The sequence below is a fragment of the Ramlibacter lithotrophicus genome, from assembly GCF_012184415.1.
Lineage (GTDB): Bacteria > Pseudomonadota > Gammaproteobacteria > Burkholderiales > Burkholderiaceae_C > Ramlibacter > Ramlibacter lithotrophicus.
The window spans coordinates 1-95,144 of sequence record NZ_VTOX01000014.1 but is presented as its reverse complement, the minus strand read 5'-3'; the positions used below and the strand labels follow the sequence as shown (position 1 = coordinate 95,144).

75 protein-coding genes are annotated in these 95,144 nt (G+C 70.6%); 46 read left to right on the top strand and 29 right to left on the bottom strand.

Features of this window, described 5'->3' with window-relative positions:
* Window positions 1–134 precede the first annotated feature (134 nt).
* The gene (locus tag RAMLITH_RS25025; protein WP_337786209.1) at window positions 135–905 is read left to right on the top strand and encodes a sulfatase-like hydrolase/transferase; all 771 of its coding nucleotides are present in this window, start codon (window positions 135–137) and stop codon (window positions 903–905) included.
* 12 nt (window positions 906–917) lie between these two features.
* On the opposite strand, the gene moaC is transcribed toward RAMLITH_RS25025, so the two are convergent.
* Window positions 918–1,406 (bottom strand): cyclic pyranopterin monophosphate synthase MoaC, encoded by a 489-nt coding sequence (gene moaC, locus RAMLITH_RS25020; RefSeq protein WP_168110191.1) that lies wholly within the window; start codon window positions 1,404–1,406, stop codon window positions 918–920.
* 47 nt (window positions 1,407–1,453) lie between these two features.
* Here moaC and RAMLITH_RS25015 point away from each other — a divergent pair, with 47 nt between their 5' ends.
* Window positions 1,454–2,956 carry a M48 family metalloprotease gene (locus RAMLITH_RS25015; RefSeq protein WP_168110190.1) on the top strand — a complete coding sequence of 501 codons (1,503 nt, stop codon included), beginning with the start codon at window positions 1,454–1,456 and terminating at the stop codon, window positions 2,954–2,956.
* Here RAMLITH_RS25015 and RAMLITH_RS25010 read toward each other — a convergent pair.
* A complete protein-coding gene (locus tag RAMLITH_RS25010) occupies window positions 2,924–3,280 on the bottom strand; it encodes a phage holin family protein (protein WP_168110189.1) in 357 nt (118 codons plus the stop codon). The two genes, RAMLITH_RS25015 and RAMLITH_RS25010, sit on opposite strands and share 33 nt — an antisense overlap.
* A gap of 75 nt (window positions 3,281–3,355) precedes the next feature.
* Entirely contained in the window at window positions 3,356–4,033 is a 678-nt protein-coding gene (locus RAMLITH_RS25005; RefSeq protein WP_168110188.1) for a TerC family protein, read from the bottom strand.
* A 340-nt stretch (window positions 4,034–4,373) separates the two neighbouring features.
* Between RAMLITH_RS25005 and RAMLITH_RS25000 the strand changes: the two genes are divergently transcribed.
* Window positions 4,374–4,799, top strand: coding sequence for a DUF3717 domain-containing protein (locus tag RAMLITH_RS25000; RefSeq protein ID WP_168110187.1), 426 nt, complete (start codon window positions 4,374–4,376; stop codon window positions 4,797–4,799).
* Between the two features lie 3 nt (window positions 4,800–4,802).
* Entirely contained in the window at window positions 4,803–5,102 is a 300-nt protein-coding gene (locus RAMLITH_RS24995; protein WP_168110186.1) for a putative signal transducing protein, read from the top strand.
* Between the two features lie 6 nt (window positions 5,103–5,108).
* On the opposite strand, the gene RAMLITH_RS24990 is transcribed toward RAMLITH_RS24995, so the two are convergent.
* Both RAMLITH_RS24990 and purB read right to left on the bottom strand, forming a co-directional pair.
* A complete protein-coding gene (locus RAMLITH_RS24990; RefSeq protein WP_168110185.1) occupies window positions 5,109–5,669 on the bottom strand; it encodes a YaeQ family protein in 561 nt (186 codons plus the stop codon).
* A 40-nt stretch (window positions 5,670–5,709) separates the two neighbouring features.
* Entirely contained in the window at window positions 5,710–7,089 is a 1,380-nt protein-coding gene (gene purB, locus RAMLITH_RS24985) for an adenylosuccinate lyase (protein WP_168110184.1), read from the bottom strand.
* Window positions 7,090–7,230: 141 nt separating this feature from the next.
* On the opposite strand from purB, the gene RAMLITH_RS24980 reads away from it, so the two are divergent.
* The 3 genes from RAMLITH_RS24980 (at window position 7,231) to rfaE2 (ending at window position 9,521) form a co-directional block, all read left to right on the top strand.
* The gene (locus RAMLITH_RS24980; protein ID WP_168110183.1) at window positions 7,231–7,845 is read left to right on the top strand and encodes a glutathione S-transferase N-terminal domain-containing protein; all 615 of its coding nucleotides are present in this window, start codon (window positions 7,231–7,233) and stop codon (window positions 7,843–7,845) included.
* Between the two features lie 336 nt (window positions 7,846–8,181).
* Window positions 8,182–9,048, top strand: coding sequence for a ferritin family protein (locus RAMLITH_RS24975; protein ID WP_168110182.1), 867 nt, complete (start codon window positions 8,182–8,184; stop codon window positions 9,046–9,048).
* Window positions 9,045–9,521 (top strand): D-glycero-beta-D-manno-heptose 1-phosphate adenylyltransferase, encoded by a 477-nt coding sequence (gene rfaE2 / locus RAMLITH_RS24970; protein WP_168110181.1) that lies wholly within the window; start codon window positions 9,045–9,047, stop codon window positions 9,519–9,521. The genes RAMLITH_RS24975 and rfaE2 overlap by 4 nt, the downstream gene beginning before the upstream one ends.
* Here rfaE2 and RAMLITH_RS24965 read toward each other — a convergent pair.
* The 5 genes from RAMLITH_RS24965 to glnE all read right to left on the bottom strand — a co-directional run bounded on the left by RAMLITH_RS24965 (window position 9,511) and on the right by glnE (window position 18,744).
* Window positions 9,511–10,125: a rhomboid family protein gene (locus RAMLITH_RS24965; protein WP_168110180.1), complete on the bottom strand. Its 615-nt coding sequence runs from the start codon at window positions 10,123–10,125 to the stop codon at window positions 9,511–9,513. The genes rfaE2 and RAMLITH_RS24965 overlap by 11 nt on opposite strands.
* On the bottom strand, window positions 10,122–13,247 hold the full coding sequence (locus RAMLITH_RS24960) for an efflux RND transporter permease subunit (RefSeq protein WP_168110196.1): 3,126 nt from the start codon (window positions 13,245–13,247) through the stop codon (window positions 10,122–10,124). Before RAMLITH_RS24960 ends, RAMLITH_RS24965 begins: the two co-directional genes overlap by 4 nt.
* A 13-nt stretch (window positions 13,248–13,260) precedes the next feature.
* Window positions 13,261–14,436 carry an efflux RND transporter periplasmic adaptor subunit gene (locus tag RAMLITH_RS24955; RefSeq protein WP_168110179.1) on the bottom strand — a complete coding sequence of 392 codons (1,176 nt, stop codon included), beginning with the start codon at window positions 14,434–14,436 and terminating at the stop codon, window positions 13,261–13,263.
* Between the two features lie 7 nt (window positions 14,437–14,443).
* Complete coding sequence (locus RAMLITH_RS24950) at window positions 14,444–15,847, bottom strand: efflux transporter outer membrane subunit (RefSeq protein ID WP_168110178.1); 1,404 nt, start codon at window positions 15,845–15,847, stop codon at window positions 14,444–14,446.
* Between the two features lie 83 nt (window positions 15,848–15,930).
* Window positions 15,931–18,744 carry a bifunctional [glutamate--ammonia ligase]-adenylyl-L-tyrosine phosphorylase/[glutamate--ammonia-ligase] adenylyltransferase gene (glnE, locus tag RAMLITH_RS24945; protein WP_168110177.1) on the bottom strand — a complete coding sequence of 938 codons (2,814 nt, stop codon included), beginning with the start codon at window positions 18,742–18,744 and terminating at the stop codon, window positions 15,931–15,933.
* 24 nt (window positions 18,745–18,768) lie between these two features.
* On the opposite strand from glnE, the gene RAMLITH_RS24940 reads away from it, so the two are divergent.
* From RAMLITH_RS24940 to RAMLITH_RS24890, 11 genes are all read left to right on the top strand, one after another.
* A complete protein-coding gene (locus tag RAMLITH_RS24940; RefSeq protein WP_168110176.1) occupies window positions 18,769–22,920 on the top strand; it encodes a YhdP family protein in 4,152 nt (1,383 codons plus the stop codon).
* Between the two features lie 26 nt (window positions 22,921–22,946).
* Window positions 22,947–23,753, top strand: coding sequence for a carbon-nitrogen hydrolase family protein (locus RAMLITH_RS24935; protein ID WP_168110175.1), 807 nt, complete (start codon window positions 22,947–22,949; stop codon window positions 23,751–23,753).
* Window positions 23,750–25,816: an ATP-binding protein gene (locus tag RAMLITH_RS24930; protein ID WP_202883329.1), complete on the top strand. Its 2,067-nt coding sequence runs from the start codon at window positions 23,750–23,752 to the stop codon at window positions 25,814–25,816. Before RAMLITH_RS24935 ends, RAMLITH_RS24930 begins: the two co-directional genes overlap by 4 nt.
* The gene (locus tag RAMLITH_RS24925; protein ID WP_168110174.1) at window positions 25,816–26,442 is read left to right on the top strand and encodes a response regulator transcription factor; all 627 of its coding nucleotides are present in this window, start codon (window positions 25,816–25,818) and stop codon (window positions 26,440–26,442) included. Before RAMLITH_RS24930 ends, RAMLITH_RS24925 begins: the two co-directional genes overlap by 1 nt.
* Before the next feature lie 118 nt (window positions 26,443–26,560).
* Window positions 26,561–27,712 carry a murein transglycosylase A gene (gene mltA, locus RAMLITH_RS24920; protein WP_238344390.1) on the top strand — a complete coding sequence of 384 codons (1,152 nt, stop codon included), beginning with the start codon at window positions 26,561–26,563 and terminating at the stop codon, window positions 27,710–27,712.
* Between the two features lie 76 nt (window positions 27,713–27,788).
* Window positions 27,789–28,190, top strand: coding sequence for a hypothetical protein (locus RAMLITH_RS24915; RefSeq protein WP_168110172.1), 402 nt, complete (start codon window positions 27,789–27,791; stop codon window positions 28,188–28,190).
* 165 nt (window positions 28,191–28,355) lie between these two features.
* A complete protein-coding gene (locus tag RAMLITH_RS24910; protein WP_168110171.1) occupies window positions 28,356–31,916 on the top strand; it encodes an indolepyruvate ferredoxin oxidoreductase family protein in 3,561 nt (1,186 codons plus the stop codon).
* Window positions 31,917–32,024: 108 nt separating this feature from the next.
* Window positions 32,025–32,345, top strand: a complete 321-nt coding sequence (yajC, locus tag RAMLITH_RS24905; RefSeq protein WP_168110170.1) for a preprotein translocase subunit YajC — start codon at window positions 32,025–32,027, stop codon at window positions 32,343–32,345.
* A gap of 57 nt (window positions 32,346–32,402) precedes the next feature.
* On the top strand, window positions 32,403–34,286 hold the full coding sequence (secD, locus tag RAMLITH_RS24900; RefSeq protein WP_168110169.1) for a protein translocase subunit SecD: 1,884 nt from the start codon (window positions 32,403–32,405) through the stop codon (window positions 34,284–34,286).
* A gap of 16 nt (window positions 34,287–34,302) precedes the next feature.
* Window positions 34,303–35,256 carry a protein translocase subunit SecF gene (gene secF, locus RAMLITH_RS24895; protein ID WP_168110168.1) on the top strand — a complete coding sequence of 318 codons (954 nt, stop codon included), beginning with the start codon at window positions 34,303–34,305 and terminating at the stop codon, window positions 35,254–35,256.
* Between the two features lie 8 nt (window positions 35,257–35,264).
* The gene (locus tag RAMLITH_RS24890) at window positions 35,265–37,910 is read left to right on the top strand and encodes a DUF1631 family protein (protein ID WP_168110167.1); all 2,646 of its coding nucleotides are present in this window, start codon (window positions 35,265–35,267) and stop codon (window positions 37,908–37,910) included.
* A 31-nt stretch (window positions 37,911–37,941) separates the two neighbouring features.
* On the opposite strand, the gene RAMLITH_RS24885 is transcribed toward RAMLITH_RS24890, so the two are convergent.
* The 3 genes from RAMLITH_RS24885 to RAMLITH_RS24875 form a co-directional block, all read right to left on the bottom strand.
* Complete coding sequence (locus RAMLITH_RS24885; protein ID WP_168110166.1) at window positions 37,942–38,442, bottom strand: Smg family protein; 501 nt, start codon at window positions 38,440–38,442, stop codon at window positions 37,942–37,944.
* 73 nt (window positions 38,443–38,515) lie between these two features.
* Window positions 38,516–39,634 (bottom strand): DNA-processing protein DprA, encoded by a 1,119-nt coding sequence (gene dprA, locus RAMLITH_RS24880; RefSeq protein ID WP_168110165.1) that lies wholly within the window; start codon window positions 39,632–39,634, stop codon window positions 38,516–38,518.
* Between the two features lie 13 nt (window positions 39,635–39,647).
* On the bottom strand, window positions 39,648–40,883 hold the full coding sequence (locus RAMLITH_RS24875; RefSeq protein ID WP_168110164.1) for a LysM peptidoglycan-binding domain-containing protein: 1,236 nt from the start codon (window positions 40,881–40,883) through the stop codon (window positions 39,648–39,650).
* A 202-nt stretch (window positions 40,884–41,085) separates the two neighbouring features.
* Here RAMLITH_RS24875 and def point away from each other — a divergent pair, with 202 nt between their 5' ends.
* From def to RAMLITH_RS24830, 9 genes are all read left to right on the top strand, one after another.
* A complete protein-coding gene (gene def, locus RAMLITH_RS24870; protein ID WP_168110163.1) occupies window positions 41,086–41,598 on the top strand; it encodes a peptide deformylase in 513 nt (170 codons plus the stop codon).
* Window positions 41,599–41,617: 19 nt separating this feature from the next.
* Window positions 41,618–42,106 (top strand): hypothetical protein, encoded by a 489-nt coding sequence (locus RAMLITH_RS24865; RefSeq protein WP_168110162.1) that lies wholly within the window; start codon window positions 41,618–41,620, stop codon window positions 42,104–42,106.
* A gap of 16 nt (window positions 42,107–42,122) precedes the next feature.
* Window positions 42,123–43,085 (top strand): methionyl-tRNA formyltransferase, encoded by a 963-nt coding sequence (fmt, locus tag RAMLITH_RS24860; protein ID WP_168110161.1) that lies wholly within the window; start codon window positions 42,123–42,125, stop codon window positions 43,083–43,085.
* A gap of 56 nt (window positions 43,086–43,141) precedes the next feature.
* The gene (locus RAMLITH_RS24855; RefSeq protein WP_168110160.1) at window positions 43,142–43,822 is read left to right on the top strand and encodes an AzlC family ABC transporter permease; all 681 of its coding nucleotides are present in this window, start codon (window positions 43,142–43,144) and stop codon (window positions 43,820–43,822) included.
* Complete coding sequence (locus RAMLITH_RS24850) at window positions 43,819–44,157, top strand: AzlD domain-containing protein (RefSeq protein ID WP_168110159.1); 339 nt, start codon at window positions 43,819–43,821, stop codon at window positions 44,155–44,157. Before RAMLITH_RS24855 ends, RAMLITH_RS24850 begins: the two co-directional genes overlap by 4 nt.
* Before the next feature lie 73 nt (window positions 44,158–44,230).
* The gene (locus RAMLITH_RS24845) at window positions 44,231–45,424 is read left to right on the top strand and encodes a phosphoglycerate kinase (protein WP_168110158.1); all 1,194 of its coding nucleotides are present in this window, start codon (window positions 44,231–44,233) and stop codon (window positions 45,422–45,424) included.
* A 167-nt stretch (window positions 45,425–45,591) separates the two neighbouring features.
* Window positions 45,592–47,028 carry a pyruvate kinase gene (gene pyk, locus RAMLITH_RS24840; protein WP_168110157.1) on the top strand — a complete coding sequence of 479 codons (1,437 nt, stop codon included), beginning with the start codon at window positions 45,592–45,594 and terminating at the stop codon, window positions 47,026–47,028.
* Between the two features lie 117 nt (window positions 47,029–47,145).
* Entirely contained in the window at window positions 47,146–48,210 is a 1,065-nt protein-coding gene (gene fba, locus RAMLITH_RS24835) for a class II fructose-bisphosphate aldolase (RefSeq protein ID WP_168110156.1), read from the top strand.
* An 88-nt stretch (window positions 48,211–48,298) separates the two neighbouring features.
* Window positions 48,299–49,207 (top strand): phosphoribosylaminoimidazolesuccinocarboxamide synthase, encoded by a 909-nt coding sequence (locus tag RAMLITH_RS24830; RefSeq protein ID WP_168110155.1) that lies wholly within the window; start codon window positions 48,299–48,301, stop codon window positions 49,205–49,207.
* A gap of 30 nt (window positions 49,208–49,237) precedes the next feature.
* On the opposite strand, the gene trxA is transcribed toward RAMLITH_RS24830, so the two are convergent.
* The gene (gene trxA / locus RAMLITH_RS24825; protein WP_168110154.1) at window positions 49,238–50,128 is read right to left on the bottom strand and encodes a thioredoxin; all 891 of its coding nucleotides are present in this window, start codon (window positions 50,126–50,128) and stop codon (window positions 49,238–49,240) included.
* 124 nt (window positions 50,129–50,252) lie between these two features.
* Here trxA and purE point away from each other — a divergent pair, with 124 nt between their 5' ends.
* The 4 genes from purE (at window position 50,253) to RAMLITH_RS24805 (ending at window position 53,943) form a co-directional block, all read left to right on the top strand.
* Window positions 50,253–50,762 (top strand): 5-(carboxyamino)imidazole ribonucleotide mutase, encoded by a 510-nt coding sequence (gene purE / locus RAMLITH_RS24820; protein ID WP_168110153.1) that lies wholly within the window; start codon window positions 50,253–50,255, stop codon window positions 50,760–50,762.
* Complete coding sequence (locus RAMLITH_RS24815) at window positions 50,759–51,913, top strand: 5-(carboxyamino)imidazole ribonucleotide synthase (protein ID WP_337786207.1); 1,155 nt, start codon at window positions 50,759–50,761, stop codon at window positions 51,911–51,913. Before purE ends, RAMLITH_RS24815 begins: the two co-directional genes overlap by 4 nt.
* A gap of 11 nt (window positions 51,914–51,924) precedes the next feature.
* On the top strand, window positions 51,925–52,926 hold the full coding sequence (locus RAMLITH_RS24810; protein WP_168110152.1) for an L-threonylcarbamoyladenylate synthase: 1,002 nt from the start codon (window positions 51,925–51,927) through the stop codon (window positions 52,924–52,926).
* A gap of 63 nt (window positions 52,927–52,989) precedes the next feature.
* Window positions 52,990–53,943 (top strand): SGNH/GDSL hydrolase family protein, encoded by a 954-nt coding sequence (locus RAMLITH_RS24805; protein WP_168110151.1) that lies wholly within the window; start codon window positions 52,990–52,992, stop codon window positions 53,941–53,943.
* Between the two features lie 58 nt (window positions 53,944–54,001).
* Here the strand turns inward: RAMLITH_RS24805 and RAMLITH_RS24800 are convergent, their stop codons facing one another.
* The 3 genes from RAMLITH_RS24800 to dacB form a co-directional block, all read right to left on the bottom strand.
* On the bottom strand, window positions 54,002–55,309 hold the full coding sequence (locus RAMLITH_RS24800; protein ID WP_168110150.1) for a lipase family protein: 1,308 nt from the start codon (window positions 55,307–55,309) through the stop codon (window positions 54,002–54,004).
* Window positions 55,310–55,422: 113 nt separating this feature from the next.
* Window positions 55,423–55,680, bottom strand: coding sequence for a SemiSWEET family sugar transporter (locus tag RAMLITH_RS24795; RefSeq protein WP_168110149.1), 258 nt, complete (start codon window positions 55,678–55,680; stop codon window positions 55,423–55,425).
* Window positions 55,677–57,071: a D-alanyl-D-alanine carboxypeptidase/D-alanyl-D-alanine endopeptidase gene (dacB, locus tag RAMLITH_RS24790; RefSeq protein ID WP_168110148.1), complete on the bottom strand. Its 1,395-nt coding sequence runs from the start codon at window positions 57,069–57,071 to the stop codon at window positions 55,677–55,679. Before dacB ends, RAMLITH_RS24795 begins: the two co-directional genes overlap by 4 nt.
* A gap of 50 nt (window positions 57,072–57,121) precedes the next feature.
* Here dacB and tsaB point away from each other — a divergent pair, with 50 nt between their 5' ends.
* The 3 genes from tsaB to RAMLITH_RS24775 are packed head-to-tail and all read left to right on the top strand — an operon-like array spanning window position 57,122 to window position 59,072.
* Window positions 57,122–57,805 carry a tRNA (adenosine(37)-N6)-threonylcarbamoyltransferase complex dimerization subunit type 1 TsaB gene (gene tsaB / locus RAMLITH_RS24785; protein WP_168110147.1) on the top strand — a complete coding sequence of 228 codons (684 nt, stop codon included), beginning with the start codon at window positions 57,122–57,124 and terminating at the stop codon, window positions 57,803–57,805.
* The gene (gene rimI / locus RAMLITH_RS24780; protein WP_168110146.1) at window positions 57,802–58,269 is read left to right on the top strand and encodes a ribosomal protein S18-alanine N-acetyltransferase; all 468 of its coding nucleotides are present in this window, start codon (window positions 57,802–57,804) and stop codon (window positions 58,267–58,269) included. Before tsaB ends, rimI begins: the two co-directional genes overlap by 4 nt.
* A complete protein-coding gene (locus RAMLITH_RS24775; protein WP_168110145.1) occupies window positions 58,266–59,072 on the top strand; it encodes a uracil-DNA glycosylase in 807 nt (268 codons plus the stop codon). Before rimI ends, RAMLITH_RS24775 begins: the two co-directional genes overlap by 4 nt.
* Here the strand turns inward: RAMLITH_RS24775 and RAMLITH_RS24770 are convergent.
* Window positions 59,036–60,019, bottom strand: coding sequence for a GlcNAc-transferase family protein (locus tag RAMLITH_RS24770; protein ID WP_168110144.1), 984 nt, complete (start codon window positions 60,017–60,019; stop codon window positions 59,036–59,038). The genes RAMLITH_RS24775 and RAMLITH_RS24770 overlap by 37 nt on opposite strands.
* 468 nt (window positions 60,020–60,487) lie before the next feature.
* Here RAMLITH_RS24770 and RAMLITH_RS24765 point away from each other — a divergent pair, with 468 nt between their 5' ends.
* Both RAMLITH_RS24765 and RAMLITH_RS24760 read left to right on the top strand, forming a co-directional pair.
* Window positions 60,488–67,474, top strand: a complete 6,987-nt coding sequence (locus RAMLITH_RS24765) for a two-partner secretion domain-containing protein (RefSeq protein WP_168110143.1) — start codon at window positions 60,488–60,490, stop codon at window positions 67,472–67,474.
* A gap of 158 nt (window positions 67,475–67,632) precedes the next feature.
* Window positions 67,633–74,121: a two-partner secretion domain-containing protein gene (locus RAMLITH_RS24760; protein WP_168110142.1), complete on the top strand. Its 6,489-nt coding sequence runs from the start codon at window positions 67,633–67,635 to the stop codon at window positions 74,119–74,121.
* Between the two features lie 31 nt (window positions 74,122–74,152).
* Here RAMLITH_RS24760 and RAMLITH_RS24755 read toward each other — a convergent pair whose 3' ends face one another.
* Window positions 74,153–75,646: an FAD-linked oxidase C-terminal domain-containing protein gene (locus tag RAMLITH_RS24755; RefSeq protein WP_420376939.1), complete on the bottom strand. Its 1,494-nt coding sequence runs from the start codon at window positions 75,644–75,646 to the stop codon at window positions 74,153–74,155.
* A 173-nt stretch (window positions 75,647–75,819) separates the two neighbouring features.
* Here RAMLITH_RS24755 and RAMLITH_RS24750 point away from each other — a divergent pair, with 173 nt between their 5' ends.
* A complete protein-coding gene (locus tag RAMLITH_RS24750) occupies window positions 75,820–76,614 on the top strand; it encodes a class I SAM-dependent methyltransferase (protein WP_168110140.1) in 795 nt (264 codons plus the stop codon).
* A gap of 54 nt (window positions 76,615–76,668) precedes the next feature.
* Here the strand turns inward: RAMLITH_RS24750 and purU are convergent, their stop codons facing one another.
* Window positions 76,669–77,517, bottom strand: coding sequence for a formyltetrahydrofolate deformylase (gene purU / locus RAMLITH_RS24745; protein ID WP_168110139.1), 849 nt, complete (start codon window positions 77,515–77,517; stop codon window positions 76,669–76,671).
* 85 nt (window positions 77,518–77,602) lie between these two features.
* Between purU and aptA the strand changes: the two genes are divergently transcribed.
* Window positions 77,603–78,937: an omega-aminotransferase AptA gene (gene aptA / locus RAMLITH_RS24740; protein WP_168110138.1), complete on the top strand. Its 1,335-nt coding sequence runs from the start codon at window positions 77,603–77,605 to the stop codon at window positions 78,935–78,937.
* 17 nt (window positions 78,938–78,954) lie between these two features.
* On the top strand, window positions 78,955–79,623 hold the full coding sequence (locus RAMLITH_RS24735) for a glycosyltransferase family 2 protein (protein ID WP_168110137.1): 669 nt from the start codon (window positions 78,955–78,957) through the stop codon (window positions 79,621–79,623).
* A gap of 16 nt (window positions 79,624–79,639) precedes the next feature.
* Here the strand turns inward: RAMLITH_RS24735 and RAMLITH_RS24730 are convergent, their stop codons facing one another.
* A complete protein-coding gene (locus RAMLITH_RS24730; protein WP_168110136.1) occupies window positions 79,640–80,410 on the bottom strand; it encodes a ChaN family lipoprotein in 771 nt (256 codons plus the stop codon).
* Between the two features lie 47 nt (window positions 80,411–80,457).
* Here RAMLITH_RS24730 and RAMLITH_RS24725 point away from each other — a divergent pair, with 47 nt between their 5' ends.
* Complete coding sequence (locus RAMLITH_RS24725; protein WP_168110135.1) at window positions 80,458–81,516, top strand: AbrB family transcriptional regulator; 1,059 nt, start codon at window positions 80,458–80,460, stop codon at window positions 81,514–81,516.
* Between the two features lie 29 nt (window positions 81,517–81,545).
* On the opposite strand, the gene RAMLITH_RS24720 is transcribed toward RAMLITH_RS24725, so the two are convergent.
* Window positions 81,546–81,818 (bottom strand): BTH_I0359 family protein, encoded by a 273-nt coding sequence (locus RAMLITH_RS24720; protein WP_168110134.1) that lies wholly within the window; start codon window positions 81,816–81,818, stop codon window positions 81,546–81,548.
* A gap of 115 nt (window positions 81,819–81,933) precedes the next feature.
* Window positions 81,934–82,575: a DUF3108 domain-containing protein gene (locus RAMLITH_RS24715; RefSeq protein WP_475493632.1), complete on the bottom strand. Its 642-nt coding sequence runs from the start codon at window positions 82,573–82,575 to the stop codon at window positions 81,934–81,936.
* Between the two features lie 424 nt (window positions 82,576–82,999).
* Between RAMLITH_RS24715 and RAMLITH_RS24710 the strand changes: the two genes are divergently transcribed.
* Window positions 83,000–84,013: a fumarylacetoacetate hydrolase family protein gene (locus RAMLITH_RS24710; protein WP_168110133.1), complete on the top strand. Its 1,014-nt coding sequence runs from the start codon at window positions 83,000–83,002 to the stop codon at window positions 84,011–84,013.
* A 22-nt stretch (window positions 84,014–84,035) separates the two neighbouring features.
* On the top strand, window positions 84,036–84,455 hold the full coding sequence (locus RAMLITH_RS24705; RefSeq protein ID WP_168110132.1) for a DUF1810 family protein: 420 nt from the start codon (window positions 84,036–84,038) through the stop codon (window positions 84,453–84,455).
* A 3-nt stretch (window positions 84,456–84,458) separates the two neighbouring features.
* Here RAMLITH_RS24705 and otsA read toward each other — a convergent pair whose 3' ends face one another.
* The 3 genes from otsA to otsB are packed head-to-tail and all read right to left on the bottom strand — an operon-like array spanning window position 84,459 to window position 88,427.
* On the bottom strand, window positions 84,459–85,877 hold the full coding sequence (gene otsA / locus RAMLITH_RS24700) for an alpha,alpha-trehalose-phosphate synthase (UDP-forming) (RefSeq protein ID WP_168110131.1): 1,419 nt from the start codon (window positions 85,875–85,877) through the stop codon (window positions 84,459–84,461).
* Between the two features lie 7 nt (window positions 85,878–85,884).
* Window positions 85,885–87,687 (bottom strand): glycoside hydrolase family 15 protein, encoded by a 1,803-nt coding sequence (locus tag RAMLITH_RS24695; protein ID WP_168110130.1) that lies wholly within the window; start codon window positions 87,685–87,687, stop codon window positions 85,885–85,887.
* On the bottom strand, window positions 87,684–88,427 hold the full coding sequence (gene otsB, locus RAMLITH_RS24690; protein ID WP_168110129.1) for a trehalose-phosphatase: 744 nt from the start codon (window positions 88,425–88,427) through the stop codon (window positions 87,684–87,686). Before otsB ends, RAMLITH_RS24695 begins: the two co-directional genes overlap by 4 nt.
* A gap of 183 nt (window positions 88,428–88,610) precedes the next feature.
* On the opposite strand from otsB, the gene RAMLITH_RS24685 reads away from it, so the two are divergent.
* The 3 genes from RAMLITH_RS24685 to RAMLITH_RS24675 all read left to right on the top strand — a co-directional run bounded on the left by RAMLITH_RS24685 (window position 88,611) and on the right by RAMLITH_RS24675 (window position 91,085).
* Window positions 88,611–89,129: a copper chaperone PCu(A)C gene (locus tag RAMLITH_RS24685; protein ID WP_168110128.1), complete on the top strand. Its 519-nt coding sequence runs from the start codon at window positions 88,611–88,613 to the stop codon at window positions 89,127–89,129.
* 71 nt (window positions 89,130–89,200) lie between these two features.
* Complete coding sequence (locus tag RAMLITH_RS24680) at window positions 89,201–89,797, top strand: PhaM family polyhydroxyalkanoate granule multifunctional regulatory protein (protein ID WP_168110127.1); 597 nt, start codon at window positions 89,201–89,203, stop codon at window positions 89,795–89,797.
* Between the two features lie 16 nt (window positions 89,798–89,813).
* Window positions 89,814–91,085 (top strand): FIST signal transduction protein, encoded by a 1,272-nt coding sequence (locus RAMLITH_RS24675; RefSeq protein ID WP_168110126.1) that lies wholly within the window; start codon window positions 89,814–89,816, stop codon window positions 91,083–91,085.
* Here the strand turns inward: RAMLITH_RS24675 and RAMLITH_RS24670 are convergent.
* Window positions 91,057–91,797 (bottom strand): helix-turn-helix domain-containing protein, encoded by a 741-nt coding sequence (locus RAMLITH_RS24670; RefSeq protein ID WP_168110125.1) that lies wholly within the window; start codon window positions 91,795–91,797, stop codon window positions 91,057–91,059. The genes RAMLITH_RS24675 and RAMLITH_RS24670 overlap by 29 nt on opposite strands.
* Before the next feature lie 112 nt (window positions 91,798–91,909).
* Between RAMLITH_RS24670 and RAMLITH_RS24665 the strand changes: the two genes are divergently transcribed.
* The gene (locus RAMLITH_RS24665; RefSeq protein ID WP_168110124.1) at window positions 91,910–92,713 is read left to right on the top strand and encodes a hypothetical protein; all 804 of its coding nucleotides are present in this window, start codon (window positions 91,910–91,912) and stop codon (window positions 92,711–92,713) included.
* Between the two features lie 68 nt (window positions 92,714–92,781).
* Here the strand turns inward: RAMLITH_RS24665 and tgt are convergent, their stop codons facing one another.
* Window positions 92,782–93,942 (bottom strand): tRNA guanosine(34) transglycosylase Tgt, encoded by a 1,161-nt coding sequence (gene tgt, locus RAMLITH_RS24660; RefSeq protein ID WP_168110123.1) that lies wholly within the window; start codon window positions 93,940–93,942, stop codon window positions 92,782–92,784.
* Entirely contained in the window at window positions 93,921–94,982 is a 1,062-nt protein-coding gene (gene queA, locus RAMLITH_RS24655) for a tRNA preQ1(34) S-adenosylmethionine ribosyltransferase-isomerase QueA (protein WP_168110122.1), read from the bottom strand. The genes tgt and queA overlap by 22 nt, the downstream gene beginning before the upstream one ends.
* Between the last annotated feature and the right edge of the window lie 162 nt (window positions 94,983–95,144).

Here is a 95,144-nt window from a genome sequence, read left to right as displayed (position 1 = left end):
CGAGCGCTTCTACAACCCGCGGCGGCGTCACTCGACGCTTCAGTACCTCAGTCCAGTACGATTCGAGGAGCTACACGGAGCTGCCGTGTAGCAAATAGAAGTGTCCGGAGAATCGGGGGCAGCCCAGTTCCGCCATCGGTCCCGCATTCCTGCCGGGCGCCGGGTGTCTGAGCGACATCCTTCACGGCATGGGCTATCGCAACGTCTTTCTGGGCGGCGCTCCGTCGTCGTTCGCCGGGAAGGGCAGGTTCCTGCGCGATCATCACTACGACGAGGTCCACGGCCGGGAGGAATGGGAGAGGAGGGGATTGCCCAAGGAAGCCTTCAACTTCTGGGGTCTCTTCGACGAGGCGCTGTACGCGCAGGCCAAGACCAGGCTGGCGCAGTTGCACCGCTCGGGACAACCCTTCAATCTCACGCTGCTGACGCTGGACACCCACAACCCCGACGGCTTCCTCTCGCCGGGGTGCCGCCGCCGCGGCGTCGCGCGTTTCGAAGCGCTGGTCGAGTGCGCCAGCGACCAACTGGCGGATTTCCTGCGCTTCATCGAGCAGGGCGGCTACCTGAAGGACACGAACGTGGTGGTCATCGGGGACCATCTGGCGGTGCACAACGCCGTGGACGCCACGCTGCGTCAGGCGCGTGAGCGGCGCATTTACAACCGGTTCATCGCACGGGACCTGCCGCCGAAGAACACCGAGGTCATCCTTCCCTTCGACCTGTTCCCGTCCATCCTCGAATTCATCGGAATCGATGTCGAGGGCGATCGCCTGGGCCTGGGGTACTCCGCGTTCAATGCTCCCGCTACCGGCCGCCCCGACGGGCGGCTCGTCGGGTTGACGCTGCCCTCGCTGGCAGGATCCAGCAGTTACGGCCGGCTGTGGTCGGCGCCGCCGGCACCGTGAGCGGCCAGCTGCTCACTCCGTCGCCACGTAATGCCCCGACTTCCCGCCCTGCTTCTCCAGCAGGCGCACGCCGGTGATCGTCATGCCGCGGTCGACGGCCTTGCACATGTCGTAGATGGTGAGCAGGGCGACGTTGACGGCGGTGAGGGCTTCCATTTCGACGCCGGTAGGGCCCACGGTCTCGGCGGTGGCGGTGCACGCGACGGCCGATCCGCCGGCGCCGCCCTTTTCCACCAGGAACTCGATCGCGACGCGGGTCAGGGCGAGCGGGTGGCACAGGGGAATCAGCTCGCTCGTCTTCTTGGCCCCCTGGATGCCGGCGATGCGGGCGATCCCCAGCACGTCGCCTTTCCTTGCCGTGCCAGCCTCGATGATTGCCAGAGTGGCCGGCAGCATCTCGATGCGGCCGCCCGCCACGGCTACGCGCCGGGTCGCCGGCTTGGCGCCGACGTCCACCATGTGGGCCTGTCCCTGGGCGTCGAAATGGGTCAGCGAGCTCATCTGTAAAGGAAAACGAACGATTGACGGTGTTGCCGCATCATACGGTCATGAGCAACTGGAAAGGACGGCTGGCAGCCGGTACGGTTCTGGGCCTGGCGCTGCTGGCGGCGCTGCCCGCGCGCGCGCAGATCCCCACCCTCGGCGACACCAGCGACATGAACGCCAGCACCGAGCGCAAGCTCGGTGAGCGAATCGCCCGCGAGCTGTACCGCGATCCGGACTACATCGACGATCCGATCCTCGACGAATACGTGCGCGGCATCTGGGCGCGGCTGCTGGCCGCCGCCCGCACCCGCGGCGAGCTGACGGCGGAACTCGACGAGCGCTTCGCCTGGCAGGTGCTGCTGGGGAAGGACCGCAGCATCAACGCCTTCGCGCTGCCGGGCGGCTGGCTGGGACTGCACCTGGGGCTGGTCAGCGTCACCGCGACGCGCGACGAGCTGGCGTCGGTGCTCGCGCATGAATTGAGCCACGTCACGCAGCGCCACATCTCGCGGCTGATGACGCAGGAGAAGCGGCAGGCGCCGTGGGTGATCGGCGCCATGATCCTGGGCGCGCTGGCGGCCTCCAAGAACCCGGAGGCGGCGAACGCGCTGGTGACGGGCGGCCAGGCGCTCGCCATGCAGAACCAGCTGAATTTCTCGCGCGACATGGAACGCGAGGCGGACCGCATCGGCTACGGCGTGCTGACCCAGGCCGGCTTCGAGCCGCAGGGCTTCGTCGCGATGTTCGACAAGCTGCAGCAGGCCTCGCGGCTGAACGACAACGGCAGCTTTCCCTACCTGCGCACCCACCCGATGACCACCGAGCGGTCGGCCGACATGCAGTCGCGCCAGCAGCTCGCCGCGCGCCAGGGCTCTCCGGCGGCGGACCTCGTGCACGCGATGATGGTCGGCCGAGCGCGCGTGCTCTCGAACCCGGGCGTGGACGTGTTGCGAGGCTATGTCAACGACTCGCGGGCCGACGCTGCGGCGCCGCAGGCCTTGGCCCGCCAGGCCACGGCCCTGTACGCCGCGGCACTGGCGAGCGCGAAGCTGCGCGACTACCCGGCAGCGCGCAAACTGGCCGGGACGCTCGCGGATGCGGTACGCGGCGATGCCGAGGCCGCTCGAGTCGCGTCGCTGCTGGCGGCCGAGATCGCGCTGGAGGGCGGCACGCCGGCGCAGGCGCTCGCCCTGGCGGACGCTCCCCCGACGGCACGGCCGGAGCTGCTGTTCGCGTCGCAGGCCCGCATCGCGCGCGGCCGCCCCGCCGAGGCGGCCGAGCGGCTGCAGACCTGGGTGGCGCTGCACCCGCGCGACGCCCAGGCCTGGCAGCTGCTGGCTCGCGCGCACGCGGCGCAGGGGCAGCAGCTGCGGGCGATCCGCGCGGAGGCCGAAGCGCAGGTGGCGCACCTCGATTACGAGGCGGCACTGGACCGGTTCAAGGCGGCCCAGGAACTCGCGCGGCGTGGCACCCGCGCCCCGGGCGACCACGTCGAGGCATCGATCATCGACAGCCGCGCGCGGCAGGTGGAATCACTGCTTCGAGAACAGGCGCTCCAGCGCTGACTCGATCACCAGCCCGAGCACCGAGTACAGCAGCGAGCCGACCAGCGCGGCGACGAAGCCGCGCACCTGGAAGCCGTCCAGCACGCTGGCGGCCGCCCAGAACATCAGGGCGTTCACGACGAACAGGAACAGGCCCAGCGTGAGCACCGTCACCGGCAGCGTCAGCACCAGCAGGATCGGCCGGACCACGGTGTTGAGCAGGCCGATGACGAACGCCGCGATCATGGCGGCGCCGAAACTCCGGACCGCCACGCCGTCGTAGACGTACGCCACGAACAGCAGGGCGGCGGCACTGAGCAGCCACTTCGCCAGGAGCTTGATCATGGCGCCAGCATAGCACCGCGACCGGACGCGCCCGGCCGCCGGCAGCAGCGCCGCGGCCAGGCGTGCGGAAGACGGTCAGGCGGTGCTGGCTGCGCGCCGGGACTGCAGCCAGCCGGCGGTCAGCACGCCGGCGATGGCAATCGCATACAGGGCCCAGCGCGCCGGCGCCGACTGGTCGAACACGCCGTCCAGCAGCGGCTCGCCGACGATCATCTTGGCGGCGGTGAATGCCAGCACGGCCGCGCCGGCGCGGATGATGATGGGGAAGCGCTCCACCAGCTTCAGCACCAGCGTGCTGCCGAACACGACGATCGGCACGCTGACCAGGAGGCCGATGACGACGAGGTCGAAGGAGCCGTGCGCGGCACCGGCGACGCCCAGCACGTTGTCCACGCCCATCAGCGCGTCGGCGACGATGATGGTCTTCATGGCGCCCCAGAAGGTGCTGACCACCGGTCCGTGCTCTTCGCCGGTGTCGGTGTCGGCCAGCAGCCGGTAGGCGATCCAGACCAGCCCCAGCCCCCCGACCAGCATCAGCCCCGGGATCTTGAGCAGCCAGACCACGCCCACGGTCATGGCGGAGCGCACGGCAATGGCTCCCACCGTGCCCCAGACGATCGCCTTGCGCTGCAGGGCGGGCGGCAGGTTGCGGGCCGCCAGCGCGATCACGATCGCGTTGTCGCCGGCGAGCACCAGGTCGATGAGGATGATGGCCAGCAGGGCGGACCACCAGGCGGCTGAGAGAAACTCCATGTTTTTGGCTCCGAGGCAAGTTCGTACGGGAACCCTGGCCAGGCGCGGCGGCACGAGCTGTGAGCCCCGAAGAGGAAGCGAGCGCGTTCGACCGCACCTGGTTCAGGTGCAATCGAAGGTCTTGCCCGGCGCCGGATGAACCGTTGCACGCCCGGCAGGCCGGAAGCCGTGGCTTCGTATTGACGACCTGCCGCTGACCTGAAGGCTGGCGGCACCGGCGAGCGGGGCCTTCCTTGCGGGTTCAGGGTGGAGCTACTCCCCTTCGTGCCGCGATTAGATCACAGGCGCGCGAAACGTGCGGGCGGCCGGACGCTATCATGGCCGCCACTTCCCGCCTGCCGTGGCCGACATCCACATCACCGACATCGAGGCCGCCATCAACTTCTGGCGCGCCCGGCGCCGCGGCGCCGATGGCGTCGAGCTCGGGCCCGAGCTGCGGGCGCTGGCCGAGGTCTATGCGCTGCTGGCGGTTCGCCGGGCCGACGCGATCGACGAGCGGGCCCTGCCGGCGCCGGCGCGCGCGGCCTGGGACGCGTGGTACGAGACGACGCCGGATACGCCGTGCATCGCGATCTGTTCAACGGCGCAGGGCGACGCGGTGTGCAAGGGCTGCGGGCGGACTTTCGACGAGGTGCAGCACTGGCCGGCCCTCGGCGCGGTGCAGAAGCGGCAGGTGTGGCGCCGCATCACGGAGCAGGGCGAGGCCTGGCGCTTCAACCGCTACGCCGAACGTGCCGCCGCAGGCACCGCGGCCACGGGTGCCTGAGCGATGCGCCGGCTCACCCAGGCTCCCAACATCGCGATTGCCGCGCTCTGGGTGGAGGCGTTGCGCCAGGCCGGCATCGAGGCCAGCGTCCAGCGCTACTTTCTCGGTGCCGCGGCCGGCGAACTGCCGCCCGACCAGTGCCTGCCCGAGATCTGGGTGACCGACGACCGGCAGGAGCTCGCGGCCCGCGCGCTGTTGCACGACCTGTCGCACGTGCCGCAGCGGCGCTGGCGGTGTGCCTGCGGCGAACTGGTGGAAGGCGGCTTCGAGCAGTGCTGGAACTGCGGCCGCCTCATGCCTTGAGCCGCCTCACTTCCAGCGCACCGGCTCCACGTGCACGCTGGCGGCGCCGTCGCTCAGCGTCAGCCCGCCTTCTTGCACCGTCGCCTGCAACTGCATCGAGCGTTGGGCCAGCGCGGCGAGCTCCTGCGACGCCGGCGAAGGGATGCGCCAGACGCTCAGGTTGCGCAGGCGGGCCACCTTCGATTCGATCCCGCGCCACCAGACCTCGGCCGCGTGATGGAAGCAGTAGACGCGCACCTGGTCGGCCTTGCCGCAGGCTCGCACCAGCGGCTTCTCGTCGGGCTGCCCGACTTCGACCCAGAGCCGCGTCGCGCCGGTGAAATCGCGCAGCCAGACATCCGGTTCGTCCGGGTCCGACAGGCCCGCGCCGAAAGCCAGCGTGCCGTCGCCGCCGCACAGCGTCTGCAGCAGGTGCGCCTCCAGGGCCAGCGCGGACAGCCGGATCATCATCCGCTCGTCGGTCTCGCTCGGATGGCGGGCAAGCGTCAGGGCATGGTCGGCGTAGTAGCCGTGGTCGATGTCGGCGATCGCCAGCTGCGCCTTGAAGATGGTCGACTTCAGCGCCATGCGCGCTCCTCGCGGGTGCCGGCGCGTGCCAGGGCCATCCTCACGCCCGGCGCGCCAGTTCGGCGGCCTTGCCGGTGTAGCCGGCCGGCGTCAGCGCCAGCAGCCGCTCCTTCTCGCCCTCGGGGATCTCCAGCGAGCGGATCAGCGCGTGCAGGTCCTCGGCGCGCACGGTCTTGCCGCGCGTGACTTCCTTGAGCTTCTCGTAGGCGCCGGGCACCGCATAGCGGCGCATCACGGTCTGGATCGGCTCGGCGAGCACTTCCCAGGACGCGTCGAGGTCCTCGGCCACGGCGGCTTCATTGAGCTGGACCTTGGCCAGCCCGATGCCCAGCGAGTGGTAGCCGAGGGCCGCATAGCCCAGCGCCACGCCCATGTTGCGCAGCACCGTCGAATCGGTGAGGTCCCGCTGCCAGCGCGAGATCGGCAGCTTCTCCGAGAGGTGCCGCAGCAGCGCGTTGGCCAGCCCGAAGTTGCCTTCGGCGTTCTCGAAGTCGATCGGATTGACCTTGTGCGGCATGGTGGACGAGCCGATCTCGCCTTCGCGCAGCCGCTGCCTGAAGTAGCCCAGGCTGATGTAGCCCCACATGTCGCGGGACCAGTCGACCAGGATGGTGTTGGCGCGGGCCACGGCGTCGAACAGCTCCGCCATGTAGTCGTGCGGTTCGATCTGGATGCTGTATGGCTGGAACGTGAGTCCCAGGCCCACGGGTTCGGGCGTCTCGACCACCTTGCGGCTGAACGACTCCCAGTCGAAGTCGGGCCAGGCCGCGAGGTGGGCGTTGTAATTGCCCACGGCGCCGTTCATCTTGGCCAGCAGCTTCACGCCGGCGATCCGTTCGCGCGCCGCCGCCAGCCGCACCACGACGTTGGCGATCTCCTTGCCCACGGTCGTGGGGCTCGCCGTCTGGCCGTGGGTGCGGCTCAGCATCGCCACGTCGGCCCAGTCGTGGGCCATCCGGCGCAGCGTCGCGATCAGACCGTCCAGCGCCGGCAGGATCACCTGCTCCCTTGCGCCCTTGAGCTGCAGCGCATGGCTCGTGTTGTTGATGTCCTCGCTGGTACAGGCGAAGTGGACGAACTCGCCGGCGGCCTTGAGCTCCGGCCGCGCGTCGAATTTCGACTTGATCCAGTACTCCACCGCCTTGACGTCGTGGTTGGTGGTCTTCTCGATCTCCTTGATCGCCAGGCCGTCGGCCTCGGAGAAATTCTTCACCAGGCCCAGCAGGTAAGTGCGGGCACCGGGCGTGAGCGGCCGGAACTCGGCGAAGCCGGCGTCGCTGAGGGCGATGAACCAGCAGATCTCGACCTGCACCCGCTTGTGCATGTAGCCCTGTTCGCTCATCAGCGGGCGCAGCGGGGCGAGCCGCCCCGCGTACCGCCCGTCCAGCGGCGACAGCGCGGAAATCGTGGAAAGCGTCATGCCGGGGATTGTAGGTGCCGCCCTGGGCGGGGCCCGCGTGCCTCGCGGGCAGGCGGCGGGTGGCGCCCCCACTGCTGCGGCCGGGCGCCGTCGGTAGAATGACCGCAACGCCAGAACTCGAACGTCCTCAAGAGAGTGTCCATGAAACTGATCGGATCCATGTCCAGCCCCTACGTGCGCAAGGTGCGCATCGTCATGGCGGAAAAGAAGCTGGACTACGAATTCGTGCTGGAGGACGTCTGGGCCGCCGACACCACCATCGCCCAGTCCAATCCGCTCGGCAAGGTGCCTTGCCTGGTGATGGAAGGCGGCGAGGCGCTGTTCGACTCGCGCGTGATCGTCGAATACCTGGACACCTTGTCGCCGGTCGGCAAGCTGATTCCGGTCGTCGGACGCGAGCGGGCGGAGGTCAAGACCTGGGAGGCGCTGGCCGACGGCGTGATGGACGCCGCCATCCTGGCGCGGATGGAAGCGCACTGGCCGGGCCGGGCGCAGGGCGAGCGCAGCAAGGCCTGGATCGACCGCCAGGTGGGCAAGGTCAACGCCAGCGTGAAGGCGATGAGCCAGGGGCTTGGCGACAAGCCGTATTGCGCCGGCATCTACCTGAGCCTGGCCGACATCGCGGTCGGCTGCGCGCTCGGCTACCTCGATTTCCGCTTCCCGGACATCGACTGGCGCGGCAGCTACCCCAACCTCGCGAAGCTGCAGGACAAGCTGATGCAGCGCCAGAGCTTCATCGATTCGAAGCCGGCCTGAAGCGGCCGGCTCCCTTCCTCGCCGGCCGCAGGCGCCGGGCCTGCGGCGCCGCGGGAATAAAGATGCTGCGAAGCGCCCCGGAGCGAAGGAGGAGGGAGGGAGGAGGAGAAGTGTCGCTCCGGGATTGCATCCGGGCGGTCCCGGAAGGCTTCGCAGCAAGAAACGGATTCGGGCTGCCCGGCAGCCCGGGCAGGTCCGCAGTAGGAGTGGATCGCCGGCGCGTGGTTCCAGGGCGGCCGGCGGCGCCCCGGTAAATCTTTGTGAAGGCGCGTCGCGCCTGCCGCGGCGGGGTTATCCACCGCCGCATAGAATTGTCGGCCTTCAGGAAAGACGCCAATGCTGTACCCCGAACTGTTCAAGCAACTCGAGTCCGTCCGCTGGGACATGGACAAGGACATTCCCTGGGACTCATTCGACGCGGCGAAGCTTTCGGACGAGCAGGCCCGGACGATCAAGATGAACGCCATCACGGAGTGGGCCGCCCTGCCCGCGACCGAGATGTTCCTGCGCGACAACCGCGACGACAGCGACTTCTCCGCTTTCATGTCGATCTGGTTCTTCGAGGAGCAGAAGCACTCCCTGGTGCTCATGGAGTACCTGCGCCGGTTCCGCCCCGACCTCGTGCCGACCGAGGCGGAACTGCACGAAATCCGGTTCGAGTTCGAGCCGGCCCCGGCGCTCGAGACGCTGATGCTGCATTTCTGCGGAGAAGTGCGCCTGAACCACTGGTATCGCAGGGCGTCCGAATGGCACACCGAGCCCGTGATCAAGCACATCTACCAGACCCTGTCGCAGGACGAGGCGCGCCATGGCGGGGCCTACCTGCGCTACATGAAGCGGGCGATCGCCAGGTGCGGCAACGAGGCGAAGGCGGCGTTCAGCAAGGTCGGCGTCCTGATGGCGAGCGCGCGCCGCACGGCGCAGGCGCTGCATCCGACCAACCTGCACGTCAACAAGAACCTGTTCCCGCGCGACACCATCCAGTCGCGCCTGCCCGACCCGCAGTGGCTGGAGCACTGGCTCGACAAGCAGATCAACTTCGACGCGGCGTGGGAAGGCAAGGTCGTCGACCGCATCCTGCACAACATGAGCCTGCTGCTCGATCGCAGCTTCAAGAGCGTGCAGGAGCTCAATCGCTACCGCAAGGAGCTCACGGCGACGCTGGCGGCCGCGGGCGCCGCGCCGGTGGCCAAAGCGGCGTGACACCCGCCTTCCTCGACAAGATCGTGCCGCGCGAGCAGGCGGCGGCTCGCGTCGCCGCGCTGCCGCAGCCCGTGGTGTTCACCAACGGCGTGTTCGACGTCCTGCACCGCGGCCATGTGCTGTATCTCGGCCGCGCGCGCGAGCTGGGCGCCAGCCTCGTCGTCGCCCTCAACACCGACGCCTCCGCGCGGCGCCTCGGCAAGGGGCCGGACCGGCCCCTGAACAACGAGCAGGATCGCGCCGTGCTGATGGCCGCCCTGGAACCGGTGAGCCTCGTCACCTGGTTCGAGGAGGACACGCCCTTGCAGCTGATTGGCGAGCTGCGGCCGGCCGTGCTGGTCAAGGGCGGCGACTACGACATGAGCCGCCTGCCGGAGGCGGCCCTGGTGGAAAGCTGGGGCGGCCAGGCGCTCGCGATCCCATTCGTCGACGGCTATTCGACGACCGCGCTGGTGGCGAAAATCAGGGGCTAGGAGCCGGAGCCGACGGCGCCGGGCCGCCCAGCAGGAAGTCCAGCACCACGGCGCACCAGGCGCCCACCACCGCGCCCGCGAGGTGCGAGGCATACACCAGGTTCACGCCCCAGCCCGGATCGAAGGCGACCGGTTGCGCCCAGCCGCGCTCGGCGAGCAGTTTCAAGGCCATGCCGCCGAAGAGGATCGTCGCCAGCGCCTGCAGCGTCGTGCGGCGCATCAGGTGGACGCCCAGCACCGCTGCAGCGGCGTGGATGGTCCCGTCCAGGCCGGCGTAGCTGGTCACCTGCGGCCACACCAGCAGGGCCAGCGTGGTGAGCGGCCAGGCGAGCGCCAGCGCGAGCGCCGCGAGCGCGCCCGCGCCCAGTGCCGCGCCGGCGACGGCCAGCGCGGCGACGGCCAGCAGGTTGCCGGCCAGCGCGCCGGCCGAGGTATGCACCCAGGCCGCGGTCCACAGCGTCCACGGCTGCCGGATCCAGGTCCCGGCCTGCCAGGCCATCGGCTCGACGGCGACGTCATGAAACGGCGGCACCAGGCCGCGGGTGGCCGCCGTGGCGACGGCGCCGAGGCCCAGGGCGCCGCAGATCGCGAGCCAGGACCTCAAGCGGCGCTTCCCCTGCCGGCGCCCTGGTCCGGCGGCGGCGAGGGCGGAGCGCGGTGGCCATGGCGCCGGCGCAGCCGCTGGACGCTGCGTCGGACCCACTGCTCCAGGTCGTCCATGTAGGTGAACACCACCGGTATCACCAGCAGGCTGAGGACGGTGGACGTGATGAGCCCGCCGATCACCGCGATCGACATCGGCGAGCGGAAGCTCGGGTCGGCGGTGCCGATGCCGATGGCGATCGGCAGCATGCCGGCGCCCATGGCGATGGTGGTCATGATGATCGGCCGCGCGCGCTTGTGGCAGGCGTCCAGCAACGCGGCGAAGCGGCTCATGCCATGGTCGCGGCGGGCGACGATCGCGTACTCCACCAGCAGGATGGAATTCTTCGTGGCGATGCCCATCAACATCACCAGGCCGATCAGGGACGGCATCGAGAAACTCTTCTGCGCCAGCAGCAGGCCGACGAAGGCCCCGCCCAGCGACAGCGGCAGGGCGGCGAGGATGGTCACGGGGTGCAGGAAGTCCTTGAACAGCAGGACCAGCACGACGTAGATGCACAGCACCCCGGTCAACATCGCCAGCCCGAAGCTGGCGAACAGCTCGCCCATCACTTCGGCGTCGCCGACTTCCACCACTTTCACGCCGGCGGGCAGGTTGCGCACCGACGGCAGCTGCTGCACCGTCGCGGCGACGTCGCCGAGCGGCAGCCCCGACAGCTCGATCTCGAAGTTGACGTTGCGCGAGCGGTCATAGCGGTCGATCACGGCCGGCCCGCCGGCCAGTTCCAGCGTCGCCACCTGGCCCAGCATCACCGGCCCCCGCGTGCCCGGTACGGCCAGCCGCTCCAGCACCCGCAGGTCCTGCCGCGCCTGCTCCTCGAGCTTCACGACGACCGGCACCTGGCGCTGCGAGAAATTCAGCTTGGCCAGCGCCGTCTCGTAGTCGCCGGCGGTGGCGATGCGCAAGGTATCGGCGATGGCGGCGCTGGTGACGCCGAGATCCGCGGCCCGCGCAAAGTCGGGACGCACCGCGATCTCGGGCCGGATCAGGCTGGCGGTGGAGGCGACGCTGCCCAGGCCGGGGATCGTGCGCAGGTCGCGCTCGACGGCGCGTGCCGCCGCCCCGAGGGCATGCGGATCCTCGCCCGTGAGCACCAGGATGTATTTCTCGCCCGAGCCGCCCAGGCCCACCTTGCTGCGCACGCCGGGCAGTTGTTCCAGCACGCGCCGGATCTCGTTTTCGATGCCCTGCTTGCGCGGCCGCTCGTCGCGCGGGGCGAGCAGCACCGTCAGCGTCGCCTTGCGCGCCTCCGCCGCGCCGGTCATCGCGAACGGATCGCCGCCGGCGGCGCCGCCCCCGATCGTCGTGTAGACGCTGCGCACGTGTTCGACGCCCATGAGCCGCGCCCGCGCCTGTTCGGCGACCGCCTTGGTCTGCTCCAGGGTCGACCCCGGCGCGAGTTCCAGGTAGACCTGGGTCTGCGAGTTGTCGTCCGGCGGGATGAAGCCGGTGGGCAGCAGCGGGATCAGCGCCACCGACCCGAAGAAGAACAGCGTCGCCAGCACCATGGTCTTGACCCGGTGGCGCATGCACCAGTTCACCCAGCGCATGTAGATGCGCAGCCAGCGCGGCTCGGCCACGGCGCCGTGCGCCGGCTTGAGCATGTAGGCGGCCATCATCGGCGTGAGCACGCGCGCGACCACCAGCGAGGCGAACACCGCCAGCGCCGCCGTCCAGCCGAACTGCTTGAAGAACTTGCCCGCGATGCCGCTCATGAACGCCGTCGGCAGGAAGACGGCGATCAGCGTGAACGTGGTGGCGATCACCGCCAGCCCGATTTCGTCGGCGGCTTCCATCGCCGCCTGGTACGGCGTCTTGCCCATGCGCAGGTGGCGCACGATGTTTTCCACTTCGACGATCGCGTCGTCGACCAGGATGCCCACCACCAGCGACAGCGCCAGCAGCGTCACGACGTTGACCGAGAAGCCCAGCAGGTACATGCCGAGGAAGGCCGGGATGACCGACATCGGCAGCGCGACGGCGGAGACGAAGGTCGCGCGCCAGTCGCGCAGGAACAGCCACACCACCAGCACCGCCAGCGCCGCGCCTTCGTACAGCAGGTGCAGCGAGCCTTCGTACTCCTCCTGGACCGGGGTCACGAAGTCGAACGCCTGGACCAGTTCGATGTCGGGCCGCTGCCGCTTCAGCTCGGCCAGTGCCTCGTGCACCGCCGCGCCGACGGCCACCTCGCTTTCGCCGCGGCTGCGCGCCACCTCGAAGCCGACGACCGGCTTGCCGTCCAGCAGGGCGGCGGCGCGCGGCTCGGCGATGGTGTCGGTGACGGTCGCCACCTGGTCCAGCCGGATGCTGCGCCCGTCGGACAGCGGCACCTGCAGCGCGGCCAGCTCGCTGGCCGTCCGCACCGTGGCGAGCGTGCGCACCGGCTGTTCGCTGCCGCCGAGGTCGGCGCGGCCGCCCGCGGTCTCGGTCTGCACCTGCCGCAATTGCCGCGAGATGTCGGCCGCGGTCGTGCCCAGCGCCTGCAGCCGTTGCGGATCGAGCGCCACGCGGATCTCGCGGTCCACGCCGCCGACGCGCGTCACGGCGCCGACCCCCCGCACCGCCAGCAGGCGACGCGTGATGTCGTTGTCGACGAACCAGGACAGCGCTTCCTCGTCCATTCGGGGCGATGCGATCGTGAAGGCGAGCACCGGCTGGCCCGCCAGGTCGATCTTGCTCACCACCGGGTCGCGCAGGTCGGCCGGCAGGTCGCTGCGCACGGCGGCGATCGCCGAGCGCACGTCGTCGACGGACTCCTGCACCGGCTTTTCCAGCCGGAATTCGGCGGTCACGGTGACCACGCCGTCCTGGACCTTGGTGTAGATGTGCTTGAGGCCCTGCAGCGTGGCGATCGAGTTCTCCAGCTTGCGGGCCACGTCGGTCTCGAGCTGGCCCGGCGCCGCGCCCGGCAGCGCCGCCGTGACGCGGACGCTGGGCAGGTCGATGTCGGGGAAGTTCTGCACCTTCATCGCGCGGAACGACATCAGCCCCGCGAACGTGAGCAGCAGGAACAGCAACACCGCCGGGATCGGGTTGCGGATCGACCACGAGGAGACGTTCAGCATCGCCGCCCTTCTAGCGAGCGGCCGATGCGGCCGATACGCTGGCGCGGGCGGCGCTGCCGGGCGCGACCGCAGGCGTGGCCGCCTGGTCCGTCACGCGCACGAGGTCGCCGTCGTTGAGAAAGCCGGCGCCGGCGGCGACGATGCGCGCATCGGGCGCGAGCCCCTGCACGATGGCGACGCGGTCGCCGGCGATGCGGCCGGTCTCCACCTTCACCTGCGTGACCCGGTTGTCCGGATTGACCCGATACACGTAGCTGAAGCCGTCGCGCACGACCACCGACTGCTGCGGCACCGTCAGCGCCGGCGCCGCCCCGAGATCGAATTCGCCGCGCGCGAACATGCCCGCGCGGGCGCTCGCGGCCATTCCCGGCAAGGGCTTGACGTCCACGTAGACCAGCGCGGCCCGGGTCTGCGGATCGACCGTGGGCCCGATCATGCGCACGCGGCCTTCCAGCCGCGCGCCGCTGGCCGCGGTGACGAGCGCCCGCGTGCCGACCGTCAGGCGACCCAGCTCCGAGGAAGTGACCTCGGCCCGCCACTCGAGCCGGCCCTGGCGGATCAGGCGGAACAGCTCGGTGCCGGGTGCCACCACCGCCCCGACGGTCGCCGTGCGCGACGAGATGATGCCGCTGTCGGGCGCATTCACGGTGGTTTGCGCGAGCCGCACCCGCTGCGCCTGCAGCTGCGCGCGGGCGGCCTCGACCCGGGCGCGCGCGGTCTGCTCCGCGGTGAGGTACTGGTTGATCTGGGAGGCGCTCAGCGCGCCGGTCCCTTGCAGCGTGCGCGCCCGCTGCGCGTTGTTGGCGGCTTCGGCCGCGGCCGCCTCGGCTTCGGCGAGCGCGGCGCGCGACTGCGCCAGGTCCGCCTGCACCGTGTCGCCGCTCAGCACGGCCAGCACCTGGCCCTGGCGGACCCGGTCGCCGACGTTGGCGCGCACCTGCGTCAGGCGCAGCCCCGCGGCTTCCGCGCCGACGCTGGCTTCCTGCCAGGCCATGATGTTGCCGTTGGCGGCCAGCGTCGTGGGCAGGCTCTCGCGCTGCGGCTGCACGGTCGCCACGGTAAGCGCCGGCCGCACGGTGGCCGCCGGCGGGGCCGCGCGCTCGCCCAGGAAGAACCACGCGAGGGCGGCGACGCCGGCGAGCACCAGCAGGGCGAGGATCAGCGGTTTGGGTCGGATGTTCTTCATGGAGTGATCAGGAGCCGGTGGCCAGCGCCGTCGGCGCAACGGGCGCGCTCCAGCCGCCGCCCATGGCGCGGTAGAGCGCGACCCAGGCCGCGAGCCGTTCCTGCTGCAGGGCGAGCAGCGCGGTTTCGGCGGCGAGCGCCACGCGGCGCGATTCTTCGAGTTGCGGCAGGCTGGCCAGCCCGCTGTCGTAGCGGGCCTGGGTGGCCGCCAGCGAAGCGGCGTAGCCCTCGTAGGCGGCGCGTGCATCCTGCTGGCGCGCTCTGGCGCTCTCCAGCTGCACCAGCGCCTGCTCGACCTCGCGCACTGCCTGGCGCACCCGGGCCGCGTACTGCGCGGCGGCATCCGCATGGCGCGCCCGCGCCGCGTCGACGTTCGCAGCGCGGCGGCCGCCGTCGAACAACGGCACCGACAGCGCCAGCGGGCCGATCGACCAGGTCTGCAGGTCGGCGGTGACGCCGCCGACGCGCGCGCTGCCGGCCGCGATCGAGCCGGCGAGCGTCAGGCGCGGCAGGCGCTGGGCCTGCGCGATCCCGACGTCGGCGCCGGCCGCTGCCAGTTCGCGTTCGGCGCGGTAGACGTCGGGCCGCTGCGCGAGCAGGGCCGCGGGCACCGCCGGCACCGCCGGGATCGCGCCGGCGGGCTCCTGCCACGGCGTGGCCAGGCGCTCGCGCAGCAGCGGTTCCGCCATGCCGCTCAGCGCCACCAGCGCCTTGACTTCGACGTCGCACTGCGCCTGCTGCTGCGTCGCGCGCCGGGCGGCGTCCGCGGCGCTGGCGCGGGCCAGCGCGGCGTCGGCCGGCGCCGTGAAGCCGGCCCGCGCACTGAGGCCGGCCAGCCGCGCGGTCTCGCTGCGGGACCCGGCGTCACGCCGTGCCACCAGCACCTGCCGCTCGCAGCTGCGCAAGGCCAGGTAGCTGTTGGCCGTCTCGGCCGCGACGGCCACGCGCGCCTCGTGCCAGCCGGCCTCGGCGCCCTCGAGGCGCTCCTGCGCGGCGCGTGCCGCCTGGCGGTTGGCGCCGAACAAGTCGATCTCCCAGGCCGTCTGCGCGCCGAGCTGCACGGTCGTGGCCAACGGCGCCGGCGGCTGGTTGCCGCGCGCGGCGGCGGCGTTCGCATCGAGCGTCGGCAGCAGCGCGGCGCCGGCGGCGACGCGCTCGGCGCGGGCCTGCCCGATGCGCGCGGCCGCGGCGGAAACGGAGGGGCTGGCGGCCTGCGCCGCGGCCACCAGGTCGGCCAGCAGCGGATCGCCAAGTTGCTGCCACCACGCCGCCAGGCCCGCCACGGTGCCGGCGTGCGGCAGCGGCGCGTGCCACTGCGGCGGCGGCGTCAGGGGCGGGGCGGCCGGCGGCGCGGCCGCGCAGCCGGCAAGCAGGCACGCCAGGGCAAGGACGGAGACTACGGGTTGGATCATGGCGGTGGCGCGCACGGGCGCGCAGTGCCGGCGCCTCGCACACGGCAGCCCGCAAGCCTACCACCGCGCGAGCGCGCCACGGTTCAGGCGAAAACGGCCGACCAGAGCGCGCGGATGGCCTCGCGCTGCGGCTGCGCCGCGTCGGCGGCCAACTGGGTCGGCTCCTCGTTCAGGCGCGCCTGGTGCTGCACGCGACGCAGTTCGCGATAGGCGTCGGCAGCCGCCCGGCCGACGCCGCGAGGCAGCAGCCCCGCCTGCTCCGCGCGGACCAGCAGCGCGATGTTGCCGAGATTCGGGATGAGTTCGCGGTGGGCCCCGGCCTGCGACAGCACCAGGAACTGCACGGCGAATTCCGCGTCCACCATGCCCCCGGGGCTGTGCTTCACGTCGAAGCGGTCCGGCTTGACCGGATGGGCCGCGCGTACCTTCTCGCGCATCGCCATGATCTCCGCGCGCAGGGCGGCCCCGTCGCGCGGCGCCGTGATGACCGCTTCGCGCACGGCATCGAAGCGCTGGCGCAGGCTGCGCGCGGCGGCCGCCGGCGACGGCTGCGCGGCGTCGAGGGGCGAGGCCATGTCCTCCTCGCCGAGCACGAACCGGGCCCGCGTCATCGCTTGGTGCTCCCAGGTCCACGCCGTGTTGCTGCCGCGCCGTTGCTGGTAATTGGCGTAGGCCTCGAAGGTGGTGATCAGCAGGCCGGAACTGCCGTTGGGCCGCAAGGCGGTATCGATCTCGAACAGGTCGCCTTCGGCGGTCTTGGTGCCGAGCCAGATGACGAGCTTGCGCACGAACCCGGCATACACCTCCGGCGCGCGCTCGTCGTCGTCCTCGTAGACGAAAACGATGTCAAGGTCGCTGCCGTACCCCAGTTCCTTGCCGCCGAGCTTGCCGTAACCGATGATCGCGACCCGCGGCGCCTCGCGGTGCCGCTGCTTCAGGCGCTGCCAGCACCAGCGGGCCGTCACCCGCAGCACCGCGTCGGCCAGGGCGCTCAGGTCGTCCGCCACCTGCTCCACGGTGAGCTGGCCCTCGACGTCGCGCGCCAGGATGCGGAACACTTCCGCGTGGTGCGCGCGCCGCAGCAGGTTCAGCAGCGCCTCGTCGTCGTCCTCGCCGGTGCGCTGCAGCGCCTCGCGCCGCTGTTCCAGTTCGCTCTCGAAATCGGCCGCGGCGAAGCGCTCGGAGAACAGCTGGTCGCTCGCCAGTTCGTCGATCACGCCGGGATGCTGCATCAGGTAGCGCGCCGGCCACTTCGCCGCGCCGAGCAGCCGCAGCAGCCGCTCGTGCACGCCGGGGCGTTCCAGCAGCAGCGCCAGGTAGCTCTCGCGGCGCAGGAGCGGGTCGATCCAGTCGGCCATGCGCAGTGCCGCCGCTTCGCTCACATGTCCCTGTTCGACCCATTGTCCGGTGCGCGCGACCAGCCGCGACAGGCGCGCGCGGGCATCCTCGCGCAACGCCATCACCCGCGGCTGCCGCTGCCACTGCGCCACCCGTTCGCGCAATTGCGGCGGCAACTGTTCCAGCAACTGTTCCAGGTCGGGCGCGCGCGCCGGCTGCTGCGCGCCGTTGCAGCCCTTGCACTCCTGCGCTCCGCCCAGCAGCCGGTCGAACTCCTGGGCGACCAGTTCGCGGTGGCGGTCCAGTTCGTGCAGGAAGGGGCAGCAGTCGGCAAAGCCCATGCTGCGGGCGATCCAGGTCAGGTCGCCGTCGTCCTCGGGCTTGCCGCACATCGGCAGCACATGGGTCTGCTGGTCGTCGAGATACTGGATGCGGTGTTCGACCCGGCGCAGGAATTCGTAGGCCTGCGCCAGCCCCTGCGCGGTCGCGGCGGGCATCAGGCCGGCGGCCGCGACGCGCGGCAGCGCCTGCAGCGTCGGGCGGGTGCGCAACTCCGGGAACTGGCCGCCCCGCACCACCTGCAGCAGCTGCACGGTGAATTCGATCTCGCGGATGCCGCCGCGCGAGAGCTTCACGTCGTTGGCCCGTTCCGGCCGCCCCGCGCTGCGGCGCGCGGCGTGCTCGCGGATCTGCCGGTGCAGCCCGCGCAGCGATTCGAACACGTTGTAGTCGAGGTAGCGGCGGAAGACGAACGGCAGCACCGCGCCGCGCAGCGCCTGGGCCGAACCGCCCTCGATGCAGGCGCGCGGCGCGACCACCCGGCTCTTCATCCAGGCAAAGCGCTCCCACTCGCGTCCCTGCACCTGGAAATAGTCCTCCAGCGCGTCGAGCGACACCGCCGGCGGCCCGGAATTGCCGTTGGGACGCAGCGCCAGGTCCACGCGGAACACGAACCCGTGCTCGGTCGGCACGCCGATCAGGCCGTAGACGGTCTTGACGGCCTGCGTGAAGTATTCATGGTTGGAGATGCGGCCGCGCCCGCCTTCGATGCCGGCCGTCTCGCCATCCTCGTCGTACACGTAGACCAGGTCGATGTCGCTGGAGACATTGAGCTCGCGGGCGCCGAGCTTTCCCATGCCGACCACCCACATCTCGGCGCGCCGTCCCTGCGCGCCCAGCGGGGCGCCGTGCCGCTCGTCGAGTTCCTCGAAGGCCTGGCGGCACGCGGTGTCGAGGGCGAATTCGGCCAGGTCGGTCATGGCCCGCGTGACGTCGGCCAGCGGCGCGCCGTGGTCGCAATCGAGCACGACCAGCCGCTCCAGCACCAGTTGCCGCAGGATGCGCAGCGCCGTGCCGGCGTCGTCGCCGCGCGCGCGCAGCGCGTCGTACACCTGCGCCATCTGCGGCCGGCGCGGGGTGCCCGCGGGCAGCAGCGGCAGTTCGGCCGCATAACGGCGCCGCAGGCGCGTGGCGAAGCGGGAATGGGCCGACAGCGGCGGCACGGGCGGTGACATTTCCGTGCCCTGCGGCAGTGAACCCGGCGCAGCCCCGGCGGTCATAATTCCTGCCACATCGAAGTTCTCATGTACGACTCGCCGACTCCGTCACGTCCGCTGAAGGCTTATGCCGCCGTGGCGAAGTGGTCCCTCTGGCTGCTCCTGGGCGCGTGGCTGGTGCTCGTGCTGGCCTGGGGCGCGCTGCATGGCTGGATTGTGCCCCGGATCGGCGAGTTTCGCCCCCGGCTCGAAGTGGAAGCCGGGCGGGTGCTGGGGGTACCGGTGCGCATCGGCAGCATCGAGGCCCGCAGCGAGGGCCTGGTGCCTTCGTTCGAGCTGAGCGACGTGGTGCTGCTCGACCCGCAGGGCCGGCCCGCGCTGCGGCTGCCGAAGGTGCTCGCGGCGCTGTCCCCGCGGTCGCTGTGGAACCTGGGGTTCGAACAACTGCTGATCGAGCGGCCCGAGGTGGACATCCGGCGTGCGGCCGACGGCCGCCTGTTCGTGGCCGGCCTGGACTTCTCGCGCAGCCACGACGACGGCCGCGCCGCCGACTGGTTCTTCCGCCAGACCGAGTTCGTCATCCGGCAGGGCATCGTGCGCTGGACCGACGAAAGCCGCGGCGCGCCCCCGCTGGCCCTCGCCGGCGTCGACCTGGTGATGCGCAACGGCGCGCGGCGCCATGCCATGCGGCTGGACGCGACGCCGCCGGCGGAATGGGGGGAGCGCTTCACGCTGCGCGGCATGTTCCGCCAGCCGCTGCTGTCGGTGCATGCGGGGCGCTGGCAGGACTGGGTGGGACAGCTGCACGGGGACTTCACGCGGGTGGACGTCTCGCAGCTGCGGCGCTACGCGAATGTCGGCGTGGAGGTCGCCGCCGGCCACGGCGCGGTGCGCGCCTGGGCCGACGTCGAGCGCGGCCAGCTGGTGGGCGGCGTGGCCGACGTCGTGCTGTCCGACGTGAACGCCACGCTGGCACCGCACCTGCAACCGCTCGCCCTGCGCTTCGTCGCCGGGCGCGTCGGCGGCAAGCGGCTGGCCGGCGGCTTCGAGGTGCAGACGCAGGCGCTGCAGTTCGAGACGCAGGAAGGCCAGCGCTGGCCGGGCGGCAACGTTTTCGTGCGCTGGACGCAGGGCGAGGGCCGCCAGCCCGCTCGTGGCGAACTGCGCGCCGACAAGCTTGACCTGCTGGCCCTGAGCCAGGTCGCCACCCGCCTGCCGCTCGGCGACGCGTCGCACGCGGCGCTGCTCGCGTATGCGCCCAAGGGCGTGGTCGAGACCTTGCAGGCCTCCTGGCAGGGACCGCTGGACGACCTGCAGCAGTATGCGGCCAAGGGCAGCGCGACGCGGCTGGAGATCGCGGCGCAGCCGGCGGTGGCCGCGGCCCCGGGCCAGCCGGCTGGCGCCGGCACGCCAGGCATCCGTGGCGCGGCGCTGGAGTTCGACCTGACCCAGGCCGGCGGCAAGGGCCGGCTCGCGATCCGCAACGGCGCCGTCGAAACGCCGGGGGTGTTCGAAGATCCCGTGATCCCCCTGGCCGATCTCGCGGCCGACCTCCAGTGGAAGATCGACGGCCAGGCCATCGAAGCCACGGTGAGCAACCTGAAATTCAGCAACGCCGACGCCGTCGGCGAGGGACGCGCCAGCTGGCGCACCGGCGCCGCGCCGGGCGCCCGCTTCCCCGGCGTGCTCGACCTGCAGGCTGGCATCAGCCGCGCCAACGGCGCCCGGGTGTACCGCTACCTGCCGCTGGGCGTTCCCAAGAGCGCCCGCGACTATGTGCGCGAGTCGGTGCTGCAAGGGACGGCCACCGGGGCGAAGTTTCGCGTCAAGGGCGACCTGAGCCGCTTCCCGTTCGCGGACGGGCGCGACGGCGAATTCCGCGTCACCGCCGACGTCCGCGACGTGACCTATGCCTACGTGCCGCGAAGCGCCACCGGCAGCGGCCCGCACTGGCCGGCGCTGATGCAGTTGGGCGGGCAACTGGTGTTCGAGGGCAACGGGATGCAGGTCAAGGGCGCCGCCGGGCGGCTGGCCGGCGCGCCCGGCCTGGCCGTCAAGGCCGACGCGCAGATTCCCGACTTCAACGCCACGAACGTGGCCGTCGCCGGCGAGATCCGCGGCCCGCTCGTCCAGGCCCTCGCCATCGTGAACGGCTCGCCGGTCGCGGGGTTCACGGCGCACGCGCTGGACCGCGCCAGCGCCACCGGCCCGGTGGAAGTGAAGTTGAAGCTGCACTTGCCGGTCGCCGCGCTCGAGCAGTCCAAGGTGCAGGGCAGCGTGACGCTGGCCGGCAACGACATCCAGATCACCCCCGACTCGCCGCTGCTGGCCCGCTCCCGCGGCGTCGTCACGTTCAACGAAAACGGCTTTGCGCTGGCCGGAGCGCAGGCGCGCGCGCTCGGTGGCGACGTGCGCCTGGATGGGGGCAGCCGCGGCCAGGCCGGCGTGCCGCTGCCGGCCGGGTCGGACGCGACCATCGCGCTGCGGGCGCAGGGAACGGCCACCGCGGAGGGCTTGCGGCAGGCGAAGGAGCTCGGTTTCGTGTCGCGGCTGGCGCGCGACGCGTCGGGCGGCGCCGCCTACCAGCTCAATCTCGCGTTCCGCCGCGGCATTCCGGAGATCACCGTGACCAGCACCTTGCAGGGGCTGGCGCTGAACCTGCCGCCGCCGCTGGCCAAGCCGGCGGACAGCACGCTGCCGCTGCGCTACGAGAACGTGCTGGTGCCGGGCGGCGCCGGCGGCGCGCGGCTGGACCAGGTCGCGGTGGACATCGGCCGGCTCGCTTCCATCGTCTATGTGCGCGACATCGCCGGGCCCGAGCCGCGCGTGCTGCGCGGGGCCCTGGGCGTCGGGCTGGCGTCCGGCGAATCGGCGCAGTTGCCCGAGCAGGGGGTCACCGCGAACATCAATTTCGCGAGCATCGATTTCGACGCCTGGGAGCGGGTGCTGGGCCGCGTGGCCGGCGACGGCGGTGGCTCCGCGCCGGCCGGACAGGCACCTGCGGCCGCCGGGGCCTCCGGCTACCTGCCCAACGTGATCGCGGTGCGGGCGCGCGAACTCACCGTGGAGGGCCGCACGCTGCACGACGTGGTGGTCGGCGGCTCGCGCGAGGGCCCGCTCTGGCGCGCCAGCGTCGACGGCCGCGAGCTCAATGGCTTCGTCGAATACCGGCAGCCCGCCGGCGCCGGCGCCGGCCGGCTGCACGCGCGGCTGGCCCGGCTCGCCGTGGCGGCGGCGGCGGCGTCCCAGGTGGAGAGCCTGCTCGACGAGCAGCCGGAGAAGCTGCCGGCGCTGGACATCGTCGTCGACGACTTCGAGCTGAAAGGCAAGAAGCTGGGGCGGCTGGAGATCGAAGCCGTGAACCGCGGGCCGGGCGCGGTGGCACGCGAAGGCGGCATCCGGGAATGGCGCCTCAACAAGTTGCGCATCGTCACGCCGGACGCGGAATTCAGCGCCACCGGCAACTGGGCCGCGGCCGGCGCCCAGCCGGTGCCCCCGGGCGGGCCGCGCCAGGGGCCGCTGCCGCCGGGCGAGCGGCGGCGCACGGCGATGAACTTCAAGCTGGACGTCGCCGACTCCGGCCGGCTGCTCGCGCGCTTCGGCATGAAGGACGTCGTTCGCCGCGGCCGCGGCCGGATGGAAGGGCAGGTGGCGTGGGTCGGCTCGCCGCTCACGATCGACTATCCGTCGCTGAACGGCAACTTCTTCATCAACATGGAGGCCGGGCAGTTCCTGAAGGCCGATCCGGGCCTGGCCAAGCTGCTGGGCGTGCTCAGCCTGCAATCGCTGCCGCGGCGCCTGGCACTCGATTTCCGCGACGTGTTCACCGAGGGCTTCGCCTTCGACTTCGTGCGCGGCGACGTCACCATCCAGCAAGGCATAGCCGCCACCAACAACCTGCAGATGAAGGGGGTCAACGCCGCGGTGCTGATGGAGGGCCGCGCGGACATCGCGCGCGAGACGCAGGACCTGAAGGTGGTGGTGGTGCCGGAGATCAACGCCGGCACGGCGTCGCTGGTGGCGACCATGATCAATCCGGCCATCGGCCTGGGCAGCTTCCTCGCGCAGCTGTTCCTGCGCCAGCCGCTGATGCGCGCCGCCACCCAGGAATTCCACATAGACGGCACCTGGACCGAGCCGCGCGTCACCCGCGTCGGGCGCGGCGCGCCGGCGACGCAGGCGCGCGAAGGCGAAGGCCGCACCGAAACCGCCCGCGAAACGCCGGCGAGGACCAACTGACATGTTCACCCGCAGCGGAGACTGACATGAAAGTCGCAGCGATCCAGATGGTGTCGGGGACCACGGTGTCCGGCAATCTCGAGCAGGCCGGCGCCCTGGTCCGCGAAGCGGCCGCGGCCGGCGCGGAGCTGGCGGTGCTGCCGGAGTACTTCTGCCTCATGGGGCGCAGGGACGGCGACAAGCTGGCGGTGCGCGAGCCGTTCGGCGGCGGCGCGATCCAGGACTTCCTCGCGCGGACGGCGCGCGAGTGCGGGCTCTGGCTGGTCGGTGGCACGCTGCCGCTGGAGGCGTCCGACGCCAGCCACGTGCGCAACACGTCGCTCGCGTTCTCGCCGGCCGGGGAATGCGTGGCGCGCTACGACAAGATCCACCTGTTCCGCTTCGAGAACGGCCGCGAGCGCTACGACGAGTCGCGCGTGATCGAGGCCGGCGGCGGCACGGCGTCGTTCGTGCTGCGCGATCGCGCCGGCCGCGACTGGCGCATCGGCATGAGCGTGTGCTACGACCTGCGCTTTCCCGAGCTGTATCGCGCGCTGGCCGCGGACGTGCTGCTGGTGCCCAGCGCCTTCACCTACGTCACCGGCCAGGCGCACTGGGAACTGCTGCTGCGCGCACGGGCGGTGGAGAACCTCGCCTACGTGGTCGCCCCGGCCCAGGGCGGCGAGCACGAGAACGGCCGCCGGACCTGGGGCCACAGCATGCTGGTCGATCCCTGGGGCGAGGTCCTCGGGCGGCGCGAGGAGGGCCCCGGCGTAGTGATCGCCGAACTCGACGCGGCGCGCCAGGCGAGCGTCCGCGTGCAACTGCCCGCGCTGGAGCATCGCGTCCTATGAGTCCGGTCGGCGGGGAGACGGTCGCGGCCGCGCCGGGCGAGGTGGGCGCGCCGCTGGCGCGCTGGCCGCTGTGGGTCCTGCTGGTGGCGCTGGTCGCCGGCATGCTGGTGACGCTGGTGTGGCTGGCGGGCCGCTACGAAGCGAGCCAGGTGCAGGACAAGCTGGAGCGCGATACCGGGGAAGCGGTCAGCGACATCCGCGCGGCGCTGAACCGCAACGTGCAGCTGCTGCTGGCCCTGCAATCGGCCCATGGCCAGCGCGACGACTGGGACCGCGAGGCGCACGCGCTGCTGCGGGAGCACCCCGAGTGGGTGCGCATCGAGTGGCGCGACGCCGCGCTCGCGCCGGTCGCCGTCGCCGATTCGCCGTTTCGCCGGCCGGCATTCGAGCGCATGGGCCGGCTCCATGCCCAGGCGGACGTGGCGCTGGCGTGCGCCGGCGCCCGCCGCATGAGCGGGCCCGGCTATTCCGGAAGCTACTTCCTGCCGCAGGTCGACGGGCTGGGAATCGAGGTGATGGAGCTGTGCCTGCCGCACATGACCCATGGCCGCCTGAGCGGCTACGTGGTGGCCACCTATTCGCTGGGCGATGTCCTCGCGACCCTGGTCGGTCCCCAGCTGCGGCGCAGCCAGGAAGTCTCCTTCACCGAAGCCGACGGCACCCGGCTCGCGCTGCACGGCGTGCCGCGCCGGGGCCGCCGCGTGTTCACCGCGCAGCAGCTGCTGGACCTGCCCGGCAACACGATCGTCCTGCGCATCGACAGCTGGCACGGCGCCCCGGACCTGTTCCCGAACGTGCTCACGGCGCTGGTCACGGCCATGTCGATCGCGCTGGTGGTGGTGCTGTTCGTGCTGGGCAAGGACATGCGCCTGCGGCTGCGCGCCGAGCAGGACCTGGCCGAGGCGCTGGCGTTCCGCAAGGCGATGGAGGACTCGCTGGTGACGGGACTGCGCGCGCGCGACCTGCAGGGGCGCATCACGTACGTCAATCCCGCGTTCTGCCAGATGGTCGGCTTTGCGCCGGAAGAGCTGATGGGGCACTCGAATCCCGCGCCGTACTGGCCGCCGGAACTGGTGGACGAATACTCCAAGCGCCAGGAGATCCGCCTGGCCGGACACCAGGCCCCGCCGCGCGAGGGCTACGAGTCGGTCTTCATGCGCAAGGACGGCTCGCGCTTTCCGGTCCTGATCATCGAGGCGCCGCTGATCAACGCCCAGGGAACGCAGACCGGATGGATGAGCGCCTTCCTCGACATCAGCGAGCAGCGCCGTGTCGAGGAGCTGTCGCGCGCCAGCCAGGAGCGGTTGCAGGCGACGGCGCGGCTGGCGACGGTGGGCGAGATGGCGTCGCTGCTGAGCCACGAGCTGAACCAGCCCCTGGCAGCGATTTCCAGCTACGCCACCGGTTCGATCAACCTGCTGAAGGCGCACGCGGCGAGCGCCGCCGGCTCGCCCGCGATCGCCGACATCGAAGTGGCGATGCGCCGCATCGCCGAACAGGCCGGGCGCGCCGGCAAGGTGATCAAGAGCGTGCACGACTTCGTGCGCCGCAGCGACAAGGACCGCGAGCCGGTCGCACCGCAGCACCTGCTCGAGGCGATCATGCCGCTGGTGAGCCTGCAGGCGCGCGAGCTGGGCGTGCGGGTGCAGGTGCGCGCGCGGGCCGGCCTGCCACCGGTCCTCTGCGACCGCACCATGGTCGAACAGGTGCTGCTGAACCTGGCGCGCAACGCGATGCAGGCCATGGGCGAGGCCGGGGTGGCCGCGCCGGCGCTGGTGTTCGACGTGCGGCCGGCGCCCAGCGGCGACTCGGGGCCCGGCGACCGGCTCGAATTCACGGTCAGCGACGTCGGGCCCGGCATTCCCGACGAGGTCAAGGCGCGGCTTTTCACGCCGTTCTTCACTACCAAGCCCGAGGGCATGGGCCTTGGCCTCAGCCTCTGCCGCACGGTGGTGGAGCAGCACGGCGGCTCGCTCGCGTTCGAGCCGAACCGGCCGCGCGGTACCATTTTCAGGTTCACGCTCCCGCAGTCGCCGGTCCCCGTCGCCGCACTCGCCGCCTAATGCAACCCGCCACCGATGCCACCGTCTTCATCGTCGACGACGACGCCAGCGTCCGCGAGGCGCTTGCCTGGCTGCTGCGCTCGCGGCACCTGCTGAGCGAAGGCTTCCCGGGGGCCGAGGAATTCGACGCGATGCTCGAACAGGGCTGGCAGCCGTCGGGGCCGTGCTGCCTGCTGCTGGACGTCAGGATGCCGGGGATGAGCGGGCTCGCGTTGTTCGACAAGCTGGTCGAGCGCCAGCTGGCGCAGGTGATGCCGGTGATCTTCCTCAGCGGCCACGCGGACGTGCCGACCGCGGTGACGATGGTCAAGCGCGGCGCCTTCGACTTCTGCGAGAAGCCGTTCTCCGACAACGCGCTGGTCGATCGGGTGGAGCAGGCGCTGCGGCGCTCGGGCGACGTGCTGCAGGAGCGCCAGGAGCAACACCTGCTGCAGGCGCGCCTGACCGAGCTCACCGAGCGCGAGCGGGACGTGATGCGGCTGGTGGTCGAGGGGCTGCCCAACAAGCTGATCGCCGATCAGCTCGACATCAGCGTGCGCACGGTGGAAGTGCACCGGGCGCGGGTCTTCGACAAGATGGACGTGAAGTCCGCCGTCGAGCTCGCCAACATGCTGCGGCGGCTGTGATGCTCAGGGCTCGTCGTCGCGCCGCGGCTCGCCCCTGCTGCGGCCGGAGAACATGGTCCACCACACGATCAGCAGCAGCAGGCCCAGCGCGAGCAGCGCTTCCAGCAGGATCAGAAGCATGAACCGGTTCCTTGGTGCATCTCGCGTGTGGGTGGTGGTCGCGCTGATTGTAGGAGCGCTCGCGGCCTGTTCCAGCGTGCCGCTCTCCGAGCCGGACGCGGCGCCGGCCGAGGCCACCGCGTCCGCCGCGCCGGCGCCGGGCCCCGTCCTGGCCCAGGGCCGCAGCCGCTGGGTGCCGGTGCCCTGGTCCGAGCTGCCGGGCTTCGCCGACGACCCGCTGCACGAAGCGTGGAATGCCTGGGTGCGCAGCTGCGAGCGACCGCCCGCGGCGTTCGTGCCGCTGTGCCCCCAGGTGCGCCGGCTCATGCTGGGTTCGGCGGACGAGCAGCGGGCCTGGATGACCGGGCAGTTGCAGCCGTACCGGGTGGAGCCGCTGGACGGTTCGACCGAAGGACTGCTGACCGGCTACTACGAGCCGCTGCTGGAAGCCACCCGCCAGCCCACGGCGACGCACACGGTGCCCTTGTACCGTCCGCCGGCCACGCTCGCCAGCCGCCGGCCCTGGTATTCGCGCCAGGAGATCGACACGCTGCCCGAAGCGCTGGCGGCGCTGCGCGGGCGCGAGATCGGCTACCTGGCCGATCCCGTCGACGCGCTGGTGCTGCAGATCCAGGGTTCGGGGCGGGTGCGGATCACGGAAAGCGACGGCAGCCAGCGCCTGGTGCGGCTGGCGTTCGCCGGCAGCAACGAGCATCCCTACCGCAGCGTCGGCGGCTGGCTCCTGCAGCAGGGCGCCCTGCGCGACGCTTCCTGGCCCGGCATCCGCGCCTGGGTGGCGCGCAACCCGCACCGTGTGCAGGAAATGCTGTGGAGCAATCCGCGCACGATCTTCTTTCGCGAGGAGCCGCTGTCGCCGCTCGACGCCGCGTTCGGGCCGCGCGGCGCGCAAGGCGTTCCGCTGACGCCGGGCCGCTCCATCGCCGTGGACCGGGAAAGCATCCCGTACGGCACCCCGGTGTGGCTCGCCTCGCCCGGCCCCCTGGTCGACCTGAAGCGCCTCGTGCTGGCCCAGGATACGGGCAGCGCGATCGTGGGGGCGGTGCGGGCCGATTTTTTCGCCGGCTGGGGCCCCGAGGCGGGCGAGCTGGCCGGCCGGCTGAAGCAGCCGCTGCGGCTGTGGGTGCTGTGGCCGCGCCAGCCGTCGCGATGATCGCGCCGCGTGGCCAGGGACCGGCGGACCTTGCGCACGAGCCACTGCCGCCGCTTCCGGCCGCACAATGCGCGCCATGACGAGCCTCCCAGCCACTCCTCGCCGCAGAGCCGCGCTGGCCGCCGCGCTGGCCGCCGCCGTGCTCGGCGCGTGCACGTCGCCGCGGCGGGCGCCGCCCGATTCGGCTCCAGATCCCGCGGCGGCGCCGGCCAGTGCGCCCGCCGCGGCTGGCCTGCCGCGATATCGCTGCGATCAGGGCATTGTCTTCACGGTGCGGCATGGCGAGGATTCCGTCACCATCGACGCGGGGCCGCGCGGCCGCCATACGCTGCTGCGCGACGCGGGCGGCGTCACGCCGCAGCACACGGTCTACAGCAACGACGTCTGGAAGGCGGAGTTCGGCCTCGGCACCGCCGGCACCGAGGCGATCCTGCGTGCCGCGGAACCGCCGCTGGTCGCCCGCTGCGTGCGCGAGTGAGCGCACCGCGCTGTCAGCCTTTCGTATGTGCCGCTGGGGCGACAGCCCCACGGGAGACTTTCCCGCACGCCGGCCATACACTGTGCAGCTGCCGTAACGCCACGGCCCCGGTGCCGGTCCGCAACGCGTCCGGTGTCCAGGGCACGACATGGAGACAAGAAGTCGATGAACGCTCCCCTGCCTGAACACATCCGCAAGGCCCTCGAGACGGTCACGCTGGACGACAAGTATTCGCTGGACTACGGCCGCGCCTTCATGAGCGGCGTGCAGGCCCTGGTGAAGCTGCCGATGCTGCAGCGGTTGCGCGATGCCAGGGCCGGCAAGAACACGGCCGGCTTCATCAGCGGCTACCGCGGTTCGCCGCTGGGCGGCTACGACCAGGCGCTGTGGAAGGCCGACAGGTACCTCAAGGCGCAGAACATCGTCTTCCAGCCCGGCGTCAACGAGGAGCTCGCCGCCACCGCGCTGTGGGGCACGCAGCAACTGGGCTTCACGCCGCCGGGCACGCACAGGTTCGACGGCGTGTTCGGCATCTGGTACGGCAAGGGTCCGGGCGTGGACCGCTCCGGCGACGTCTTCAAGCACGCCACCATGGCCGGCACCACGCCGTGGGGCGGCGTGATCGCCGTGGCGGGCGACGACCACGTGGCCAAGAGCTCCACGGCCGCCCACCAGAGCGACCACATCTTCAAGGCCTGCGGCCTGCCGGTGTTCTTCCCGTCGTCGGTGCAGGAGATCCTGGACCTGGGCATCCATGCCTTCGCCCTCAGCCGCTATGCCAGCGTGTGGGCCGGCATGAAGACGATCCAGGAGATCGTGGAGTCCGCCGCCACGGCGATGATCGATCCCGAGCGGGTCGAGATCCGCATCCCGACCGATTTCGAGATGCCGCCGGGCGGCCTGCACATCCGGTGGCCGGACGCGCCGCTGGACCAGGAGGCGCGCCTGTTCGACTACAAGTGGTACGCCGCGCTCGCGTACATCCGCGCCAACCGGCTCAACTACAACGTCATCCAGGGGCCGGACGACCGCTTCGGCATCATGGCCAGTGGCAAGGCGTACAACGATACTCGCCAGGCGCTGCTGGACCTGGGCCTGGACGACGAGACCTGCCGCCAGCTCGGCATCCGGCTGCACAAGGTCAACGTGGTCTGGCCGCTCGAGGCGCAAGGCACGCACGAGTTCGCGCGCGGGCTGCGCGAGATCCTGGTGGTCGAGGAAAAGCGCCAGATGATCGAGTACCAGGTGAAGGAGCAGCTGTACGACTGGCCGGACGCCGCGCGGCCCAAGGTCGTCGGCAAGTTCCGCGACGACGAGCGCGGCCACTCCGGCGGCGAATGGTCGCTGGCCAACCCGGCCGCCAACACGCTGCTGCGCGCGAACGCCGAGCTGTCGCCACCGCAGATCGCCCGCGCCATCGCCGAGCGCCTGCGCAAGCTGGGCGTGGACGCCGGCATAGCCGCCCGCATGGACGCGCAGTTGGCCATCCTGGAGGCCAAGGAGCGGGCCATGCAGGTGCTGGAGGTCAAGTCCGAGCGCACGCCCTGGTTCTGCTCCGGCTGCCCGCACAACACGTCGACGGTGGTCCCGGAAGGTTCGCGCGCCATGGCCGGCATCGGCTGCCACTTCATGTCGGTATGGATGGACCGCGCGACGGTCGGCTTCACGCAGATGGGCGGCGAGGGCGTGCCGTGGGTCGGCCAGCAGCCGTTCTCGAACGAGAAGCACGTGTTCGCGAACATCGGCGACGGCACCTACTTCCACAGCGGCCTCCTGGCGATCCGCCAGTCGGTGGCCGCCGGCGTGAACATCACGTACAAGATCCTCTACAACGACGCGGTGGCGATGACCGGCGGCCAGCAGGTCGGCGAGCGACCGGAAGGCCATTCGGTGCTGCAGATCGCGCAGAGCATGATCGCCGAAGGCGCCGTGCGCGTGCTGGTCGTGACCGACGAGCCGCAGAAGTACGGGCACGCGAAGCTCCCGGCGGACGTCGAGGTGCGGCACCGCGACGAGCTGGATCGCACCCAGCGCGAGCTGCGCGAGGTCAAGGGCTGCACCGTGATCATCTACGACCAGACCTGCGCCACCGAGAAGCGGCGCCGCCGCAAGCGCGGCACCATGGTCGACCCGGCCGTGCGGGTCATGATCAACGACCTGGTCTGCGAAGGCTGCGGCGACTGCAGCGCCAAGAGCAACTGCCTGTCGGTGGAGCCGCTGGAAACGGAGTTCGGCCGCAAGCGCGCGATCAACCAGAGCACCTGCAACAAGGACACGAGCTGCCTGAAGGGCTTCTGCCCCAGCTTCGTCACGGTGGAAGGTGGCCAGCTGAAGAAGAAGGCCAAGGGCAAGGCGCTTTCGCCGGCCGAGCTCGGGCCGGTGCCCGAGCCGCAGCTGCCGGCGGTGTGCGGCTCCTATGGCGTCGTGGTGGCGGGCGTGGGCGGCACGGGCGTGATCACCATCGGCCAGCTGCTGGGAATGGCCGCGCACATCGAAGGCAAGGGCATCGTCACCCAGGACTCGGCCGGCCTTGCGCAAAAGGGCGGCGCCACCTGGAGCCATGTGCTGATCGGCAACCACCCCGACGACATCCGCACGACGCGGGTCAGCATGGCGGCCGCCGACCTGGTGATCGGCTGCGACCCGATCGTCACGGCGAGCAGGGAGACCGTGCTGCGCATGCGCGAAGGCCGCACGAAGGTCGCCCTGAACTCCTACAGCACGCCGACGGCGGCCTTCGTCAAGAACGGCAACTGGGCCAATCCGGCGCAGGCCTGTGCCGACGAGATCGGCAAGGCCGTGGGTTCGCAGTCGGTTTCGGCGTTCAACACCGATGTGGCCGCGACGAAGCTGATGGGCGACAGCATCTATACCAACCCGATGCTGCTCGGCTACGCCTGGCAGAAGGGGCTGATCCCGCTGGGCCGCGAATCGCTGCTGCGGGCCATGGAGCTGAACGGCGTCGCCGTCGAGAACAACAAGAGCGCCTTCGAATGGGGCCGGCAGGCCGCGCACGACCCCGAGGCGGTCGAGAAGCTGATCACGCCGGCGCAGGTGGTCGAGCTGCGCAAGCGCGAAACGCTCGAGACGGTGGTGGCGCGCCGGGTCGAGTTCCTGGCGGCTTACCAGAACGCCGCCTATGCCGATGCCTATCGCGACTTCATCGAGAAGGTGCGAGCGGCCGAGGCGTCGCTGGGGCGCACGACGTTGAGCGAGGCCGTGGCCCGGAACCTGTTCAAGCTGATGGCCTACAAGGACGAATACGAAGTCGCCCGCCTGCACGCGGAAACGGGCTTTCGGGACCGGATCGCCGACATGTTCGAGGGCGACTACCAGGTGCACTACCACCTGGCGCCGCCGCTGGTGGCCAAGCGGAACGAAAAAGGCGAGCTGGTCAAGCGCAAGTGGGGCCCGGCGATGTTCGGCGTGTTCCGGGTCCTGGCCAGGCTCAAGGGCCTGCGGGGGACGCCGCTGGACATCTTCGGCCGTACCGAAGAGCGGCGCACCGAGCGCGCGCTGATCGGCGAGTACCGGGCCAGCATCGAGCAGGTGCTGGCCGGACTGAATGCCGGCAACCATGCGCTGGCGGTCGAGATCGCGCGCATCCCCGACCAGATCAAGGGATTCGGGCACGTCAAGGCGCGCAACCTGGCGGCGGCGCGGGTGCAGTGGCAGCAACTGCTGGAGCAGTGGCGGCAGCCGGCGGCCACCCGCCAGGCCGCCTGAGGCCGGCGTCGGGTGCGGGCGGCCCCCGTCATACAATCCCTGGTTCCGCCGCCGGCATCCGCGCCGGCGGCTTGACCGCGCCGATTCGACTCTCTTTCTGGAGCCAAAGTGTTCATTTCCACCGCCTATGCCCAAACCGCCGCCGGCGGCGACATGCAGTCCTCCCTCATGAGCATGCTGCCGCTGGTGCTGATGTTCGTGGTGCTGTACTTCGTCATGATCCGGCCGCAGATGAAGCGGCAGAAGGAGCACCGGGCCATGATCGACGCGCTGGCCAAGGGCGACGAAGTCGCCACCGCGGGCGGTCTCCTGGGCAAGGTGACCAGGCTGGGCGATGCGTACCTGGGCCTGGAGATCGCCAGCGGCGTCGAAGTGCAGGTGCAGCGGACCGCGGTGGTGCAGGTCCTGCCGAAGGGAAGCATCAAGTGAGGTGAGAGCGCGGGTGCTGCGCGCCACGCGAGCTTTGTCTTCCTGTCTTCGATATTCATGAACCGATACCCGGCCTGGAAATACGCGATCCTCGTGATCGCGCTGCTCGTGGGGGCGATCTACACGCTTCCGAACTTCTTCGGCGAGGCGCCCGCGGTGCAGGTCTCGTCGGCCAAGGCCACCGTCAAGGTGGACGGGACCACCCGCACACGCGTCGAGCAGGCGCTGGCGGGCGCCGGCATCCGGCCGGAGGCGGTGTCGCTGGATGCGTCCTCGGTCAAGGTGCGCCTGGACAGCACCGACACCCAGCTCAAGGCCAAGGACGCGATCCAGAAGGCCCTGGTCCCGGATCCTTCGGATGCGCCGTACATCGTCGCGCTGAACCTGATCTCCGGCTCGCCACGGTGGCTGTCCGCGCTCCATGCGGCCCCGATGTACCTCGGGCTGGACCTGCGCGGCGGCGTCCATTTCATGCTGCAGGTCGACATGCAGGCGGCACTGACCAAAAAGGCGGAGTCGCTGGCGGGCGACCTGCGTTCGGTGCTGCGCGAGAAGAACATCCGCCATGGCGGCATCACCCGCAACGGCCAGGCGGTCGAAGTGCGGCTGCGCGATGCCCAGACGCTGCAGCAGGCCCGCGCCGTCATTGCCGACCAGTTCGCCGACCTGCTGGTGGCGGAGACGCCGGACGGCACTGAATTCAAGCTGGTCGGCAGCATCAAGCCGGAAGCGGCGCGGCTCGTCCAGGAGCAGGCGTTGCGCCAGAACATGGTGACCCTGCACAACCGCATCAACGAACTCGGCGTCGCCGAGCCGGTGATCCAGCAGCAGGGGCTGGACCGCATCGTGGTGCAGTTGCCGGGGGTGCAGGACACCGCCAAGGCCAAGGACATCCTGGGCCGCACCGCGACGCTGGAAGTGCGGATGGTGGACGAAAGCGCCGAGGCCCGTGCCGCCGAACTCGGCACCGGGCCGGTGCCGTTCGGCGCCGAAAAGTACATCGAGCGCGGCGGGCAGCCGGTCGTCGTGAAGAAGCAGGTGGTCCTCACCGGCGACAACCTCACCGACGCGCAGGCCGGCTTCGACAGCCAGACCCAGGAGCCGGCGGTGCACCTGACGCTCGACGCCAAGGGGGCCCGGATCTTCAAGGACATCACGCGCGAGAACATCGGCAAGCGCATGGCGATCCTGCTGTTCGAGAAGGGCAAGGGCGAGGTCGTCACCGCGCCGGTGATCCGCAGCGAGATCGGCGGCGGCCGGGTGCAGATCTCGGGCCGGATGACCACCACCGAGGCCAACGACGTGGCCCTGCTGCTGCGGTCCGGCGCGCTGGCGGCGCCGATGGAGATCATCGAGGAATACACCATCGGCCCGAGCCTGGGCAAGGAGAACATCGAGAAGGGCTTCCAGAGCGTCGCCTGGGGCTTTCTCGCCATCTGCGTCTTCATGATCGTCTACTACATGCTGTTCGGCGTGTTCTCGTCCGTCGCGCTGGGCGTGAACCTGCTGCTGCTGGTGGCGGTGCTGTCCATGTTGCAGGCGACCCTGACCCTGCCCGGAATGGCAGCCATGGCGCTGGCGCTGGGCATGGCGATCGACTCGAACGTGCTGATCAACGAACGGGTGCGGGAGGAACTGCGCAACGGCGCCTCCCCGCAGGCCGCCATCAACACCGGGTACGAGCGGGCGTGGGGGACGATTTTCGATTCGAACATCACCACCCTGATCGCCGGCGTGGCCCTGCTGGCCTTCGGCTCGGGACCGGTGCGCGGCTTCGCGGTCGTGCACTGCATCGGCATCCTGACGTCCATGTTCTCCGCGGTGTTCTTCTCGCGCGGGCTGGTGAACTTCTGGTACGGCCGGAAGAAGAAATTGAAGTCGGTCTCCATTGGCACGGTCTGGCGTCCCCAGGCGGATACGGCTATAACCAAGGCTGAGTAAGGCAGAAGGCATTCACGTGGAGTTCTTCCGAATCCGACGGGACATCCCGTTCATGAGGAACGCGTTGGTCTTCAACGTGATTTCCTTCGTCACCTTCGCCGCGGCCGTGTTCTTCCTGGTCACGCGGGGGCTGCACCTGTCGGTGGAGTTCACCGGCGGCACCGTCATGGAGGTCGGGTATTCGCAGCCGGCCGACGTCGAGAAGGTGCGCGGCACCGTCGCCGGGCTCGGCTTCGCGGACGTCCAGGTGCAGACCTTCGGCACCTCCCGCGACGTGCTGATCCGGCTGCCGGCGCAGAAGGGCGTGAGTTCCGCGCAGCAAAGCGAGAAGGTGCTGGGAGCCCTGAAGGCGCAGGACCCCGGCGTCACGTTGCGGCGCACCGAGTTCGTCGGGCCGCAGGTGGGCGAGGAACTGGCCACCGACGGCCTCAAGGCGCTGGCCATGGTGATCGCCGGGATCATGATCTACCTGGCCGTGCGCTTCGAATGGAAGTTCGCGGTGGCGGCGATCATCGCCAACCTTCACGACGTGATCATCATCCTGGGCTTCTTCGCCTTCTTCCAGTGGGAGTTCTCGCTGGCCGTGCTGGCGGCCGTGCTGGCCGTGCTCGGGTACTCGGTGAACGAGTCGGTGGTCATCTTCGACCGGATCCGCGAGAACTTCCGGCGCTACCGCAAGATGGACACCGTGGCCATCATCGACAACGCGATCACGTCGACGATCAGCCGCACCATCATCACCCACGGCTCCACGCAGGTCATGGTGCTGTCCATGCTGCTGTTCGGCGGCCCGACGCTGCACTATTTCGCGATGGCCCTGACCATCGGCATCCTGTTCGGCATCTATTCCTCCGTCTTCGTCGCCGCGGCCATCGCCATGTGGCTGGGCATCAAGCGCGAAGACCTGGTCAAGTCCCAGCCCAGGAAGGAAGGGGACCCCAACGACCCGAACGCGGGCGCCGCCGTATAGGGGTCTTCTTGAGCACCCAGCGTCCTCCCCGCGAATCCGCCTCGGCGCTGGCCCGCCGCGTGCGCGAGCAGTTCGTGACGCACCTCGAAGCGGCGCTGGCGCCGATGCAGCAGGCGATCAGGGCGCGCCTGGCGGAGCTGGGTGAAAACACCCTCAACGCCAAGGAGATGTACGAGTTGCGGGACGCGCTGATCGAAGTCGAGCGCAAGGGCCCGGACTGGGTGCGGGCCACCGGCGCCGAGTGGCGTAAGGCGATCGCGCCGCCGACCAGCACCGGGCGCACGCGGATGGAGGCGGTGAGCCTCGAGTTGATCGGCGACGAGGTGGTGGAGCGCAAGATCCTGTCGTCGCGGCTGGCGCTGGCGATCCGCGAGAAGTCGTCGTGGGAGCTCAACGACCTGCGCGTGCGCATGCAGCACCTCGAGGGCGACGACGCGCTCGAAGGCGCGGACGTCCTGCGCCCGGAGTCGCTGACGCAGATCGTCGTGGAACAGTGGGACAAGGCAGGGCTGACCCGGGAGCAATGGACGATGGTGCACGACATCGTCCAGGCCGGGCTGGCAGAACAGCTGCTCAAGGCCTACAAGGCCGCCAACGAATACCTGATCGACAAGGGCGTGGTGCGGGACATCGACCTCAGCCGGCGGGTGAAGCGCGCGGCGCCGGCGCCTGCCGGCCGGCGCCCGGACGGCGAACCGCACGGTTACGACCAGGCCGAGCAGCCCTACGACGGACAGGGGTCGGCCGGCGGTTACCAGGGCGGCTATGACGCCGGCAGCCAGGGGGCCTACCAGAGCGGCGGCTACCAGGGCGGTGGCTATCAAGGCGGCGCCCAGGGCGGTGGCTACCAGGGCGGTGGCTACCAGGGAGGCGGCTACCAGGGAGGCGGCTACCAGGGCGGATCGCAGGCCGGCGGCTACCAGGGCGCAGGGCACTCGCAGGGAGCGCAACCACAAGGCCAGCCGGCCTATCGCGGCGGCCAGGGCGGCGGGTACGAAGGCGGGCCTCGCCCCGGGCCCGGCCAGTATGGCCCCGGCCCCACGCAGGATGGCGGGTACCCCGGCCATCATGAGCCGGGCGCCGGACCTGCGGCCGGCGCGCGCGGCGGGGTGGCCGACGAAACCCGGATGATGACCTCGCGGCCCGGCCTGCGCGGCCAGGTGCTGCGTGGGGCCGGCGTGCTGGGCCAGCTGAAGCGCTTTCTCAAGGAACGCGTGGGCTTCGACGGCGGCGCGGTCACGAGTCCTTCGCCGGCGCTGGCCGATGCCATCGCGCACGAGCAGGCCACGCAGCGCGACACGCAGCAGCAGATGCGTACCGGCATCGACACCGGCGGCATCGTCTACGACGCCGCCGCGGTGCAGCAGGTGGCAGGCGACTTGCGGCGGCGCACCGGCGAGCTGAAGAAGAAGGCCGGCACCCAGACCGAGAAGGCGATCATCGAGATCGTCGCCCTCATGTTCCAGAGCATCCTGGCCGAAGAGCGGATCCCGCCGGCAATCCGGGTCTGGTTCGCGCGGCTTCAGATGCCGGTGTTGCGGGTGGCCATCGCCGAGCCCGAGTTCTTCGGCTCCCTGGAGCACCCCGCGCGCCAGCTGATCGACCGGATGGGCTCCTGCGTGCTCGGCTTCAACGCGACGGACATCAGCGGCAGCGCGCTCGAGATCGAGATCAAGCGGGTGGTGCAGGTGATCGAGCAATACCCGGAAACCGGGCGCCGGGTGTTCCAGCTGGTCTACGACGAGTTCCTCCAGTTCCTCTCCCGGTTCCTGACCGAGAAGGGGCCGACCCAGCGCCTTGTCACGGTGGCGCAGCAGGTCGAGCAGAAGGAAACGCTGGCGGTGCAGTACACGATCGAGCTGCGCACGATGCTGGCGGAAATTCCGGTTCGCGAGGAGATCCGCGAGTTCCTGTTCAAGGTGTGGGCGGAGGTGCTGGCGCTCGCCGCCGTCAAGCACGGCGCGCAGCACGAGGACACGCTGGCGCTCAAGAAATGCGCCTCGGAACTGGTCTGGGCGGCCAGCGCCAAGCCCAACCGGGCCGAGCGGGCACGGGTGATCCAGGATCTGCCCCGCCTGCTGCAGCGGCTGCGGCACGGCATGTCACTGATCGGCATGGAAGGCCCCGACCAGGAGTCCCAGATCAAGCTGATCGGCGATATCCTGGCCGACGCGTTCCTGCTGAAGACCGAGGCCATCCCGCGCGAGCGCATCGAGGACATGGCCGAACGGCTGGCGCACCTCGAGGATTTCGTCATGACGGCGGACTCCAGCACCGAACTGCCGCTGGACGCCGAAAGCATCGAGCTGATGCTGGGCATCGATGCGTCGATGATCGAGGTGATCGCCGATGGCGGCTCCAAGCCGAGTTCGGCGATGGTCGCCTGGGCCGCCGAACTGCAGCTGGGCCACTGGTTCTCGCTGGATCACAACGGCGCGACCAGGCAGGTGCAGTACGCATGGCGCAGCGACCGTGGACAGCTGCACCTGTTCGCGGCGCCCGATGGCCGCAGCTACCTGATCCAGGCCAAGCGGCTGGCCGCCTACCTGCAGGCAGGGCTGCTGCTGCCGACCGAGGAAGAAGCGCTCACCGTTCGCGCAACGCGCGAGGCACTCGCCAAGCTCGACGCCAATCCGGAACGGCTGTTGCAGTAAGGAGGCCCCGCCGGGCGCCGTGCAATCGCGCTCAGTGCGCGAGGCGGTTGTCGCTGTCGTCGCAGAGCTCGTCCAGCACCAGCGCGTCCGGCTCCTGCCCGAAACTCCAGTACACCATCAGGACGATGATCTTGAGGTCGTCCAGGGCGACCGGGTCGCCGGGCGCCGCCATCGCGCGGTCGACCACGATCTCGCGCATCGCCGGCGGCAGCACGCCGGACGATTCCAGGAATGAAATGAAGCCGAGGCACTGCGCCCCGAGGTGGCCCTGTTCGGCGACCGAGTAGACGCGCATGCTGCCGGTCGACTGCGCGGACCCGGCGTCGGGCGCATCGGGCAGCGGCCGGGCGTCGGCATCCGGAAGGCAGGTGCTCTGGGCCGCGAGGTTCAGGCCGTCCAGCCAGACCAGGGCTTCGTGGATTTCGGTGGGCTCGAACCCGTGCGCGCTGAGCCGCCGTTCGAGCTGGGGCAGTTCGGGGCACGCGTCGCCGCGCCAGTAGTGTTCGTAGACGAAAACGAGCACTTCAAACATTCCCCAATATAGCCCAGAACGCGGGGGCGACCGGTAAACAGCGTGCGAAGAGTGTTGCGCCGCGACCTCAGCGTCATGCGGTGTCACCGCGCTGGAACAGGCCTCCGGGCAAGCGCACGACGAGGCCGGCGAGTTCGTGCTCCAGCAGCCGCGCCTGCAGCACGGACGGCGCGATGCCCGTGCGCGCGACGAGCGCGTCCAGGCTCACCGGATCGAACCCCAGCGCTGCCAGCACCTCGTCCTCGCGCCCGCTCCCGGCGGCGGGCCCGGCGGGTGTCGACCCGGTCGCCGCGGGCACCACGCTCAGCTCCTCCAGCACGTCCTGCGCGGTCTCGACCAGCTTGGCTCCCTGCTTCAGAAGCGCATGGCAGCCGCGGGCCTGTGGCGAGTGGATCGAGCCCGGGATGGCGAAGACCTCCTTGCCCTGTTCGGCCGCCAGCCGCGCGGTGATCAGGGAGCCCGAGCGCAGGGCCGCCTCGACCACCACCGTGCCTTCGCTGAGCGCCGCGATGATGCGATTGCGCCTGGGGAAGTTCTCCGGCAGGGGCGGGGTGCCGAGCGGGTATTCGCTCACCAGCAGGCCACGGCGGGCGACGTCGTGTGCCAGTTGCAGGTGTTGCCGCGGGTAGACGCGGTCCAGCCCGGTTCCGACGACGGCGATGGTGGCGAGCCGGTCCGGCGCCGCGCCCTCGAGGGCGCCTTCATGCGCTGCGCCGTCGATGCCGAGCGCCAGCCCCGACACCACGGTGAGGCCCGCCTCGGCCAGGCTGCGGCCGAAGCGGCGGGCGTTTGCGAGGCCCTGGGGAGTGGGATTGCGGCTGCCGACCACGGCCACGGCCCGCGGCCACGTGGCCGGCACCTCGCCGGTCACGTACAGCATCGGCGGAGGGTCCTCCGTGCGCAGCAGTGCCTCCGGATAGGCGGCGTCGGCGAGGGTGAGGATGCGACGCGGCGCCGGTGCGGCCTCCTGCAGCCAGGTCCAGGTCGTTTCCAGCTGCGCGGCCAGTTCCGGCGGCTCCGCGGCCAGCGCTTGCACCTGGGTTTCGGTGGCGAGCTGCCGCAGTGCGGCGGCAGGTTGTGCGAAGACGGTGGCAGGGAGCCCGAAGGCAGCGAGCAGGCGGCGCGCCACCAGGTTGCCCACGCCCGGCGTGAGCGCCAGCCGCAGCCAGGCGGCCAGCTCCTCGCGCTCCATGGCGACGCGGCGGCTACTGCGGGCTGGCGATCCGGTCGCCAACCTGCACGGTGTCGCTGATCTCCAGGATCAGCGCGTAGGAAAGCTTCTCGAACGGCCGGAACACCATCAGCAGCCCGTTGCGCTCGTCCGGCAGCTTGATGTCGGTGCGCTCGCCCGGCTGCGAGCGGTCCACGCGCCGGTCACCGGCCTTGAGGATCGCGAAGACGTGGCCGCTCTCGATCCCGTCGGCTGTCCCCTTGTTGATCAGGACGACCTGGCTCTGGCCCGCGATCGCGACGGCTTCGCCGTAGATCGACACGATCGTGCCTTCCAGGCCGGCGGCGGGCGCATGCGGCACGTAGCTGGTGAAAACGCGCGGCGGCTCGGGCAGCAGCCGGTCGCCGACGCGCATCTCTTCCTTGGCCGAGACGATGTCGATCGTGGCCGGCACCGGCATCTGCTGCTGTCCGCCACTGGACGTGCGCACGGCCTGCACCGTTTCGCCACGCACGAGGCTCGCCTTCCCGAGGTAAGGCGCTTCGTATCCGAGGACGGCGCTGGTCACCGGATCCTTGATCGGACGGGCATTGCGGAACACGCGGTATTCGGTCGCGCCCGCGCTGCGCTGCAGCGGGGTCTCGGTCGGGCCCCGGACATACGCGCGGTCGCCGCGGGTGATCAGCACGCGGGTCTCGGACGCGGCGACGATCCGCGGCGCCTGCAGGAGCGCCGCCTCGTCGACGATGACGGGCTCCGACAGGAACGCCTCGATCAGGTGGGTCTGCACCGCCGGCACGGCCGATCCGGACAGCGGCTCGATGCGCACCCGTGGCGACACACGCACGGTCTCGGTTGGCAGGTCGCCGGCGGCCGCCTGCCGTACCCGCAGGGTGGCGCGGCCGTCGCGCCGCTCCAGCACCAGTTGCTGGCCGGGATAGATCAGGTGGGGATTGCGGATGTCCTGCAGGTTCATGCCCCACAGCTCCGGCCAGCGCCAGGGGCGGGCCAGGAACACACCGGAGATGCCCCACAAGGTGTCGCCGCGCTTGACGGTGTACGTGTCCGGGGCGTCCGGCGCCAGTTCGGACAGCGGCACGCCTGCGGCGGCGACCTGCTCGGCGGTGCCGCGCTGGGCCGGCGTCACCGGGAAGTTCTGCGCCGCGGCCGGCGCGCCCAGCGCCGCGACGAGCAGCCAGGCCGGCAGCAGGGCGGCGGCGCGGCGGGCGGTGGTGCGGCGGGTCGTCTCGAGGTGGCTGTGTTGGTGCATCAGGACCGCAACGCCCCCGGCAGCCGGGGCCGTCTCTCTTGATAAAGTACTGGCGATTCTGCGCTCAAGCCCTTGATTGGGCAACGTTTATGGCCGTGGGCGCCTGCCCGGTCCCGGGAAAGTGGCGAAAATAGCGACACCCTGCACCGAGAACCCGGCGGCCGCGCCGGTGGTCAAATACGCCAGCATTCGCCGATTCCAAATGGCCCTCCTCCCGATCCTCTGCTATCCCGATCCCCGCCTCCACACGGTGGCCAAGCCGGTGCGCGCCGTCGACGCCCGCGTGGCCGCCCTGGTGGGCGACATGCTCGAAACCATGTACGACGCCAATGGCATCGGCCTGGCCGCGACCCAGGTCGACGTGCACGAGCGGGTGGTGGTCATCGACGTGTCGGAGGAGCGCAACGCCCCGCTGGTCCTGATCAATCCGGAGATCACCTGGGCCAGCCCGGAAAAGCAGGTCAACGACGAAGGCTGCCTGTCGGTGCCTGGCGTCTACGACGGCGTGGAGCGTTCCTCGGCCGTCAAGGTCCAGGCGCTCGACCGCGACGGCAACTCCCGCATCATCGAGGCCGAAGGCCTGTTGGCAGTGTGCATCCAGCACGAGATGGATCACCTGCTTGGCAAGGTGTTCGTCGAGTACCTCTCGCCGCTGAAGCGCAATCGCATCAAGGCCAAGATGCTCAAGGCCAGGCGTGAAACGGAGCGCGCCTGAACCGGCGCGGCGACGACGCATGCGCAAGTTCCCGTGGCTCGCCGCCGCCGCGCTCGCGGCCGGTTGCGCCAGTCCGTTCCATGGCTACGACATCCAGCCGGGCACGCCGCGCGATGCCGTGCTGGCGCGCATGGGCCCGCCGACGCGCATCGTGCGCCTGGACGGCGGCGAGCGGTTGCAGTACTCGCTGCAGCCGTTCGGGCAGTACGCCTGGATGGTCGACCTGGACGCCGGCGGCAAGGTGGTCCGTGCACGGCAGGTGCTGACGGCCAACGAGTTCAACCGGATCCAGTCGGGCACCTGGACGGGTGCGGACGTGGAACGCGAGTTCGGCCGGCCGGCGAAGGTGGATCGCGTCACCAGCTGGAGCGGCCCCATCATGACGTACCGCTGGAAGGACCGCGACAACAGCGACATGTTCTATTTCGTCTATCTCGACGAGCAGGGCGTCGTGGGGCGGGCCCATCCCGGCATGGAGTTCATCAACACACCGCGGGACCGCGACTGACGGACCTGTGACACCGATGCGCGTCGTCTTCGCCGGCACTCCGGAGTTCGCCCGCGCCGCCCTCGAGCGGCTGCACGCGAGCGGGGTCGCCATTCCGCTGGTGTTGTCGCAGCCCGACCGGCCGGCCGGCCGCGGCATGAAGCTGCAGGCCTCGCCGGTCAAGTGCTTCGCCGTCGACCACGGCATCCCGGTGGCGCAGCCGCGCAGCCTGCGGCTGGACGGCAAGTACCCCGACGACGCGCTCGCGGCGCGCGCGGCGCTCGAGGCAGCGCGGCCGGACCTGATGGTGGTGGCCGCGTACGGGCTGATCCTGCCGCAGTGGGTGTTGCAGCTGCCGCGCCTCGGTTGCCTCAACATCCATGCGTCGCTGCTGCCCCGCTGGCGCGGCGCGGCCCCGATCCACCGCGCGCTCGAAGCGGGCGACCCCGAGACCGGCATCACCATCATGCAGATGGACGCCGGGCTGGACACCGGGGACATGCTGCTCGTCGAACGCCTGCCGATCGCCGCCGACGACACCACCGCATCGCTGCACGACAAGCTGGCCGCGCTCGGTGCGCGCCTGATCGTCGAGGCGATCGAACTGGCCGCCTGCGGCGGCTTGCACCCCGTGGCGCAACCCGCCGGGGGCGTCACCTACGCGCACAAGATCGAAAAGAACGAAGCGGCCATCGACTGGGCGCAGCCGGCGGAGGTCATCGGCCGCCGCGTCCGGGCTTTCGACCCCTTCCCCGGCGCCTCCACGCTCATCTCCGGTGAGCCGGTGAAGGTGTGGCGCTGCCAGGTCGAACCTGACGCCGCCGGCGCGCGGCCCGGCACCGTCCTGGCGGCCGACGGCTCCGGCATCGTCGTGGCCTGTGGTTCGGGCGCGCTGCGCCTGATGCAGTTGCAGCGCGCGGGCGGCAAGCGCCTGGCGGTGGCCGACTTCCTGCGCGGCTTCCCCGTCGCGGCCGGGGCCATGCTGCAAGCGGGCCAGTAGTGTTCTTCGCGCCTTCGAACTTCCGGCACCCGGCCTTTCGCGCCGGCGCTCGCGACATGGCGCCGCTCGCGGCCGGCATCTCCGCCTGGGGCCTGATGACCGGCGTGGCGATGGTCAAGTCCGGCATGAGCGTCGTCGAAGCACTGGCGATGACCTTTCTCGTCTATGCCGGCAGTTCGCAGCTGGCGGCGATCCCGCTGATCGTGGCCGGGGCGCCGATCTGGGTCATCCTCGCCACCGGTTTCTGCGTCAACCTGCGCTTCGTGGTGTTCAGCCTGCACCTGCGGCCTTACCTGATGCACCTGCCGCGCTGGCGGCGGCTCGTGAACGGCTATCTCACGGCCGACCTCAGCTATGCGCTGTTCACGCGCCAGTTCCCCACCCCCGGAGAGACGCCGCAGCAGCGGCACGAGCAGGAGGCGTACCTGGCCGGCAACTATGGCGTCACCTGGTGCAGCTGGATGGGCACGAGCGTCGTCGGCATCGTCCTGGCCAACCTGATCCCCAGCGCGTGGGGACTGGGATTCGCCGGCGTCCTGTGCCTGATCGGGATCCTCTGTTCGCTGGCCAGCACGCCTGCGCGGCTGATGGCGGCGCTGGTCGCCGGCGCCGCCGCCGTCGCGGCGTACGCGTTCCCGCTCAAACTCAACATCGTGGCGGCGATCGCGGCGGCGGTGCTGGCCGGCTTCTGGCTGGAACACCGCCTGCCGCGCGCCTGGAGGGGCCAGGCGGCATGAACGCCCAGACCGACTGGTGGACCCTGGCCGCGATCGTTGGCCTCGCCGGCGTGACGGTGCTCACCCGCTGCTTCTTCTTCATCCTCGACCGGCCCTGGACCATGCCGGGATGGGCGCACCGCGCACTGCATTACGCCCCGGTGGCGGCGCTCGCCGGCGTCGTGGCGCCCGAGGTCGTGATGCAGCAGGGCCAGGTGATCGCCAGCTGGCAGGACGCGCGCCTGTTCGGCTCGGTGGCGGGCGCGGCACTGTATTTCTGGCGGCACAGCGTGCTGCTCACGATCGCCGGTGGCATGGCCGTGTACCTGCCGCTCCACGTCGGCTTGGGCTGGTAGGAGGTCCGAGCCCAACTCGACCGCCGCGGGCCTCCCTAGAATGTGGAGTTTTCGCCGGAGCCAAAGACCCGCCATGCATGTGCTGCGCTTTTCCGATCTCTGTGCCCAGGGCAAGGTTGCCGGGCAACGCGTCTTCATCCGCGCCGACCTCAACGTGCCGCAGGACGATGCGGGCCGGATTACCGAGGACACCCGCATCCGCGCCTCGGTGCCGGCGATCCGGATGGCGCTGGACGCCGGCGCCGCCGTGATGGTGACCTCGCACCTCGGTCGGCCGACCGAAGGCGAGTTCAAGCCCGAGGATTCGCTGGCGCCGGTCGCGCAGCGTCTGGGCGAACTGCTCGGGCGCGAGGTGCCGCTGGTGCGCGACTGGGTCGACGGGGTCTCCGTCCAGCCGGGCCAGGTCGTGCTGCTCGAGAACTGCCGGGTGAACAAGGGCGAGAAGAAGAATAACCCCGAGCTGGCGAAGAAGATGGCCGCGCTGTGCGACATCTTCGTGCACGACGCGTTCGGGACCGCGCACCGCGCCGAAGCGTCCACCTACGGCATCGCCGAATACGCCAGGATTGCCTGCGCCGGGCCCTTGCTGGCGGCCGAGATCGACGCGATCGGCAAGGCGCTGGCCAACCCCAAGCGGCCGCTGGTCGCGATCGTGGCCGGCTCCAAGGTGTCCACCAAGCTCACGATCCTCAGGTCGCTGGCTCGCAACGTCGACCAGCTGATCGTCGGCGGCGGCATCGCCAACACCTTCATGCTCGCGGCGGGCCTCAAGATCGGCAAGTCGCTGGCCGAGGCCGACCTCGTGGCCGAGGCGGCGGCCGTGATCGACGCGATGAAGTCGCGCGGCGCCGAGGTGCCGATCCCGGTCGACGTCGTGACGGCCAAGACTTTCGCCGCGGACGCGCCGGCCACCGTGAAAGCCGCCACCGAAGTGGCCGACGACGACCTGATCCTGGACATCGGGCCGAAGACGGCCGAGCGCCTCGCCGGGCAGCTGAAGGCGGCCGGCACCATCGTCTGGAACGGGCCGGTCGGCGTCTTCGAATTCGACGCGTTCGCCAAGGGCACGGAAACCATTGCCCGCGCCATCGCCGCATCGAGCGCGTTCAGCATCGCCGGCGGCGGCGACACGCTCGCCGCGATCGCCAAGTACGGCATCGAGCGCCAGATCGGCTACATCTCCACCGGCGGCGGCGCCTTCCTCGAGGTGCTCGAGGGCAAGACGCTGCCGGCGTTCGACATCCTGCAGCGGCGGGCGTCGGCCTGACCAGCGCCGCGCGCGGCCCCATCCGGCGATGCCGCAGCCGACGCCGCGCCCTGGCCCCAGAATGCATCACCCAACAACAACCAGTCGTTCCATGCACGCGCACCTGATCCCGCAACCACCCTTCCGTTCGTCCGGCGCAGCGCGCGTGTCCACGAAGGAGGCCTGACATGGCAGTCCGTCGCGCCACCAAGATCGTCGCCACGCTCGGCCCCGCCTCCAGCGATCCCGCGCTGCTGGAACAGATGATCCGCGCCGGCGTCAACGTCGTGCGCCTGAACTTCAGCCATGGCACCGCCGACGACCACGTGAATCGCGCCAGCCTCGTGCGCGAAGCGGCCACGCGCGCTGGCCGCGAGGTCGCGATCATGGCCGACCTCCAGGGCCCCAAGATCCGAGTCGGCAAGTTCGCCGACGGCAAGGTCCACCTGGAATCTGGCACCAAGTTCGTGCTGGATGCTTCGCGCGCCGAGCCGGGCGATCACCAGGGCGTGGGCCTGGACTACAAGGAACTGCCGCGCGACGTGAAGGCCGGCGACGTGCTGCTGCTCAACGACGGGCTGATCGTGCTCACCGTCGATTCGGTCAAGGGCGAGCAGGTCCGCACGACCGTCAAGCAGGGCGGCGAGCTGTCCAACAACAAGGGCATCAACAAGATGGGCGGCGGCCTCACCGCCCCCGCGCTCACCGCCAAGGACATGGAGGACATCCGCACCGCGATGAGCTTCCGCGCCGACTACGTCGCCGTGAGCTTTCCGAAGAACGCGACCGACATGGAGATGGCGCGCCAGCTGTGCAACGTGGCCGGCGCCGAGCTGCGGCACCGCCCCGGCCTGATCGCGAAGATCGAGCGCGCCGAGGCGATCCCGAACCTCGAGTCCATCCTCAAGGCGAGCGACGGCATCATGGTCGCGCGCGGCGACCTCGCCGTGGAAGTCGGCAACGCCGCCGTGCCCGCGCTGCAGAAGCGCATGATCCGGATGGCGCGCGAGTGCGACAAGGTGGTGATCACCGCGACCCAGATGATGGAGTCGATGATCATGAATCCGGTGCCTACGCGCGCCGAGGTCAGCGACGTCGCCAACGCCGTGCTCGATGGCACCGACGCCGTGATGCTGAGCGCCGAAACGGCGACCGGCCGCTACCCGCTGGAGACGATCGTCGAAATGGCGAACATCTGCCTGGAGGCGGAGAAGGCGGAGGAGGTCAAGCTCGACGCCGATTTTTCCGGCAAGACGTTTGCGCGCATCGACCACTCGATCGCCATGGGCGCGCTGTTCACCGCCTACCACCTGGGCTGCAAGGCGATCGTCGCGCTGACCGATTCCGGTTCCACCGCGCTCTGGATGAGCCGGCATCGCATCCACATCCCGATGTACGCGCTCACGCCCAAGCTCGCGACGCAGCGGCGCATGGCCTTGTTCCGCAACGTGCGCCCGCTGCTGCTCGATCAGAGCGCCGACCGGGACACGGCGCTGGGCGAAGCCGAGGCGCACCTGAAGAAGCGAGGCATCGTCGGCAGCGGCGACATCTACGCGATCACGTGCGGCGAGCCGATGGGCGCGCCCGGCGGCACCAACATGCTGAAGATCGTGCGCGCGACCTGAGCGCGGTCGCTCGACAGTAGCGTCGCGGCCCCGCCAGCGCAGAGCCGTGGGTAGAATTTCCGGCAACTGCCTCGACGTCCCAGGCACGCCGGTTTTTCAACTCCCTAGGATCCCACCATGCCAATCGTCTCCATGCGCGAACTGCTGGACCATGCCGCAGCCAACGGCTACGGCATCCCCGCGTTCAACGTCAACAACCTGGAGCAGGTCCAGGCCGTGATGGAAGCTGCCAAGGAGACCGGCGCGCCGGTGATCCTGCAGGCCAGCGCCGGCGCCCGCAAGTACGCCGGCGAGTCGTTCATCAAGCACCTGATCCAGGCCGCGGTCGAGGCCTATCCGAACATTCCCCTGGTGATGCACCAGGACCATGGCCAGAGTCCCGACGTCTGCAAGGGCGCCATGGAGCTGGGCTTCTCCTCCGTGATGATGGACGGCTCGCTCGAGGCGGACGGCAAGACGATCGCCAGCTACGATTACAACGTGGACGTGACGCGCAAGGTCGTCGAACAGGCGCACAAGCTGGGCGTCACCGTCGAGGGCGAGCTCGGTTGCCTGGGGTCGCTCGAGACGATGCGCGGCGACAAGGAGGACGGCCACGGCACCGAGGCCACCATGACGCGCGACCAGCTCCTGACCGACCCCGAGCAGGCCGCCGACTTCGTGCGCAAGACCCAGCTCGACGCGCTGGCGATCGCCATCGGCACCAGCCACGGCGCCTACAAGTTCACCCGCAAGCCCACGGGCGACATCCTCGCGATCGACCGGATCAAGGAAATCAACCGGCGCATCCCCAACACCCACCTCGTGATGCACGGATCCTCCAGCGTGCCGCAGGAACTGCTGGCGATCATCCGCCAGTACGGCGGCAACATGAAGGAAACCTACGGCGTGCCGGTCGAGGAGATCCAGGAAGCGATCAAGCACGGCGTGCGCAAGATCAACATCGACACCGACATCCGGCTGGCGATGACCGGCGCCGTGCGCAAGTTCATGGCCGAGAATCCCGAGAAGTTCGACATGCGCGACTGGATGAAGCCCGCCCGCGAGGCGGCCAGGCAGATCTGCAAGCAGCGCTACATCCAGTTCGGCTGCGAGGGGCAGGGCGGCAAGATCAAGGGCGAGCCGCTGCAGGTGGTGGCCGCCAAGTACGCCAAGGGCGAACTGGCGCAGGTCGTCGCCTAGGAGCCTCTGCCGCCCAGGCTCCCAGCGCCCGGAGCGATAATCGAAAGGCCCGTTGCCGCAACGGGCCTTTTGCATTGGTGAGCCGCCCATGACTTCCGCCCTTCACACCTCCTCCATCACGTCGCTGCCGCTGCTGGCGCGCGGCAAGGTCCGCGACAACTACGCCGTCGGCAGCGACCGCATCCTGATGGTGGCGAGCGACCGCCTGTCGGCGTTCGACGTCATCATGGGCGAGCCCATTCCCGGCAAGGGCGAGCTGCTCACGAAGATGGCGCTGTTCTGGTTCGGCAAGCTGGGCCACGTGTGTCCCAACCACCTGACCGGCGAACCGCCGGAAAGCGTCGTCACGCCGGCGGAAGCGCCGCAGGTCACCGGACGCTCGATGCTCGTGCGGCGCCTGAAGCCGATCCCGGTGGAAGCCGTGGTGCGTGGCTACCTGGCCGGCAGCGGATGGAAGGAGTACCAGGAGTCGCAGTCGGTGTGCGGCGTCGCGCTGCCGCCCGGCCTGAAGAACGCGAGCCCGCTGCCCGAGCCGATCTTCACGCCGGCGCACAAGGCGGAGATGGGCCAGCACGACGAGAACATCGGCTTCGACGAAGTGGTGCGCATCGTCGGGCCGCAACTCGCGGCGCAGATCCGCGACACCAGCATCGCGCTGTACCGGGAGGCGGCGGCGTTCGCCCGGACCAAGGGCATGATCATCGCCGACACCAAGTTCGAGTTCGGGCTGGACGAGCAGGGCCGGATGGTGCTGATGGACGAGGTGCTGACGCCCGATTCGTCGCGTTACTGGCCGGTCGAAGGGTACGACGAGGCGTTCCGCGCGGGCGCCAATCCGCCGAGCTTCGACAAGCAGTTCGTGCGCGACTGGCTGGAGCAGGTGCGCATCAACGGCAAGCCCTGGGACAAGACGCCGCCCGCGCCGCGCCTGCCGCAGGACGTGATCGAGAAGACGTCCGCGAAGTACCGCGAGGCGCTGGACCGGCTGCTTGCCTGAAGGCGGTCACCCGGCCGCAGAGGTCGGCCTTCAACTCAGCACGACGCTCGACAAGCGCCGGCGATAAGTCGCCACCGTCGGATCGTCGGGCGGTATCTGGCCTTCGGCCACCTTCGGCTTCGGCGGCTCGATGATGTCCAGGATCGCGATGAAGGTCTTGCGCGCCAGCTCCTCGTTCCAGGACTTGTCGCGCATCAGGATCTCGAGCAGTTCGTCCATCGCCTTGGTCCACTGCTGCTGCGCCATCAGCAGCCGCGCCTTGCCGTGGCGCGCATCGAAGTCGCGGCGGTTGGCGGCGATCTTCGCGTCCAGGTCCGCCATGGCCGCCGGGCCGTCGGCGCCTTGCGCGAAGTCGAGCGCATCCATCCAGCGCTGCAGCGAATCGAACCGGCGCACGGCCGGCACCTTGCCGATCACCGGCGCGAACGCCACCTTGGCGTCATCGGTGCGCCCCGCCAGCAGCAGGTTCTTGACGTACTCGAAGCGGGCGTCGTCGTTCGCGGGATCGGTCGCCACCGCGTGCTGCAGCTTCTCGAGTTGCGAGCCGGCGTCACCGGGCGCCTCCTCCTCGAGGAACTCCTCCTCGGCTTCCGGTGCCGGCGGCAGGTGCTTGTCCAGGAACTCCTTGATCTTGCCCTCGGGCAGCGCGCCCATGAAGCCGTCGACCGGCTGGCCGTCCATCAGCAGGATGCAGGTGGGGATGCTGCGGATGCCGAAGGCGGCAGCGAGCTGCTGCTCCTGGTCGGAGTCGATCTTGACCAGCTTGAAGCGGCCGCCGTACTGCGTTTCCAGCTTTTCCAGCAGCGGGCCGATCACCTTGCAGGGGCCGCACCAGGTGGCCCAGAAGTCCACCAGCACGGGGACGGACCTGGAGGCGGTGATCACCTCGGCTTCGAAGTTCTGCAGCGTGACGTCGATCATCGGGGCTTCCTGGAGTGCAAACCAATAAAATTGCGGTCTTTGGGAATTTTATGGACCATCGCGCCACCCTCGCGCGCTGCCTCGCCGGCAGCCACTGCGCCGACGCCCTGCGGCGGGAGGCGGCATGAGCGCCGTCCAGGTCCAGGTCGGCGTGGTGATGGGTTCCAGCAGCGACTGGGACACCATGCAGCACGCCGTCGCCATTCTCCAGGAATTCGGCATCGCGCATGAGGCGCAGATCGTTTCGGCCCACCGGATGCCGGACGACATGTTCGCGTATGCCTCGGCCGCGGCCGGGCGCGGCCTGAAGGCGATCATTGCCGGTGCCGGGGGCGCGGCCCACCTGCCGGGCATGCTCGCGGCGAAGACGCCGGTGCCGGTGCTGGGCGTCCCCGTGCCGAGCCGGCACCTGCAAGGCGTCGATTCGCTCCACAGCATCGTGCAGATGCCCAAGGGGATCCCGGTGGCGACCTTCGCCATCGGCGCCGCCGGCGCCGCCAACGCCGCGTTGTTCGCGGTGGCGATGCTGGCCAGCGAGCAGCCGGCCCTGCGGGCACGGCTCGAGGCGTATCGTGTGCGGCAGACGCAGGCGGCCCGGGACATGACGCTGCCGCCGGCCGGAGCGGCCTCGTGACGGTCATCCTGCCGGGCGCAACGCTGGGCGTCATGGGCGGCGGCCAGCTGGGGCGCATGTTCGTGCACGCAGCGCAGCGGCTGGGCTATTTCACGGCGGTGCTCGATCCGGATCCGGCCAGCCCCGCCGGGCTGGTGAGCCATTACCACGTCAAGACCGGTTACCTGGACCAGGACGGCCTGGCGCAGCTGTTGCAGCGCAGCGCGGCGATCACGACCGAATTCGAGAACGTGCCGGCCCCCGCGCTGGCGACGCTCGGCGCCCACCGTCCGGTCGCACCCGGTCCCGATGCCGTCGCCATTGCGCAGGACCGGGCCCAGGAGAAGGCGCATTTCATCCGCTGCGGGGTGGCGTGCGCACCGCACGCGGTGCTCGAGAGCGCGTCCGACCTCGAGCGCGTGCCGGAGCACCTCCTCCCCGGCATCCTGAAGACCTCGCGCCTCGGGTATGACGGCAAGGGCCAGTTGCGCGTGGCGACGCGCGACGAACTCGCCCGCGCGTGGGACGATCTGAAGAAAGTGCCTTGCGTGCTCGAGCAGCTGCTGCCCCTGGCGGCCGAGTGCTCGGTGATCGTGGCGCGCAGCCACGACGGCGCCATGGTGCACCTGCCGGCCCAGTGGAACCTGCACCGGGGCGGGATCCTCGCCGTGACCGAAGCCGGGACCGGTGCCTTGCCAGAGGCGACGGCCGCCCGCGCCATCGAGGCCACCCGAGCCATCGCCGACGGCCTGCGCTACGTGGGCGTGCTCTGCGTGGAGTTCTTCCTGTTGCAGGACGGCTCCCTGGTCGTCAACGAGATGGCGCCGCGTCCGCACAACAGTGGCCACTACAGCATGGACGCGTGCGACGTCTCGCAGTTCGAGCTGCAGGTGCGCACGCTGGCCGGGCTGCCGCTGGTGCAGCCGCGCCTGCACAGCCCGGCCATCATGCTCAATCTGCTGGGTGACCTCTGGTTCTCCGGCGGCGCCGAAGCGCCGCCGCCGTGGGAACAGGTGCTCGCCCTGCCCGGCGTGCACCTGCACCTGTACGGCAAGCTCAGCGCGCGTCCGGGCCGCAAGATGGGGCATCTCACAGTGACCGGCGCCACGACCGATGCAGTGCGCGGCATCGCACTGCAGGCGGCTCGCGTGCTGGGCATCGAGCCGTTCTGAGGGAGCAGGCCTTGATCGTCGACGGCCGCGCTCCTGCCGGCATCGCGCAGGCGGTGCGGACGCTCGCCGCCGGCGAACTGGTCGGCGTTCCCACGGAGACGGTGTATGGCCTGGCGGCCGATGCCGACAACGAAGCCGCCGTCGCGAAGATCTTCGCCGCCAAGGGGCGGCCCAGCGATCACCCGCTGATCGTGCACGTCGCCGATGCCGCCGCGGCGCCGCACTTCGCCGCCGCGATCCCGGAGTTCGCGAGCCGGCTGATCGCCGCCTTCTGGCCGGGGCCGTTGACGCTGATCCTGCCGCGCCGTCCGGGGCGCGCTGCCGCCGCGGCGGGCGGACAGTCGTCGATCGGGCTGCGCTGTCCGGCCCATCCGGTGGCGCATGCCTTGCTCCTGGCGTGCGCGAACGCCACGCCGCCGATGGCCGGCCTGGCGGCGCCCAGCGCCAACAAGTTCGGACGCGTCAGCCCCACCACGGCGCAGCACGTGCGCTCGGAGTTCGGCGACGGCCTGCTGGTGCTCGATGGCGGTCCGTGCGACGTCGGCATCGAGTCGACCATCGTCGACTGCACCCGGGGCGTGCCGGTGCTGCTGCGTCCGGGCGTGCTGACGGTGGACGCCGTGAGCGCAGCCTGCGGCCAGCGGCTGCTGCTGCCGCAGGAAGCGGCGCAACCGCAAGCCGCGCCGCGCGCCTCCGGCACGCTGGAGTCACACTATGCGCCGCGGGCGACCGTGCGGCTGATGGACGCGCGTTCGCTGCGCACGGCGCTGGCCGTCCTCGGGCCCGACGCCCCGCGGATCGCCGTGTATGCCCGCTCGGCGCTGCACAGCGATTCGCATCAGGTGCTCCTGCGGCGCATGCCCGGCGACCCGGCGCAAGCCGCACGCGAGCTGTTCGCCGCCTTGCGCGACTTCGACGATGCCGGCGTGCAGTTGATCTGGGTGGAAGCGCCGCCGGCCGGCCCGGAGTGGGACGGCGTGCGCGACCGGCTGCAGCGGGCATCGGTGCGCTAGGAGCCGCGCCGGGCGCGCTGCCGCCTCGTTACACTGGCGTCCCAGCCTTTTGGAGAATCGCTCATGTCTTGTGTATGGATGCGCCGCGCCCTGCTCGCCGCGGCCAGCGCCGCGGTGCTGGTGCTGGCGGGCTGCGGCTCGGGGACCATCGAATCCGAATTGCACCCGTCGCGCATCGTCACCTTCGGCGACGGCCTGGCCGACGTGGGCCAGACCGGTTCGAGCTACACGGTCAATGACGGCGGCATCGACATCTGGACCCAGCACGTCGCGCTGAGCTTCGGCGTCGACCTCAAGCCGGCCGCCGCGGGCGGCACCGCGTTCGCGACGGGCAATGCGCGCGTCAGCCGCAAGCCGGACGCCGCCGGCAACGGCGCGACGCCCACGGTCGCCGAGCAGATCGATGCCTTCCTGGCGCGCGGCCCGATCGGCGCCACCGACGTGCTGATCGTCAATGCCGGCACGGCCGACGTGGTGGCCGAGATGGCCAGGGTCACGGCGGGCACGCAGACGCGCGACCAGATGATGGAGGAACTGAAGCAGGTGGGCCGCGACCTGGCCGCCCAGGTCCGCCGGCTGGTGGACGCCGGCGCGCCGCATGTCGTCGTGGTCGGCACCTACGACCTCGGGCGCTCGCCCTGGGCCCGCGCGACGGGCCAGGAGCAGCTGTTGTCCGATGCCAGCGCCCGCTTCAACGAACAGCTGCTGGTGGCCATGGTCGACCTGGGCCGCAACGTGCTGTACGTCGACGCGCCGCTGGTGTTCAACATCATGGTCGCGGAGCCCAGCGTCTACGGCATGACCAATTCGGTCGATCCCGTCTGCACTTCGGTGGATCCCGGCCCGGGGATCGGCACCGGGGCCGGGCAGGTGAATTCGGCCCGCTGCACGACGGCCACCGTGCCGGCGAACGTGAACTACAACCTGTTCGTCTTCGCCGATCGCATCTACCCGACGCCGGCGGCGCATCGGGCCTTCGGCGACTACGCCTACACCCGCATCCGGCAACGCTGGTGATACGCAGGCCGGAAGAAAGCGCCCCGCGGGGCGCTTTTCTTCTGGTGCCGCTGGCTCATCAACGCACCGTGTTGAACAGCGCCCGCGCCTGCGCGTGGCACAGCGGCGGCTCGTAGGTGCCGTGGTAGTTGGCGTAATAGGTGGCGAACGCCGCGCTGGCGGGATCGGCCGGTGCCTGGCCGTTCACGCCGAACGCCGCCCTGACCATCGGGTCGACGTCCACTGAAGTGACGTTCGACAGTCCGCGGCTGGCGAAGTCGGCCTGCGCCACACCCATGTGCAATGCGCCCGGGACGGTCGGGTCACCCGCGCCGCCGCACAGCAAGGTGCGCGACCGCGGGTTCCAGCCGAGCAGGTCGTTCTTGCGCGCCGCCTGCACCACCGCGTTGTCGGGATTGGTCTGGATGTCGGCCAGGAAGGCCGGCTGGAAGACCAGGTCGCGCGCCTGGTCAGGGCTGACGCCCGGGCCGCCCGGCAAGGTGCCGCTGGTCACCAGCGTGGCGTACGTCATGGTCGGGTTGGGCAGCAGCGTCTCGATGTAGTTCGAGTACGGCGCCTTGAACGCCTGGGTCACGCTGCCGTACAGGTTGCCGTAGACCTTCTGCCAGGCCGTGACCAGGAACGGCACGAAGAACTGGTAGCCGGCGATGGCGTTGGTGAGGCGCATCGAGCCCGACAGGTTGTAGGGGCCTGCGAGATGGGCTGCTGCCGCGATGCCGATCTCGCTTCCCAGGTCGCGCTCGATCGCGCGTTGCGCGGCCATCGAAGCGTGGCCGCCCTGCGAGTAGCCCGTCAGCATCACCTTGCCGGACAAGGCGGCGCCCTGGGAAGGGGCGGCGTTGCGCGCCGCGCGGATCGAATCGATGACGCTCGCCGCCTCGCTCTCGGCGTGCAGGTAGGGGTGGAAGCTGTAGGTGGACTTGGCGTACCCGAGATAGTCGGTTGCGACGACGGCGTATCCCTGGGCCGCATACATGGCGGCGAGCAGGAAGGTCTCGGTGTCGGTGGGGTTGGCGAGCGTGCGCGGCTTCTGCACGTCGGTGCCCTTGGCGTAGGCTACCAGCGGGTGGCTCGCCGCGGCGCAGGCACCGGCCGGCACGAGCATCGCGGCGGAGGCGTTCGCCTCTTCGCCGTTCACGCCCACGGTCGCATAGTGCAGCTGCGTGACCTTGACATCGCACTGTGCCGGCCCGCTCAGTGCCCGCAGGCCGCTGGATTGGGTGGCGGCATCGATCTGCGCCGCCGACAGGGTGGCCACCGTCTGCGGCGGTTCGAGCAGTGCGCCGCGGTCATTGCCGCCCCCGCCACCGCACGCCGCCACCAGAACGGCGGCAGCGACGGCCGTCAGGGCATGGAATTTCCTCATGGTGTCTCCTTGGTATGAAGCTCCCGGCTGGCGGGGCGCCTCATCCTAGCGAAGCCCTGCCGATCCGGGCGCGCCATTCGGGTTTGTCCTGCCACGCGCCCGCCCCGTCGGACTCAGCGGTAGCGCAGTTTCATCGCCAGGATCGCGAGCGCCAGCGCCAGCGTGATCCCGTTCGCGGCGACGATCGGCCAGGCGCCGAGCAGGAGCCCGTACAGCAGCCACAAGGCGACGCCGCACGCGAAGACCGAATACATGCCCAGCGAGATCCCGCTCACGTCCCGGGTGCGGAAGGTGTGCCAGGCCTGCGGCACGAAGCTGAACGTGGTCAGCACGGCGGCGAGGCCGCCGACGAATTCCGTCCACCCGCTCATCGGTCGCGCGCCGTCCATTCCACCAGCGCTGCGATCGCCGGCCGGATCGCGGCGGCGTGCGCGTGGTTCGCGATCGCGACCAGCACGTAGCGGCGGCCGCTGGCGCCATGGACGAACCCGGCGACGCCGGCCACGTCGCGCAGGCTGCCGGTCTTGAGGTGGGCCAGTCCGGCGCCGTCGCCGCGGGCGCGGCGCATCGTGCCGTCGACGCCCGCCAGAGGCAGCGACGACAGCAGCTCGGGCATCAATGGCGAGCGCCACGCCAGTTGCAGCAGCGCACCGAGTTGCCGGGCGCTGATGCGCTCTTCGCGCGACAGCCCCGAACCGTTGCCGAAGTTCGGTACGTCCGGGCCACCGATCCGGTCGCGCCACCACCGGCGCAGGACCTCGCGCGAGCCCTCGAGCGTCCCGGTGCCGTGCTGCTGCAGGCTCAGCGTGAGGAACACCTGTTGCGCCATCACGTTGTTGCTGTACTTGTTGAGGTCGCGCACGATCTCGGCCAGCGGCGGCGAATGCCACTCGAAGGCGGGCGCCAGGCCGGGCGGAACGCTGCCGTCGCGCACGCGGCCGCCGAGCCGTCCGCCGACCTCATGCCAGGTGCCCGCGATGGCCCGTCCCGCGAAGGCTGCGGGGTCGGCATACGCCAGGGGCCAGGCCCGTTCACCACAGGCCGCAGGATACGCGCCGGCGAAGCGGATGCGTGCGGGCTCGCTGAAGTCCGCCTTGAGCCCGCCGCGCCAGTCGCCGCATGCAACCCGCGAAAGTGGCACCGTCGACGGAATGCGCACGCCCGCCAGCGGCGGCTCGACGTGGACGCGCGCCTGGCCTGCCTGCGGCGTGAACGTCAGCACCAGCGACCTGAAGTTCACCAGCAGCGCATCGGGGGCCGCGTTGTACGGCCGCAGCGGCTCGCCGTCGAACGCCGCCGGGTCGGCCGCCACTGCTTCGAAAGCGCTGCGATCGAGCACGATGTCGCCGGCGATGAAGCGGATGCCCAGCCCCTGCACCCGCCGCAGCAGCAGCCAGAGCCGCTCGGCCACCAGCTTGGGATCGCCGCCGCCCTTGAGGTAGAGGTCGCCATGGAGGGTTCCGTCGCGCACCGGTCCGTCGAGATAGACGCCGGTGGTCCAGGTGAAGGCGGGCCCGAGCAGTTCCAGCGCAGCCACCGTGGTGGCAAGCTTGGCAATCGACGCCGGGTTCACGGCCACCTCGGTGCGGTGGCTCACGCGCGGCGGCAGGGCCGCATCGGCGTCCGCCACGAGCACCGTGACGGCATCGACGGGCAAGCCGCCCCGGGCCAGCGCCGCCTCGACTTCCGGCGGCAGCGCTTGGGCCCGAACCGAAAGGGACGCGAGAATCAGCAGCAGGGCGACGCAGCGGGGCAGCGGCATCCGGGGATTATCCCGGGCCTCGATAATCACGGGTTCCCGAAAGCCGCTGCTTGAACCTGCTCGCCCTCGACACCAGTACCGAAGTGTTCGCCATCGCCGTCCAGCGCGGCGGCGAGGTGTTCCGGCATGAAGCGCCGGGTGGCGCCCAAGCCTCCGCGGCCCTCATCCCCGCCATCCAGCGCCTGCTGGCGCAGGCCGGCCTGACGCTCCCGGAGCTCGACGCGATCGTGTTCGGCCGCGGTCCGGGCTCGTTCACGGGCCTGCGCACCGCCTGTTCGGTGACGCAGGGGCTCGCCTTCGGCGCCAACGTCCCGGTGCTGCCGGTGGAAACCTTGCTTGCCGTGGCGGAGGATGCGCGAGCGCGGGCCGGCGTGACCCGGGTGGTGGCGCTGCTGGACGCGCGCATGGACGAGGTCTATGTCGCTGCCTACGAGTGGGATGGCCGCGTGTGGCACCGTGATGGCGGGATCGCCCTGCATGCGCCGCAGACCGTGGCAGTGCCGCCCGGCTGGGCGATGGCAGGCAACGTCTTCACCCCCTACGGCGGCCGCCTGCCGCCGGGGCCGCGGGTCGACGCTTTGCCGAGCGCCACCGCGCTGCTGCGGCTCGCGCCCGCACTCCTCGGCGCCGGGGAGGCCGTGGCCGCCGACGGCGCCCTGCCTCTGTACATTCGCGATAAAGTGGCCCAGACGACGGCCGAACGCGCCGCCGCCCGCGCCATGCCGAGTCAATGAGTGCCTTGCCGAACACCGCCGAAGCCTCCCTGGAGCCCATGTCCGAGGACCGGCTGGGGCCGGTCGTCGCCCTCGAGCAGCGGGTGTACGCGCATCCGTGGACCCAGGGCAATTTCGTCGATTCGCTGCGCGCCGGCTATCACGCCCGCATGCTGGTGGCCGCCAGCGAGCTCCTGGGGTATTACGTGGCGATGAAGGGGGTCGACGAGGTGCACCTGCTCAACATCACCGTCGCGCCGGAACACCAGCGGCAGGGCTGGGGCCGCCTGATGCTCGACGCCCTGGCGCTGTGGGCCCGCGCCGAAGGCTCCCAATGGCTGTGGCTGGAGGTGCGCACCAGCAATGTCCACGCCCAGCGTACGTACGAGCGCTACGGCTACCGCCGCGTGGGCGAGCGCCGCAACTACTATCCCGCCGGCGCCGGCAAGCGCGAGAACGCGGTCGTCATGAGCCTGAAGCTATGACGCTGGCCCTCGACGAGCGCCGCCGCGCGATGCTGGCCGAGATGGGGTTGGCCGGGTTTTCGGTGCTACCGCCTGCGCACGCCGAGCGGACGCCGCCCGCACAAGTGCAGTGCGCGCCGCCATCACCGGCCCCGCGCCCGGCTCCGGTGCAGCCGCAGCCGCGGCAGCCAATCGCGTCGCCTGCGGCAACCGCCACGCCGCCGGCCGGTGCGATGCCGCTGCTGTCGTGGGAGGAACTGCGGCAGGCCGTGACCGAGTGCCGTGCCTGCGGCCTGTGCGACAGCCGCACCAACACGGTCTTCGGCGTCGGTGACCCGCAGCCCGACTGGCTGGTGGTGGGCGAAGCGCCCGGCGAGCAGGAGGACCTGCAGGGCGAGCCGTTCGTCGGGCAGGCCGGGAAGTTGCTGGACAACATGTTGCGTGCGATCGGGCTCGACCGCCAGCGCAAGGTCTACATCGCCAACGTCCTCAAGTGCCGTCCGCCGGGCAACCGCAACCCGGATCCGGCCGAAGTCGCCCAGTGCGAGCCCTTCCTGCGCCGGCAGGTCGAGTTGCTCCGGCCGAAGATCATCCTGGCCATGGGGCGCTTTGCCGTGCAGTCCCTGCTGGGGAGCGCCGAGCCGATCGGCCGGCTGCGCGGCCGCGTGCACCGATACCAGGGCGTGCCGCTGGTCGTCACCTACCACCCGGCCTACCTGCTGCGCAACCTGCCGGAAAAGGCCAAGGCGTGGGCGGACCTGTGCCTGGCGCTCGAGCAGCTGCGCGGTCAGGCGGACACGGGTTCCGGCAGCAGCGGCTTGTAGGCCCGCGGCGCGATCGTGCGGGCCGCGTAGTCGATCCCGCTGAACGTGGCGTAGTCGGCCACGGAGCGCACGCTCCCGAGCCCGTAGACGCCCATGGGCCGGCCGGCAACGAGCGCCGCCAGCCGCGCACGCGAGCGCTGCTCCAGGCTCCACCAGGTGCGTTGCCGCAGCGCCTCGTGCGCGGCATCCCAGTGCATCGGCCGCGGCGGACCCCCGGCGTCCGGGTTGTTGTAGAGGTGATAGACCGGCAGGCCCGGGACGTGGAAGACGTCCCAGCCATGCGTGAACAGCCGGATCGCAATCCCCTGCTCCTCGCCGTGGAAGTAGAACCAGGGGTCGTACGGAAACGCATCGACGAAGCTGCCCGGCGCGAACAGGCAGCCTGCCCCGACGTGAAAACCCGGCAGTGGCTGGTCGACCGGCGCCGGGTGAGCTTCGAAGCCGAGCACCGGGTGCTGCGGATCGAAGGCGGCGCCCGGCTTCACGACATGCGCCAGCACCTTGTCGGTGGCGGGCCGGCGCACCGGCCGGCCCTGGTCGAAAACAAAGGAGTTCGGATACGAGGACAGCACGACGCCGCGCCGGCCGGCGACCAGCGCGCTCGCCTGGTCGATCAGCCGCTCGTCCCAGCCGGCATCGAAATCCATGTGGGAGTCGATCTGGAAGAACCAGTCCTCTCCCTCGTACAGCGACATCGCGAGCGCCCGCGCCCAGCACGGCCCGCGCGCGTAAACGGGTTCGAGCTTCACGTAACTCAGGCGCGCCGGCTGCAGTTGCGCCGCGGCCGGTTGGGGCGCGGCGGCAGGGCTCTGGTCGACGATGCCGAAGTGCAGGCTGTCCGGCCGGCGCGCGGTCGCCAGCGCCCGCCCGAGCGTGAAGCCCAGGACGGGATCGCAATAGGAAGCGATGCTGACGAAGATGCTCATGGAACCGACGGGCAGCGCCATCCCGACGCTGCTCGTCCGATGGTAACCAGCGAAGGCAACGGATTTTCCGCCGCGGCGTGGCGTTTACGAGATTGCGGACGCCTGTAACGCCGTGTTAGCGTTGCGCCCCACCTCAGCGCGAGGAGGGGCAGCGCGCGCCTGCGTGGCAGAGCCGCCGTTCCTTTTTCGGGAGGAACATCGTGACCCGCTCTTTGTCCAGTTCCGTCGAAAACGGCGCCGGGGGATCGTCCCCGTCGCGCGCCCTCAGGCGGCCGTGCTCTGCCGTGCGGCGTCGTGGCTTCAACAGATCAGTAACAAAAGGTGTTGCCACGATGGGACCTGCTGGTGAACTAGCGCACGGAACTTCTGCAACACGGTCCTCGCGATGCGTCGGTCGTGTAACCGTGTGCTACCTTTACAGCAGACTGGGGGGTACCTGCGCGCCTTTCGGGAGCCTCCTTCCAAAGGCCACTTCGGGGACATACATCCGTGGATAAGACCAACATCAGGGCAGCGGCGGCGGCCGCCGTCCCGCGCCGCGCGTCGCGTCCGGTCCAGGCAAGCCCCAGCCGCAGCCTGCGTCACCCGCTGGCCGCCGGGTTCCGTCCCGCCAGTGTGGCCCTGGCGCTGGCGGCAGCCTTCGTTCCCTACGGCGACGTGCTGGCGCAGCCAGCCGGCGCGCAGGTGATCCATGGGCAGGCCAACCTGCAGCAGCAAGGCAATTCGCTCGTCGTCACGACCCAGAACGGACCGGGGTCGCGGCATTCGGCGATCAATTGGCAGAGCTTCTCGGTGCCCGGCGGCAGCCTGACGCACTTTCGCCAGCCCGACGCGGGCAGCACCTCGATCAATCGGGTTCTGGGCAACAACCCCAGCGCCATCTTCGGCACGCTGAGCTCCAACGGCCGGCTGGTCGTCGTCAATCCGTCCGGCATCGCCGTGGGCGCTGGCGCGGTGGTGGACACCGCCGGCTTCACGGCCTCCACCCTGCGCATGAGCGAGGCCGACGCGCTGGCCGGGCGGCTGATGTTCGGCGGTGGAGACGCTGGCGCGCTCAAGGTGGATGGCACCGTGATCGCGCGGCAGGGTGATGCCGTCTTCATTGCGCCGCAGATCCACGTGGGCAGCGGCGCGCTGGTGCAGGCCCCCGGCGGCGGCACGCTGCTGGCGGCGGGCCAGTCGGTCGAAGTGACGGGGCGCGGCCTGGAGGGGATCCGGCTGCACGTCCAGGCGCCCGCCGACCGGGCGGTGAACCTCGGCGCGCTGCAAGGCGATGCCGTCGCCATCTTTGCCGGGCAGCTGCAGCACAGCGGACTGGTGCAGGCGACCGGCGTAACGGTCGACGGGGGCAAGGTGGTGCTGAAGGCCACCGGCGCCGCCGAGATCGCCGGCACGATCGCCGCGACCCAGGGGACCAAGGGTGGCCGGGTCCACGCCACGGCGCCCGACCTCATGGTCCGGGGCAATGCGCTGGTGGACGTCAGCGGCCAGCACGGCGGCGGCGAAGCGCTGCTGGGCGGTGGCTGGCAGGGCAAGGACGCACGGATCGCAAATGCGCAGCGCACCACGCTGGAGGCCGGGGTGCAGGTCAAGGCGGACGCGATCGCAAGCGGTGACGGCGGCACCATCGTGGCCTGGTCCGATGGGGCGACGCGCGTCCGGGGTTCGCTGTCCGCGCGCGGCGGCGCGGGCGGCGGCGACGGCGGCAGGATCGAGACCTCCGGTCACTACCTCGACATGCGCGGCCAGGTGGACACGCGCGCGCCGCAAGGGCGCACGGGCAGCCTGCTGCTCGATCCGACGAACATGTACGTCGCGGAGGCCCTGCCGGACGGCGCCGCGTCCGAATCGCTTCTCTTGCCCAGCGTTCTCAAGAGCTCGCTTGAGACGGCCGCCGTAACGCTCACGACCGCCAACGATGGAGCGAACGAGGGGTACATCAAGGTCTTGAGCAAGATGGAATGGGCCTCGCCGCATGGTCTGACCCTGGAGGCCGACGGCGAGATCGCCATCAATGCACCGATCGTCGCGACGGGTGCCGGCGGATTGACGCTCGATGCCAAGGGTCCGATTTCGCAAACGGAGCCGATCACGGCGGCCAGCCTGGTCGCGTTGTCGCGCGAGAGCAGCGTGACGCTGGACAACATCGGCAACAGCGTCGGCGTACTGGCCGGATCGGCGGCTGCCGGCGGGTTCAGTTTCACCAATTCGCAAGGATTCGCGGTCGGCAAGATCGGCTTGACCGAAGGGGTCAAGGCCCAGAACCAGGCGGTGAACCTGCGCGCCCTGGCCGGCAACCTCGTGCTCGCCGACGGGATTCAGGCGATCGACACCGGGGTCGGCGGCGGCAGCGTCGGCCTGAAAGCCGAGACTGGCAGCGTGACCCAGGGGCCGGGAACGACGGTCGCGACGCACACGCTGGAGGTCGCGGCAGCGCAGTCGATCGACCTGCAGGGCGACAACACGATCAATTCGTTCTCGGCCACGCAGACCGGCAGCACCGGATCCATTGTTTTCGTGGGCCGGGCACCCGTTGCGTCCTGGGAGCTGGCCGGCGTCAGCCAGGCGGCACCCGATTCGTCGGTGTCGATCCGCTCGACGGGTTTCGGCACGATCAACGTCACGGGGGCGGTCACGACCGGCGGCGGCGCCGCCGTCAGCATCGAGGCGGAAAGCGGGCTGGTCCTTGACGCCCCGGTGAACGGCAGCGAGGTGCTGCTGAAAACCACCAGCTCCGGCGCCGGCATCACGCAGAGCAACGGCGGTGCGGTCAGTGCCAGCAACACGCTGACGGTGATCGCGGGCGGCGACGTCGACCTGACTGCGGCGTCCAACGAGGTGGCCACGCTGGCCGGCCGCGCCGGCACCGTGGAGACCAACCACTCGTTCAAGTTCTCCAACAGCGGCGACTTGAGCATCGGCAGCGGCCAGGAGGGCGCGAGCGGTGTCATGGCGAGCTTCACGGACCGCGCCCTCGGTGGCCTCGTCCGGCTGTCGGCCAGCGGCGCGCTGACCCAGACGGCCGCCGGCGGTCTTGCCGGCAGCGAAGTGTTCGCGGAAGGCGCCTCGGTCGACCTGACCACGGCGACCGGCGGCAACACCACCGGCGTCGTCGCGGGTCGCGCCACCGCCGGTGATTTCAGGTACGCGAGCTCCAACCCGATTCTGGTCTCCAGCGTCGCCGGGTATGCAGGCATCGAAGCGGCCGGATCGCTCAAGCTCTCCAGCAGTCTGAAGGGCGACGCCGAACGTCCGGTCACGCTGGACGTCGAGCAGGCAATCAAGGGCAAGTCGGTGACGCTGGAGGCGTCGTCCGGCGCCTTGTCGGTGCGGGCCGATGTGACTTCCACCGACGGCAACGTCGACATTCGTGCTTACGGCGACGTCGTGTTCCCGGGTGCGTCCGCGCCCACTGTCTCGGCGGCCGGAGGTGGGATATCCGTTACGGCGGGCGACGAGGTTCTTGGCGGCACGGCCGGCGCCATCAAGGGACAAGGCAATTTCCGGACCGGCGGCGGAGTCGCCGGCACCGTGATGCTGGACGCGCAAGACGAAATCTCGTTCGGCTCGATCGACACTGACGGGTGGTCGAGCAGCGCCGCCGGTGGCGCCGTGACCGTGACGTCCACCGCCGGCAGCATCGTCGGCCACTCCATCTACGCCAGCGGCGGCGCCGGTGCGGATGGCGGCTCCGTCAACGTCACCGCGACGGCCGGAACGAAGGTCGACCTGTACTACGTCGAGTCGACCGGCGGCTATTCGTCCGAGGCGGCCGGTGGCAAGGGCGGCGCGGTGACCATCACCGCCACCGCGGGATCCGTGGTCATCGGCGATGAACTGCTGGTCAACGGCGGCGGCAGCGGCAACGCCAATGGGGGCGATGGCGGCAGCGTGACGATCGTCGCGGGGCAGGACATCCTGCTCGGCGAGTTCCCGTCCGCGGAGCTGGCGTACGGGCGATCCGTCTATGTCGACGCCGGCGGCGGCGGCGGCCTGGTTGGCGGCCTGGGAGGGCTCGTCAAGCTGGACGCTTCCCAAGGCAAGGTCGCGGTGTACGGGCAGCTCCGGGCCGAGGGCGGCTATGGCCAGACGGGCGGCCAGGGTGGCACGGTAACGGTCCTCGCCAGGGACGCACTGACCATCGCTGGCGGCATCAACGTCGACGGCGGGGACGCGGGGTGGATCGAGAGTTCCGGCCAGGACGGCGGGAACGGCGGACAGGTCACCATCGAGTCGACCGCCGGTGCCGTGACGCTGACCGGCAACCTGTATGCGCGCGGTGGCTGGGGCGACGAAGGTCCCGGCGGCACCGGCGGCACCGTGGGAATCAGCGCCGCCCAGCAGGTCGTGATCGGAACGGACGCCGCCACCGCCCACATCGACGTGAGCGGAGGTTCCTCGAATGCTGGTGAGGTGACGGCGGCCGGCGGCGCCGGCGGCGGCGTCACGATCCGGTCCGGCGCCGGCGGCGTCACGCTGGTGGGCTGGATCGACGGTGAAGGCGGCGACAGCGACACCGGTCCAGGCGGCAAGGGCGGCTCGGTCACCATTACCGCCGCGCAGGACATCGTCCTCGGCAGCACCACGTATTCGACTGGCATCGATGTGGGCGGCGGCTCCAGCGATGCTGCCGGCGGCCGGGCCGGCGACGGCGGTTCCATCGTGATGGAGAGCACCGGCGGCGCCGTCTCGGTGCGCGGATGGCTCGAGGCCGACGGCGGCGACAGCTACGGCGGCAGCGGCGGCAACGGCGGGACGGTGACCGTGGACGCGGCGACCGGCCTCGGTATCCAGTACATCAGCGTGGGCGGGGGCTATGCCGAAGACAGCTCCTTGGCCGGCGGCGGCAAGGGCGGCGCCGGTGGCACCGTCACGCTCACTTCGGCCGGCCCGGTCGCGGTCGACGCCATCTACGCCTACGGCGAAGACAGCGACACCGGCGGCGGTGGCAAGGGCGGCACGGTGACCATCAGCAGCGGCCAGGACGTCAGTGTCGGCAACGTCGAAGGCGAAGGCTACGGCTACATCGGCGTGTATGGCGGAGACTCCTGGAACCCCTCGCCGGTCGCGGGCGGCGCGGGTGGAACCATCACCATCACTGCACTGACCGGCAGGGCGCTGGTCTACGGCAGGCTCGACGCGGACGGCGGCGACGCCGACGGCGCCGGAACGGGTGGCACTGGCGGCACGGTGACGGTCCAGGCGAGAGATGAACTCCTCATCCGGGACGCTTCGGCCCGCGGCGGCTGGGGCGGCTATGGGTCCCTGACGGCAGGCGGCGGTGGCGGCGTGGGCGGCACGATCGCGCTCACTCAGACGGCCGGCACGCTGCAGCTGCGCGAAGGGGCGGATCTGGACGTCAGGGGCGGGGGCGGCGGTTACGCCGACGCCGGGAGCGCCGGCGCGGGTGGAGCGGGTGGGACCATCACGGTCACCGGGCCGCAGGTGGCGATCGAACCGGCCGTCTGGTTCTCTGCAGATGGCGGTTACGGAGGCTATGCCTACGCCGGTGCCGGAGGCGCGGGCGGCAAGGGCGGCACCATCAACGTCATCGGCGACGCCGGCGTGACGCTTGCGTCGTCGCAATTGCGCGCCAGCGGCGGTGACGGCGGCGACGGCACCACGCATGGCGGCACCGGTGGCGATGGCGGCGTCATCAACATCACGAGCGACAACGGTGGCGTGCAGGCCGGCAGCGGCAGTTACGTGGCGGCGCCTGGCGGCTGGGGCGGATACAGCTCCGGCACGACGTCCGCCGACTTCGGCGGCAATGGCGGCGCGGGCGGGAGCATCACCGTCACCGCGAAGGGCTCCAGCAGCCTGGGCGGCTACCTGTACGCCCCCGGCGGCGACGGCGGCTCCGAGAGCATCGGCAGCGCCACGGCCGGCAACGGCGGGGCCGGTGGCAGCGTGACCATCACCGTTCTGGCTCCTCCCGACGCCACCACGGCACCGACGCTGGCTCTTGCCGGCGTGGTCGACGTCGGCGGCGGCGCCCCCGGCTATCCTGCGCCCACCGTCACCCCATCCCCGACCGGCAGTCCTGCTCCCGCGCCCAGTCCGTCCCCAGGACTGCCCGGAACCCAGGGCGCCACCGGCATCTTCACTGCCTCGGCGGCCGGCGGCACCAGCGTGACCGAAGACCTCACCGTGTACGGCCGATGGATCAACCCGGGCAACCTGCTGCTCGCCGACAACCTCGACTTCTCGACCTACGTGGTGGGCGAGCTGCAGAACAGCGGGACACTCACGGTGAACGGGTCCCTGGACATCGACACCTATGACGGCTTCTCCAATGGGGTGGGCAGCCTCTCGAACCAGGGCACGCTGAAGGGGGCCGGCACGATCCTCGCCAACGTCGTCAACAACGGCATCGTCGCTCCCGGCAACTCGCCCGGCATCCTGTCCATCCAGGGCGACTATCAGCAGGGTGCGGCGGGGACGCTGCAGGTCGAAGTCGAGAGCAACGCCCCCGGCACCGGGTACGACCAGCTGAACGTCACCGGCAACGTGGCCCTTGGCGGGACGTTGCAGGTGATCAGCACCTACGCGCCCAACGAAGGCGATGCGTTCAACGTCATTGCCACCGCCGGTGCGGTGAGCGGCGCCTTCACCACGACCACCATTCCGGTGAGCTACGCCGGCCTGGTCAAGATCGCCAACGCCGTCGTCACGCCGGCGCCGACCAGCCCACCGCCGACCAGTTCCCCGCCGACGGCGGAGCCCACGCCCGAGCCTACCGTGGCGCCGACTCCCTCGCCGACACCACAACCGACACCGGAGCCCACGGCGGCGCCCACGCCGGCCCCGACCCCGGCCCCGACGGCAGCTCCCACGCCGGCACCGACGCCCGCACCCACTCCCGCACCGACGCCGGAGCCCACGGCCGCGCCGACGCCGGCACCCACCGAAGCCCCCACGCCGGCGCCGACGGCGGCACCCACTCCCGCACCGACGCCGGAGCCCACGGCCGGGCCGACGCCCGCGCCGACCCCGCCACCAACGGCGGCCCCGACCCCGCAGCCGACGCCTGCGCCCACACCGGAACCGACACCGGCTCCTACGCCGGCTCCTACGCCGGCTCCCACGCCGGCCCCCACGCCGGCTCCTACACCGGCTCCTACGCCGGCCCCTACGCCGGCCCCTACCCCGGCGCCGACGCCAGTGCCGACCCCGGCACCGACTCCGAAGCCCCTGCCACCGCCGACGCCCGCGCCCACGCCGGCGCCGACGGGGTCGGCCGCCGACCGCATCGCGCCGATGCTGAGCGGCAACCAGGCGCTGGCCGAACAGGTGGTCACGGAGAGCAACACCCCGCTGCAGACCTTCGTCACGTTGCTGGTGCAGGAGCAGCAGCACCAGGAGCAGCAGGCACGCGAGGAGCGCCGCGAGGAGCGGGAGAAGGAACGCGACAAGAACAAGGACGAGAAGCGCTCCGACGACATCGTCATCGACGGCGACACCTGCCGTCCTTGAGCCGGGCCTGGCCGGCCCGCAAGCCGCCGGTCCCGGGGCGGGCGCGCCGCCTGATTTGCCGCTCCAGGAGCCGTGTGCTAAGTTGATCTGCGGGGCCACGGATGTAGCGGCAAGAGCCCCATCAGAGCAGGTTCGGGGAGGCTACTGCGGGAGCATCCGTGGACCATTCGACCATCGCGCCGGCGGCTGCGCCGGCCGGGCGCCGCGCGCCGCCAGTCGCCGCTCCGCGGCCCAGCCGCGCTCCGGCGATCCACCCGATTGCCGCGGGCTTCCGGCCGGCCGGACTCGCGCTGGCGGTGGCCGCGGCCTTCATGTCCGTGGGCACCACTGCGTTCGGGCAACCGGCGGGGGCGCACGCGATCCACGGGCAGGCCAGCCTCCAGCAGCAAGGCAGTACGCTGGTCGTGACCACGCTGAACGGCCCGGGCACGCGTCACTCGGCCATCGACTGGCAAAGCTTCTCGGTGCCGGCCGGCACGACCACGCAGTTCCGGCAGCCTGACGCACGCAGCACGTCGATCAATCGCGTCCTCGGCGGCAATCCGAGCGCGATCTACGGCACGCTGGCCTCCAACGGCCGGCTGGTGCTGGTGAACCCGTCCGGGATCGCCGTGGGCGCCGGCGCCGTCGTCGACACTGCCGGCTTCACGGCCTCGACGCTGCGCATGGCCGATGCCGACGCGGTGGCGGGGCGTCTCATGTTCGGCGGCGACGCGGCCACCGCCGGCGTGCTCCAGGTCGACGGGCACGTGCTCGCGAGAAGCGGTGACCTGGTGCTGGTCGCGCCGCGGGTGCAGGTCGGCACGCCCGCGCTGCTGCGCTCCCCCGAGGGCGCCACGCTGCTGGCTGCCGGACAGAGGGTGGAACTCACGGGGCGCGGCCTGGAGGGGATCTGGCTGCAGGTGCAGGCTCCCGGCGACCAGGCGATCAATCTCGGCACGCTGCAAGGAGATGCGGTCGGGATCTTCGCCGGACACCTGAACCACAGCGGACTGGTCCAGGCCAAGGGCGTGACGGCCAGCGGCGGGAAGGTGGTGCTGACCGGCGGCCGGAGCGCGGAGATCTCGGGTACCGTCGCGGCGACGCAGGGACGGCGCGGTGGCGAAGTGCGTGCCACTGCCGAATCGCTGATCGTGCGCAGCGGCGCGGTCGTCGACGTGAGCGGAGCCGAAGGCGGTGGACAGGCCCTGGTCGGCGGCGGGTGGCAAGGCGGCGACGCGGGCATCCGCAATGCGAAGAACACCACCGTCGAAGCCGGTGCCGTGATCCGGGCCAATGCGCTGGAGCGCGGTGACGGCGGCACCGTGGTGGTGTGGTCCGACGAGCTGACGCGAGCGGGCGGGCAGATCGAATCGAGGGGCGGCGTGCACGGCGGCAACGGCGGCGCCGTGGAGACGTCCGGCAAGAGGCGACTGGTGTTCCGTGCGACCGTCGATACGACGGCGCCGCAAGGCATGGCCGGCTCGCTGCTGCTCGATCCGCTGGACATCACCATCGCCGACGGGACAGGCGGCGCCAACGACGCAGCGCTCGCGGACAACGCGGTCGATCTCGCGGACGTCGATTCCACTTCGAGTGCGACGATCTCCGAGCAGGCCCTCGAAGCCCTGAGCGGCACCGTGACGCTGTGGGCGGATCGCGACGTGATCTTCCAGCCACTCGCCGACAGCACGTTGAACCTCGCGGGCGTGGGTCCGGGCCAGTCCTTCACCGTTTCGGCCGGCGGCAGCATCAAGGGTCCGGACGTCTGGATCGCCACCGGCGGCGGCGGCGTGACGATGAGCACCCTGGGCGGCAAGATCGAAGCCGGGGGCATCGCGACCAAGGGCGGCGCCGTGAACCTGAACGCCGGCGGCGCGGCGGGAAGCATCATGGTGAGCGAGATCAGCACCACGCCGGCGGCCGGCGCCGGCGGCGACATCACGCTGACCGCGGGTGGGTCCTCCATCAAGCTGGGCGGTTTCAGCCTCATCGGCGACATCCTGACGGGCAGCAACATCAGCGCGGCCGGGGCCGGCGGCGGCAAGGGCGACGTGGCGCTGACGGCGTCGGGGCCCGTCTCGCTCGAGACCTACAGCACGCTCGTCGCCGACGACCTCAAGGTCGTGGCGACAGGCGGCATCGGCGACGGCTACGGCGGTCCCATGTGGATCGACGCCGCCCGGCTCAGCGCCGCCAATTCCGGCGCCGGCAACGTGGATTTCGCCCACGACGGCACCGGCACGCTCGCGGTCGCGGCGCTGTTGCCCACGGGTGGTCTTTCAAACACCGCGGGCGACGTGTCGCTGATCACCGCCCGCAGCCTCGCCGTCAACGCCAGCGTGCAGGCGAGCGGAGCGCTGACACTGGCGGCGGCCGGGACGGGATCCATGCTGTCCGTGGGCAGTTCGCTCGCGGGGAGCGCAATCACCCTGCAAGGCGACAGGCTGGACCTGTTCTCGGCCAGCACGATCGACTCGGGCAGCGGCCTCATGTGGCTCAAGCCGGCCACGGCGGGCCGCGCCGTCGAGCTCAACGACTGCTGCGATGCGAACGGCACCTTGCTGCAGATCTCGAAGGACGAACTGGCGAAGCTCACCGGCACCGGCGTGCTGCGCATCGGCTCGCTCGCTTCCGGCCCCCTCGCCGTCGTCGCGCCACTGGTCGCGCCGTTGCCGACCTTGTCGCTCCAGTCCGGCGAAAGGATCACGCAGACCAGCGACGCTGCGATCACGGCGACGAACCTCGCGGTGCAGGCAGTGAAAGGCGCCGACCTGGGCACGGCCGCGAACCAGGTGGCGAACCTCGCCGCCGCGCCCGGCGATCCGGGCAACATGGACCACCCGTTCGTGTTCGCGAACGGCACCGCGCTGAAGATCGCGAGCGGCGTGGATGGCATCGACGGCGTCTGGACCACCGACCAGCCGCTCGACCTGAAGGCCTCCGGCGCCACGCTGCAGGTCATCGCCCCGGTGAGCGCGGGCACCGGCAGCGTCAGCGTGGTGGCGGGCACCGTGGCCGTGTCCGCTACCACCATCAGCGGCGGCACCGTCAGCATCCAGGCCGAGGACGGCATTTCCGTGAGCGGCGCGCAGCTGACGGCCGCCAGTGGCGGCATCGTGCTGCAGGCGACGGGCACCGATGCCCAGGTGGCCTTGACCGGCGCGAAGCTCACGGCGACGCAGGGCGACGTCGACGTCACGGCACCGGCGGGCAAGGTGTCCCTGGCCTCAGCGTCCGAAATCATTGCGGCCACCGGTGCCGTGTCGCTCCTCGGCGGCGGCACCTTTACCACTTTCCTCGATGCGACGTTCCCGTCCGGCACGTTCGTGTCGGACTCCTCGCTCTCTGCAGCCGGCGACATCAAGCTGGAGGCGCCGAACGCGCAGGTGAACGTCGACGGCTCGACGGTCGCTTCCTCCGCCGGACAGGCACTCCTGCGCGCCGGTGGAACGACCGCGCCGGCCTTCGACGCCGTCGTGCTGCAGTCCTCGACCGTCGCTTCGGCCGGCGCAGCCGGCGTCGCCGTGCAAGGGTTCTCGAGCAGCGCCGACACCGGCGCCGGCGTACGCATTGCCGGCAGCACGCTCTCGGCGAGCGGAACGGCGGGCCCGGTGACCGTGGTCGGCACGGGCGACAGGTATGGAGCGCTGATCTACGGAGGCTCGGCGCTGGAGACCAGCGGCGGCTCGCTGACGGTAAGCGGCGCCAGCCCCTACCTGGGCCTGCACCTCCACGAAAGCAGCGCCAGCAGCGGGGGCGGCGGGCTGACGGTGGCCAGCGATTCGATCCTGAACGTCAGCGCCAGCACCCTCGCCAGCGGCGGCGGGATGCTTGTCGTCGCGGGCGGCAATGCGGCGGCGGCGCTCGGCGTCGAGGTACGCGGCGGCTCCACGCTCAACGCCGGGACCGGCACGCTGGTCATCAACGGCGAGGCCGGGACCGGCGCGGGCGTGTGGCTCGACACCAGTACCTGGGACGGGGCCGGCGTGCCGAGCACCGGCACGGCGCCGGTGACGATCAAGGCAGGCAGCCTGCTTATCACCGGGACGACGGCCACCGGCACCAGCGCGGTCGACGTGGGCAACGTCCAGGGACTTTCCGCCACCTCCTCGCTGCTGCTGCAGGCGACCGGCGGCGACCTGTCGCTGCGCGGCGCCACCATCGAGAACCAGGGGGCTGGGTCACTCTCGCTCCAGGCGTTGCTGCCCGAGACGCTGCCTTCCCCAGCGCCCACCGCGCCCCCCCGGATCTCGATCGACGCGGGATCCGCGGTGAAGAGCACCGGTGGCGGCCAGGTCGACCTGTTTGCCGACCGGATGCAGATCGCTGGGGCCGTGCAGGCGGGGGCGGGGCGCGTGCACGTGACGCCCGCCACGCTTGAACGCGCCATCTCGCTGGGGGGCTCGGATGAGGCTGGCAAGCTCACGTTGAGCGCGGCGGAGTTGAACCGCATTTCCGCCGGCACCGTCATGGTCGGCCCCGGCCTGCTGGGCAGCAGCAACATCGCGATCGAAGGGGACAACCCTGACGGAACAAGTTTCGTCACGATCACGGGTGCCCCGGCGCTGAGCCTCGTCACGGGCAGCGGCGGCAGCATCACGCAGGGCGCTCGCACGGTGCTGGCCGTGAGTCAGCTGAACCTTTCGGCCGGCACGGTCGCCCTCGACGAGTGGAACGACGTCCAGACCATCAGCGGCCGGGCGAGCGACACGGCTGGCGCGGGCTTCCGCTTCTCGAACGGCGGCGGCTCGGGTGACCTGGCGGTGGGAACCGTGGACGGGATGGCCGGGATCGACGGCGCCGGCGGCCTGCTGCCCGTGACGCTGCGCCAGGGGCTGGGCGGCATCACCCAGACCGCGCCCATCGCTGCTTCGACACTGGCGCTGGACGCCGCCGGCAGCGTCGCGCTGGTGCATCCCATGAACAGTTTCGCCGCGCTGAATGCATGGACCAGCGCCGGCGACATCGCGCTGGCGAACAGCAACACCGGCTCCACGATGCTCTCTGCGCGTGCCCCTGGCAGGATCTCGTACGGCGGCGCCGGTGCAGCGGTGATCGAATTGCTGCGGTCGGAAAGCAGCGCCACCGGCAGCGCGCCGGGCACCGCCGCCGTCAGCGTCGCCGCGACTTCCATCGAAGCGAAGCCATCGGGCGTCGAGGAACTGCCCGGCACGATCGACGCGACGGTCGACGGCTCCGTGGTCCTGGACGCGAGCGCCGGGCCGATCGGCGCCAGCACCCTGCCACTCACGGTGAACACCAGCGGCGGCGTGTGGTCGCGGGCAACGGGGGGCGTGTACCTCGCCACGGCGCGATCGCCCTTCGTTGTCGGCAACCTGCAGGCGGGTGCCGGGGCGGTGCTGGACGGTCCCGGCGGCGCCGCCGTGCTGGACTTGCGCCAGGCGACCAGCGACGGCCTGCTGCAGTGGAGCGGGTTCGGGTCGGCCACGCTCGGGTTGGGCGGCGGCAGCGTGAACGCCGCCGGTGGCATCAGCGGCGCGGGTGACCTCGCGGTTGCGGGCGTGTTGTCCCCGGGCGGGCCCGGCACCATCGGCTCGGTGAACGTCACCGGCAATCTCGACGTGCTGAGCGGGGCCAGCCTGCAGTTCGATTTCAACGGCAGCAGCCACGACGCGGTCAACGTCACCGGGAGCGTCAATTTCCCGACCGGCGGCGGCACCAGCGTGATCGTCGCGACCGCCTCCACCCAGCCTGCGCCGGGCAGTTACACGCTGATCGCCGGTGCGACGACCGGCAACTTGCCGGTGCTGTCAGGCAACGTCACCGGCGCCACGCTGGCATTCGGCTCGGTGCTGTTGAACGTGGCCACCCCCGCGCCGACCTTGCCGCCGGTGGTGGAGCCTTCGCCGCCGCCGACGGTGGCACCGACGCCGTCGCCCACACCTTCTCCTACTCCTTCGCCGACGCCGTCGCCCACGCCGTCACCTACGCCGTCACCTACGCCGTCACCCACGCCGTCACCTACGCCGTCACCCACACCTTTGCCGACACCTTCGCCGACCCCTCAGCCGACAGCGGAACCGACGATCGCTCCGACGGTGCAGCCCACTGCGCAGCCCACCATCGCGCCGACGATCGCGCCGACGCCGCAGCCTACGGCGGAGCCCACCATCGCGCCGACGCAGCAGCCGACGCCGCAGCCCACCCCGTCGCCGACGCCGCAGCCCACTCCCGGGCCGACGATCGCGCCGACCCCGCAGCCGACCCCGCAGCCGACCCCGCAGCCGACACCGCAGCCGACACCGCAGCCGACACCGCAGCCGACACCGCAGCCGACACCGGTGCCCACGCCGGTCCCGACGCCGGGACCGACGCCACCGCCGACCCTGGCGCCGACGCCTGTCCCGACGCCGGAGCCCCTGCCACCGCCCACGCCCGCGCCCACGCCGGCTCCCTCCGGTTCAGCCGCCGGTCGAATCGCGCCGATGCTCGGCGGCAACCAGGCGCTGGCGGAACAGGTGGTGTCGGAGCTGGCGAGCAATCCGCTGAATACCTTCGTCACGCTCCTGCTGCAGGAGCAGCAGCACCAGGAGCAGCAGGCGCGCGAGGAGCGCCGCGAGGAGCGGGAGAAGGAGCGCGAAAAGGACAAGGACGGCAACCGCTCCGGTGACATCGTCATCGACGGCGACACCTGCCGTCCGTGACCGCCGGGCGTTGCGTCGCCGCGGCGGCACGCTAGAAGCGTGGCAGGTCGGGGTGCGCGAGCCGGCCGCCGCGCACCAGCATCTTTCCGTACTCCGCGCAGCGATTGAGCGTCGGGATCACCTTGCCCGGATTGAGCAGGCCCGCGCCGTCGAACGCCCGCTTGACCCCGCGCATCTGCTCCAGCTCGGCGGCGCTGAACTGCACGCACATGGAATTGAGCTTCTCGATGCCGACGCCATGCTCGCCGGTGACGGTGCCGCCCATCGCGACGCTGGTCTCCAGGATCTCGGCGCCGAACTGCTCGCAGCGGCGCAGCTGGTCCGCGTCGTTGGCATCGAACAGGATCAGCGGGTGCAGGTTGCCGTCGCCGGCATGGAAGACGTTCACGCACCGCAACGCGTACTTCCGCTCCATCTGCTGGATCGCCAGCAGGATGTCGGCCAGCCGCCGGCGCGGGATCGTCGAGTCCATGCACATGTAATCGGGGCTGATCCGCCCGGAGGCCGGAAACGCGTTCTTGCGGCCGCTCCAGAAGCGCAGTCGCTCGGCCTCGTCGCGGCTCACGGCGATGGCGGTGGCGCCGGCGCCGCGCAGGACGTCGGTCATGCGGCCGATCTCCTCCTCCACCTCCTCGGGCGTGCCGTCGCTTTCGCACAGCAGGATCGCGGCGGCCTCGAGGTCATAGCCGGCATGGACGAAATCCTCGACCGCCGCGGTCATCGGCTTGTCCATCATTTCGAGGCCCGCGGGAATGATGCCGGCCGCGATCACCTGCGCTACCGCGTCGCCCGCCTTGCGCACGTCGTCGAAGCTGGCCATGATGCAGCGCGCCAGCAGCGGCTTGGGGACCAGCCTGACCGTGACCTCGGTCACCACGGCCAGCATGCCTTCGCTGCCGACGATCGCGCTCAGCAGGTCGTAGCCCGGCGCGTCGAGCGCGTCGCTGCCGAATTCCACCGGCTCGCCCTCGGCGGTGAAGCCGCGCACCTTCAGGACGTTGTGCACCGTCAGCCCGTACTTCAGGCAATGGACGCCGCCCGAGTTCTCGGCCACGTTGCCGCCGATGGTGCAGGCGATCTGCGAGGACGGGTCGGGCGCGTAGTAGAGGCCGTGGGCCGCCGCCGCCTCGCTGATCGCGAGATTGCGCACGCCGCATTGCACCAGCGCCGTGCGGGATCGCGGATCGACTTTCAGGATGCGGTTGAAGCGGGCCAGCGACAGCGTGACGCCCATGGCGTGGGGCATGGCCCCGCCGGACAGCCCGGTGCCGGCGCCGCGGGCGACGACCGGCACCTTCAGCCCGTGGCAGGCCTTCAGCACCGCCTGCACCTGGCTGTCGGTCTCCGGCAGCGCCACGACCAGCGGGCGCTGCCGGTAGGCCGTGAGGCCGTCGCATTCGTACGGCGTCGTGTCCTCGGCGTTCCACAGCAGCCCGCCGCGCGGCAGCAGCGGCTCGAGCGCGGCCACCGTGCGGGACTGGAGTTCGGCGCGTTCGAGGGCGGCGGGTTCGGGTGGGCGGTTCACGGGCGGGCCTTCGGGTGGTGTCGGGTGGGGCGTCCGGCCCGTTTGTACCACCTGCGCGAGGGCTCCTCCCATCCCGCGATACGGCCTGATGCCATGAGAAATATCAACCTTTGCCTGCTCGAGCGCTGGCACAGTGATGCCATCAGAGCATTCGAGAGCGAAAGGAAGACCAAATGAGCCCCTGGATGATCAACACCGCCGCCGGCATCCTCGCCGTGCTTGCCGCCACGGGGCTCTTTTTCTTCGTGACCACCCGCGGTACGTTGATCGTGCGCGGCCTCGCCGGCGGTCCCCGCAGCAGCGAATCGCATGTGTATCCGATCTACTCGAACATGCGGTTGATCAAATTGGTCGACTTTCAGCCGATCATTTCCGCCATCCTGCTGTTCCAGTACCACCGCCTGGTTTCCAGGATCGTGAGCGGCCTGCGCGCCACGAACCTGAAGCACAAGAAGGTGCTGATCACCTCGTGCGCCTTCGGCAACGTGATCCCGCGCGTGGTGGATGCCTCGCTGAACTCCGGCGCCAGCCGCGTCGTGGTGGCGGACATCATCAAGAACGAACTGCTGCACGCCAAGAGCAAGCTGGACGATACCTACGGCAGCCGCATCGAGTACGTCGAGGACGACGCCACGGCCATGAAGCAGAGCGAAGGCTTCGCCGACGCCAACATCATGTTCTTCCTGCTGCACGAACTGCCGCACGACCTGAAGGGCAAGGCCCTGAGCGAAGCCGGGCGCATGCTGGCCCCTGGCGGCAAGCTGTACCTGGGCGAGTTCCACAAGCCCACGCCGCTGGTGCTCAAGTGCCTGAGCTGGAGCTACTTCAAGGTGTTCGAGCCGCTGGGCCTGGCCTTGTGGGACAGCCACGACCCGGTGGCCATCCTGCAGAAGATGGGCGGCTGGACCGTCGAGCGCCAGACGTTCTTCTTCGACAACTTCCAGATCATCACCGCGACCAAGCACTGATCCGGCCGCCACCCGCGGCGAGGACCGCCGGCCGCGCCAGCGGCCGGCGGTTTTTCACTTGAACACGACCGTCTTGTGGCCGTTCATCAGCACGCGATGTTCGCTGTGCCACTTGACGGCGCGCGCCAGGACCTGGCTTTCCGTGTCGCGGCCCTGCGCCGTGAGGTCTTCCACGGCGAAGCTGTGGTCGACCCGGGCGACGTCCTGTTCGATGATGGGGCCCTCGTCGAGGTCGGCCGTCACGTAGTGTGCGGTCGCGCCGATCAGCTTGACCCCGCGGTCGTGGGCCTGGTAATACGGCTTGGCGCCCTTGAAGCTCGGCAGGAAGCTGTGGTGGATGTTGATCGCCCGGCCCGCCAGCTTGCGGCACATGTCGTCCGACAGGATCTGCATGTAGCGCGCCAGCACCACGAGTTCCGCCCGTTCGGACCCGATGATTTCCAGTTGCCGCGCCTCGACCTGCGCCTTGGTCGCGGCCGTCACGGGCAGGTGGTGGAACGGCACGTTGTAGCTGGCCGCCAGCTGGTAGAAGTCGCGATGGTTGGACACGATCGCCGCGACGTCGAGCCGCAGCAGCCCGCTCTTCCAGCGGAACAGCAGGTCGTTCAGGCAATGGCCTTCGCGGCTGACCAGGATCACCGTGCGCATCGGTTCGCGCAGCGCGTGCAGCCGGCACTCCATCTGGAACGGCTCGGCGAAGAACCCCAGCTGCATCTTCAGGTCGTCGTAGGTGAGCTGGGTGCAGGCGAACTGCACCCGCATGAAGAACAGGCCGGTGTCGTGGTCGTTGTACTGGGCCGCCTCCTCGATGTTGCCGCCGCGGTCGAGGAGGAAGCCGGAGACGGCATGCACGATCCCGGGCCGGTCGGGGCAGGAAAGCGTCAGGATATACGCGTGGGTCATACCCCGGCGATTGTCGCAGGAGCGCCGGAGCACGCCCTGCCGGCGGTGCGACAATGGCCGCTGCCGCACACCAAGGAGAACCGCGATGGCATACAACGACTTCTCGATGGACCACCACTGGCTGCCGTTCACGCCGAACCGCCACTTCCGCAAGGAACCGCGCGTGTTCGTGGGAGCGGACGGGATGCACTTCACGACCCACGACGGCAGGAAGGTCGTCGACGGCGTTTCCAGCCTGTGGTGCGTGGGCGCCGGCCACAACCGCAAGCCGATCAACGAGGCGATCAAGAAGCAGCTCGACACGCTGGACTACGCCACGGCTTTCCAGGCTTCGAACGACAAGGCGTTCCAGGCCGCCGACATGATCGCGGCGATGGCGCCCGGCGACCTCAACAAGGTGCTGTTCTGCAACTCGGGCTCGGAAGCCGCCGACACGTCGCTGAAGGTCGCCCTCGCCTACCACCGCGCCCGCGGCGAAGGCCACCGCAACGTGTTCATCGGCCGCGAGAAGGGCTATCACGGCGTCGGTTTCGGCGGCATGAGCGTGGGCGGCATTCCGGCCAACCGCAAGGTGTACGGCAACGCGTTCCTGCCGCGCGTGGACCACATGCGGTTCATCCACGACCCGGTGAACCACGCGTACATCCACAACGAGCAGCCGCTGTGGCAGGAGGACATCCTCGCCGAGCTGGAAAACCGCATCCTGCCGCTGCACGACCCGAGCAACGTCGCCGCCATCATCGTCGAGCCGGTGGCGGGCAGCGCCGGCTGGTACCTGCCGCCCAAGGGCTACCTGCAACGCCTGCGCGAGATCTGCGACAAGCACGGCATCCTGCTGATCTTCGACGAGGTGATCACCGGCTTCGGCCGCATGGGCACCAACTTCGCGGCGGACTTCTACGGCGTCGTCCCCGACATGCTGAACTTCGCCAAGTGCGTCACCAACGGAGTGATCCCGCTGGGCGGCGTGATCTGCCGCGACAAGCTGTACGACGCGATGATGAAGACCGAGGCGCCGGAGCACGTGGTGGAGTTCTTCCATGGCTACACCTACTCCGGCCATCCGGTGGCCTGCGCCGCCGCCATCGCGACACTGGACCTGTACAAGCAGGAAAACCTGTTCCAGCGGGCCGGGGAAATGGGCAAGGTCCTGGGCGACGCGTGCCACGGCGCGTTCAAGGGCCTGCCGAACGTCATCGGTATCCGGAGCCTGGGCCTGGCCGCCGCGGTCGAACTCGCGCCGCTCGCCGGCGCCCCCGGCAAGCGCGCATACCAGATCTTCCTGGACTGCTTCCACAAGGGCGCGCTGGTGCGTCCGGCCGGCGACGTGCTGGTGATCGCGCCGCCGTACATCGTCGAAAAGCAGCACATCGACACGCTGGTCAACACGCTGGCCGATTCGATCCGCCAGCACGCCTGACGGGCCGGATCCGGCCGATGGGGCAAGGCACCGACGCGGGCGCGAAGGTGGGCGTGATGGTGCCCACCTTCAACCGCCCGGATCTGCTGCGCTCATGCGTGCTGCAAATGGCGGCGCAGTCGCGCCCGCCCGACCTCATCTGCATCCACCAGAACGGCCACCCGGATTCGTACATCTGGTCGGTCGAGGACCTGCGCACGCCGGGCCAGCTGGTGTGGATGCACACGCCGCAGAAGATCGCGCAGCACCAGTGGTACGCCGTGCCGCTGCGCTACCTGCTCGAGGCCGGATGCACGCACTTCTTCTGGGCCGACCACGACGACATCTACCTGCGGGACCACGTCCAGGCCGGCCTCGACGACCTGCGCGACGCCGACTTCTCCGTGTCGAGGCAATGCGGGCTGCTGTACACCAAGGCGTCGGAATTCCGCTACGCGCCGCAAGTCGAGTTCACCTCGCACGCGCCCGGCGGGATGAGTTCCAGCATGTGCTTCAACCGTGCCTTTGCCGGGCAGCTCCTGGCCGACCTCCTGGCCGATACGGTGCACCACTACAGCGACAACGTGGTGGCGCACGTGACCATGCCCCGCTTCCGCTGCCGGGTGTCGAGCCGGCGCACGGCGGTCTACCACGCCCACGAAGGCTCGCTGACTTCGCACCCGTGGCTGGCGACAGCGTTCGGCTGAAAGACGCCTTCGCCGTCTACTGCGGCGCGGGCGGCCTGGCTGCGCCGCGCGACTTGAGTTGCGCCTCCAGCTCCGCGCAGTAGTCCTTTTTCGGTGGCGGCGGCGGCCACTTCATGGTCTGCACGCGCAGGCCGGGGGGCAGGTGCAGCGGGACGCCCAGCCGCTCGTCCACATGGCGGCCTCCCGCCAGCAGCACCACGGTCTTGCCGCGGGTGGCGGCCTGCTGCAGCGTCTGGGCCATGGTCCGGTCGCGGGCAATCTGGATCCGCGCCATCGGCGCGATCTGGTGTTCCGGCAGCAGGTTGCAGTGCCCGTGGCGCACGGCCTCCTGCTGGTCGCGCAGCGCCTGCCCCGGCAGCGCGGCATCGAGCTGGGCATCCGCCATCGCCTCGCGCATGTGCGGTCGCGGCAGGTTGCCGCCCAGCACCGGCACGCCCGCGGCCACGGCCGCCATCACGGCGGGCCGATACGCGTCCCACGACCAGCCGCCCGGGCCCCAGTGCAGCGCCTCGCGCACCTGTGCCTCGTTCGCGGTGGACGGCAGGCCCGCCGTCGAGCGGCCGCGCTCGGCCATCTCGAGGACGACCGCGGCCAGCGTGCCGCGGCGGGCCAGGGCGTCGACCACCTTGCGGTGCATGTCCTGATGTTCCTCGGCGTCGTGCTGCTCGCCCAGCAGCAGGAGGTCCAGCGGGGCCCCGTCACTGGCCGCCAGCGGCGGCAGCGACGGCGAGGTGGTGCAGGAGGCCAGCCCGAGGAGGACGGCCGCGGCGGTGAGGTGCAGGCGCATCCGACGATACTAAGGCGCGCCGCGACCCCCGCGGCGGCGCCACCCGAATGACCCCGACTCTTGCTCTGCGCGTTGCGCTGACCCTGCTGCTCGCCCTTGCGGCCGCGCTGCTGTGCGTCTGGCTGCGCACGCCGGTCCCCTGGATGATCGGTCCATTGCTGGCCACCGGCATCGCTTCGGTGGCCGGGGCGCCGACCCGCAGCCTCGCGCCGTTGCGCAACGCCGGGCAGTGGGCGATCGGCACCGCGCTGGGGCTCTACTTCACGCCGCAGGTCACGGCCCTGGTCGCCGGCCTCTGGTGGGCCATCCTGCTCAGCATCGTCTGGGCGCTGGGCCTGGGCTGGGCCTTCGGGCGGTGGCTGCAGCGTGCGCAAGGGCACCGCATCGGCGGCACCGCGCAGCAGCAGCGCGCCACCGGCTTCTTTGCCGGCGCGATCGGCGGCGCATCCGAGATGACGGTGCTGGCGGAGCGCGAAGGCGCCCGCACCGATCTTGTGGCCGCATCGCACAGCGTCCGGCTGGTCATCGTCACCGTGGCGGTTCCGTTCGCCCTGACGTTCGGGGGCTTCTCCGGCAGCGACGCCATCGTCCCCGGACCGAACAGCGTCGATGCGGCCGGGCTGGCGCTGCTCGCGGCAGCCACGATCGCGGGGGTGCTGGTCCTGCAACGCACCGGCCGGGCCAATCCCTGGTTCATGGGGGCGCTGCTGGTGGCCATGGGCCTGACCATGGCCGGTATCGAACTCTCCGCCATGCCCCGCTGGGCGACGAACGCGGCCCAACTGCTGATCGGGGTGAGCCTGGGGGTGCGGTTTTCGGCGGGATTCCTGCATGCCGCCCCGCAATGGGTAGCGGCAGTGGCGGCCGGAACTGTCGGGATGATCGTCCTCTGCGCGGGTTTTGCAGGGCTGCTGGCCTGGGCGACGGGACTTGGGTGGGCGACCCTGGTGCTGGGGACTTCGCCCGGCGGCATCGGCGAGATGGCGATTACCGCCAAGGTACTGCAATTGGGAGTGCCGATGGTGACGGCGTTCCAGGTCTGCCGGCTGGTGGCGGTGCTCCTGCTGGTGGAGCCCCTCTACCACTGGGAGCGCCGGCCGCGCTGAGGGGGCGACGGCCCTCCAGCGCCAGCGGATCAGTGCATGACCAGCGGGTTCTGTGCCAGCTCGGCGTAGCCGTCCAGCGTCTCTTCGACTTCTTCCTGCGTCGGCGTGTTCAGCTGCCAGGCGTTGATCTGGCGCTGGAAGGCCTCGGCCCAGGAGCCGTCGAGGTACACCTCCTTGTTGGATCGCTTGTCGACGATCTCGAAGCCGTGGCGCACGATGCGCGGCGGCGGCTCGCCTTCGGCGGGTTCGTTCGCCTGCATGTGCACGACGACAAACGAGTCGGAGTCATAAAGCATCTGCATTTCGATTTCCTCTTGCCACCTCAAATGGCTGCGTTCGGCCCGGTTTCAAGGATGACCGGGCCATCACGGTTGGAAAGGCCTCCCTTTGTGCTTCCCAGAATAGGCAGGCGCCAGCTCAGCGCCTGTCGGTTGCCAACCACTGGTGATCGGCCCAATCTCCGTTCGGCTGTGTCAGACGCAGGCGCACCGGAACGTAAGCCTGTCCGGGAGCGAGCCAGACTTCCAGGCGCTGGTCGAATTCGCCCCGTGGCGGCCGCGTGAGCTTCACCGTGCCGAGTTCCCCGCCCGGCAGCTGCAGCTGTTCGGGGCCGTCGACCGTGAAGACCCAGGGCCCCGCCTCCCGCGCCGTCGCGGTCTGGACGACTACTTCGGCGCCGGCAGGGAACCGGTCCGGCGTGCCCGCCACCAGGGCCGCAAGCTGCAACAGGATGCTCAGGCGGTCCTGCGCGCCCGGCGCAAGCGGCGCGGCCGGCCGGTTGTTGCTGAAGACGACCCGCTGCCCTGCGCGGTCGAAGTGCGCCGCCTGCTCGCCGCGGCCACGATCCCCGAAGCGCGCCGGCTCCAGGCCCCGGCTGCCGATGCTGCCGGCGCTGTGCTGCACTCGCGGCCGCGGCGACGAGGGCGACGCGGTCTCGAAGCGCGCCTCGTAGCTGTTGCCGTCGTGGCGCCAGGTCAGCTCGCTCGTGCCCAGGCTGGCCTGCTGCCTGACCTGCATCGTGACCTGGTATTGCAGCAGCACCGACGGCGGGATTTTCACGCTCGTTGCCACCGCTGCGGCCGGCGCGGGCTCCTGCGGCACGGCGGGAGGCACGGCGCTGGATCGGGCCCGCGGGGACGCCGGCAACCGGGCTGCGGGGCGCGGGGGTGCCGGACTGGTGGAGGGCGGAGCGGCGGCGGTCACGGCGGGCGCTGCGACGGCGGGCGGCGGCGTGGCGACTATGCCGCGGGTGCTGAAGGCCGCCGGCCGGAGCGCCGGTGCGGGCTGGATGCGCGGCGGGCTGCGATGCAGGAGCCAGACATGCGCCGCCAGCACGGCCGCGGTGAGTCCGAGGACCGCTGACGCCGGCATCCCGGCACCCGTGCTCATCGGGCGTGCCCGCTAGAATTTCGCGCAGTTCGGTTCATTTCAATTTGCGTAACGCCGCGGCACTTTCGCGCGACTACACGCTGGAGGCTCATCGGTGAAGCTCGCCACGTACAAGGACGGTTCGCGCGACGGACAGCTGGTGGTCGTGTCGCGCGACCTGGCGACCGCGCACTACGCCACCGGCATCGCCGACCGCCTCCAGCAGGTGCTGGACGACTGGGGCTTTCTTTCCCCGCAGCTGCAGGACCTCTCGGACGCGCTCAACGGCGGCAAGGCGCGCCACGCCTTTCCCTTCGACCCGGCGCGGTGCATGGCGCCGTTGCCGCGGGCTTACCAGTGGGCGGACGGCTCGGCGTACATCAACCACGTGGAACTGGTGCGCGCGGCCCGCAAGGCGCAGGTGCCCGAGAGCTACTACACCGACCCGCTGATGTACCAGGGCGGCAGCGACGACCTGCTGGGCCCGTGTGACGATGTCGTCATCGCCAGCGAGGAGTGGGGCATCGACTTCGAGGCGGAGATCGCCGTGGTCACGGGCGACGTGCCGATGGGCGCCACCCCCGAGCGCGCCCTCGACGGCATCCGCCTGGTGATGCTGGCCAACGACGTGTCGTTGCGCAACCTGATCCCCGCGGAGCTGGCCAAGGGCTTCGGCTTCTTCCAGAGCAAGCCGGCCACCGCCTTCAGCCCCGTCGCCGTGACGCTCGACGAATTCGGCGGCGCCTGGGACGGAGGGCGGTTGCACCTGACGCTGCAAAGCAGCTGGAACGGGCGCAAGGTCGGGATGTGCGACGCCGGGCCGGAGATGACCTTCCACTTCGGGCAACTGATCGCCCACATCTGCAGGACCCGCAACGTGCGTGCCGGCAGCATCGTGGGTTCCGGCACGGTGAGCAACAAGGGCGTCACCGGCGAGAGCGGGCGCACCGAATGGCCCAAGGGCTACAGCTGCATCGCCGAGAAGCGCGCGATCGAGACCATCCAGGACGGGCAGCCGACGACGGGCTTCATGAAGTTCGGCGACACCATCCGCATCGAGATGCGCGGCCGCGACGGCCAGAGCATCTTCGGCGCGATCGACCAGGCGATCGCGCCGCTGTCGCGCTGAGGCGCTGGGCACTCCGGCTCCAGTGAGTGATCGCTTCGACCTGCAGCGATTCGTCGACGCCCAGGCGCCGGTGTACGCGCAGGTGCTCGCCGAGCTGCGTGCCGGGCGCAAGGCCAGCCACTGGATGTGGTTCGTGTTCCCGCAACTGGCCGGGCTCGGCAGCAGCGCCATGGCCCGCCGCTACGCCATTTCCTCGCTCGACGAGGCGCAGGCCTACCTCGCCCATCCGGTGCTGGGTCCGCGCCTGCGCGAATGCAGCGCACTGGTGCTGCGGGCGGCGGAGCCCGACGTGCATCGCATCTTCGGATCGCCCGACGACCTCAAGTTCCGCTCGTGCCTGACGCTGTTCCAGCGGGCCGCGCCGCAGGAGCCGGTGTTCGGCGCGTGCCTGGACCGGTTCTTCGGCGGGAGTCCGGACGCCACGACGCTCGCGCTGCTGTAGCCGCTACAGCCGCAACCAGGGCGTGCCGGTTTCCTCCGCCTGCGCCTTGACCAGCGAATCCAGGAACGAGTCGCACCACCAGTGCACGTCGTACTCGCGGATGTTCGCCATCAGCGCCTGGTGGCGCGCGCGCCGCTCCTCCACCGGCATCTGCAGCGCCAGGTGGATCGCGTTGGCCGTCGCTTCGACGTCGTAGGGATTGACCAGCAGCGCCTCCTTGAGCTGCTCGGCCGCCCCGGCGAAACGCGACAGCACCAGCACACCGGGGTCCTGCGGGTCCTGCGACGCGACGAACTCCTTGGCCACCAGGTTCATGCCGTCGCGCAACGGCGTCACGAGCGCCACCCGGCTCGCCCGGTACAGCCCGGGCAGCCGGCTGCGCGCCACGGTGCGGTGGATGTAGCGCACCGGCATCCACTCGAGCTCGCCGTAGTTGCCGTTGATCGAGCCGCACAGGCTCTCCAGCTCGTGCAGGATGTCGGTGTAGGCGCCGACGTCCTCGCGGCTGGGCGACGCGATCTGGACCAGGGTCGCGCTGTTGTGGGTTTCCGGATACCGCTGCAGCAATTCGCGGAACGCCTGCAGCCGCTGCGGCAGGCCCTTGGAGTAGTCCAGCCGGTCGACCCCCACCAGCAGCTTGCGCCGCGAATACTCGCGCCGCATCCGCTCGTACATTTCAAGGCCGTCGGGCGCGCTCGCCAGCGCATTGAATTCCTCGACGTCCATGCCGATCGGGAACGCGCCGGCCTGGATGGTGCGGTTGAAGGCGCGCCAGCGGCCCTCGCCCAGGTTCTGCGCGCGGGCTTCGGCCTCGATGTAGCGGCAGAAGTGGCCGTGGTCGGCCTCGCTCTGGAAACCAACGAGGTCGTAGGCGAACAAGGCGCGGATCAGCCAGTCGTGGCCGGGAATGGCGGCCAGGATAAGCGGCGGCGGCAGCGGAATGTGCAGGAAGAAGCCGATGCGCTGGGTGCAGCCCAGCGCCCGCAGTTCGGCCGCCAGCGGGATCAGGTGGTAGTCGTGCACCCAGATGATGTCGTCGTCCCGCAGCAGCGGCTGGAGCTTGCGCGCGAAGAGCTGGTTGACTCGCCGGTAGCCGGCGATGTAGCCCGCGTCGAAGTCGGCGAGATCCAGCCGGTAGTGGAAGACCGGCCACAGCACGCCGTTGGAATAGCCGACGTAATAGGCGTCGTGGTCCTCGCGGCTCAGGTCCAGGGTCACGAGCTTGACGGGCCCCGCCTGCTGGGTGCGCAGCTCGCCTTCATCCGCGCGCCCGCCCGCGGACGGCTCGACGATCTTGCCGCTCCAGCCGAACCAGAGTCCTCCGGTGTTGTTCAGGACGTCGGCCAGGGCGACGGCAAGGCCCCCGGCCGCGGTCTTGCGGGGATCGGCGACACGGTTGGAGACGACGACGAGCCTGGGCATGTTCCCTTCAGATGACGGTGTCCCACGGTGCCGAGAGCCGCACCGCGGCGTTGATGGTTCCGACCATCGAATACGTCTGCGGGAAGTTGCCCCACATCTCGCCGCTGACGGGGTGCGTGTCTTCCGACAGCAGGCCCAGCGGGTTGCGGCTCTGGAGCATCACCTCGAAGATCTCGCGCGCCTGGCCCTTGCGGCCGATCCGCGCGAGCGCATCGATGCGCCAGAAGGTGCAGATGTTGAAGGCGGTCTCGGGCTTGCCGAAGTCGTCGGGCGCCTCGTAGCGGCGCATGTAGGGGCCGTCGCACAGCGACTTCTCCAGGGCGTCCACGGTGCTGATGAAGCGTGGGTCCTTCGGGTCGATGAAGTTGACCTCGGCCATCAACAGCACGCTGGCGTCGAGGTCGCGGCCGCCGAAACTTTCGGCGAACGCCTGGCGCTGCTCGCACCAGGCTTCGGTGAGGATGCGCCGGCGGATGATCTCGGCGCGCTCGGACCAGTAGCGATGCCGGTCGGGCAGGCGCAGCGCGGTCGCGACCTTGGCGAGGCGGTCGCACGCCGCCCAGCTCATCAGGGCGGACGAGGTGTGGATCCGGGCGCGGGTGCGCAGCTCCCACATCCCGGCGTCCGGCTGGTCGTGGACGCGAAACGCCTGCTCACCGACGGCCTCCAGGTAGCCGAACTCCGCGAGGCCAGCGCGGCGGAACAGCCGGTGGTCATGGAAGGCCTGCGAAGCGCCGAGGATGATGTTGCCGTAGACGTCGTGCTGGAAGTGCTCCTGGGCCTGGTTGCCGACCCGCACCGGGCCCTGGCCGCGGTAGCCCGGCAGGTGCTCGAGGATCGCCTCCGGCAGCTTCTCCTCCTGGCCGATGCCGTACAGCGGCTGGATGTGGCCGCCGCCCGAGCGCACCACCACGTTGTTGAGCCAGCGCAGGTACTCCTCCATCGTGGCGACTTCAGAAATGCTGTTCAGGGCGCGCACGACGAAGAAGGCATCGCGCAGCCAGCAGAACCGGTAATCCCAGTTGCGGCCGCTGTGCGGCGCCTCGGGGATGCTCGTGGTCATCGCCGCCACGATCGCGCCGGTGTCCTCGAACAGCGACAGCTTCAGCGTGATGGCCGCCCGGATCACGGCGTCCTGCCATTCGAGCGGCAGCGACAGCGCCCGCGACCAGGATCGCCAGTAGCTGGCCGTCTCCTGTTCGAAGGTGCGGGCCGTGTCCTCGATGCCGCCGGTGAGCGTCTCGTCGGGCCCGAGGATGAAGTTCATCGGCCGGTCCATCACGAACGGCGTTTCCGACAGGATGTAGCTCAGCGGCCCGTCGCTGTTGAGCCGCAGCGTCAGGTGCGGTCCCACGTAGCGGATGTGCGTGCTGCCCTGGGTCACCTGCGGCACCGCGCGTCCCCATTCGAAGCGCGGCCGCAGCAGGACCCGAACGCGCGGCGAGCCGGCCAGCACCTTCACGCGCCGCACCAGCGTCAGCGGCCGGAACGTGCGGCCGCGGCTGAAGAAGCGTGGCGCCAGGTCGGTGATCTCGATGCCCTGCCCCTGCGCGTCCCACAGCCGGGTGCGCAGGATGGCGGTGTTCGGCTCGTAGATCTGCTCGCTGCGCGCGAAGTGCTCGAGTTCGAACGACCACAGGCTGCCGTTCTCGCTCGCGTCCAGCAGGCCGTTGAAGACCGGATCGCCGTCGAAGCGCGGCAGGCAGCACCACACGATGCGGCCGCGTTCGTCGACCAGCGCGCTGTACGCGCAGTTGCCGATCACGCCCAGGCGCAGCGAAGGTTCCAGGGCGCTTGCCGTCGTGTTCATGCATTGACCTTTCCGGCCTTCGCGGCCGCCGCGGCGTGCAGCTGCTCGCGCAGCGCCGCCGGCGAGTCGAGCCGGTGCCACGCAACGCTCGTGCCTTCGCCCACCTTCACGCCCAGCCCCTGCAGCCGCTGCACGGTGGCGAAGCCGACCTCGTCGGTGAAGTCGTCGCCGACGAAGACGGGCGTGCGGCCGGCAAAGGGAGGCTCCTGCAGAAAGGCTTCGATGGCGTTGCCCTTGCTCGCGCCGCCGGGCTTGGCTTCCACCACCATCTTGCCGCGCAGCAAGGTCATCCCGGGCGATTCCTGGACGGCAGCCTGCATCGCATGCAGGCAGACCTGCTCGAGTTCGGGCGCCTGCCGGTAGTGCAGCGCCACCGATCCGCGCTTGGTTTCGATGCGCAGCCGCGGATGCTGGGCGGCCAGCTCGGCGGCAACTTCCTCGACGTGCTCGAGCGGGTGCGTGTGCAGCAACGCCAGTTCGCCGCTCGCGGTGCGCCGTTCCGCCCCGTGGACACCGGCCACCGGCAGGTGCAGCGGCCGCAGGAATTCGTCGATCTGGGCGATGGGGCGGCCCGAAATCACCGCGAGCGCACCGCCGAGGTACTCCCCGAGCGCGGCCAGGCTGCGGGTGAGGTCCGGCGGGACGGCCACCGCCTCCGGCTGGGGCGCCAGGTCCACCAGCGTGCCGTCGAAATCGAGGAAGAGTGCTGACGAGGGGTGGAGGATGTCCACGAAATTCATGGTGTGTGACCCTAACAGGCGGGGCGCCCGCGGACCAGTCCGGGCCGGCCCCTGGGCATGTAGGACGCAGCCTACCGCCTCGCCGGTGCAAGCGCTCGCGCGGGCTTTTTGGGAACGGCTCGGGGTCTCTGCGGGGGGCCGATAATCCAGGCAGTCCCACCTTCGAGCCTCCTGGAGCCGATCATGCCAAGCCGAGTCTTCCTTCCCGCCCTGTGCCTGGCCGCTGCCAGCGCGGTTGGCGCCATCGCCCCAGCCCAGGCCCAGCCCGCCACGCCGGCCGGCCAGTCGCAGCATCTGCCGCGCGTCGAAGGCGCCTGGGTGCGCAGCGCCGTGCCGGGCCAGCACGGCACGGGCGCGTTCATGAAGATCACCGCGCCGCGGCCCATGCAACTGGTCGGCGTCTCGACGCCCATCGCCGGCGTGGCCGAAGTGCACGAGATGAAGATGGAAGGGGACGTCATGAAGATGCGTGCCCTTCCGGCGCTGGACCTTCCGGCCGGCCGCACCGTGGAACTCAAGCCCGGCGGCTACCACCTGATGCTGATGGAGTTGAAGCAGAGCCTGAAGGCCGGAGCCACGGTGCCCATCACCTTGCTGCTGCGCGACGGCGCCGGCGCCGAAAGCCGGCTGGAGCTGAAGGTGCCGGTGGCGGCGAAGGCCCCCGGAGGCGGCCATGGCCACATGGATTCGCACAAACATTGACATCGCGCGCGGCCACGGCGCGAGGTCCATCGGGTAAGCTGGCAGCATCGGGCAACCCTCGGAGCGTGGCAATGAGCGACCAGCAGCATTCCGGTTTCGGACAGTTCATTCCGGGCTTCGACTTCCTGCAGAACCTGGCCAAGGGCGGCGCCCAGGCGATGCCGCAGATGCCGGGCCTGTCGAACTGGATCGCGCCGACCTTGGACGTCGAGGAACTGGACAAGCGCATCGGCGAGCTGAAGGCGGTGCGGTTCTGGCTGGAACAGAATGCCACTGCCGTCGGCGCGACCATCCAGGCCCTGGAAGTCCAGAAGATGACGCTGGCGACGCTGCAAGGCATGAACGTCAAGATGGCCGACCTGGCCGAGTCCATGAAGTTCAAGCCCGAGGCGGCCCCTGGTGCGGCACCGGCAGCCAAGGCGGCCGCGAAGGGCAACGAGGCCAGGGGGTCCGACGGCCAGCCGCACGATGGGAAGGTGGTCGACCCCTTGCAGTGGTGGGGCGCCCTGACGCAGCAGTTCCAGCAGATCGCCGCGACGGCCATGCAGGAGGTCGCCGCCACCGCCGACAGCGGGGCGAAGGCGGCGGACCACGCGCCGGCGCCTGCCGCCGGCAAGGCGGCGGCCGGGAAAACGAAGCGGCCGGCCCGCAAGACCGCCGCCAGTTGACTGCCGGCGTTCGACCATGAAGCTGTTTCCGTGCGCGCATGCCACGCACCCGCAGTGGGCGATGGCGGCCGGGCTGGTGCTCGCGCAGCTGCGGGCCCAGATGGCGCTGCCCGAGTACGCGGCCAGCCCGACGCTCGGCCTGCTCTACATCACCGATCACTACGCGCCGCACGCGCAGGACATCCTCGACCACCTCGGCGCCGAACTGCCGGAGGTGACCGACTGGGCCGGAACGGTGGGGGTCGGCGTGGCTGGCTCGAATGTCGAGTACTTCGACGAGCCGGCGCTTTCCGTGATGCTGTGTGCCGTGCCGCCCGACCAGTACCGGGTGTTCTCGGGGGTGGCGCCGCTCGGCGTCGGCGACGCCATGGGCTTCGAGCCGCATACGGCGCTGGTGCATGCCGACGCGTCCACGGCCGACCTGGCCGAACTGATCGCCGAAATGGCGCAGCGCACCGCGACCGGCTACCTGTTCGGCGGACTGGCATCCAGCCGCACCCAGCCGGTGCAGTTTGCCGTCGGCGGCAACGGCAATATCAAGGGCCAGGGCGCGGCCGGTGGCGTGTTCCGCGGCGGGCTGTCCGGAGTGGCTTTCGGGGAACAGGTGGTTCTGGTTTCGCGCGTGACGCAAGGCTGCCACCCGGTCGCGCCGCAGCGGGTAGTCACCGCGGCCGAGGGCCACGTGATGCAGGAACTCGACGGCGAGCCGGCGCTGGAAGTCCTGCTGCGCGACACCGGCATCTCGCTGGATCGCCCGCACGAGGCGATGGCCGCCCTGCGTGCCACGCTGGTCGGGCTCACGCCGGCGGGGTCGGACGCGGTGGGGCGCACGGGCCACTTCGGTGCCGACGTGCTGGTGCGCCACATCATCGGCCTCGATCCAGGCCGCAACGCCGTTGCGATCGCCGACCGCGTCGAGCCCGGCATGCGCATGGCTTTCTGCCGGCGCGACGTGCAAGCGGCGCGCTCCGACCTCGTCCGCATCTGCTCCGAAATCCGCGAAGAGCTGGAGCCGCAGGAGGTGAGCCTGCCGGTCGCGGCCGCCCTGGCGGCGCCGGACGCTGGCGCGGGACCGCATCCGGCGCGCCGGATCGCCGGCGCCGTGTACGTGAGTTGCGCCGGGCGCGGCGGGCCGCATTTCGGTGGGCCCAGCGCGGAGCTGCAGATCGTCCGGCGGGCGCTCGGCGACGTGCCGCTGGTCGGGTTCTTCGCCGGCGGGGAGATCGCCCGCGACCACCTGTACGGCTACACCGGGGTGCTTACGGTGTTCTGCGCCGCAGCGCCGTGAACGCCGAGAATTCCCAGCGGCGCATTCCCAGCAGCAAGGTGTAGCTCTCACGCTGGCGGTCAGGCAGCTTCTGGTCGGCTTGGTGCTGCTGCGCGAAGTCCTGCGCCAGCCGCTGGAGGCGGTCGAGGAAAGCCGGCGCCACGCCGCGGCTGACGGAACCGTGCACCAGCAGGAGGCCCTCGGCCTCGCCGTCGAAGCCGCCGGCGAAGTAATCCAGCAGCACGTGCTCGCGGAAGTACTTCATCACGGCGCCGTGCGGACGCCAGCGGAAGGTCTTGGCCAGCTTGAGGCGGTACCGGTTCAGCGGCCGCAGTTCGACGATGCCCAACCGGTCCAGCTGCACGAAACAGCGGATCGCCTCGGCTTCGCTCAGGCGGTAATGGGTGGTGATCTGCTCCAGGGTCCACTGGCTGAGGACGCAGATCGCGCACAGCAACAGTTTCTTGTCGGCGACGACGGCCCTCTCCTGCTCCTGCGTGAGCTCCTTCAGCAGCGGCTGCGTCTCCGCCACGCGCCGCGCGAGTTCGCCGAAATCCAGCTTGAGCGCCCGGCAGATCGCATCGACGCGCGACAGCGGCATGTCGCCGCGCGCCAGCATGCGCTTGACGCTCGACTCCGCCATGGAAAGCGCCCGCGCGAGGTCGGCGTACGTCATCTGGGCCGCCTTGAGTTCCTTCTTGAGGGCGGCGACGAGATCGGCGGTGGTGCTCATGCCGGTATCGTATTCCGATACTCGTCGGCGCACTACGGTGCGTTTTCAACAAAATGCTGTACCGGCCGCCGGCGCGTGCGGACACTCCCGCCACGTTCAACAAGGAGCAGACATGCCATCGAACCTGTCGTCCCGGGAGACCACGTTGCTGATCGCGGCCCTGGCCCTGGCGGCCTTCGCGATCTGGGGGCCGTTCACGCCGCAGCCGGCGGGCTACCATGACTTCGCCGACCGCCGCGCCATGCTGGACGTGCCGTTCGCGCTCGACGTGCTGTCGAGTCTCGCCTTCGCCGCGGCCGGCCTGGCGGGCCTGCGGGTGCTTGCGGCACTGCCGCCGCGCACCGTCACCAACATGCAGCGCGCCATGGCGGCGTTGTTCTTCGCCGGGCTGCTGCTGACGGCTGCGGCGTCGGCCTGGTACCACTGGGACCCGGACAACGCGAGCCTGGCGGTAGACCGCACGGCAACGGCGATGGCCTGCGCCGGGCTGCTCGGTTTCGCGGTGGCGACCCACGTCAGCGAGCGGGCCGCGGCGGCGACGGGGCTGGCGCTGCTGGCGCTGGGGCCGGTGGCCGTGCGAACCTGGCTGGCCACCGGCGACCTGTTGCCATGGACCACGCTGCAGGCCGGCGGCATGGCGCTGCTCGTCTGGCTCGGGCTCCTGCGCCGGCGCTTCGGTGCGCCCGACGTGCACTGGGCGGCCGTGATCCTCGCGCTCGTCGGCGCCAAGCTGCTCGAGATGGCCGACCATGACGTGCATCAGCTGACCGATGGCCTGCTGGCAGGGCACGCCTTGCAGCACGCCGCGGCGGCGGCTGCGGCGTGGCCGGTGGTGGCGGCCCTGGCCGCGCTGCGGCCGCAACGCGAGCGGCGGGCGTTCGCCACGCTCACCCGCGTGAGTTCGCATCCCGGGTGACGCCTGGCCGCCGCGCCGCGCGGCAGACGGCCCAGGCGCGGGCCGCCGGCTCTCCGGCGGCCGTGAGGTCAGACTCCGCGCGCGCGGTCCTGCCTGAATTGCCGCACGAAAGTGCCGAAGCTGCCGGCGTCGAGCGCCGCGCGCACCTCTCCCATCAGGTTGAGGTAGTAGTGCAGGTTGTGGATGGTGGCCAGCATGGGTGCCAGCATCTCGCCGCAGCGCTCGAGGTGGTGCAGGTAGGCGCGCGAGAACCCGCCGGAGACGCCGCCGTCGTCGCGCCGGTGGCCGGCGCAGGTATAGCAGGTACAGCTCTCGTCGAGCGGCCGTTGGTCGGTGCGGTGTCGCGCGTTGCGCAGCTTCAGGTCGCCAAAGCGGGTGAACAGGTGGCCGTTGCGCGCGTTGCGGGTCGGCAGCACGCAGTCGAACATGTCGACACCCTGCGCCACGCCTTCGACGAGGTCCTCGGGCGTGCCGACGCCCATCAGGTAGCGCGGCTTGTGCCCGGGCAGCCGGTGCGGCGTGTGCGCCATGATGCGCAGCATTTCTTCCTTGGGCTCGCCGACGCTCACCCCGCCCACGGCGTAACCGGGGAAATCCATCTCCACCAGCGCGGCGAGCGATTCCTCGCGCAGGTGCTCGTACATGCCGCCTTGCACGATGCCGAACAAGGCGTTGGGATTCTCCAGGCGAGCGAACTCGGTCTTGCAGCGTGCTGCCCAGCGCCGGCTCAGTTCCATCGAGAAGCGCGCCTCGGCCTCGGTCGTGATGTGGCCCTTGGTGTCGTAGGGCGTGCACTCGTCGAACTGCATCACGATGTCGCTGTTCAAGGCGGTCTGGATCTGCATCGACACTTCCGGCGTGAGGAACAGCCGGTCGCCGTTCACGGGCGAAGCGAACTTCACGCCTTCCTCGGAGATCTTGCGCATCTCGCCCAGGCTCCAGACCTGGAAGCCGCCAGAGTCGGTGAGGATCGGTTTGCTCCACTGCTCGAACCGGTGCAGGCCGCCGAACTGCGCGAGCACGTCGAGCCCGGGGCGCATCCAGAGGTGGAAGGTGTTGCCCAGGATGATCTGGGCGCCCATCTCCTCCAGCGACCTCGGCGTGACGCCCTTCACGGTGCCATAGGTGCCGACCGGCATGAAGATCGGCGTTTCCACCACGCCGTGGTTGAGGGTGAGGCGGCCGCGGCGGGCGTGGCCGTCGGTCTTCAGGAGTTCGAACTGGAGCATGTGTCAGGCGGGGTGGGGGCGCGCGCGAGCAGCATCGCGTCGCCGTAGCTGAAGAAGCGGTACTGCCGCGCGATGGCGTCGCGGTACAGGCCGATGATGTGCTCGTACCCGGCGAACGCGCTGACCAGCATCAGCAGCGTCGACTTCGGCAGGTGGAAGTTCGTGACCAGGAGGTCGACCTCGCGAAACCGGAATCCGGGCGTGATGAAGATGTCGGTGTCGCCGCTGGCCTGGCCGCTGCGGGCCCAGGACTCCAGCGTGCGGACGGTGGTCGTGCCGACGGCGACCAGGCGGCCGCCGCGCGCGCGCAGCCCGGCGATCGCCGCCTGGGTCGCCGCGGGCACTTCGTACCACTCGCTGTGCATGCGATGCGCCGCGATGTCCTCGGTCTTCACCGGCTGGAACGTCCCCGCGCCCACGTGCAGCGTGACGCTGGCGCGCTGCACGCCGCGCGCGTCCAGCGCGGCGAGCACGGCCTCGTCGAAGTGCAAGGCGGCCGTCGGGGCCGCCACGGCGCCGGGATGCTTCGCGAACACGGTCTGGTAACGCTGCGCGTCCTGCGCCGTGTCCGCGTGCTCGATGTACGGCGGCAGCGGGACGTGTCCGTGCCGCTCCATCACCGAGTACGGGTCATCGCTGAAGCCAAGGCGGAACAGCGGTCCGTCGCCATCCGGCCAGCGTCCGAGCAAGGTGGCGGTGAAACCGCCCTCCATTTCCAGCGCGGTCCCGACCGGCGGCTTCTTGCTCACCTTCATGTGCGCAACCACCTCGTGGCCGGGGAGCACGCGCTCGACCAGCAGCTCGAGCCGGCCGCCGGTGGGCTTTTCGCCGAAGAGCCTGGCCTTCACGACCTGCGTGTCGTTGAAGACCAGCAGGTCGCCGGGCTGCAGCAGCGCCGGCAGTTCGCGAAAGACCCGGTCGACGGACGGCGAGCTGGTGCCATCGAGCAGGCGCGACGCGCTGCGCTGCGGCGCCGGGTGCTGGGCGATGAGTTCGGGCGGGAGGGCGAAGTCGAAATCGCCCAGGGTGAAGTTGCGCATGTGCGTCGAGGGCCGGACGGACCCGTACCGAAGGGTGGGCTGCCCCCGATTTCCCGGACACATTGAATGGCAACATGTGTTCAGGAGATCGAAATGGCTTCAAGGAAGCACTACACGGACGAATTCAAGCGTGAGGCGGTCAGGCTGGCGACGGCGCCGGGG

Bases quoted from the DNA above. Each gene is read 5' to 3' on its own strand.
- RAMLITH_RS24950 (WP_168110178.1), bottom strand. From the start codon at position 15,847: ATGATCCAACCCGTAGTCTCCGTCCTTGCCCTGGCGTGCCTGCTTGCC.
- secD (WP_168110169.1), top strand. From the start codon at position 32,403: ATGAACCGATACCCGGCCTGGAAATACGCGATCCTCGTGATCGCGCTG.
- RAMLITH_RS24695 (WP_168110130.1), bottom strand. From the start codon at position 87,687: ATGAACACGACGGCAAGCGCCCTGGAACCTTCGCTGCGCCTGGGCGTG.
- tgt (WP_168110123.1), bottom strand. From the start codon at position 93,942: ATGCTCCAGTTCGAACTCCTGAAGACCGACGGCCACGCCCGCCGCGGC.
- RAMLITH_RS24980 (WP_168110183.1), top strand. From the start codon at position 7,231: ATGAAACTGATCGGATCCATGTCCAGCCCCTACGTGCGCAAGGTGCGC.
- dprA (WP_168110165.1), bottom strand. From the start codon at position 39,634: ATGGAGCGCGAGGAGCTGGCCGCCTGGCTGCGGCTGGCGCTCACGCCG.
- RAMLITH_RS24735 (WP_168110137.1), top strand. From the start codon at position 78,955: ATGGGGCAAGGCACCGACGCGGGCGCGAAGGTGGGCGTGATGGTGCCC.
- RAMLITH_RS24995 (WP_168110186.1), top strand. From the start codon at position 4,803: ATGCGCCGGCTCACCCAGGCTCCCAACATCGCGATTGCCGCGCTCTGG.
- purU (WP_168110139.1), bottom strand. From the start codon at position 77,517: ATGACCCACGCGTATATCCTGACGCTTTCCTGCCCCGACCGGCCCGGG.
- RAMLITH_RS24935 (WP_168110175.1), top strand. From the start codon at position 22,947: ATGAAAGTCGCAGCGATCCAGATGGTGTCGGGGACCACGGTGTCCGGC.
- RAMLITH_RS24915 (WP_168110172.1), top strand. From the start codon at position 27,789: ATGACGAGCCTCCCAGCCACTCCTCGCCGCAGAGCCGCGCTGGCCGCC.
- mltA (WP_238344390.1), top strand. From the start codon at position 26,561: ATGAACCGGTTCCTTGGTGCATCTCGCGTGTGGGTGGTGGTCGCGCTG.
- pyk (WP_168110157.1), top strand. From the start codon at position 45,592: ATGGCAGTCCGTCGCGCCACCAAGATCGTCGCCACGCTCGGCCCCGCC.
- dacB (WP_168110148.1), bottom strand. From the start codon at position 57,071: ATGCCGCTGCCCCGCTGCGTCGCCCTGCTGCTGATTCTCGCGTCCCTT.
- RAMLITH_RS24830 (WP_168110155.1), top strand. From the start codon at position 48,299: ATGACTTCCGCCCTTCACACCTCCTCCATCACGTCGCTGCCGCTGCTG.
- RAMLITH_RS25010 (WP_168110189.1), bottom strand. From the start codon at position 3,280: ATGATCAAGCTCCTGGCGAAGTGGCTGCTCAGTGCCGCCGCCCTGCTG.
- otsB (WP_168110129.1), bottom strand. From the start codon at position 88,427: ATGAATTTCGTGGACATCCTCCACCCCTCGTCAGCACTCTTCCTCGAT.
- RAMLITH_RS24665 (WP_168110124.1), top strand. From the start codon at position 91,910: ATGCCATCGAACCTGTCGTCCCGGGAGACCACGTTGCTGATCGCGGCC.
- RAMLITH_RS24975 (WP_168110182.1), top strand. From the start codon at position 8,182: ATGCTGTACCCCGAACTGTTCAAGCAACTCGAGTCCGTCCGCTGGGAC.
- trxA (WP_168110154.1), bottom strand. From the start codon at position 50,128: ATGATCGACGTCACGCTGCAGAACTTCGAAGCCGAGGTGATCACCGCC.
- fmt (WP_168110161.1), top strand. From the start codon at position 42,123: ATGCGCGTCGTCTTCGCCGGCACTCCGGAGTTCGCCCGCGCCGCCCTC.
- RAMLITH_RS24805 (WP_168110151.1), top strand. From the start codon at position 52,990: ATGTCTTGTGTATGGATGCGCCGCGCCCTGCTCGCCGCGGCCAGCGCC.
- purE (WP_168110153.1), top strand. From the start codon at position 50,253: ATGAGCGCCGTCCAGGTCCAGGTCGGCGTGGTGATGGGTTCCAGCAGC.
- RAMLITH_RS24855 (WP_168110160.1), top strand. From the start codon at position 43,142: ATGGCGCCGCTCGCGGCCGGCATCTCCGCCTGGGGCCTGATGACCGGC.
- RAMLITH_RS24885 (WP_168110166.1), bottom strand. From the start codon at position 38,442: ATGTTTGAAGTGCTCGTTTTCGTCTACGAACACTACTGGCGCGGCGAC.
- rimI (WP_168110146.1), top strand. From the start codon at position 57,802: ATGAGTGCCTTGCCGAACACCGCCGAAGCCTCCCTGGAGCCCATGTCC.
- RAMLITH_RS24675 (WP_168110126.1), top strand. From the start codon at position 89,814: ATGAAGCTGTTTCCGTGCGCGCATGCCACGCACCCGCAGTGGGCGATG.
- RAMLITH_RS24925 (WP_168110174.1), top strand. From the start codon at position 25,816: ATGCAACCCGCCACCGATGCCACCGTCTTCATCGTCGACGACGACGCC.
- RAMLITH_RS24865 (WP_168110162.1), top strand. From the start codon at position 41,618: ATGCGCAAGTTCCCGTGGCTCGCCGCCGCCGCGCTCGCGGCCGGTTGC.
- RAMLITH_RS24670 (WP_168110125.1), bottom strand. From the start codon at position 91,797: ATGAGCACCACCGCCGATCTCGTCGCCGCCCTCAAGAAGGAACTCAAG.
- RAMLITH_RS24750 (WP_168110140.1), top strand. From the start codon at position 75,820: ATGAGCCCCTGGATGATCAACACCGCCGCCGGCATCCTCGCCGTGCTT.
- otsA (WP_168110131.1), bottom strand. From the start codon at position 85,877: ATGCCCAGGCTCGTCGTCGTCTCCAACCGTGTCGCCGATCCCCGCAAG.
- moaC (WP_168110191.1), bottom strand. From the start codon at position 1,406: ATGAGCTCGCTGACCCATTTCGACGCCCAGGGACAGGCCCACATGGTG.
- def (WP_168110163.1), top strand. From the start codon at position 41,086: ATGGCCCTCCTCCCGATCCTCTGCTATCCCGATCCCCGCCTCCACACG.
- RAMLITH_RS24770 (WP_168110144.1), bottom strand. From the start codon at position 60,019: ATGGCGCTGCCCGTCGGTTCCATGAGCATCTTCGTCAGCATCGCTTCC.
- RAMLITH_RS24845 (WP_168110158.1), top strand. From the start codon at position 44,231: ATGCATGTGCTGCGCTTTTCCGATCTCTGTGCCCAGGGCAAGGTTGCC.
- RAMLITH_RS24720 (WP_168110134.1), bottom strand. From the start codon at position 81,818: ATGCAGATGCTTTATGACTCCGACTCGTTTGTCGTCGTGCACATGCAG.
- RAMLITH_RS24730 (WP_168110136.1), bottom strand. From the start codon at position 80,410: ATGCGCCTGCACCTCACCGCCGCGGCCGTCCTCCTCGGGCTGGCCTCC.
- RAMLITH_RS24685 (WP_168110128.1), top strand. From the start codon at position 88,611: ATGCCAAGCCGAGTCTTCCTTCCCGCCCTGTGCCTGGCCGCTGCCAGC.
- RAMLITH_RS24850 (WP_168110159.1), top strand. From the start codon at position 43,819: ATGAACGCCCAGACCGACTGGTGGACCCTGGCCGCGATCGTTGGCCTC.
- RAMLITH_RS24775 (WP_168110145.1), top strand. From the start codon at position 58,266: ATGACGCTGGCCCTCGACGAGCGCCGCCGCGCGATGCTGGCCGAGATG.
- RAMLITH_RS24725 (WP_168110135.1), top strand. From the start codon at position 80,458: ATGACCCCGACTCTTGCTCTGCGCGTTGCGCTGACCCTGCTGCTCGCC.
- RAMLITH_RS24800 (WP_168110150.1), bottom strand. From the start codon at position 55,309: ATGAGGAAATTCCATGCCCTGACGGCCGTCGCTGCCGCCGTTCTGGTG.
- RAMLITH_RS24875 (WP_168110164.1), bottom strand. From the start codon at position 40,883: ATGCACCAACACAGCCACCTCGAGACGACCCGCCGCACCACCGCCCGC.
- RAMLITH_RS25005 (WP_168110188.1), bottom strand. From the start codon at position 4,033: ATGGAGTTTCTCTCAGCCGCCTGGTGGTCCGCCCTGCTGGCCATCATC.
- RAMLITH_RS24930 (WP_202883329.1), top strand. From the start codon at position 23,750: ATGAGTCCGGTCGGCGGGGAGACGGTCGCGGCCGCGCCGGGCGAGGTG.
- fba (WP_168110156.1), top strand. From the start codon at position 47,146: ATGCCAATCGTCTCCATGCGCGAACTGCTGGACCATGCCGCAGCCAAC.
- RAMLITH_RS24955 (WP_168110179.1), bottom strand. From the start codon at position 14,436: ATGAAGAACATCCGACCCAAACCGCTGATCCTCGCCCTGCTGGTGCTC.
- purB (WP_168110184.1), bottom strand. From the start codon at position 7,089: ATGACGCTTTCCACGATTTCCGCGCTGTCGCCGCTGGACGGGCGGTAC.
- glnE (WP_168110177.1), bottom strand. From the start codon at position 18,744: ATGACCGCCGGGGCTGCGCCGGGTTCACTGCCGCAGGGCACGGAAATG.
- RAMLITH_RS25015 (WP_168110190.1), top strand. From the start codon at position 1,454: ATGAGCAACTGGAAAGGACGGCTGGCAGCCGGTACGGTTCTGGGCCTG.
- RAMLITH_RS24795 (WP_168110149.1), bottom strand. From the start codon at position 55,680: ATGAGCGGGTGGACGGAATTCGTCGGCGGCCTCGCCGCCGTGCTGACC.
- RAMLITH_RS24990 (WP_168110185.1), bottom strand. From the start codon at position 5,669: ATGGCGCTGAAGTCGACCATCTTCAAGGCGCAGCTGGCGATCGCCGAC.
- RAMLITH_RS24910 (WP_168110171.1), top strand. From the start codon at position 28,356: ATGAACGCTCCCCTGCCTGAACACATCCGCAAGGCCCTCGAGACGGTC.
- aptA (WP_168110138.1), top strand. From the start codon at position 77,603: ATGGCATACAACGACTTCTCGATGGACCACCACTGGCTGCCGTTCACG.
- RAMLITH_RS24680 (WP_168110127.1), top strand. From the start codon at position 89,201: ATGAGCGACCAGCAGCATTCCGGTTTCGGACAGTTCATTCCGGGCTTC.
- queA (WP_168110122.1), bottom strand. From the start codon at position 94,982: ATGCGCAACTTCACCCTGGGCGATTTCGACTTCGCCCTCCCGCCCGAA.
- RAMLITH_RS24940 (WP_168110176.1), top strand. From the start codon at position 18,769: ATGTACGACTCGCCGACTCCGTCACGTCCGCTGAAGGCTTATGCCGCC.